The sequence below is a fragment of the Stenotrophomonas sp. K-6 genome (assembly GCF_056861555.1).
The window spans coordinates 689,131-803,239 of the sequence record NZ_JBSPUC010000002.1 but is presented as its reverse complement, the minus strand read 5'-3'; the positions used below and the strand labels follow the sequence as shown (position 1 = coordinate 803,239).

Below are 114,109 nucleotides of genomic sequence, written 5' to 3'. Positions count from 1 at the left end.
CGCATACCTGCTGGAAACCGCACCCGTGCGCAGGCGCGGACTGGTGACATCCTTGGCGTCGGCTGCGAGCGAGGTGGGGGCCTTGCTGGCGGTGGCGTTGTCGGCGCTGACCGTCGCGCTGCTGAGCACGGCGCAGCTGGATGGCTGGGGCTGGCGGATTCCCTTCTTCGTCGGTGCGGCGCTGGCGGGGGCGATCCTGCTGGCGCGCTCGACCATGCACGAGTCACCCGAGTTCGAGCGGCAACAGGCTGAGGGCACCGTCCCGACGTCGCCGATCCGCGATAGCTGGCGGCACCACAAGCCCGCGATTGCGCGCACGTTTGCGATCTCCGCACTGGGCTCGATCACCTATTACGTTGGAATCACCTATGTGCCCGCGTTCCTCGGTTCGGTGGGGCAGGTGAGTGAATCGGAGGCGTTGTGGCTGTCCACGGTCGCGGCGGTGGCGGTGATCGTGGTGACGCCGCTGGCGGGCGCGTTGTCGGACCGGGTCGGGCGCCGCCCCGTGCTGATCGCATTGGCCGCGCTATCGGCCCTGCTGCCGTTGACGATGTTCTCGGTGATGGCCGGTGGCAGCACTGTGGCGATCGGGCTGGCGGCGGTGGTGCTGGCCTGCCTCGCGGGCGGCGTGAGTGCGGTGGCGGCACCGGCCACGGCCGAGCAGTTCCCCGGCGAAGGGCGGCTCAGTGGGCTGGCACTGGGCGTCACCATGGCCACGGCGTTCTTTGGCGGTGCTACGCCGTTGCTGGCCGAACTGCTGGTGCGGCATACCGGCTGGTCGTCGGCCCCCGGGGCAATGATCGCGGTGGTCGCGATACTGGTGCTGCCGGTGATGTGGACGCTGCGCGAGACCCGACCCCGGTAGTGCCGGCGGCTGGCCGGCACCACCGGATATCCTCAGTACTTCCAGCGCAGGCTCAACGCAACAAAACGCGGCTCACCGTAGTTGTTGTAGTCCAGGTTGGCCCAGTAGGTCTTGTCCAGCGCGTTGCGCACGCTCAAGGTCGCCGTCCAGCTGTCGCTGATGCGGTAGTTGGCATTGAACTGCACCAGGGCATACGCCGGCTGGTTCACCGTCACCGTGCCGCCGAGCGGATAGGGGATGTTGTAGCCCTGCACCTTGCTCTGCCACTGCACGCCCGCACCCACGCTCAGGCGCTCCAGCGCGCCGCGCAGTCGCAGCTGGGTATTGAGCTGCAGCAGGTCTTCGGCCGGGTTGGCGTACAGCAGATCGGTAGCAGCACGGGTCACCTTGACGTGGGTGAAGCCGGCATTGACCGTCCAGCCCGGCAGGATCTCGCCGTTGACGTCCACTTCCCAGCCGCGTGCCTTGGTCCCGTTGATGCCGATGTAGGCCGAGCTGCCATCGCTGAGCGAGCGCTCCGGCACGCTCGTGTCGAGCACCGCGTAGTTGTCCTGCTTGGCCTCGAACACCGCGGCATTGGCGGTCAGGCGGCCGTCGAACCACTGCGACTTGATGCCCGCTTCCAGGTTGGAACCTTCCACCGGCGCCAGCAGGTTCTCGTTGCGGTCCTTGTAGTTCTGCGGATTGAAGATTTCGGTGTAGCTGGCATACGCCGCCACCTGCGGGGTGATGTCGTACACCAGGCCCACATAGGGTGTGACTTCATCGGTCACCTTGTAGGCGCCGCTGGTGCCGGTGTACGCACCGGCCGCGTTGTAGGAACGGGACAGCGTTTCCCAACGGCTCAGGCGCGCACCGGCAATCAGCGCCAGCGGATCGGCCAGGCGCAGGCGGGTAGCGACGTAGACGCCGCTCTGGGTGGTCTTGGCGACGCGGCGTGCGCCGGTCCGCGCGTAGGTCACTTCGGAGATGTCGCCATCCCAGGCGCGGATATCCGGGATGTAATAGCAGCGCTCGTTACCGCAACGTGCCCAGTCGGTGGGATAGCGCAGCGCGATGGTGTTCGTGGTGCCCTCCAGGTCCGCCCATTGCCCGCCGACGGTCAGGTCGTGCTCGCGGCCGAACAGGGAGAACGTGCCGCTCAGGTAGGCATCCACATTGCGGCGGGTGTCTTCGGAATCGCCGGCGGCGGTGCGCAGGAAAATACCCGCGCCGGTGGCCGGATCGGGGTAACCGCTACCGTACACGCGCACGTTCTGCACGTTGCCCTGGGTGTAGGCGGTATTGATCTTCAGCAGCCAGTTCTCGCCGAAGCGCTGTTCCAGGTTGGCGAACGCGGTGCTGGTCTCGCGCTGCCAGTAGCTCCACTTCGGGGCCACGTTGGTCGAGCGCGGCAGGTGCGCGAAGTTGCCCTGGCTGTCGAAGAAGGGCACGGTGCCCCAGGTCGAACCGACCGGGTTGTTGTCCTGGGTCTGGTAGCCCACGGTCAGCGTGGTGCTGTCGGTCAGGTCGCCTTCCAGCACGGCCATGCCGGCCATCTTGTTCTCGTGGTACCGGTCGTAATACAGATCACGGTCGGTGTAGGCGGCGACTACCCGGCTGCGGAAACGGCCATCTGCGGTCAGCGGCGCGGTCACGTCGGCTTCCATGCGCTGGTAGTCCCAGCTGCCGGCGCTCACCGCGAAGGAGGCATCGAATTCCTTGCCCGGGCGTTTGCGCAGCAGGTTGACCGTGGCCGAGGGCACGCCGGCGCCGCTCAGCAGGCCGTTGGCGCCGCGGATCACTTCCACGCGATCGTAGAAGGCCGTGTCGTATTCCTGGTTGGTAGAGCCGCTGTAGGTGGGGATGCCGTCCACCTGGAAATCGGTAATGGCAAAGCCGCGTGCGTAATACAGCGGGCGCTGCGTGTCATAGAAGGAGACGCTGACGCCGGTAACGTTGCGCATCACATCGTTGATGCTGAACAGCGATTCGTCCTGCAGCCGCTGCAGGCCGATCGAGGTGGCCGACTGCGGGGTTTCCTGCAGGCTGATGGGCAGGCGCGTGGTGCTCGACGGCATCGCCCGCGCACCGACCACGCTGACCTTGTCCAGGGTCTTGGCATCGGCGTTGCTGCTGGCGTCTGCCGGCGCATCGGCGAAGGCCTGCGGCGCGGTCAGCAGCAACACGGAAAGCAGGGCTAGGCCCAGCGGGGCACGGCGGGGGAGGCGAAGCGAAGCAGCGCAGGCGTACATGCGGGGTCTCGTGATGATCTGGGGACGTGGCCGGGCCCCAAGCCCGGCGGGGTGCAAATGTAAAGCGTTCTCATTCGCTTTACAAATCGTGAACATTCAGCGTCACCCAACCCCACAACGCATCCGGCCACCGCGAGGGTGGCCGGAGGGAAAGCGATGGCAGGGGACGGTAGCCCCGTGCCTGCGCAGGCTTACAGGGCCTGCAGTTCTTCGTTGGCGTTGCGCTTGGCTTCGGCCGGCTTGGCGGCCGGCGGCGGGGTCAGCATCACCGCTGGGCTGGTCTCGACCGGCACATCCAGGTACGGCAGCTTCAGGGTTTCGCTGGTCAGGCGGCGGATCTCATTGGTCAGCGCGGGGCTGTCGTTGAGCTTGCGGCCATACGACGGCACGATCTGCTTCAGGCGCGCTTCCCAGCCGGCCGCCATCTGCTCGGGGAAGGCCTTCTTGAGCAGGTCCAGCATGATCGGCGGCGAGGTGGAAGCACCCGGCGAGGCGCCGAGCAGGGCGGCCAGGGTGTGGTCCTGGTCGGTCACGATCTCGGTACCGAACTGCAGGATCGAGCCCTTTTCCGGGTCCTTTTTGATGATCTGCACGCGCTGGCCGGCGGTGACCAGTTTCCAGTCCTCGCGCTTGGCGTGGGGGAAGTACTTGACCAGCTCGGCCTGGCGGTCGTCATCGTTCAGACGCGCCTGGCCCATCAGGTACTTCACCAGGTCCAGGTTCTCCAGACCCACATCGATCATGCCCGCCACGTTGTTGTGGTTGACCGACGAATACAGATCGAACCACGAGCCGTGCTTGAGGAACTTGGTGCTGTACAGCGCGAACGGCCCGAACAGCACCACCGGCTTGCCATCCAGCTTGCGCGCATCCAGATGCGGCACCGACATCGGCGGCGAGCCGGTTTCGGCCATGCCGTAGGCTTTGACCGAATGCCGGTTGGCGATCGCCGGGTCCTGGAAGGCCAGGAACTGGCCACCGACCGGGAAGCCGGCGTAGTTCTTCGCTTCCGGAATGCCCGACAGCTGCAGCAGTTTGAGCGCGGCGCCACCGGCACCGATGAACACGAAGCGCGACTTGACCGTGGTCTCGTTGTCGGACTTCAGGTCCTTGACGGTCACGTTCCAGCTCTTGTCATCGTTCTGGCGCAGGGCACGCACTTCATGGTTGAGATGCAGCCTGAAGTTCGGGCTGCGCTCCAGGCCCGCAGTCAGCTGGCGGGTGATCACGCCGAAGTTCACGTCGGTGCCCAGCGGCATCCAGGTGGCGGCGACCTTCTGCTTCGGGTCACGGCCTTCCATCAGCAGCGGTGCCCACTGGGTGATCTGTGCGGGATCCTCGGAATACTGCATGCCGTAGAACAGCGGGTTCTTGACCAACGCCTGCTGGCGCTTGTGCAGGTAGGCGATGTTCTCATCACCCCAGACGAAGCTCATGTGCGGGGTCGGGTTGATGAAATCGCTGGGCTGGCTGAGGCGGCCTTCGCGGATCTGGTGCGACCAGAACTGGCGCGAAATCTCGAACTGCTCGGCGATGCCGACCGCCCGCTTGGTCTCGATGCTGCCGTCCGGCAGCTCGGGGGTGTAGTTCAGCTCGGCGAACGCGGAATGGCCGGTGCCGGCGTTGTTCCAGCCGTCCGAACTTTCCAGCGCAACCCCGTCCAGGCGCTCATAGACCTGGATGTTCCAGTCTGGCTGCAGCTCCTGCAGGAAGGTGGCGAGCGTGATGCTCATGATGCCGCCGCCAACCAGGACGACGTCGACCGGCTTGTCGTTGCCGGCGGCCGGGACCGAGCGCTGATGCAGCGGCCAGTACAGGAACAGTGCCGCTGCCAACAGCAACACCACGAACAGGCCGAGGACGACCTTCGCTAGTTTTTTCATGGGGATCTCAGGTAGGGAGACATGGGAAGGATGCCGCCGCTGCCGGGAACGCCCGTGAATACGGGCATCACAGCGGTACCTTGTGGGCAATTTTAGCCCTTTCCGGTACGGATTTGGTGCAACGCAGCATCCGGTGGGTGTGCCGGGCCGGGTCAGTCGCTGGCCAGGGTGAAGTATTCGAGGAGGAAATAGCCGGCTTGATAGACCAGTGCCAGCACGGCCAGAGCCAGATGGGCGCGGCGCTGGCGCAGGGCCATGCCCAGCCCGGCCATGACGAGCATCACCACGGTGTGGACCCAGTAGGCGTCGCCGAGCATCTGCCAGCGGCTATGGCCCTTGATGGCGGTATCGACCAGATCCAGCAGCGTGACCAGCGCCAGCATCCCGAAGAAGCCACCGCGCCGCTGCAGCAGATAGTTCTCATAGCTGCCGAACTCGCGCACATCGTCCGGAAACAGCAGCACGCACAGCAGGTACCACGCGGCGCAGTAGGCGATCACGAACAGGTACAGCTCGAAGGTCCACTGCCGGACCTCGCCCAGCCGGAACTCCCACCACCAGAAGGTCACCACCGAGATCAGCGCCCAGACCACCCAGCACAGGTGGATCCACGACCAACCGCGGCGCTGCGGGTGTTCGATGATCCCGGCCAGGCCACGCAGCAGGGTGGTGATGCTCAGGCCAAGGATGATGCTCAGGACCACGCGGATGTGCAGGTAGACCGGATCGGTGTCCATCGACGTGCCCGCGACTGGAATGCGCCGATGCTGCATCGGGGCGGGTCGTCGGGTCGTGTAGGGCTGCAGGCGGCCCCGCTACGACAGCCGACCGACGCTGCGCCCTACCGGTCCGGGGCTATCGTTTCTTGCGCACCAGCGTCGCCGAGGCCGCCAGCACCGCCCGGGTCAGCAGCGCCATGGTCTGCACATCGCCTTTCCAGTGCTGCCAGTACAGCGGCACATCTTCCCAGGCGCGCTGCTTCATGTGCACCAGCCGGCCGGCATCCAGGTGCCGTTTGACCAGCGGCAGCGGGTTCATGGTCCAGCCCAGCCCACCCAGGTTGGCCTGCACGAACGCGCGGGTCGAGGGAATCCACCAGGTCGGCGCGGTCAGAGGCAGGTCGTTGCCGGCCAGGCGCCGTGCGAAACGGGCCTGCATGTCGTCCTTGCGGTTGAACACCAGCACCGGGGCCTGGGCCAGCGACTGCGCGTTGACGCCCTTGGCGAAGTACTGCTCGTGGAAGGCCGGCGTGCAGGTGGCGGCATAGCGGATGCTGCCCAGCGCGTGGATCTGGCAGCCTTGCACCGGCTCATCCAGGGTAGTCACCGCGCCCAGTACGGCCCCTTGCCGGAGCAGGGCCACGGTGTGGTCCTGGTCTTCCGAGCGCAGGTCCAGCGTGGTGCCGGTCTGCCGCGCGAACTGCAGGGCCGCCTCGGGGAACCAGGTTTCCAGGCTGTCGTGGTTGACCGCCACCGGGATGCTGGCATGGGGCAGGTCCTCATCGGCGATGCCCATCCGGTGCAGCGCATCGTGCTCCAGCAGGGCGGTCTGCTCGGCCAGTTGGACCAGCACCTGGCCTTCGGTGGTGGCCACCGCCGGCGAGGAGCGCTTGACCAGCAGGCGCCCGACCCGGTCCTCCAGCGCTTTGACCCGCTGGGAGACCGCCGAGGCGGTGACGTTGAGCGACTGCGCCGCCCGTTCGAAGCTGCCTTCGCGGATCACCGCCGCCAAGGCGCGGAGCTGGGCATGGTCGATGCGCATGATCTTAAGTTCCGCTAAAGATGGTTAAGTAAGTTTAGCTCTACTTTTTCATGTTGCGGCGCGACAATGCGCGCCATCCGGTGCTGTACGCCTTGGCGAGGCACCGCCCCCCAGCAAGACACAGGTGGTATCCCATGTTTTCGATCATTGCCGGCGGTGCCGGTCTCAGCGCGTGGCTCAGCGGTGCCGCAACCGGCATCGGCCTGTTCGCGGTGGTCGGCGCGCAGAGTGCTTTCATCCTGCGCCAGGGCATCCTGCGCAAGCACATCGTGCCCGTGGTGGCGACCTGCGCCGCCATCGACGGCATCTTCATCTTCGCCAGCGTGGCCGGCCTGCGCACGCTCACCCAGGCGCTGCCGTGGCTGACCACCGTGGTGCTGTGGGGCGGTGTCGCCTTCCTGGCCTGGTATGCCTGGCAATCGGCGCGCCGCGCGCTGGCCGGTGGCGGCGGCATGCACGTGGACGATGGCGACAGCAGCTCGCGCCGTGCGGTGCTGATGTCGGCGGTCGGCTTCTCGCTGATCAACCCGCACTTCTGGCTGGACATGATGGTCATCGGCGGCATCGCCGAGAATTTTGGCAACGCACGCATGGCCTTCGCCGCCGGCGTGTTCACCGCCAGCTGCCTGTGGCTGACCGCCCAAGGCCTGGGCGCGCGCCTGCTGGCCCCGCTGTTCACCAAGCCCAAAACCTGGCGCATCCTCGACGGCACCATCGCGGTGATCCTGTCGATCCTGGCGCTCAGTCTCGCGTTCCGCGGCATGCATTGACCTCTCTCCTCAATGCAGGTCCTGGAAATGGCACCGTTCGCGGTGCCATTTTTTTGCTTGGAAGCGCCGCTGTACCACCCTGCAGAAGGCCGCGGCTACGACACCGATCCTCATTGCGGTGAGTACTGCGAAGCTGCTGGCATTGCTCTCCAGCAGCCTGGTCGGGCAGGCCGATTCGGCATCGACGCCTGCCAACCCCGAGCACGGCGCGGCTCGGGATTACTTCACCCCGTGCATCATCCGCTTCAGCATCGGTGAGCAGATCAATGCCACCGCCGCGCAGCCCAGTCCGATCCACATCAGCAGCCAGAACAGGTGTTCGTAACTGGCGGCGGCGCTGGCGATATCCATGGTCTGGCCCTCCGGTACCTCGATCGCGGCGAGCTTGCCGAACAGCGCCGCCAGCGTTTCGGAGAACGCGGTGGCCAGGAACCAGGTGCCCATCATCAGGCTGACCACCCGCGGCGCGGCCAACTGGGTGACCGCCGACAGGCCGACTGGCGACAGGCACATCTCGCCGATCTCCAGGATCAGGTAGGCCAGCACCAGCCACCACACACTGGCCATCTGTCCGGTCGCGCCGACGTGCTGGGCGGCCAGGGCCAAGGGCACGAACGACAGTGCGGCGAAAATCAGTCCGATCGAGGATTTGACCGGCTTGGACGGGTCCATGCGGCGACGGTCCAACCATGCCCACAGCATCGCGAACAGCGGCGCGAGGACGACCAGGAACAGGCCGCCGAGGTAAGTCAGCGAACCGGCCGTCTGCGGAATCACCAGGCAGTCGCGGATCAGCATCACCAGCATCGCCGCCACGATCGCGATGAACAGGTTGCGCGGTGCGGACGAACCCGGGTTCCGCTCCGACAGGCGCGCGGCCACCACGAAGCCCAGTGGCGCCAGCAGCAGCGAGGCGATCGACCATGGCAGCGGCGTGCCGCCCTGGATCACCAGCGACGGCACCAGGTCCTTGGTCAGCAGACGATCGGTAAAGGTCACCCACGAGCCATAGGTCTGCTCGTACAGGGTGAAGAACACCAGGGCCATGAAGATCAGCGCCATCAGCGCGATCATCTGCTGGCGCTGCACCGGCGTGCAGCGGGTACCGGTGAACCAGGCGAACCAGACCAGTACGCCGCCGAGCACGACGATCATCAGCATCAGGGCCAGGCTGATTTCACCGCCGAGCGCGAACGCGCCGTTGGCCGCGGCCCACATCAAGGCAGCGACGGGAATCACGCCGAGCACGGCCACCGCATAGATCAGCCATTCGCGGCGGATGCCGAGCACGCGCTGGCGCAGGGCCGGCAGATCCGACGGTTCGGCGTGGCCCTGCAGATACTTCTGGCCCCACAGGAACATGCCCAGGCCGATCACCATGCCGATGCCGGCCGCGCCGAAGCCGTACTTCCAGCCATAAGCTTCGCCGAGGAAGCCGCACACCAGCGAGGCGAACAGCGCGCCCAGATTGATGCCGGCGTAGAACAGCGAGAACCCCGAATCGCGGCGCGGGTCGTTTTCCGGGTAGAGCTTGCCGACGATGGTGGAGATGTTCGGCTTGAGGAAGCCCACGCCCATGATGATCAGGGCCAGCGAAAGGTAGGTGATGCCCAGGGCCGCGTCATCGCGCACGATCGCACCATCGACGCGGACCGCCGCGTGCCCTTCGAAGGCCATGCCCAGGTGGCCCAGCACCAGCAGCACGCCACCGAACACCACCGCCTTGCGCATGCCCAGCCAGCGGTCGGCGAGCAGGCCGCCGAACACCGGGATGCAGTAGACCAGGCCACCGTAGGCACCGAGCAGATCCAGGCCGGCCTTGTCGCCGAACAGGTGGTACTTGGTGAGATACAGCAGCAGCAGCGCCTTCATGCCGTAGAACGAGAACCGCTCCCACATCTCGGTGAAGAAGCAGATGTAGACGCCTTTGGGATGGCCGAGGAAGTCGTCGGTAGCGGTCGAGGTGGTGGAGGCGGGCAGGGCGGCTGCGGTCATCGAGGGATCGGGCAGGGCGGACAAGGGGGCGAGTATAGGCCCGGGGCGAAGGGTCAGCCGTGCCGGGTCTGGCCGCTCCGCTGCTGTAGTGCCGGCCGCTGGGCGGCAACCTCAGAAGCCCGGCATCGCTCGCTTACAGATAGCGCAGCCAGGCCAGATCCCGCCGCCGCGCCTTGAATCGCGCGAACGCTCTGGTCGGCCAGTACAGCGCCAGTGCCAGCACGGCGGTGATCACCCACAGGCTCGCCACGTGGTCCACGGCGAAGTACGCGCCGTGGGTCTGGCCCCAGCGTGCTTCGGCCAGCACGTACAGCAGCTTCAGCACATACAGGTGGAGCAGGTAGAAGAACATCGGTGCCGCGCCGATGTCGGCCAATGGCGCCAGCGCCCGGGCCACGCGCGGCTGTTCGTACAGGCGCAGCACCAGCAGTCCGATGCCCAGGGTCAACAGCAGGAACAGCAGCGAGGGCGGGTACTTGGTCACGTTGAAGAAGCTCATCAGCGTGCTGCCCAGCGTGGCGAAGGACTGCCACGGGCTGTCGCCATACACGTTGAGCGCCCGCAGCAGCATGAAGGCGAGCAGCGCACCGGCGCCGGCCATCCACAGCCGGCGCTGGCGCAGGAGGGCATCGCCGCCGCGCGCGAACCACGGGCCGATCACCCAGCCCAGCGCGATGACGCCGATCCACGGCAGCACCGGATACGAGGTACGCAGGCGCAGCCCATCTGTCACGGCGATCCAGTCGCGCTGGTGCAGCACTTTCCACAGCACGGCCAGCGCTCCGTCACCCTGCAGGCGGATGCCATCGAGCAGGTTGTGCCCGGCAATCACGGCCAGCGCCAGCACGGCCAGTGCCCCGCGCGGCAACCACAGCAGCCCGGCCAGCGCGATCATGCTGATGCCGATTGCCCAGATCACCTGCAGGTAGACCACGCTGGGAGGGAACTGCAGCGTCCACGCGAAATTGACTACCAGCAGTTCCAGCACCACCAGGAACAGGCCGCGCTTGAGCAGGAAGGCGGATGCGGCCCGGCGCCCATCCGGCTTGCCGCTGGCGTACAACCAGGCCGACAGGCCGGTCAGCAGCACGAACACCGGGGCGCACAGATGCGCCAGCAGCCGGCTGACGAACAGCGCCGGCTCGACCTGCTCGACCACCATCGGATCGCCGACCTGCTGGTGCATGTAGAAGGTTTCGCGCACGTGGTCGAGCAGCATCAGCACGATCACGGTGCCGCGCAGCTGGTCGATGGAAGTCAGGCGGGAAGTGGGGGAATGCGTCACAGCGGCGCCGGTTACTCGGTGCGATAGGATATAACATAACTAAATTGGATGGGTCCGGCCCTGCACGTTGCCGAGTGCGGCGGGTCGCGGACGCGACGGCACGCGCAGGTCAACGGCAGCCTCGATCGGGTGGTGCAGGGTTGCCGGCCAGCGGCTGGCACTACTGGACTTGCCCGTACATGAACGCTAGCGTGGCAGGGATTTTTTGCCAGCAGGGGCTTCCATGAACAACGACGCTGCGCCACGCCAGCTCACTTTCCGCGCGGTGGTGCTTGCCATCGTGCTGGCGGTGATTCTGTCGGCCGCCAACGCCTATCTCGGTCTGTTCGCAGGCCTGACCATCGCCACCGCCATTCCCGCCGCGGTCATTTCCATGGGGGTGCTGCGCCTGCTCGGCGGTGGCACGATCCTGGAAAACAACATCGTCCAGACCGGCGCTTCGGCCGGTTCGTCGATCGCCGCCGGTGTGATCTTCACGATTCCCGCGCTGGTGATCATGGGCTACTGGCCGGACTTCAAGTACTGGTGGGTGCTGGGCATCGCCGGCCTGGGTGGTCTGCTGGGCGTGCTGTTCTCGGTGCCGCTACGCCGTTCGATGATCGTGGAAGATCCGCTGCCGTTCCCGGAAGGCAAGGCGGCCGCCGAAGTGCTCAAGGCCGGTGAGAACCCGGGCCCGGGCCTGAAGATCCTGGCCGTGTCGGCGGTGATCGGCGCCTTCGTGAAGCTGGCGGCTGAAAGTGGCCTGCGCCTGATTCCGGATGCCTGGGCCACCTCGGCCTACGTGGGCAGCTCGAAGATCACCGCCTTCATCGGTACCAACCTGTCCCCGGCGCTGCTGGGTGTGGGCTACATCGTCGGCCTGAATGTCGGCATCGTGGTGGTGTCCGGCTCGATCCTGACCTGGCACATCGCCATTCCGCTGTACCAGTCGTTCTTCATGAACACCGATCCGGCGCTGGCCGCCTCGATCGCCACGGCCAGCTCCACCGAGGCGGCCTTCGCCATCTGGGGCGCGAAGATGCGGTACCTGGGCGTAGGCGCGATGCTGATCGGCGGCGTGTGGACCCTGATCTCGCTGCGCAAGTCGCTGCTCAATGGCGTCAAGAGTGGTTTCGCCGCAGCCCGCAAGAGCGGTGGCCCGGCGCTGGCGCACACCGAGCGCGATCTGCCGATGAAGTGGATGCTGGTGGCCCTGGTGGTGTTCACCCTGCCGCTGCTGGCGCTGTACCAGGCCATCGTGGGCCAGTGGCACGTCTCGATCCCGATGACGCTCATCATGATCGTGGCCGGCTTCCTGTTCGTGTCGGTCTCGGCCTATCTGGCCGGCCTGATCGGTTCGTCCAACAACCCCGTCTCGGGCATCACCATCTCCACCATCCTGTTCGCCTCGGCGGTGCTGGTGCTGCTGCTCGGCAAGGATGGCCTGACCCCGGTCGGCGTCGGCGGAGCACCGCTGGGTGCGGTGGCCGCGATCATGATCGGCGCGGTGGTGTGCTGCGCCGCCGCGGTCGGCGGTGACAACCTGCAGGATCTCAAGGCCGGCTACATCGTCGGCGCCACCCCGTGGAAGCAGCAGCTGATGCTGGGCATCGGTGCGTTCTCGTGCGCGCTGATCATGGCCCCGGTGCTGAACCTGCTGGCGACCGCCTACGGCATCGGCGTCAAATCCGAACTGCATCCCAACGCGCTGGCCGCGCCGCAGGCGAACCTGATGGCCTCCGTGGCCAAGGGCCTGTTCGGCGGCGAGCTGCCGTGGACCTTCATCGGCATCGGTGCGGTGGTGGGCGCGGCGATCATCGCCTTCGACAGCTGGCTCAAGTCGCGCAATGCCCGCTTCCGCGTGCCGGTGCTGGCTGCGGCGATCGGCATCTACCTGCCGCTGGAGCTGATGGTCCCGATCTTCCTGGGCGGTCTGATCGCCTACCTGGTGGAGCGCTTCCACAAGATCCGCGCCGATGACGAAGAAGGTCGCGACCGCGTGCACAAGCCGGGCGTGCTGTTCGCTGCCGGCCTGATCACCGGTGAAGCCCTGATGGGCATCGCGATCGCGGTGCCGATCGTGATCAGCAGCCGTGCCGATGTGCTGGCGCTGCCGTTCCACCTGCCGGGCGCGCAGTGGATCGGTCTGGCCGTGCTGTTCCTGGTCGGTTGGCTGATCTACCGCACCGGCAAGCGCGCGGTGGGTTCGGTCTAAAACGCCCGGATCTGCGTCATGACAAACCCCGCTTCGGCGGGGTTTGTCGTTTCTGCCGCCCGCCCGTCGCTCTGCATGACCGATGGCCTTTGCATGGGTGGCCCCTGCGGCCCTACCATCGGCGTTTTGCCGTTCCGCGGAGACCCCGATGAAACTTCGTTACGCCCTGCTGCCGTTGTGCCTGCTGACCGCGATGCCCTCGCTGGCGGCCACGCGTGGCCTGGATGTGCGCGACATGATCGCGCTGGATCGGGTCTCCAGCCCGCTGCTCACCGCCGATGGCGGCAACGTGATCTTTGCCAAGCGCGTGGTCGGTAACGACAGCAAGGCCAGCACCGGCCTGTACATCCGCAACCTGCGCACGCGTGACCTGGCCCCGCCCAAGCCGCTGACCCCCGCCGGCTGGAACGTCAATTCCGCCGCGCTGTCGGCCGATGGCCAGACGGTGTACTTCCTGAGCGCCAAGAATGGCAGCCAGCAGCTCTACGCGCAGCCGACCACCGGCGGCACGCCGCGCCAGCTGACCGATTTCCCGGTCGATGTGGACAGCTTCCACGTCTCCCCGCAGGGCGACCGCGTGGCCTTCAGCAGCGGCGTGTTCCAGGACTGCGGTTCGGACCTGGCCTGCACCAGCAAGAAGCTGGACGCGCACAAGGCACGCAAGAACACCGGTGAGGTGTTCGACAGCCTGTTCGTGCGCCATTGGGATACCTGGGCCGATGGTCGCCGCAATACGCTGTTCGTGGCGCCGCTGCCGGCAGGCAAGGCCGCCGCGGTGAAGGGGGCTTCGGCGATCAGCGCGACGCTGGCCGGCGATGCGCCGTCCAAGCCGTTCGGTGGCAATGACGACTTCACCTGGTCGCCCGATGGCAAGAGCGTGGTCGCGGCCATCCGCGTGGCCGGCAAGCAGGAGCCGTGGTCGACCAACTTCGACCTGTACCGCCTGGACGCCGAAGGCAAGCAGGCGCCGGTCAACCTGACCGCGGCCAACCCGGCCTGGGATGCCGGCCCGGTATTCAGCGCCGACGGCAAGACCCTGTACTACCGCGCCATGAAGCGCCCGGGCTTTGAAGCGGATCGCTTCGGCCTGATGGCGATGGACGTGGCCACCGGCAAGACCCGCGAGATCGCACCCAAGTGGGATCGTTCGGCCGGCGAGATCGTGCTGTCCGGTGACGGCACGCTGATCTACACCAGCGCCGACGACATGGGCGAGCACCGCCTGTTCGGCGTCGACATCGCCACCGGCACCGCTGAAGTGGTGGCCGACGGCGGCAGCATCGGCTCGCCGGTGATCGCCGGCACCACGCTGGCGTATACGAAGAACAGTCTGAAGAGCGGCGATCAGATCATCGTGGCCGCCTTCGATGGTGCCAACCCGCGCGAGATCACCCCGAGCGCCGGTGAGATGCTGCCCGACGTTGCCTTCGGCGATTACGAGCAGTTCCAGTTCAAGGGCTGGAACAACGAAACCGTGCACGGTTACGTGGTCAAACCTTACAACTACCAGGAAGGCAAGAGTTACCCGGTCGCGTTCCTGATCCACGGTGGCCCGCAGGGTAGTTTCGGCAACGGCTGGAGCTACCGCTGGAATCCGCAGACCTACGCCGGCCAGGGCTACGCGGTGGTCATGATCGACTTCCACGGCTCCACCGGCTACGGCCAGGCCTTCACCGATGCGATCAGCCAGCACTGGGGCGACCGCCCGCTGGAAGATCTGCAGAAGGGTTGGGCGGCGGCACAGAAGCAGTACCCGTTCCTCAACGGTGACAAGGCGTGTGCCCTGGGCGCCAGCTACGGCGGCTTCATGGTCAACTGGATCGCCGGCAACTGGAACGCGCCGTGGAAGTGCCTGGTCAACCATGACGGCGTGTTCGACCAGCGCATGATGGGCTACGCCACCGAAGAACTGTGGTTCACCGAGTGGGAGCAGGGCGGGACGCCGTACGAGAAGGCCGCCAACTACGAGAAGTTCAACCCGGTCAACCACGTGGCCGACTGGAAGAAGCCGATCCTGATCGTGCACGGCCAGCTCGACTACCGCATTCCGGTGGAGCAGGGCCTGGCCGCGTTCACCGCTGCGCAGCGCCAGGGCATCGAGTCCAAGTTCCTGTACTTCCCGGATGAGAACCACTGGGTGCTCAAGCCGCAGAACAGCGTGCAGTGGCACGACACCGTCAACAGCTGGTTGAAGCAGCACATCGGCGACTAAGCCGGTTTGAGGCGCCGCCCCCAGGGGCGGCGCTTTTACATCGGTAGGGCCGGCCGCTGGCCGGCATCTGCACCGCGCTTTCAGTATTCATGAGGTTGCCGGCCCGCGGCCGGCACGACCCAGGCACCCCATCCCCGTGAAAGCACCCGCCCTGATCCAGAACGATATCGTCGTCTTCGGCCTGATCGCCGCCACCCTTGGTGCCGTGTTCTGGACCGCCTCGCGCGAGCAGGGGCTGTGGAAGCGCTTCTACACCTACGTGCCCGCCTTGCTGCTGTGCTACATGATTCCCGGCGTGTACAACACGGTTGGGCTGATCGACGGCCAGAACACACAGCTCTACAACCCGGTCGCCCGTGACATCCTGCTGCCCGCTGCCCTGGTGCTGCTCACTCTGGCCGTGGATATCAAGGGCATCCTGCGGCTGGGCCCGAAACTGATCGTGATGTACCTGGGCGCCTCGCTCAGCATCATGATCGGCGCGGTGGTCGCGTTCCAGTTGATGAAATGGCTGCATCCGGCCACCGTCGCCGGCGATACCTGGGCGGGCATGGCAGCGCTGGCCGGCAGCTGGATCGGCGGCGGTGCCAACATGCTGGCCATGCGCGAAGTGTTTGATGTCAACGCGACCACCTTCGGCCAGTTCGCGGTGGTCGATGTCGGCGTGGGCTATGTGTGGATGGCCGTGCTGATCTTCATGGCCGGGCGCGCGGCGAAGATCGATGCGCGCAGCGGCGCCGACACCTCGGGCATCGATGAACTCAAGTTGCGGATCCAGGCCTTCCAGGCCAAGCACGAGCGTGTGGCGAGCCTGACCGACCTGATGCTGATCGTCGCCGTTGCCTTCGGCGTGGTGGGCCTGTCGCACGCGATCGCCGGGCCGGTCTCGGCGTGGTTCAAGGGCCATGTCGCCTGGGCCTCGCAGTTCAGTCTGGACGCACCATTCGTGTGGGTGGTGGTGATCTCCACCACCTGCGGCCTGGCACTGAGCTTCACTCGTGCGCGCAACCTGGAAGGCGCCGGTGCTTCCAAGCTCGGCTCGCTGCTGCTGTACTTCCTGATCGCCTGCATCGGCATGCAGATGGACCTGCTCGCGTTGCTGGACCGCCCGTGGCTGTTCGCGCTGGGGCTGATCTGGATCGCGGTGCACATCGTGTTGTTATGGGCTCTGGCGCGCGCGCTGAAGGTGCCGTTCTTCTACTTCGCGATCGGCTCCCAATCCAACATCGGTGGGCCGGCCTCGGCGCCGGTGGTCGCAGCGGCGTTCCATCCCTCGCTGGCCCCGGTCGGCGTGCTGCTGGGCACGATGGGCTACGCGACGGGTACGTACCTGGCCTACATCGTGGGCATCACCCTGCGCGCGATGGCAGGGCAGGGCTGATCCGGGTAATGCCGGCCGCCGGCCGGCAGCCTCCTGGAAAAGTGACGCATCGCCTGGTTGCCGGCCAGCGGCCGGCAGTACCGGGAATCAGGGCCGCCCAGGAGTTACCGCGCGTGCGGATTTACGCAGCAAGGAGGCCGCGTTCGACCAGCCAGGCTTTTGCATCTTCCGCATCCTGCTCGAACCGCGCCGAGTGAAGACCCTGGCGCCGATGCGATTGGCGCGTCGCCACGCGCCCGGGAGTTACCGCGCGTGCGGATTTACGCAGCAAGGAGGCCGCGTTCGACCAGCCAGGCTTTTGCATCTTCCGCATCCTGCTCGAACCACGCCTTTGTCGACCCCAACCGATACGTATACCCCCACGCATCCATGTCGGCCATCAACTGCGCACTGCCCACACCAGGCAGCCTGCCGGCCAGCACGATCTGCAGGTAACAGGTGGCGTCTTCTTCGGGCACCGAATCGGTGGCATCGGTGTGCACCAGCGCACGCCGCTCCGGCGGCAGCACGATCAGGTGACAGGCTTCGTGCAGCATCGAGTGCACGGGGGTGTCATCGCGGACATACACGTCGCTGCCGATGATGCCGGCTTCGGGTTCGCCCCAATAGCTGCCGGGAATCGGCGCGCCATCGGCCACACGATGCAGGTGCAGATCGTGGGCGGCAAGCAGGGCATGGGCATCGTCAAACTGGATATCGCCGAGGCGGGTGACCTGCGGTTCGGCGGTGGGGGCAGCGTCGTTCATGGGTTACCGCTCAACCGCCCCTTCCAGAACGGAAGGGGCGATGTCGATCAGGGCTGCTGCGGGCCTTCCGGCAAGGCGACGGAGATATCGAGCACATCGTGCTCGCCGTCCTTGACCAGATCGACCTTGACCGCATCAGCGTCGATGTTGACGTACTTCTTGATCACTTCCAGCAGCTCGCGCTGCAGCAGGGGCAGGTAGTCCGGGCCGCCGCGGTGGCTGCGTTCCTGCGCGATGATGATCTGCAGGCGGTTCTTGGCCGTTTCGGCAGTAGTCTTCTTTCGGTTCAGGAAATCGAACAGTCCCATGCTTACCCTCCGAACAGCTTGCTGAAGAAGCCTTTCTTCTCCACGGTGGTGAAGCGCATCGGACGCTCTTCGCCAAGGATGCGGCCGACCGCATCTTCGTATGCCTGGCCCGCCGCCGATTCGGGATCCAGAATGACCGGCTCGCCCTTGTTGGACGCATTGAGCACGTCGCCCGATTCGGGCACCACGCCAATGGCCTTCAGGCCCAGCACTTCTTCCACGTCGGTGATGCTGAGCATCTCGCCACTTTCCACCCGTACCGGGCTGTAGCGCGTGAGCAGCAGGAAGGCCGGCACGTTCTTGCCGGATTCGGCTTTGTGGGTCTTCGAATCGAGCAGACCGATGATGCGGTCCGAGTCGCGTACCGAGGACACTTCCGGGTTCACCACCACGACCGCACGGTCGGCGTAGTACATCGCCAGGAACGCACCCTTCTCGATGCCGGCCGGGGAGTCGCAGATGACGTATTCGAAGCCGTCGGCGATGAGGTCGTCGAGCACCTTGCGCACGCCTTCCTGGGTCAGCGCGTCCTTGTCGCGGGTCTGCGAGGCAGCCAGCACGTACAGGTTGTCGAAGCGCTTGTCCTTGATCAGGGCCTGCTTGAGGGTCGCTTCGCCGTGCACGACATTGACGAAGTCGTACACCACGCGGCGCTCGCAGCCCATGATCAGGTCCAGGTTGCGCAGGCCGACGTCGAAGTCGATCACCGCCACCTTTTTGCCACGACGTGCCAACCCGCAGGCCAGGCTGGCGCTGCTGGTGGTCTTGCCGACGCCGCCCTTGCCGGAGGTGACTACGATGATTTCAGCCAAAGGATTTCTCCTGATTCTTCTGTTTGGGGGCTGCGTCAGTCCAGCGCAGCGATCTTGATCTGGTCCTGTTCCAGCCACACCTGCACGGCCTTGCCGCGCAGGGAGTCCGGGACATCGTCCAGTACCTTGTAATGGCCGGCGATGGCGACCAGTTCAGCGTGGAATTCACGGCAGAAAATACGCGCCGTGGTGTTGCCTTGGGCACCTGCCAGGGCACGGCCCCGCAGCGTACCGTAGATGTGGATGCTGCCGTCGGCGATCACTTCGGCGCCCGCGCCGACGGTGGCCATGACGGTCAGGTCGCAGTTTTCCGCATACAGCTGCTGGCCCGAGCGGACATTGGCGGTCTGCATGCGGCCCGGCTTGGGCGCGCCGCCGGTAGCCACAGCGCTCGGTGCCGGTGCAGCAGGCACGGCAGCGGCGGCACGCGCACGGCGCGGCGGCGGTTCGGCGACCGGCAGGGGCGCAGGGGCCGGCTCGGCCTCGGCGCGCTCGTACTGGGCGCGGAACTTGGCCAGCAACGGCAGGCCGAGCTGCTGGGACAGCAGGTCGGTTTCGGTGGTGCCGTAGGCCAGCGCCACCGGTAGCACGCCGGCCTTGCGCAGGCCGTCCAGCAGCGCCTTGGCGGTGGCCACGTCCGGAATCTTACTGAGTCCGCCGAAATCCAGGATCACCGCGGCACGCCCGAACAGCTTCGGCGCACGCGCGACACGTTCCTGCATTTCACGGGAGAGGCGCTCCACGTCGAGGGTGCGGATACGCAGATTGGCGATGCCGACCTGGCCGATCTTCAGTTCACCGGCCTGTTCAAAATCCATGTTCGCTGCCACCGATCAGGTCCCCGTCTGCTGCTGGACGCGCAGCGGCTCGCGGCGATGACCCACCCAGGGCACATCCGGCAACTGGTCGCCGTAGGTGTCGTGCACCCACTGGTAACTGCACAGGTCCTTGAGCAGCATGCTGGCGCGCACGTCAACGTGGGCCATGGTGTTCTGGCCGACCTCGCGGAAGCCGAAGCTGCCGTGGAAGAGCAGGGCGGCATCGGCGCCGTGGTCCAGGAACACTTCGCAGGTCAGCTGCGGGTAGCGCAGCTCGGCGTAGCTCTGCGCATCGGCATAGAAGGCACGGCCGACGCCACCGCCGCGACGGCGGCTGGCAACCACGATGCGGTCGATATAGAAGAATTTGCTGCCCAGCTGCTGCTTGAACCAGGCGAAGTTGCTGCTGTCGTGCTGGCTGTCGCTGCCGAAGCCGATCAGGAAACCGGCCAGGTTGCCGTCGCGCTCGGCGACGCGGAAATACTCAGCGCTTTCATAGAACAGCCGCAGGCGGGCGGCATCCAACGGCAGGATGGCCAGGCCGGCATTGTTGTTCAGGGCCAGGACGGAATCGAGCTCGTGCTCGCGCACGTCGCGGATGACAATCGACATTGTGACTCCGTGGGGTAACGCGGTTGGCCCATCGAGGGGCCGTTCGGTCCGATTATTGCATGGGTGGCCTTCCCCCGCGAGCCGACAGGCATGACTTCTGTGGGAGTGCAGGGGCACGGGTTCAGCCTACTATGCGTCCATGTTGGTATACCTCAGCCACACCCGAGTACTGCGACTGGCCGGCCTGTTCACCTGGGTCATGGTCGGACTCCCTCTGGTCTACTCACAGTACGAAGCGCTGCTCCGCCGCGGCGGTGGCGTCGATGCCTGGGCGCTGTGGCTGTTCGCTGCCTACCTGGCCTTCGGTGGGGGCTACTTCTGGCTGACCCGCGGGCTGCGCAACGGCGGCCACTCACGCTGGTACGACCGGGTCATGCTGGTGCTGCTCACCGCCTCGGCGCTGGGTGTCAGCTACCTGAGCGGGTCCGGGCTGGGCAGCATCCTGATGATGGTTGCCGCCGGTGTCATTCCGTGGATGCTCCCCGTGCGCGGTGGCGTGATCTGGCTGCTGCTGAGCCAGCTGGCGGTGCTGCCGGTCTACTACCTGATCCTGAATTTCTCGCTGTTCGAGGCGGTGATGCAGTCACTGCTGTACGGCGGCTTTTCCATGTTCATCTTCGTGACCAGTCTGGTCGCGCGGCAGCAGACCGATGCCCGGGAAGAGCAGCGCCGGCTCAATACCGAGTTGCGCGCCACCCGCGTGCTGTTGGCCGAGAGCGCCCGGGTCAACGAGCGCACCCGCATCTCCCGCGAGCTGCACGATCTGCTGGGCCACCACCTGACCGCGCTCAGCCTCAACCTGGAGGTGGCGGGCCACATCACCGAGGGCCAGGCCCAGGAGCATGTACACCAGGCCCACACCCTGGCCAAGCTGCTGTTGACCGATGTGCGCGAGGCCGTCAGCCAGCTGCGCGACAGTGGCGCCATCGATCTGGCCGCGGCCCTGCGCCCGCTGACCGAGCAGGTGCCCTCGCTGGCTATCCACCTGGACATCGATGAGCCGCTGAGCGTGGAAGATCCCGAGCGCGCCCACGTGCTGCTGCGCTGCACCCAGGAAATCATCACCAATGCGGTGCGCCACGCCGGCGCACGCAACCTGTGGATCAAGGTCCGGCGCGAGCCGCCGGGCATCGTGGTGCTGGAGGCGCATGATGATGGGGTCGGCGCGGACGGCATCGTGGTCGGCAACGGATTGCGCGGGATGCGCGAGCGGCTGCAACAATGCGGTGGTGAGCTGCAGATCGAAACCCGCCGGGGTCAGGGCTTCCGCCTGCGCGCCTCGGTACCCGGCGTGCCAGTATTGATGCTGTCCGCTGTCATTGAAGGAGTGCGTTGATGATTCGCGTCTGCCTGGTCGACGACCAAACCCTGGTGCGGCAGGGGATCCGCTCGCTGCTGGCACTCGATGACGGCATCGAGGTGGTCGCCGAGGCCGCCGATGGCCGCCAGGCAGTCGAGGTGGTTCCGCAGGTCCGCCCGGACGTGGTCCTGATGGACATGCGCATGCCGGTGATGTCCGGGCTGGAGGCACTGCAGATGCTGTCGCGTCTGAACCAGCTGCCGCCGACCATCATCCTGACCACCTTCGATGACGACCAGCTTGTGCTGGCCGGGCTGAAGGCTGGGGCGAAGGGCTACCTGCTCAAGGACGTGACCCTGGACCAGCTCGTGGGCGCGATCCGCACCGTGGCCGATGGCGGGTCGCTGGTGCAGCCGGCGGTCACCCAGCGGCTGCTCTCCGGCCTGGAGCACATGCGCAACGAGTTCGTGAGCCTGGACCGGCCGGACCCGTTGACCGACCGCGAGACCGAGATCCTGCGCCTGATGGCCAGCGGCTTCTCCAACAAGGAGATCGCCAATTCACTGGGCGTGGCCGAGGGCACGATCAAGAACCATGTGTCCAACATCCTGTCCAAGCTGGGGGTGCGCGACCGCACCCGGGCGGTGCTCAAGGCCTTCGAACTGCAACTGGTGTGAGCCCGTGCGCCTGGTGGCGGCCTTCGGCCGGTCATCGGTTCACAGGTAATTTCTGAATCCTGCGAAACCCTTGCGGCGCAAGCGATGCAAGGGGATTTTCGGCCCCGGCGGCCGAATCCGGCAAAGAAATATTGCCCATACGCTACGTGCTGACACGCGCGATGCGTTATCTTTCCGCTCCTTGTCTATGCAAAACCGCTGCCGACATGGAAACCGGTGTGCCAACCCTGATCAACAACACCGGCGAAGCCTGCTAGGATTGGCGCTTCGCTTCAATCAACCCGGCCGTGGGATCGGCCCCGGAGACTCCTGAATGACCCGTATTATCGAGTTCCTGATCGCCTTGGGGATCGTGGCTGGCCTGTTCGTCATCATTGGCGTATGTCTGCCGGGCGAGCGCCATATTTCCGAAAGCATCGAGACCAACCGCAAGATGACGATCGTGTACGACACGGTCAACAGCCTGCGCCGCTTCAAGGACTGGAACCCGCTCTTGCTGCGCGATCCCGCCGTTGAACTGAAGCACTCCGGCCCGGCTGCCGGTGTCGGCGCACGCCTGGACTACTCCTCCAAGGAAGGTTCCTTGGGCCAGGGTAGCTGGGTGATCACCGAGTCCGAGCAGAACAAGCACGTTGCCATCGCCATCGAGGACCAGACCAAGGGCCACGACAAGGTGACCAACTTCACCCTGGAGCCGACCGGCAAGGGTGGCCGCAACGTCAAGATCACGCAGGACTACAGCGTCAAGTACGGGTTCAACCTGTTCGGTCGCTACGCTGGCCTGTACGTCAGCCGTCACGCGGGTGACGACCTGAAGCTGGGTCTGTCGCGCATGGCCAACATGCTGGCCACCGTGCCGAACGTGGACTACCGCACCGCCGAAGCCCCGCTGACCGATCTGGGCATCGTGGACGTTCCGGCCGAAGACCTGCTGGTCGTCACCGCCGGCAACGTTGACCGCGGCCAGGAGACCATCACCAAGTCCATCAAGGACAACCAGGAGTGGATCAAGCGCGTCATGGAGGCCAACAACCTCGAAGCCGCCGGTCCGTTCCGCATCATCACCACCGATTTCGGCGCCGAGAAGTACGCCTTCGACGTGGCCCAGCCGGTCAAGAAGAAGGGTGCTGAAGCTGCGACGGCCGAAGCCCTGACGGTGAAGATCGACGATGGTGCACCGGTCAAGTACGTGCATGTGGCTCCGCATCGTTCGGCCCACGCGGCCTACACCGGCCACATGGCCGGCCTGGACATCGCCCGCAACGCCCTGCGTGCGTGGTCGGTGACCGGCGGCAACGAAGTGATCGATCGTCCGTACGAGTCCTGGAAGGACGGCGTGGACAAGTCGTTCACTCCGGAAGGCACGTACGACATCTACTGGGCCGTCAAGTAATCCGACGGTTGCCGTGATGTAACGCACGACCTGAAACGCGCCGCTTCCTGCGGCGCGTTTTTTTTTGGCTCCGGCCACGGGGCACTGTCTGAAGGACGTAAGCATGCTCAACCTGGAACGACGCACGCGCAAAGCCTCCCTGCTGGCCGGCCTGGGCGGCCTGCTCGCGGCTACGGCGGTGGGCCTGTCGGCTTACGCCTCCCATGGCATCGCCGACCCGCTGGCGCAGTCGCATGTGACCACCGCGGCCCTGTACGCCTTCGGGCACGGGGTGGCGCTGGCCGTACTCGGCCCGACCCAGCAGAACACGTTGGGTCGGCTGGCCCTGTATGTGCTGCTGATCGGCACGCTGCTGTTCTCCGGCAGCCTGGTGGCAGGCGCGCTGTGGAAGCTCAGCACCCAATTGGCGCCCATTGGCGGTACGGCCCTGATGGTGGGCTGGCTGGCCTACGGGCTGAACGCGCTGAGGCGCTGACATGCCCCGTTACCGCCGTGGCTTTGATGTCGATGAAGCGCACGACTGGCTGAGCCGGCGCGACCGGCGGCTGGGCACGTGGATGAAGCGGCTCGGCCCGATCCAGCCGCAACCTGGCTGGGCGAAGACCTTCGACCCGGTCGATGCGCTGGCACGAGCAATCCTGTTCCAGCAGCTCAGCGGCAAGGCTGCCTCGACGATCGTCGGGCGGGTGGAGACCGCCATCGGCAGCACCCGCCTGCACGCCGATACGCTGGCGCGCATCGATGATGCCGGGCTGCGGGTCTGCGGGGTCTCGGGCAACAAGGCGCTGGCCCTGCGAGACCTGGCGCGTCGCGAGGCGGCGGGCGAGATCCCCGACCTGCGTCGGATGTCGGTGATGGACCACGACGCGATCATCGAGGCGCTGGTTCCAATCCGTGGCATCGGCCGCTGGACGGTGGAGATGATGCTGATGTTCCGGCTGGGTCGCCCGGACATCCTGCCGGTGGACGACCTCGGTGTCCGCAAGGGCGCCCAGCGTGTGGACAAGGCCGAGCGGATGCCGACCCCCAAGGAGCTGCTCGCCCGCGGCGAGAACTGGGGCCCGTTCCGGACCTATGCCAGCCTGTATCTGTGGCGGATCGCCGATTTCACGGTGGATCCGAAGGCGACGACCAACCGCTCGCAGGGGTGACGCTACGCGGCCGGCGGCTTCGGCGCGAAGGCCGGGTCGTCGCTGATTCGCGCCCGTGCTGGCTGGTGCTTCTTCGCCGCAAGGTAGCGGTGATGGCGGAAGGTGGCGAAGGTGCCGCGGAGGACCACGACCCCGATCGCCACCATCATCCCCATCCTCCGCAGCGTGTCTGCCAGGCCTGCAGTGTCCTGCCTCAGATGCATCACGAAGACCCATGCCCACAACGCAACGGTCAGGCAGGCCGCCACCCGGCTGCGTTTGTAGACCCCCACTGCCAGACCCAGGTAAACGCAGCCGAGCATCGCAGCAGCGACGAAGTTCATCATGGCGAACACGTGCCGGTTGGTGGCCCACGTCCAGCCGCCCGTGGCGAGGGTGAACACGGTGAGTCCCGCGCCCAGTAGCCAGAGCTGGGTGACTGGCCTGGTGATCCCGCTCGGCACCTGTTCCCAGTGCGGCGCCATTGGCGGGGTGGGGGGAACCTCACCGACCTGGTAGGGATTCTGATCGTCCATGGTCGCCCTCCTTGTGGGTCGCGCTGGTCAGGGTATGGCGTCGTGCCAGCACCAGTGCCACGGTTCGTAGACAATCCCATGCGGGTTGTCCCGCGGGTAGCTCAGCTGGAACCCGAAGCGACCGGCATGCTCGCCCAGCCACGCGAACGCGGCAGTCGACTCGAACGATTCTTCCGCCGGCGGTTCGCCGGGTGTGCCGATATCCAGCGCGTAGCCGCTGTGGTGCTCGCTGTAGCCCGGCGCGGCGTTGACCGTGAGGATCTCCTCCACGCTCAGCCCGCGGCTGCGTTTGCGCGCGAATATCCCGAGTTGGTAATCGTGGCTGCGGTAGCCGGAGATCGCATCCAGGGCGATGCCATCGGCAGCAGCCCGCGCGCGCAGGCGTTGCCAGCTGCGGGCGGCGTCACGCTGCAGCCAGAGTGGCCGCCGGTAGCGGTCGAAGCCGGCCAGATGCAGCTGGGCCGGTTCGGCTTCCAGCGCGAGACCGGTGCCGGCTTCGTAAGCCTCGGCATCGATCCCGAGGGCTTCGAGGCGTTGCTGCAGCCCGCTCAGCGGCAGCAGTGCATCGGGCACACTGCCACGGCGGCGATCCAGCACATGGCGGTCCAGCGCGTCCAGCGCCTCTTCGATGCCCGGCTCGCGCATCAGGTGCGGCACCAGCGGCAGCACGCCGTGCGCGGTGGCCACGGCGAGGTAGCGCCCATCGCGTTTGCGCCGCAGCACCCACTGTGCACGGGCCAGGGCGCGCGCGTCGGCGGAGCCGCGTGCACGCAGGAGGCCGCCGGGCCACAGTTCGATCTCGGCGGTGTTGATCAGCAGGGCAGGAGGTCGGCGCATGCTGCCAGCTTAGTGCGCGCGCGGCGGCCCGGCCAGCGCCTGCAGGGCATTGAGCAGTGCACGTGGGCGGTCCGGGCTGATCACCAGGGCGCTGCCATCGCGCAGCGGCACGTGCAGCACGCGGCTGCTGTCGGTGATCAGGCAGAACGCCTTGCTGCGATCGGCCATGCGGTAGTGCCCGGACTGGAAGCCCGGTACGCCGTAGCCGTTGGTCTTGATCGAAGGCTTGTACCGGCCATGCTCGGCGAAGTCGACGATACGCGCCTCGTCCAGCCGCATCGCGCTGACCGGCACGCGCTTGCGGTAGAAGGTCGACAACACCTCCAGGCTGTCCTCATGCAGCACGATGCGACGCCGGCTGTAGGCCCACGTCAGTGCGGCCGCCAGCACCGCCAGGAACGGCAGGGTGATGAACAGTTCGGTGTGCGAACGCTCCGGTGCGTCCAGCGCGGTGCCGACCATCAGGCCAGCGACGAGCAGCAGCGGAATCCACAGCCACAGCAGTCGCCAGACCGGCGATGGGGCAACCTCGAAGGATTGAGCTGCAGGCATCTCAATCCTCCTTGTTGACCAGTTCCCAGCCCAGGTTGCCGTGCCGGGTCAGTTCGTCCTGTATGTCGTTGGGCTTCACACTGCCCATTGTACCCGGCTTTACTTCAACGGTCAGGTAGCTCCAGCGCCTGCTCATGATTTGCTCTCCTTGTCGGTGGTGGGCTTGGGAAGGCGTCCGGCCTTGCGCAGTGCATCACGCAGCACGTATTCGATCTGCGCATTGAGGCTGCGCAGATCGTCGTCGGCCCAGCGCTGCGCCGCCGCCAGGACGTCGGCATTGATACGCAGCGGGTACGCTTTCTTTTCGGTCATGCGGGGGTCCTTTATCTACACCCCGTGCCGTCCCCTCGGCGCCGGGTTGCGTTGGCAGGTGCCGACGCTAGGTCAGCACGCTGGTGCATCAATACAGCGAACCGGCATTGACCACCGGCTGGGTGCCACGGTCCGAACACAGCACCGTGAGCAGGTTGCTCACCATGTGCGCCTTGCGCTCTTCATCGAGTTGGACCACGCCGTTCTTCTGCAGTTCGGCCAAGGCCATTTCGACCATGCCGACCGCACCAGCGACGATACGCGTGCGTGCAGCGATGACGGCGTTCGCCTGCTGGCGCTGCAGCATGGCCTGAGCGATTTCCGGCGCGTAGGCGAGGTGGCTGATGCGCGCATCGATCACCTGCACGCCGGCATCGGCCAGGCGCTCGGCCAGCTCGTCCTTGAGGTGCTGGGAGATTTCAGCGGCATGGCTGCGCAGCGACAGTTGGCCTTCTTCGTGCTGGTCATACGGATAGCTGGTCGCCATCGCGCGCAGCGCCGATTCGGACTGGATGTGCACGAAGCTCTCGTAGTCATCCACGTTGTAGACAGCCTCGGAAGCATCCACCACCTGCCACACGATCACCGCGGCGATCTCGATCGGGCTGCCATCAAGCTCATTGACCTTGAGCTTGCCGCTTTCGAAGTTGCGCACGCGCTGGCTCACCTTGACCTTGGTGAAGAACGGGTTGTTCCAGCGCAGGCCATTCTCCTTGACGGTGCCGACGTACTTGCCGAACAGGCTGACGACCACCGCCTGGTTGGGCTGCACCGTATACAGGCCGACCAGGCTGAGCAGGGCGGTGGTGGCGAGCAGGAGGCTGCCGATGATCAGCGCCGGGTTGCGGTTTCCCTTGTCCACCCCGACCACGAACATCCACACGGCCACCGCGGTCAGGGCCAGCACCAGCAGCAGGAAGGGCAGGCCGGACAGCGAGCGGATCGACTTCTCTTTCATGGCGGGGCGTCCTTGGGTAGTTGATTGGAAGATATCAAATTGATATCAGTCCGCAAGTGCCGGGCGGGCCGGTCATGGAGGGGGCGCAACAGCTAAAATGCCCTCCCGCCCCTGTTGCCCGGAACACCGCCATGTCCACGCTCGGTACGCCGCTGTCTCCTTCCGCCACCCGTGTGCTGCTGCTGGGGTCCGGTGAACTTGGCAAGGAGGTCGCCATCGAACTGCAGCGGCTGGGGGTGGAGGTGATCGCCGCCGACCGCTATGCCGACGCGCCGGCCATGCAGGTGGCGCACCGCTCGCACGTGATCGACATGCTCGACGCGATGGCGCTGCGCGCGCTGATCGCGCAGGAAAAGCCGCATCTGGTGGTGCCGGAGATCGAGGCGATCCATACCGAGACGCTGGTCCAGCTGGAACAGGAGCAGGGCCTGCGCGTGGTGCCGACTGCGCGTGCGGCACGCCTGACCATGGACCGCGAGGGCATCCGCCGGCTCGCCGCCGAGACGCTGGGCCTGCCGACCTCGCCCTACCGTTTCGTCGATACGGACGCCGAGTACCGTGCAGCCGTGGCGGCGATCGGGCTGCCGTGCGTGGTCAAGCCGGTGATGTCCTCCTCGGGCAAGGGCCAGAGCACGTTGCGCCAGGACGCGGACATCGCGCCGGCCTGGGAGTACGCGCAGACCGGTGGCCGCGCCGGCGCCGGGCGCTGCATCGTGGAGGGCTTCATTGACTTCGAATACGAAATCACGCTGCTGACCGTGCGCCATGCAGGCGGGACGTCGTTCTGTGCGCCGATCGGGCACTGGCAGAAAGACGGGGATTACCGTGAGAGCTGGCAGCCGCAGCCGATGTCGCCACGTGCGCTGGCGCGGGCGGAAGAGATTTCGCAGGCGATCACCGACGAGCTGGGCGGCTGGGGGCTGTTCGGGGTCGAGTTGTTCGTGAAGGGCGACGAGGTGTGGTTCAGCGAGGTATCGCCGCGGCCGCATGACACGGGTCTGGTGACCTTGGCATCGCAGGAGTTGAGTGAGTTCGCGCTGCATGCGCGCGCGATCCTGGGGCTGCCGATTCCGGTGATCCGCCAGAGTGGTCCGTCGGCGTCGTGCGCGCTGTTGGCGCATGGTGAGGGCGTGCCGTTCTTCAGTAATGTGGCGGCGGCGCTGGTGCAGCCGGATTCGGCGCTGCGTCTGTTCGGCAAGCCGAGTGTGCATGGGCATCGCCGGGTGGGGGTGACGTTGGCGCGGGGGGCGGATGTTGATGAGGCGCGGAAGATTGCGCGTGAGGCGGCTGAGGCTATTGGGATCGAGTTGCGGTCTTGAGGTGGGTTTGAGGCCCAAGCCGAAGCTGAAGCTGAAGCTGGCGCTTTGGTTGCTGTCGGTTTGAGGCGATCGGGCAGCCCGATGCAGGACGCGCCGTGAACCCATCCCTGGGGGCTCGTAGTGCGGCATCCATGCCGCACACGGTCCTTCATCGGGCTGCCCGATCACCTCTTCGCGGAAGGTCGGGTGCGCGGTTAGGACAGCGGAGCAAACGAAAAACGGCGAGCCTTGGCTCGCCGTTTTTCGTTGAATACGGAGCAGACCTTATTTCACGTCGACCCACACCAGGTGGTGGTCGCTGCCGTCGGCAATCTTGGCTTCCGGGCTGTCATTGGACGGCCAGAACACGCCGCTGCCGATGTAGCTGAAGCCGACCGAGGGCAGGACGTAGTCCAGGCGCATGGTGCCGGATTTCGGGCCGAAGTCGCCGGTGGCGTGGAAGGGGGCGCCTTTGCGGAGGATGCCTTTCTCGGCGTAGGCCAGGCTGGTCTGCTCGGCGCCGACGCTGCGCGGGGTGGGGTAGCGCAGGACGCGGGGGTTTTCAATCAGTTCGACGATGGCGTCGTGGCGGCCGTCGCCGTCGACCGGGTCGTTGTTGAGGTCGCCGAGGATGACGAAGCGTGCGTCCTGCGCGAGGCCGCCGCACTGGCCGCGGTCATCGCACAGCCACGCGGTGTCGCGGTCCTTGAGGTAGTCCTGCCACAGGCGCAGTTCGTCGTGGTTGCGGGCGGCGTTGCGCTTTTCCGGGCCGTCGAAGACCGGCGGGGTCGGGTGCGAGACCAGGGCGTGTACGGTGCCGTTCGGGGTGGTCACCGGCACGTCCCAGTGCGATTTGGAGGACAGGCGCAGCTGCGACCAGACGTGGTCGTTGTAGAAGGATTTACCGGTGCGCGGGTCGATCGGGCGCAGGGCGCCGGGCATCGCGCTCCACTTCAGCAGCTGGAAGCTGCGGACCTTGGCTTCATCAATCGGGTAGCGCGACAGCACCAGCATGCCGTACTGGCCCGGGTGCAGGCCGTAGCCCCAGGCATCGTTGCCACGGGCGCGGCCTTTGCCGCCGATCTCGCCGTTGTTGTCCAGGTCCAGGCCGCTCTGCACGCCGGTGTTGACCGGGGCGAGGTAGCGATAGGCGTAGTGCAGCGGCTCACCGCCGCCCGGCTGGGCAGCTTCCAGGTAGCGCTGCTGGAACAGGTCGGCGGCGCGGTGGGCGTCGTCGTAATCGAACTCGTTGAGCAGGACCAGATCCGGGCGGACCTGCTGCAGGACGGCGGCAATCTTGCGCGCGTGTTCGCTGTCGCCTTCCAGCTCGGCGATCAGGCCGCCGGTCTCGTCGCTGTACAGGGAGGTGTTGTAGGTGGCGATCCGCAGCGGGGCGGAGGCGGTATCCGGCATGGCGGCGGTCTTGGCGGGGGTCTGGGCGCAGGCGCCGCAGAGCAGGGCCAGGGCAAGGATCAGGGGATGGGCTTTCATCCGCCTATTTTGCACCCGGCGCGGTGTCAGTGATGCGTCAGCGGCCGTCCAATTCGTCATCGAAGGCGTGCCAGCGGCGGCCGTCGTAGGCCTCCAGCGGGCGGAACCGGCGCTTGTAGTCCATCTTGCGGTGGTCGCGGATCCAGTAGCCCAAGTACAGGTGCGGCAGCTGTTCGCGCTGGGCCCAGGCGATCTGCTGCAGGATCGCGAAGGTGCCCAGCCCGCGATGGGCCTGCTCCGGGTCGAAGAACGTATAGACCGCCGAGAGCCCTTGCGGGGTGACATCGGTCACGGCGACCCCGAGCAGCGGGCCGCGATGGCCGTCCACTGCCGGGCCGCGGATTTCAATGAAACGGCCCTGCGACCAGCGGCCGATCAGGAACTGGTCGAACTCGTGCGGGCCGTGCTCGTCCATGCCGCCCTGGGCGTGGCGATGGGTCAGGTAGCGGTGGTACAGCGCGAACTGCTCTTCGGTCTGTTCGGCCGCGACGATACGCACTTCCAGATCCGCATTGCGGGCCAGGCAGCGGCGCTGGCTGCGGTCCGGTGCGAAGCGGGCCACGGGAATGCGCACGGCCACACAGGCGTGGCAGTCGGCACAGTGCGGGCGGTAGACCAGATCGCCGGAGCGGCGGAAGCCCCAGCCCAGCGCCATCGGGTACAGCGTGCCCAGGCGCGGATCGTTGGGATCGAGCACCAGATCGCGCGCGGCCCGTTCCGGCCAGTAGCCACAGGGGTGGTCGCCGGTCTGGAACAGTCGCAGCTCGTCGTCGCGGTCGCCGTGTATTGCCATGCCTACAGCATAGCCCCGTGCCGTCGCAGCCGCCGCGACTGTCTGCCACATGAACCTGGCCGACCGGGCTGTCAACGCCGCGGGTGCCCACGCGTTGTTACCGGTGTGGGTGCCACGCACCGCACGCCGTTCCCCCTACACATCGGAGTAACCCCATGCGCAACCGCAAACCCCTTCTGCTGCTGGCCCTGCTGCTGTCCACCGGCGCTGCCGGCCTGGCGGTCGCTGCCGATACCCCTGCCGCGGCGGACAAGCCGGCCCGTGCCAAGCTGGACACCAATGGCGATGGCTTCATCGACCGCACTGAAGCGGCGAAGGCACCGCGCCTTGCCGCGCAGTTCGACACCCTGGACAAGAACAAGGACGGCAAGCTCTCCCGCGAGGAACTGCCGCGCGGACATGGCAAGCGTCACGGCCGTGGCTCGGGTGGTCATGGCGACTGGATGGCCAAGCTGGACACCAACAAGGACGGCCGCATCAGCCGTGAGGAAGCCAAGGCCGACCCGCGCCTGGCCGCGCGCTTCGATGAGATGGACGTCAACAAGGATGGCTACCTGGACAAGGCCGACCGCGAGCTGCGCATGAAGCAGCATCGTGATGCCTGGTTCGCGGCGGCCGACACCAACAAGGACGGCCAGCTGAGCAAGGCAGAGTTCGATGCGGCCAAGGGCCCGTTCGGTGGTCCGCGTGGCGATCATCGCGATGGCAAGCACCGCGATGGCAAGCCGCCGATGCCGCCGAAGGCACCGGCCGCGAAGTAAGCGGTACGAAGGTGTTGCACGAGAAAAGCGCCGGTCATCGACCGGCGCTTTTCTTCGTCAGATGCGGCCGTTCTTGTACATCGCCCAGACGATGGTGCCGATTACCACAAGATTCATCACCCACACCGCTTTGCGGCCGTAAAGCGACTCGTATTTCCAGTTCGGACCGGTGCGCCCGTGACGGGCCGCGTCGCGCGCGATCATCGGTGCCATGATCCGCTGCAGCGGACCCAGGCACTGGTAGTTGACCAGTGCCAGTCCGATGACGAGGGCCACCACCGGGGAGTACCCCCCCGGCTGAAGGTAGGTCAGGGCGAACACAGACATGCAGACCAGCATCGCAGTGAAGGTGCTGTAGTGCACGAACCTGCGGATGGCCGCGCGTTCGCTTTCGTTCTCGGCATACGAGAGCAGATAACGCCCACCGAGGTAGCTCCCCAGCACGCCGCCGACCATGCCGCCGATGATCGCGCCCCACGCCAGATCCGGTGGAAATACCTGTGTCTGGCTGGCCGCGGCCGTCAACGACCCCATCGCGGCACCGCCGGAGACACTGGCTCCGCCCAGGCCGAGCTTGCCCGTGCCCAGCCCGGTACCCAGCAGGATCGCGGCACTGGCCGTACCGGGGGCGGCGACGAGCACCATCGAGACCACTGTCGTGGCGAAGGCGGCACTCGGCGCGCTGCTGCGGGCGAAGTCGCTGAAACGACGCAGCATTTCCTCGCGGACGGTGGCGCGCGCACGCGACAGGCGCTTGCGCACGGCGGCATCACTGAGGCCCAGCAGATCGGCAACCTGTTGCGAGCTCTGGCCCTCGCGGTAGTAGAGCAGCAGGGTTTCGCGGCTGTCCTCCGGCAGTGCCGAGATGATGTCTTCAGCAGCCAGTTCCTCCTCCACCCGCTGCAGATGATCGGGCGCACTCGGGCTGGGATCGGCGGCCATGTTGATCGCGATTTCCGCCGCTTCACCGGAGAGCGGTCGGCCGCGGTTGGCGCGCAGCCAGTCACGGGCGAGGTTGCGGGTGATCTGGCGTAGCCACGGCAGGAAGCTGGCGTGGTTGTGCAGCTGGTTGAGCTGCTGCCAGGCCTTGATGAAGGCTTCCTGCGCGATGTCCTCGCTGGCATGCACATCGCGGGTGATCGCCAGCGCGATCGCGGTGACCGTGTTCTGGCAGGCCAGCACGATGCGCCCGTAGGACTGCTGGCAGCCGCCTGCGGCAGCGGGCAGCTCGCGTTCGAGCGTAGTGGTCAGCGGATGCGTCATGGCACGTTCCCCGGCGGTGATCCGAGTATGACGATGGCTGAACCGGAATGTGACCGGGTAGTGCCGGCCGCTGGCCGGCGCCTCGTACGGTTGGCATCCTGCGGAGCCGGCCCGCGGCCGGCACTACCCGTTACTCGGTGGGCTGGATCCGGACCCGCACTTCCTCTTCTTCCGGCGGGGTGGCTGCCGGTGCGTTCGGTGACGCCGTCGGCTGCACGGCCGGTGCCGGAGCCGATGCCGGCGCGGGCGCCACGACCGGGGCGCTGCGGTGGCGCATGACCACCACCATCGCCACGGCGGCGATCACCAGCAGCAGGCCGATGCGGATGCGCCAGGCCCAGTTGCGCGGCGCGTCGTTCTGGGCGACCTCATCGCGGAACGCGAACTGCGCGGTCGGGTGATCGCGCCGCGTGGTTTCCAGCAGGCGTGCATCGCGCAGGATCTCGCGGGCGCGCGGCTGGTCGTCGGCGTGCACCACCCACAGGGTCGGGTGGGTGGTGGCCTTTTCCTTGTCCAGATAGCTGAACTGGCTGCCGCGCTTGCTGTGGTACGAGCGCCCGTTGGTGATACGCACTTCGATGCCGGCGTCGCGCAGCAGCTGGGCCACGCCTTCCACGGTCTCGACGCGCTGGCTGTTGAAAATCTGTCTCATGTCAGTCCTTGGCCGGCACGGCGGCGGCCGCAGCACTGTCATCGACCACGCGGATCAGGCCTTCCTGCGCGGTGCTGGCGACCAGAATACCGTTGCGGGTGAAGAACTGGCCGCGGGCCAGGCCGCGCGAATCCTGCGCGCTGGGGCTGTCCAGCGAATACAGCAGCCAGTCGTCGGCGCGGAACGGACGGTGGAACCAGATCGCATGGTCCAGCGAAGCCATCTGCACATGCGGCTGGTAGTAGCTGATGCCGTGCGGGAAGGTCGCGGTGCCGAGCAGGTGGAAATCCGAGGCGTAGGCGAGCAGCGCCTGATGCAGCTCGGGTGCATCGCCGACGGTCTCGTTCAGGCGCAACCAGACCTGGTGGTACGGCGGGCGTTTGGGCGGGTTGAGTTCGTCACGCGGGTACACATGGCGGAACTCGAACGGACCGCCCCGCGAGAGCCAGCGCTGTACCTTGATCGGCAGGCGATCCAGCACGGCCTGCGGCAGCGGCTGGTTCGGTTCGATGTCTTCGGGCTGCGGCACTTCCGGCATCTTGTGCTGGTGCTCGGCGCCCGTCTCGGCCTGCTGGAACGACGCGGCGCAGAAGAAGATCACTTTGCCGTGCTGGATCGCGGTGACCCGGCGCACGGAGAAGCTGCCGCCATCGCGGGTGCGATCCACGTCATAGACGATGGGATGGTCGATGTTGCCGGCGCGCAGGAAGTAGGCATGCAAGGAATGCACGTGACGGCCGTTCTCGACCGTCTTCTGGGCGGCCGACAGCGCCTGGCCCAGCACCTGGCCACCGAAGACGTACTTGGTGCCGATATCGCGGCTCTGGCCGCGGAACAGATTGTCTTCCAGGCGTTCGAGCGAGAGCAGGTCGATCAGCTCGGAAACGACGGGTTCGTGCGTGGCGGACAAAGGCGGCAACCTGGGTTGGACTGGCGCCGATTATACGGGGTCCGGTACTGCCGGACGCTGGCCGGCTCCGCGTCGTGTCCAGGCGCAGCGGGAGCCGGCCAGCGGCCGGCACTACCGGTGTGCGCGGGCGCTTCAGCTGTGGTGGGTCATCCCTTGCCCAGCCTGGCCACTAAGCCCTGCAGCGCCTGCTGGGCGTCCGGGGCGTACCAGGCCTCGATGAAGCGATCCAGCTGGATCAGGTCGGCGTGCAGGGCCTCGTGGAGATCGGCACGGGCGATGGCGCGGGTCAGCAGCATCGGCTGGCGCGGCAGCGTGAGCAGGTTCTGCAGCCAGGCCACGGCGCGGGCGACCACCAGATTGGCGTCGACCACTTCGTCGACCAGCCCGATCTGCAGTGCACGCTCGGCCGGCACCATCTCGCCACCGACCAGCAGGGTGGTGGCCCGATGATGGCCGACCACGCGGCGCATCAGGCGCTGGATGCCTTCCGGTGCGACCAACCCGACCTGCACTTCGTTCAGTCCGATCACCGTGGGATGGGCGGCATCGGGGCTGCGCGCGATGATCCGGTAGTCGCAACACAAGGCGAGCACGCAGCCGCCGGCCGGGGCGTGCCCGGTCATGGCGGCAACCACCGGGACGCGGCATTCGGCCAGCGTGCGCACGGCGCCGAAGAAGGCCTGCCAGCTGTCCAGCAGCTTGTGTTTGTCATCGCCGTGGCCGAGCAGGTGCGGCACGTCCATGCCGGCACTGAAGATGCGCTCGCTGCCGGACAGCACGATGCCGTGCACGTCATCGGACATGGCCTGGTTGATCGCGTGGATCAGGTGCCGGCACAGCTCGGTGTCCAACGCATTGACCGGTGGCCTGGCCAGCCGCAGTTCGCGGATGGGACCATGGTTGATCACCTCGATGAGCGTCGTCATGCTGCAGTCTCGTTGCGGACAGGGAACGAAGCCGATGATAACCAAACCATTCGTGTGCGTATTGTTGGGGCTGTGTGCGTTCGCAACATCGGCCGTGACGGCAGAGCCGGCCTGTGTGTCACTGCGCGAGGGGTGGGTACGCATGCCGCCGGGCGCGATGCCGATGGCGGCCGGCTATGGCCAGATCCGCAATGACTGCGGCAAGGCGGTGGTGGTGGTTGCCGCCGGCAGCAAGGCGTTCGGTGATGTGTCGCTGCACGAAACCACGTTGGTTGATGGTGTGAGCCGCATGCGCGCGGTGGAGCGCTTGCCGATCGCGGCGGGCACGACGGTCACGCTCAAACCGGGTGGACTGCATCTGATGCTGATGCAGCCGGAGGTGGCGCTCAAGGAAGGCGCGCAGCTGCCGTTGCGGCTGAGCCTGGAAGATGGGCGCAAGGTGGATGGAACGTTGCAGGTGCGCAGCGCGGTACCGTAAGGCCTCATGGGGCATGGAACGGTAGTGCCGGCGACTGGCCGGCACCCACGCGGATCATCAGGATCACGAAGCTGCCGGCCAGCGGCCGGCACTACCTCTCGGTTCGATGTTGCAAACCCTGTCAGCTCGACGCGGTGCGGATCGCCTCGGGCAATGGCGCGCTCTTGCCGGTCTGCGTGTCCATCCAGACCACCACCACGTTGCCGTCCGAATACAGCGTGCTGTCGTTCTTCTCGTCCACGATGCGGTGGCCGATGGTCACGCTGCTGTTGCCGAGTCGCTCGACGAACAGTTCCACCACGATGTCGTTGGGCCACACGATCGGCAGGCGATAGTTGACGTTGGTCGCCGCCACCACCGGTGCGATCCGGTCGGTCATCGAAACGCCCTCCACCCCCAGCATCCAGCGCACGCGCGCTTCTTCCAGGTAGGAGATGTACTTGGCGTTGTTCACGTGGCCCATGCTGTCCATGTCGCGCCAGCGGACGCTGATCGGCACGCGGGCGAGGATCTTGTGCTCGTTGCTCATGCGGTCTTCTTCTTGGTCTTGCTGGGGGATTTGGTCGCGGCGGTCTTGCGCACGGCCTTCTTCGGTTCCGGCTTGGCCTTGCGCGGCGGGCGGGCGTCGGGCTTGTTGGCCACGGCCGCCGGCTGTTCCGGGCGCGCGCTGGTGGAGGGCAGCATCTTGGCCAGGAACTGGCCGGTGTACGAGGTCGGGCAGGCCGCCACGTCTTCCGGCGTGCCCGTGACCAGGATGGTGCCACCGCGATGGCCGCCTTCCGGACCCAGATCGACGATCCAGTCGGCGGTCTTGATCACGTCCAGGTTGTGCTCGATCACCACCACCGTGTTGCCTTCGTCGCGCAGCTTGTGCAGCACGCCGAGCAGCGCTTCGATGTCGTGGAAGTGCAGGCCGGTGGTCGGCTCATCCAGGATGTACAGGGTGCGCCCGGTATCGCGGCGCGACAGTTCCTTGGACAGCTTCACACGCTGCGCTTCACCGCCGGACAGCGTGGTCGCGCTCTGGCCCAGCTTGATGTAGCTCAGGCCCACATCGACCAGCGTTTCCAGCTTGCGCGCGATGCTCGGCACCGGTTCGAAGAGCTTCAGCGCATCTTCGACGGTCATCTGCAGCACGTCGTTGATGTTGTAGCCCTTGTAGAGGATCTCCAGCGTTTCGCGGTTGTAGCGCTTGCCGTGGCAGACATCGCAGGGTACGTACACGTCCGGCAGGAAGTGCATTTCCACCTTGATCAGGCCATCGCCCTGGCATGCTTCGCAGCGGCCGCCGCGCACGTTGAAGCTGAAGCGGCCCGGCGAATAACCGCGCGCACGCGCTTCGGGGACCTGCGCGTACAGCTCGCGCAGCGGGGTGAACAGACCGGTGTAGGTGGCCGGGTTCGAGCGCGGGGTGCGGCCGATCGGCGACTGGTCGATGTCCACCACCTTGTCGAACAGATCCAGCCCGTCCACTTCCTTGTACGGGGCGATCGGGTGCGAGGAGCCGTTGATCTCGTTGGCAGCCAGCGAGAACAGGGTGTCGTTGATCAGGGTCGACTTGCCCGAGCCGGACACGCCGGTGATGCAGGTCAGCAGGCCCGACGGAATGTCCAGGTCCACGCCCTTGAGGTTGTTGCCGCTGGCACCGCGCAGGTGCAGGGTCATCTTCGGGTTCGGCGTATGCCGGCGCGCCGGGATCTCGATCGCCCGCTTGCCCGACAGGTACTGCCCGGTCAGCGAACGCGGTGCATCCAGGATGTCCTGCAGCGTGCCCTGGCCGACGATCTCGCCACCGTGCACGCCCGCGCCCGGACCGATGTCCAGCACGTAGTCGGCCAGGCGGATCGCGTCTTCGTCATGCTCGACCACGATCACCGTGTTGCCAAGGTCGCGCAGGCGGGTCAGGGTGCCGAGCAGGCGCTCGTTGTCGCGCTGGTGCAGGCCGATCGAGGGCTCATCGAGCACGTACATCACCCCGACCAGGCCGGCGCCGATCTGCGAGGCCAGCCGGATGCGCTGGGCTTCGCCACCGGACAGGGTGTCGGCCTTGCGCTCCAGGGTCAGGTAATCCAGGCCGACATCGACCAGGAAGCCGAGCCGTTCGCCGATCTCCTTGACGATCTTGCCGGCGATCTCGCCGCGCCAGCCGGGCAGGGCCATGCCGCTGAAGAACTTCAGCGCTTCATCGATCGGCAGCACCACCAGTTCCGGCAGCGCACGGTCGGCTACGAACACGTTGCGCGCGGCGCGGTTGAGCCGCTGGCCGTTGCACTCGGGGCAGTTGCGTTCGCTGATGTACTTGGCCAGCTCTTCGCGCACCGCCGCCGATTCGGTTTCCTTGTAGCGGCGTTCGAGGTTGGGAATGATGCCCTCGAAGCGATGCTTGCGCTGGGTGCGGCCGCCGGCTTCGGTGAAGTAGGTGAAGGTGATCGTTTCTTCGCCACTGCCGAACAGCACCGCCTGGCGCACGTCCTCGGGCAGGCTCTGCCAGGGCGCGTCGGTGTCGAACTTGTAGTGCTTGGCCAGCGAGGCGATCAGCTGGAAGTAATACGCATTGCGGCGGTCCCAGCCGCGCACGGCACCGGCCGAGAGCGACAGCTCCGGGTGCACCACCACGCGCGAGGGATCGAAGAATTCGGCCATGCCCAGGCCATCGCAGCCCGGGCAGGCGCCGACCGGCGAGTTGAACGAGAACAGGCGCGGTTCCAGCTCGGGCAGCGAGTAATCGCAGACCGGGCAGCTGTACTTGGACGAGAACAGATGCGCGGGGGCGTCCTCCACGTCCAGCGACTGCACCGAGACCATGCCTTCGCCCAGCTTCAGCGCGGTTTCAAAGCTCTCGGCCAGGCGCTGCTTGATGTCCTCGCGCGGGCGGAAGCGGTCGATCACCGCCTCGATGGTGTGCTTCTGGCGCAGCGCCAGCGGCGGCACCGCGTCGATTTCATGCAGCTGGCCGTCCACGCGCACGCGCACATACCCCTGCGCGCGCAGCTGGTCGAAGACCTGGGCGTGTTCACCCTTGCGCTCGCGGATCACCGGCGCCAGCAGCATGTAGCGCTGCTCGGCGTCCAGGGTCAGCACGTGGTCGACCATCTGGCTGACGGTCTGCGCTTCCAGCGGGTAGCCGTGGTCCGGGCAGCGCGGGCTGCCGACGCGGGCGTACAGCAGGCGCAGGTAGTCGTAGATCTCGGTGATCGTGCCGACGGTCGAGCGCGGGTTGTGCGAGGTCGACTTCTGCTCGATCGAGATCGCCGGGGACAGGCCCTCGATGTGGTCCAGGTCCGGCTTTTCCATCACGCTGAGGAACTGGCGGGCATAGGCCGACAGCGACTCCACGTAACGGCGCTGGCCTTCAGCGTAGATGGTGTCGAACGCCAACGAGGACTTGCCCGAGCCGGACAGGCCGGTGATGACAATGAGCTTGTCGCGGGGGAGGTCGAGATCGATGTTCTTGAGATTGTGCGTCCGCGCGCCGCGGATGCGGATGAAATCCATCGCCATGGGGGATCCGTTGTGGGGCTTCGGCTCAGGGAGCCGGCAAGCGGGTGGGGCAATCGGAAACGGCAATCGGTCAGCCTACCGAGCTTGGGATTTGGGGGCAATCGCGGACTTTGCCACCCCCATGTCTCATTCCCTGAGACCCCGCCAGCCGGTTACCTGAACCGTATTCAGCCAAATCCGGGTCCGAGCAGGGGGTGGGTTGACCCGAAGTGGTTGAAGTCATTAAAATTCCGCTTCTGTCCGCCCTCGATGGCGGCAGTCCATAGACCACAATAACTACAGAGGAAGTCTGGTCATGTACGCAGTACTGGTAACCGGCGGTAAGCAATACCGCGTGGCGCAGGGCGAAACGCTCCGCGTTGAAAAGCTCGAAGTCGAAGTCGGCAACGAGATCAAGTTCGACAACATCCTGATGCTGGGCGACAGCGATGGCATCAAGCTGGGCGACGCGCTGAGCGGCGCTTCGGTCACTGCCAAGGTCGTGTCCCAGGGTCGTGCCGACAAGGTCCGGATCATCAAGTTCCGTCGCCGTAAGCACCACATGAAGCGTCAGGGTCACCGTCAGTACTACACCGAAATCGAGATCACCGGCATTGCCGGTGGCAGCAAGTAATAAGGAGAAGCAGTCATGGCACATAAGAAGGGCGTAGGCTCATCGCGCAACGGTCGCGACTCCAACCCGAAGTACCTCGGCGTCAAGATCTTCGGTGGCCAGGCCATCGATGCCGGCAACATCATCGTGCGTCAGCGCGGCACCCAGTTCCATCCGGGTACCGGCGTTGGCCTCGGCCGTGACCACACCCTGTTCGCGCTCGTCGACGGCAAGGTGGAGTTCTCGGTCAAGGGCCCGAAGAAGCGTCGTACCGTCAGCGTCGTCGCCGAAGCCTGATCTTCAGCGGTACGCAGGCGCCCACGCCACGGCGTGGGGTCGCTGACGAAAGCCCCGCTTCGGCGGGGTTTTTCGTTGGTATCAACTATCGGGCGGGACATTTCCCGCCGCCGGCCCTGGATCGTACCGGGGCCGTTAGACTCTGCGGTGGGGTGCACCTCGCGCCCGCCGCCTCCAGATTGGCATCCAGAATCATGAAACTTGTAGACGAAGCAGAAATCCAGGTGATCGCCGGCAATGGCGGCAACGGCTGCATCGGTTTCCGTCGCGAGAAGTTCATTCCGCTGGGCGGGCCGGACGGTGGCGACGGCGGTAATGGCGGCAGCGTGTGGATCCGCGCCGACGAGAACCTCAACACCCTGGTCGATTTCCGCCATGACCGCATCTTCAAGGCGCAGCGTGGCGAGAACGGCATGGGCCGCCAGGCCTATGGCAAGGGCGGCGAAGACCTGGTCATCACCGTGCCGATCGGCACCGTGATCATGAACGTCAGCACCGATGAAGTGATCGGCGATCTGACCAGCCATGGCGACCGCCTGCTGGTGGCCAAGGGCGGCCGCGGCGGCCTGGGCAACATGCATTTCAAGAGCTCCACCAACCGCTCGCCGCGCCAGGCGCTGCCGGGTGAAGAGGGTGAAGAGCGCCTGCTCAAGCTGGAACTGAAACTGCTGGCCGACGTGGGCCTGCTGGGCTTCCCGAATGCGGGCAAGAGCACCCTGATCCGCGCCGTGTCCGCGGCGACCCCGAAGGTCGCCGATTACCCGTTCACCACGCTGTACCCCAATCTGGGCGTCGTGCGCGTGGAGAACTACCGCAGCTTCGTGATCGCCGACATTCCCGGCCTGATCGAAGGTGCGGCCGATGGCGCTGGCCTGGGCGCGCAGTTCCTGCGCCACCTGCAGCGTACCCGCCTGCTGCTGCACCTCGTGGATATCTCCCCGATGGAAGGCGGCGTGGAGGGTGTCTCGCCGATCGAGCAGGTCCGTGCGATCGAGCGCGAGCTGGAAAAGCACGACCCGGAGCTGCTGGACAAGCCGCGCTGGCTGGTGCTGAACAAGGCCGACCTGATGTTCGAGGACGAGGCCAAGGCCGCCGCCGAGAAGATCGTCGCCGAACTGGGCTGGACCCAACCGTGGTACCTGGTCTCGGCGCTGGGCCGCGAAGGCACCTGGCCGATCATGAACAACATCATGGCCTTCTTCGACCGCCAGAAGGAAGACGAGGCGCAAGCGCGCGATGCGTACTGAGCGCACCCGCGCGCCCCTGAGAAACCCGGCTCCGGCCGGGTTTTTCTGTGGTGCCAGCCACGCATGGCGTGCCCCTGCCGTCGATCGCGATGGGCACTCGAGATCGCAGGCAACAAAAAACCCGGCCGGGGCCGGGCTTTTTTCTGCGGCTGGGTCGAAGCCACGCAGCGCGTGGCTCTACGACACCCGCAGCGCCGTATCAGGCGGCCTTGATGGCCTTGATGCGCGCGGTCAGGCGGCTCTTATGGCGAGCAGCCTTGTTCTTGTGGATCAGACCACGCGAGCTGAAACGGTCGAGGATCGGCTGGGCAACAGCAAAGGCTGCCTCGGCGCCGGCGGCGTCGTTGGCATCCAGAGCCTTGATCACCTTCTTGACAGCGGTGCGCAGCATCGAACGCTGAGCCGTATTGCGCGCGTTGCGCACGACGGTCTGCTTGGCGCGCTTCTTGGCGGACTTGATATTGGCCACAGTGGTGGTTTCCTGAAAAATCGGTGTAATGGGAACAGCAAGCTGGAAAGTATGATGGCTCGAAAAATGTACGTCAAGTCAATTGTCAAGAGGGAACACGGGTGAGTTCACCAAGGATGTTGCGGGGCCTGCTGTCTTTCAGCAGCATGACCATGATTTCGCGGGTGCTCGGGCTGGTTCGCGACCTGGTCATCACCACCACGTTCGGCACCAATGCGGTGACCGACGCCTTCTGGGTCGCCTTCCGGGTGCCCAATTTCCTGCGCCGGCTGTTCGCCGAGGGCTCGTTCGCCACCGCGTTCGTGCCGGTGTTCACGGAGGTGAAGGAAACCCGTTCTCACGCCGAACTGCGCGAGCTGATGTCGCGGGTGGCCGGCACGCTGGGTGGGGTGCTGCTGCTGGTGACCGCGCTGGCGCTGATCTTCGCGCCGCAGCTGGCGACCCTGTTCTCCAGCGGGGTGGATACCGACCCGGCCAAGCACGGCCTGCTGGTGGACCTGTTCCGGCTGACCTTCCCGTTCCTGCTATTCGTCTCGCTGACCGCCCTGGCGGGCGGGGCGCTCAACAGTTTCCAGAAATTCGCGATGCCCGCGCTGACCCCGGTCATCCTCAACCTGTGCATGATCGCCGGTGCGCTGTGGCTGGCCCCGCGGCTGGGCGGCACCCCGGAGAAGCAGATCCTGGCCCTGGGCTGGGCGGTGCTGGCGGCCGGCCTGCTGCAGCTGTTGTTCCAGCTGCCCTCGCTGAAGGGCATCAACCTGCTGACCCTGCCGCGCTGGGGCTGGCGGCATCCGGGGGTGCGCAAGGTACTGACCCTGATGGTGCCGACGCTGTTCGGCTCCTCGATCGCGCAGATCAACCTGCTGCTGGATACGGTGATCGCCGCCAAGCTGACCGACGGCTCGCAGTCCTGGCTGTCGTTGGCCGACCGCTTCCTGGAACTGCCGCTGGGCGTGTTCGGCGTGGCGCTGGGCACGGTGATCCTGCCGGCGCTGGCCCGCCACCACGTCAGTACCGACAAGGCCGGCTTCTCCAGTGCGCTGGACTGGGGCCTGCGCACGACGCTGTTGATCGCCATTCCCGCCATGCTGGGCCTGTTGCTGCTGGCCGAACCGCTGATCGCCACCGTGTTCCAGTACGGCCGCTTTACCGCGTTCGATACCCGGATGACCGCGCTGTCGGTGTATGGCTTGAGCTTCGCCCTGCCAGCGTTCGCGCTGCTCAAGGTGGTGCTGCCGGCATTCTACGCACGCCAGGACACCCGCACCCCGGTCCGCGCCGGCGTGGCCGCGCTGGTGGCCAACATGGTGTTCAACTTCATCCTGCTGGCCGTGCTGTACCACGTCATGGTGCCGGAGGCGCTCAAGGCGCAGGGCGTGTGGGTCGCGCTGGGCAAGCAACCGGGCCTGCATCTGGCGCTGGGTATCGCCAGCGCGCTGTCCAGTTATCTGAACCTGGGCCTGCTCTGGTATTGGCTGGGCAAGACCGATGTCTATCAGCCCAAGGCGGGCTGGGGCGGTTATGTCACCAAGCTGGGGCTGGCCTGCCTGGCGATGGTGGCGGTGCTGCTGGGCCTGCGCTACGGGATGGCGGACTTCACCGGCATGGACAAATGGCACCGGATCGGCAACCTCGCGCTGCTGGTCGGCGGCGGTGGCCTGACCTATCTGGTGGCCCTGGTCGCCATGGGCTTCCGACCGCGCCACCTGCGGGAGCATTGATCCGGGGGCAGCCCGGCTATACTTCATGGCTATCTCTTGCAAAGCATCGGCCCTGGTGGGCCGCATTCCACGTAGATGAGCAGGCTGTTTAGAAACGTCGAAGGCGGGCAGTTGTTCCCGCACGGAAGCGTGGTCTGCATCGGCGCATTCGACGGCCTGCACCTGGGTCATCGTGCGTTGGTGCGCCACGCCGTTTCGCGCGCGCGCGCGCTGGGCGTGGCTGCCGTCGCGGTGGCCTTCGAGCCGCTGCCGCGCGAGTACTTCGCCCAGGGCGAGCCGCCGCCGCGGTTGACGCTGGCCCGCGACAAGGTCGCGATGCTGCGCGAACTCGGCGTGGATGCGATCGGCCTGCTGCGCTTCGATGCGCGCATGGCCGCGATGCAGGCCGAGGCGTTCGTCGAGCAGCTGCTGGTGCACCGTCTGAGCGCGCGCGAGGTGTGGATCGGGCCGGAGTTCTGCTTCGGCAACCGCCGCAAGGGCGATCTGGCCCTGCTGCAGGCGATGGGCCACGAGCGTGGCTTCAGTGCCGGTGAGATCGAGCCAGTCGACCTGCATGGCGAGCGCATCTCCAGCACCCGCATCCGCCAACTGCTGCGCGCCGGTGATTTCAGCCATGCCGGCGATCTGCTGGGCAGGCCGTATACGATTGGGGGCAGGGTAGTGCGCGGCCGCCAGTTGGGCCGTACGCTGGGCTTCCCGACCGCCAACCTGCGCTTCCCGAAGACGCCGGCGCTGTCGGGGATCTACGCGACCTGGGTCCACGGCGTGTTCGACCAGCCGTGGCCGTCGGTCTCCAGCTTCGGTACGCGTCCCACCGTGGATGGCGTGGAGCCGCTGCTGGAAGCGCATCTGTTTGATTTCCAGGGCGACCTGTACGGCCGCCACATCGATGTCGAGTTCGTCGCCAAGCTGCGCGACGAAGAAAAGTTCCAAGATCTGGCTGCGTTGACCGACCAGATGCACCGTGACGCCGAACAGGCCCGTCACATCCTTTCCGAACACAGATTGCGAGCCACTGCGTGAGCCAGGACTACAAAGCCACCCTTCATCTGCCGGCAACCGAATTCCCGATGCGCGGCGACCTGCCCAAGCGCGAGCCGGGCATTCTGTCGCGCTGGGAGGACGAGGGCCTTTACGCCCGCCTGCGCGACAACGCGCAGGGCCGCCCGCTGTTCGTGCTGCACGACGGCCCGCCCTACGCCAATGGCCAGATCCACCTGGGCCACGCGGTCAACAAGATTCTCAAGGACATCATCGTCAAGTCGCGCTACCTGGCCGGCTTCGATGCGCCCTACGTGCCGGGCTGGGATTGCCACGGCCTGCCGATCGAGATCGCGGTCGAGAAGAAGTGGGGCAAGGTCGGCGTCAAGCTCGATGCGGTCGCGTTCCGCCAGAAGTGCCGCGAGTTCGCCGAAGAGCAGATCGACCTGCAGCGCCGCGACTTCAAGCGCCTGGGCGTGATCGGCGATTGGGACAACCCGTACAAGACGCTGAGCTTCGATTTCGAAGCCAACGAGATCCGTGCGCTTTCCAAGGTGTTCGCCAACGGTCACATCGTGCGCGGCGCCAAGCCGGTGCACTGGTGCTTTGACTGTGGCTCGGCGCTGGCCGAGGCCGAAATCGAATACCAGGACAAAACCTCCCCGGCGATCGACGTGGCCTACGTGTCGCGTGATTCGCAGCAGTTGGCCGAGCGCTTCGGCGTGGCGCTGCCGGCCGATGTCGAGGTGGCGGTGCCGATCTGGACCACCACCCCGTGGACCCTGCCGGCCTCGCTGGCGGTGTCGCTCGGTGCGGAGATCGAGTACGTGCTGGCCGAAGGCCCGGCCCACAACGGCAAGCGCCGTTGGCTGGTGCTGGCCGCCGCGCTGGCCGAGCGTTCGCTGCAGCGCTACGGTGTGGACGGCCTGGTCGTGCACGGTCGTGCCGCCGGCGCCGCGCTGGAAAACCTGCTGCTGGCCCATCCGTTCTACCCGCAGCGCGACATCCCGCTGCTCAACGGCGCGCACGTTTCCGACGAAGACGGTACCGGTGCGGTGCATACCGCGCCGGGCCATGGCCAGGAAGACTTCGTGGTCAGCCAGCAATACGGGCTGATGGAGAAGTACAACGCCGGCCAGATCAACCCGGTCGACGGCCGTGGCGTTTACCTGTCCTCGACCCCGCCAGCGGGCGACGTCGAACTGGCGGGCGTGCACCTGTGGAAGGCGCAGCCGCTGATCGTCGATGTGCTGCGTGCCTCCGGTGCGCTGCTTGCGTATGTCGAGATCGTGCACAGCTACCCGCACTGCTGGCGCCACAAGACGCCGGTCGTGTTCCGCGCCACCCCGCAGTGGTTCATCTCGATGGACAAGGCCAACCTGCGCAGCGATGCGATGGCCGCGATCGACAACGTCGGCTGGTTCCCGAGCTGGGGCAAGGCGCGTATCGGCTCGATGGTCGATGGCCGCCCGGACTGGTGCATCAGCCGCCAGCGCACCTGGGGTGTGCCGATCGCGCTGTTCACCCACCGCGAAACCGGTGAGCCGCACCCGCGCACCGTCGAGCTTATGCAACAGGTCGCCGACCGCGTGCAGGCCGAAGGCATCGACGTGTGGTACTCGCTGGACAGCGCCGAGCTGCTGGGCGATGAAGCGGCGCAGTACGAGAAAGTCACCGACATCCTGGATGTCTGGTTCGACTCGGGCGTGACCCATGAAGGCGTGCTGCTGGCGCGTGGCTTCGGCAAGCCGGCCGATCTGTATCTGGAAGGCTCGGACCAGCATCGCGGCTGGTTCCAGTCCTCGCTGCTGACCGGCGTGGCCATCGACAGGCAGGCCCCGTACAAGCAGTGCCTCACCCACGGCTTCACCGTGGATGAGAAGGGCCGCAAGATGTCCAAGTCGCTGGGCAACGGCATCGAGCCGCAGGACATCATGAAGACCCTGGGCGCGGACATCCTGCGCCTGTGGATCGCCTCGGCCGATTACAGCAATGAAATGTCGCTGTCGCAGGAAATCCTCAAGCGCAACGCGGATGCCTACCGGCGCCTGCGCAACACCGCGCGCTTCCTGCTCGGCAACCTGGACGGCTTCGACCCGGCCCAGCATCTGGTCGCCCCCGCCGACATGGTCGCGCTGGATCGTTGGATCGTGCATCGCGCCTTCGAGGTGCAGGAGAAGATCAAGGCGGCGTACACCGGCTACAACATGGCCGAGATCGTGCAGCTGCTGCTGAACTTCTGCAGCGTGGATCTGGGCTCGGTATACCTGGATGTCACCAAGGATCGCCTGTACACCATGCCGGTGGACTCGCGCGGCCGTCGTTCGGCGCAGACCGCGATGTATCACATCGCCGAAGCGTTCACGCGCTGGATCGCGCCGATCCTGAGCTTCACCGCCGATGAGCTGTGGGGCTACCTGCCGGGCGAGCGCAAGGAGAACGTGCTGTTCGCCACGTGGTACGAGGGCCTGGCCCCGCTGCCGGCCGATGCACCGCTCAACGCGACCGACTTCGATCAGCTGCTGGCCCTGCGCGAGCAAGTCGCCAAGGTGCTTGAGCCGATGCGCGCCAATGGTGCGATCGGTGCGGCGCTGGAAGCGGAGATCACCGTCGCCGCCGATGCCGAGACCGCCGCGCGCTGGCAGCCGCTGGCCGAGGAGCTGCGCTTCCTGCTGATCAGCGGTGACGTGCAGGTGCGCCCGGCGACCACCGACGAGGTGTTCGTCAGCGCCCAGCCGACCGGCAAGCAGAAGTGCGTGCGCTGCTGGCATTACCGCGCCGATGTCGGCTCGGTCGCTGCGCACCCGGAACTGTGCGGCCGCTGCGTGACCAACATCGACGGTGCCGGCGAAGACCGGCGGTGGTTCTGATGGCCGCCGCCCGTCCGCGTCCGAACGCGCTGATCTGGCTGCTGCTGTCGGCGGTGATCATCATCGCCGACCAGTGGAGCAAGGCCTGGGTGCTGTCCAGCCTGCCCGAGTACGAGCCGGTGGTGGTCATCGAGGGCTTCTGGAACTGGTACCGCACCTACAACACCGGTGCGGCGTTCAGCTTCCTGAGTGATGCCGGTGGCTGGCAGCTGTGGTTCTTCACCGCGCTGGCGGTGGGCATCAGTGGCTTGATGGCGTACTGGATGTGGGGCACCGCGCGCGGTGCCTGGCGCAGCGCCGTGCCTTACGCGCTGGTGATCGGCGGGGCGATCGGCAACGTGATCGACCGCCTCATGCACGGTCACGTGGTCGACTTCATCCAGTGGCATATCGGGGACCATTACTGGCCCTCGTTCAACATCGCTGATTCGGCGATCGTGGTCGGCGCGGTGGGTATCGCCCTGTTCGGCCTGTTCGACGGCAAGGCTGCCAAAAAAGCGGGATAATTCCCTCCTGTATCCGTAACAACCCGGCTCACGCCGGCCGGAGTATCTGACCGATGGATGTGTTGCTCGCCAATCCGCGTGGTTTCTGTGCCGGTGTCGATCGTGCGATCGAGATCGTCAAGCGCGCGATCGAGACCCTGGGTGCGCCGATCTATGTGCGCCACGAGGTCGTGCACAACCGGTTCGTGGTGGATGACCTCAAGGCCCGCGGCGCGATCTTCGTCGAAGAACTCGACGAAGTGCCGGACGACAACACGGTGATCTTCAGCGCCCACGGCGTGTCCCAGGCGGTGCGCCAGGAAGCCGACCGCCGTGGTCTGAAAGTGTTCGATGCGACCTGCCCGCTGGTCACCAAGGTGCACCTGGAAGTGGCCCGCCACTGCCGCGCCGGCCGCGACGTGGTGCTGATCGGCCATGCCGGGCACCCGGAAGTGGAAGGCACGATGGGCCAGTGGAGCCGCGAGCGCGGCACCGGCCAGATCTACCTGGTGGAGGATGTGGAAGATGTCGCCACGCTGGTCATCGACCAGCCGGAGAACTTCGCCTACACCACCCAGACCACGCTCTCGGTGGATGACACCCGCAGCATCATCGACGCGCTGCGCACCCGCTTCCCGGCGATGCAGGGCCCGAAGAACGACGACATCTGCTACGCCACGCAGAACCGTCAGGACGCCGTGCGCGACCTGGCCAAGCGGTGCGATCTGGTGCTGGTGGTCGGCTCGCCGAACAGCTCCAACTCCAACCGCCTGAGTGAACTGGCGCGCCGTGATGGCGTGGAGTCCTACCTGATCGACGGTGCCGACGAGATCGATCCGGCGTGGGTCGCCGGCAAGAAGCACATCGGCCTGACCGCAGGCGCCTCGGCCCCGCAGGTGCTGGTGGATGGTGTGATCGCGCGCCTGAAGGAACTCGGCGCCACCGGTGTGGGCGAGCTGGAAGGCGAGCCGGAATCGATGGTGTTCGCGCTGCCGAAGGAACTGCGGCTGCGGTTGGTCGACTGACCGCGCAGCATTCCGCCATACCTGCCGTGTCTCCGCCAAGGTAGTGCCGGCCGCTGGCCGGCCGCGCACCCCGATTGGCTCTGATCCCGACCGGCACACAGAACGTCACTGCGCGCCGCTGTGCCAATCATGGCCGCAACGTGACGCATGACCTTTGGCCAGGGGGCAGGGCGCTGGCGGAGGATTAGGATCGAGGCTTCCCCCGTTGGAGCCTGCCTCATGAAGATGCGTGCCATTGCCCTGTCCGTGTTGCTGGCCGTGTCCGCCACCGGCGTGCAGGCGCAGACACCGCCGCCGCAGGACGTGGCCTTCCCGGGCCTGCTGCGCATCGACGTGGACGCGCGCGACATCGGGCGACGCATCTTCAAGGTCAAGGCCACGGTGCCCGCCAAGCCCGGCCCGCTGACCCTGCTGTACCCCCAGTGGCTGCCCGGCGCGCATTCGCCGAGTGGCCCGATCGACAAGCTTGCCGGCCTGGTCGTCACCGCCAACGGCACACCGCTGCAGTGGACGCGCGATCCGTACGACGTCTACGCCTTCACCGTGCAGGTGCCACAGGGCGCCAGCGAAGTGGTGGCCGAGTTCAAGTTCCTCTCTTCGCAGGGCACCCAAGGCCGCGTGGTGATGACCCCGGACATGCTCAACCTGCAGTGGAATGCCAATTCGCTGTACCCGGCCGGGGTGATCACCCGCAACATCCAGGCGCAGGCCACCGTCACGCTGCCGCCGGGCTGGTCGTACGCCACCGCGCTGGATACCGAGCGCCGCGAAGGCGACACCGTGGTGTTCAAGCCGATCAGCTACGACCATCTGGTCGACTCGCCTTTGTTCGCCGGCCGCCACTTCCAGCGCTTCGATCTGGACCCCGGTGCGAAGGTGCCGGTGCACTTGAATGTGTTCGCCGATGAGGCCAAATCGCTGGCCGCCAAGCCCGAGCAGATCCAGGCGCATCGCGCGCTCGTGCAGCAGATGTACAAGCTCTACGGCGCACGCCATTTCGACCGCTACGAGTTCCTGCTGGCGTTGACCGACAAGCTCGGCGGCATCGGCCTGGAGCATCAGCGCTCCAGCGAGAACAGCGGCGACACCGGCTACTTCACCGAGTGGGACAAGACCTGGCTGGGCCGTGATCTGCTGCCGCACGAGTTCAACCACTCCTGGAACGGCAAGTACCGTCGCGGCGCCGATCTGACCACCCCCAACTTCAACGTGCCGATGGGCGACAGCCTGCTGTGGCTGTACGAAGGCCAGACCCAGTTCTGGGGCCAGGTGCTGGCCGCGCGCTCCGGCCTGTGGAGCCCGCAGCAGGCACGCGACGTGCTGGCCAATGTGGCGGGCACTTACGACCGCGGTCGCCCCGGCCTTGCCTGGCGCAACCTGCAGGACACCACCAACGACCCGACCATCGCACAGCGCCGCGCGCTGGCGTTCCGCAACTATCAGATGAGCGAGGATTATTACTCCGGCGGGCAGATGGTGTGGCTGGACGTGGACGGCAAGCTGCGCGCGCTGACCGGCAACAAGCGCGGCCTGGATAATTTCGCCAAGGCGTTCTTCGGCATGAACGATGGCGACTGGAACGTCCATCCGTACACCTTCGAAGACGTGGTGAGCACGCTCAATGGCGTGGCGCCGTTCGACTGGGCCAGCTTCCTGCGCGAGCGCCTGGACGGGCACGGGCCGCTGATCGGCGGTCTGGAAGCGGCCGGCTGGAAGCTGGTCTACACCGATACGCCGAACGAGGCGTTCAAGGCGCAGGAGACGCGCGGCAAGAACAGCAACCTGCTGTACTCCATCGGCCTGTCCGTCAGCGAGTCCGGCTACATCGGCGATGTGCTGTGGGACAGCCCGGCCTTCAATGCCGGCCTGATTCCCGGCATGAGCGTGGTCGCGCTCAATGGCCGGGTGTTCAAGGCCGAGCAGTTGAAGGAGGCGATCACCGCCGCCAAGACCGACAAGGCGCCGCTGACGCTGCTGGTGAAGAGCTTCGATCGCATCGATACGGTGACGCTGGATTACCACGATGGGCTGAAGTACCCGTCGCTGGAGCGCATCGCGGGTAAGCCGGACCGGTTGGCGGAGTTGTGGAAGGCGCGGTGAGTGCGCTGCGTGGAGGCCGCTGGCTCAGTCCGCGGCGTCCACATCCTGGGCGCTCTCGCACGCACGCTTCGGCGCACACAGGCGATCCAGCAGCGCCAGCGTGACCCCGTTGCTCCAGCCGAAGCCATCCTGCAGCGGGTACTCGCCACCGCCGCCGCCGGCGGCCGAACCGTCCACCACATATTTCTCCACCAGCTTGCCCTCGCGGTCGTACACCGTCTGCACGGTGCGCAGGAAGCGCGTGCCGATCCGGCGGGCGAGGGTGTCCTGCCCATGGCGCTGCAGCCCGTCCACCGCGACCCACTGCAACGGTGCCCAGCCATTCGGGGCATCCCATTGCTGGCCGGTCGTCACGGTGGTGGTCAGCAGCCCGCCGTCGCGCAGCAACTGAGCCTGTACGGCCTCCGCGGTACGGCGTGCCTGCGTGCGGCCAGCGACATCCAGCCACAAGGGGAACAACGCCGCCGCCGTCAGGGCAGGGCGGGTCTGGCCGCGCTCCAGATCGCGATCCACGTACCAGCCTTGCGTGTCATCCCAAAGCAGCTCGTTGATGGCGTGCTGACGTGCCTTCGCCAGTTCGGTGAAGGTGCGTGCGCCGCTGCGATCACCGGCCGCCTTGCTGGCCCGGGCCACGGTCATCTCCAGATGGAACAGCAGGCTGTTCAGATCCACCGGCACGATCGCCGTGGTGTGGATGCTCGCCAGTGCAGACGGCTCGGCAAGCCAGCGCGAGCTGAAATCCCAGCCCGACTCCGCACCGGCGCGCAGGTCGCGATACACCTGCGAAGGCGCGCGCTGCGGCGCTTGGGCGGCGGTGGCCAGATCATCCATCCAGGACTCGGTGCGTGGCACCGCGCGGTCGTCCCAATAGCGGTTGAGCAGTTGACCGTCCGCCAGCCGCACGACGCGTTCGCGCGCCTCGCCCGCGGCCAGCGTTTCCGCGCCGCGCATCCAGAACGCATGCTCGATGCGCAGCTGCGGCAGGTAACGGCGGTAGGCCTCGTCGCCCTCATGCGTGGCGAGCAGATCCACCATCAGGCTGAAGAACGGCGGCTGCGAGCGGCTGAGGTAGTAGCTGCGGTTGCCGTTGGGGATATGGCCGTAGCTGTCGAGCTGGAACGCGAAGTTGTCCACCATGTCGCGCACCTGCTGCCAGCGACCACTGGAGGCCAGCCCGAGCAGGGTGAAATAGCTGTCCCAGTAGTACACCTCGCGGAAGCGCCCGCCGGGCACGACGTAGGGCTTGGGCAGCGGCAGCAGCGAGCCGTTCGGATCCACCGTGTCGGTGGTGCGGGTCAGCACGGGCCACAGCCCATTGATATGCGCGCGCAGTGTCTCCCCCGCAGGTGGCACGTACGGCTGGGTGTCACCGGGCACCGCGAAGTGCTTGGCCACGAAGGCTGCCAAGTCGAATCCGGGCTCAGTCCTGGCGCGCTGCCACTGGGTGAGCAGGGCAGCGCTGGGCTGGTGGGGCACTGCGTCCGCGAAGGTCTTCTGATCCTTGAACAGGTGTGCGCCCTGGACCTGCTGGAACAGGAGCTGCCACTGCTGGTCCGGGGGCTGCGGCATCGGCACCGTGCCTTGTGCCAGCGCGGGGGCACTGAACAACAGGGATGACAGCAGCAGACCGGCCAAGCGGGGACAGGGGCGCATGGGATGCCTCCGGAGGTGGGGAATCCACTGTAGGGGCTGGTGCGTCAAGGCCTGGTGCTGCTGGAGCACGTCGGGCCAGCCCGTTGGCGCGCGGCGGTTCGGCGGCGCGCGCGCTTCCCTGATTGACCAAAGTGGCCTGCACCCCCTAGAATTCACGGCCTCGCCGGAATAGCTCAGTTGGTAGAGCGGCGCATTCGTAATCGCGACGCGGTTGTCGTGGTGGCGGAGGCAGAAGGCATGCGGTACAAGGCTTTAGGGCCGCCAGCGGTCCGATGGTGAGGTAACGCGGACACGGTTTGAACAAGTTTCAGGTTTCCGCCGGAGTAGCTCAGTTGGTAGAGCACGTCATTCGTAATGATGGGGTCGTAGGTTCGATTCCTATCTCCGGCACCACCTAAAGGTGAGAAGGGCAGCCCACAAGGCTGCCCTTCTTGCTTTGCGCGTCAGCCGCCTCTACTCCAATCGCCACAAAGCAGTAGAAGCCTTGCCCAATTTGTGAATTTGGGTAACACTCGCCTGTTAACAAGATGGGTGAGGCAATGGCTTTCATTGTAGAGAATCTCAGACTCAAAGAGCTGGCAATCGTTGCAGCGCAAAACAAGCCAATTTTCGACGACTGGTTGAGTTATCTGCAGCAATGCGGCTATCCCTCGCTGCACTCTTTTGTCTTAGAACAAGACGAGACCAAAGGCGAACAGGTCATATTTTCATACCTGCGACGCCCTTTGCCCGAGGGCATTGCACTTTTTGATGGCATAGCGCGCCCTTATCAACCAGAAAAAGCTAAGTGGTTATTGCTGGGCTGGATACTCCGCGATGCTCCCGAGCAACGATTACGTCCGATGATTTCGTCAATGCCGGGGCAGAACAGCCTTGCTAAGCAAGCTTACCTTCTGAATAAGCTGCGAGTCTACGTAGCATCCATATTTCCTGAAGCTTCACGCTGGGATTGGACGTCGGTATCCGAAGTCATTATTGACCGCCTTGAGGGGAGTCGGAGAGCGATCAAAGGAACATTGTTCGAGGTGATCGTTAGGCGGAATCTCAAGGCGATCTTTGAGCAAGCGCAGCTTCATCTCGACATCAGCGATACGGAAATTCGCTTAGATGGTGAAACCTATGATGTCCGAGTTATCGGAACGAAGGGACAAATCCTCATCCCCGTAAAAACGCGGGAAACGATGGGCGGCGGTCACGCGCTACTTTTCACTCGCGACATCCACAAATCCATTTCAGTTGCGCACAGCGCGGGATTCGAGTGCATTCCGATTGTCATTGCTGAAAGCTGGGCTGGTGACTTTTCATCACTTACATGCAAGGATCATATTTATATCAATATGAACCCAAATCAGATCGCGCATGTAGAGCCAGTGCTGGCAGCCGAATTGATGAAACGACTGCCAGCATTTCAAGACATCACGTAATTAGCCGTCTTCGCGCCATATCGCAGTACTCTGGATTTAGCTCAACACCGAGAAACCTGCGATCATTATTAAGAGCGACCAACCCAGTGGTCCCCGATCCAAAAAACGGGTCAAGCACTACTCCATTCCGAGGAGAGCCGGCCAATATGCATGGCTCGATCAATTTCTCCGGAAACACGGCGAAATGTGCTTCGCGGAACTTCCCAAGCGGAACGGACCAAACCGTCCGCTTATTTCTTCCTAGTGGATGGAACGCTTGATCCCATCGTCCGTTGTGAAGGTTGGAGTTCCCCATGTTCTTCCCGAGCTCCGGCGTCCCATCTCTTTTCCCCAGATGATTGCGCCCCCCTAGCATTTTGCTGTTCTCAGAAAACGTCACATGTGGTTCGCGTATGGAATCAGCATCGAAATAGTAAGATTTCGACTTACTGAACATGAAAATATATTCGTGATCGGTGGTAAGCCGACTCTTAACAGATGAGGGCATGGCATTCGGCTTATGCCAAATCACGTCAGAGCGAAGAAACCAACCATCAGCGACGAGCGCAAGTGCAACACGCCAAGGCATTCCCATTAATGCGCCGTCTTTATACTTATCGCCGAGATTGAGCCATAATGTTCCATCATCGCGTAGAATCCGACGAACTTCTGAGAACACGCGGACTAAATGTGAAATGTAAACTTCGGGGTCGCTCTCAATTCCTATCTGCCCTTCTACACCGTAATCCCGTTGACCAAAGTATGGCGGGCTTGTGACAGCCACGTGAACAAATTTCTCCGGCATTGCCTTTAATGCCTTCTCCGCGTCCGAATTGACGATTAGGTTCCCGGCTCGCCAATTCACCTCATGAGCGCTGAAATGCGTATAGACTGGCGTGCCTTGGCCGCTTGCATCAAATAATCCCGGTACTCTCGATGTATCTTCTAGTTTCATGCAGGCCCCTAGGCGCGTCACTTTTCTTCACAGTAACCTTTCATTTTAAGGCATTCAGCTTGCGGAGAACAGCTGTAGATGAGAGGTTCTGACTGAAGCCGCAGAGGCTCCTGCTAGAACAATGTTGGTTCCATGAAGTCTCGTGGCGCCTTAAGATGATGATCGTCGGACGTCACCAACCGCCCGGCACTACTCATCTATAAGATCCGCCCCGCCTTGGCAGTGGGGAACGAAGGCCGGCCACTTTGGGCCGGGTGAACGGATCACGTCGAGTTCCCGCGAATAGCTCGGGAACGCCAGTCACCGCGTAGCCCCGTATTGCGGCAGGGGCGCCGGTGGCTCGCGTTCACCCGCCGCGGAGAAACCGACAATGACCCTCCGGCTCGCCACCTCGGCCGCCACCCTGGCCGAACTCCACTCCCTGCCAGACGACGCCCTCCTTAGCACCCGCGAGGCGGCGGCGTTCCTCAACCTCTCGCCCCACTCGCTGAACTGGTACAGGTGCAACCGCATCGGCCCGGACTACGTGAAGATGGGCACTAAGACCGTCCGCTACCGCGTGGGCGCCCTGCGCGCCTACGCCGACTCGCTGTGTACCGGCATCGGCCGTCCAAAGATGGAGGGTTGAGCCATGTCCGCAAAAGAAAACGCCCACGGCGGACAAGACCGTGGGTGCAAGGAGATGCCCGAGGAGTGCGGGCGCAAGCCTGAACAGCAAGTCAATCATGCCGCCGCCAACTCCCGCAGGACGCCATCGATCGATGCCGAGGGCCTGATCCGCGCGGGCCTGCCGCTGATCCCGCTGCACCGCTGGGACGCGAGAGACGCCAAGGGCCGCGCCCGCGGCAAGTCGCCGATCGACGGCGCGTGGCAGTCCCGCGACTACGACAGCCGCGAGGTGGTGGAGCAGGCGCGCCGCGACGGCCGCAACGTGGGAGTGCGCCTGCCGCCGACGTGGATGGTGCTCGACGTGGACCCGCGCAACTTCGGAGGGAAGGACGACCCCGACAACGCCGCCGGACGCGACCCGCTGGCCGAGCTGGCGCGCGACGCGATGCTCGACCTGTCGGCGTGCCCGCACGTCGTCACCGGATCGGGCGGGCACCACTACTACTTCCGAAAGCCGGCCGACGTCCAGCTCCTCGACAGCCTGGAGACCTACCCCGGCGTGGAGTTCAAGAGCCACGGCCGCCAGGTCGTCGCCCCCGGCTCCGTGCACCCGAACGGCCGGCGATACGAGTGGGACGACCTCGCGCCGTTCCCCGAGGAGGCGCCGCCCGTGCCGGACGCGCTGCTGCGCCTCATCCGCAGGCCGACGCGCGCCCACGGCGAGGCGGCGGGCTTCGGAGAGCTCACGCCGGAGATGCTGGCCGAGACGCTGGACCAGCTCGACCCAGAGGCGTTCGCCGAGCACGACAAGTGGCGCGACCTGATGATGGCCTGCCACCACGCCACCGCAGGCGAGGGGCGTCAGGAGTTCATCGACTGGAGCACGCAGGACCCGAAGTACCGCGACGACGCCTGGGTCATCGGCAGGCGCTGGGACTCGCTGCACGCCACCGCAGGCAAGGGCGGAAGGCCCATCACGGTTAAGCTGCTGCACAAGTTCGTGCAGGAGGTGGGAGGGCACGTCGCGCGCGTCGACGCAGCCGACGACTTTGACGCGTGGGAGGACGCCGAGGACCTGGGTTGCGGAGTGGACGACGCCGCGCTGCGCGAGCCGCCGAAGCTTGAGGGAAAGGCCGCCGTCCTGGAGGAGATGAACGCCCAGCACTGCGTCGTCATGGAGAACGGCAAGTTCCGCGTCTTTACCGAGGAGTTCGACCCGGTGCTCGGCAGGCACTTCTACCAGCGCTCCACCAAGGAGGACTTCCAGAACCTCTACTGCAACAGCTTCGTCGAGCAGGTCAACGACAGGCCGACGACGCGGGCGCAGTTCTGGCTGAAGCACCCGCAGCGGCGCCAGTACAAGGGCGTCATCTTCGACCCCTCGGGCGACCACGCAGGGTGGCTGAACCTGTGGCGCGGCTGGTCGGTCGATCCGGCGCCGGGCGACTGGTCGCTGCTGGACCGCCTCATCCGCGAGGTGCTGACCGACGGCGACCCGCAGAGCTACCGCTACGTGCTGAACTGGATGGCCGCCATGTTCCAGCGTCCGTCCGAGGCCGCCGAGGTGGCTATCGCGTTCAGGGGCGCGAAGGGCACGGGCAAGGGCACGCTGGGCCGCGTCCTACAGCACATCGCCGGGGCACACGGCCTGCACATCAGCTCGCCGGAGCACATCACGGGGCGCTTCAACTCGCACCTCCAGAACTGCATCTGCCTGTTCGCCGACGAGGCGTTCTGGGCGGGCGACAAGTCCGGCGAGGCGAAGCTCAAGGCTCTGGTGACGGAGCCGACGGTCGCCTACGAGGGCAAGGGGCGCGATGCGGTGATGGGGAAGAACCTGATCCACATCGTCATGGCCTCCAACTCCGACTGGGTCGTGCCCGCGGGCCTGGACGGCGAGCGGCGCATCGCGGTGTTCGAGGTGAACGACTCCCGCAAGGACGACCACGAGTTCTTCCGCGCGCTTAACCGCCAGCTCGACAACGGGGGCCGCGCCGCCTTCCTGCACGACATGCTCGCGCGCGACATCCGGGGCTGGCACCCGCGAAACGACATCCCGCAGAACGGCGCGCTCGCCGAGCAGAAGCTGCGCGGCATGGATGCCGAGTTCTCCTGGTGGTACTCGCTACTGTACGAAGCCGAGCTGCCGGGCTACGACGAGGAGAGGGACTGGCAGGCCGGCGAGGTCGTGCTCGACAAGGCCGACCTGTACGACAGCTACCTGGCTTTCGCACGCAACCGCACCAGGCACCCAAGGCCGCTGCCCGGCCTGGCGAAGGTGCTGCTCCCCAAGGTGGGCGTGTCGAAGCGGCAGATCAGGAGCGGCACCCGCAAGGGGCAGTGGGTGTACGTGGTCCCCGCGCTCGACCAGGCGCGCGCCACGTTCGCCGAGATAGTGGGCGCTGAGCCCTCGCAGCTCTGGGGCTGAGGGAGCACAGCTTCGACGCCGTGCGACGCTCGACGTGTCGCACGGCTTCTTTTTGCTCGATTCGGCTTGCGGATCATGCGCTTGGGACTCGGTGCACGACATGCACAAGATTTTCGGCTCCGAAATCGTTTTAGGATTTTCGGCGCCACCCTGACCCCGCCGACACGCCACTCTGTTGCGGGGCGACTTTCGATTCGTCGTCGGTGCGAAATAAGCTGTGCATGCTGTGCATGCTGTGCATGCTGTGCATGCTGTGCAAGTTGTTCAAAGATCAATAAAGCTAAGTAAAACAAAGAAAAAACAACGCACAGCTTCGCGCACAGCTTCCGAGTTGCCCTTCAGAAACTCGTGCGGCGAGACGAATGCGGGTGTCGGCGCGGACTGAGCCTGGCCGAGCGCGGCAGCGTGGAGGCCGATGCGGGGAACGCGGCCGGATCGTCCCTCCGACCGCGTGCTTCCTGTCCCTCGCGCGCGAGGAGAAGCTCCCGCCGACCCTGGCCGAGCGCGCCGCCTGATCGCACATCAGAGGGTCGGGGCCGTCCAAGTCCTTGAGCCGACTGCTTGAACGATGGCGTGCCTGCGCGCGTAAGCACGACACGATCACGCCGTAAGCCACTTTTCATGGAGACGGCGGCCGTGCAGTCCACCCCCAACTCGTTCACGCCCGAGCGGCGCGAGGTGTTCTTCCAGGTCCTGGAGGACACGTGCTCGCCCAAGCAGGCCGCGGCCGCGGCGGGCATCAGCAGGCAGACGGCCTTCTACCACAAGGCCAACGACATCGAGTTCCGCACGCGCTGGGAGAAGGCCATCGAGGTCGCCTTGGACGCGCTGCTGGACGAGGCGTACAGGCGCGCGGCGCTCGGGTACGAGGAGCCAGTGGTCCACGGCGGCAGGCTCGCCACGGTGAGGGACCCGCAGAGCGGCGAGGAGCGGCCGCTCACGGTGCGCAAGCACAGCGACAGGCTCCTGGAGGTCCTCCTGAAGTTCCGCTACGGCGAGCAGATGGCGGACAGGCTGCGCGTCAAGGTCGAGGACACGGGGCTGTCGGCCGACGCCCTGCTGGCGATGCCCGCCGACGAGCGCGCCCAGCTCGTGGCGCTGCTCTCCAAGTACAACGCGGCGCGGCCGCACGACGAGGAGCACGACGATGAGTGACAGGCTGAGCGTCGCCGAGGCCCTGGCCAAGGCGGAGCAGATCGAGGTCATGTTGGGCGCGATCGAGGGCGCGGCGCCCGAGGCGGTCGCGGCGATGGGCGGGCGCGATGCCCTTGCCCGCAGTTGCGAGATGACCTGCATCGGCCCGGTGCCGCGCATCGACGCCGCGGAGTGGGAGCGCATGTCGCTGGAGTACGAGGACAGGCGCGAGCATGGCAGCGTCAACAGGGGGCACTAACGGGCACGCGGTCGCCGTCGAGGTGGAGGGCGTGCGATACCCCTCCGCCAGGTCGGCGGCCCAGGCGCTCGGCGTCAGCTCCAACACCTTGGTCCGCCGCTGCCACAGCCCCGGCGTCGCCAACTACCGCTGGCTCGGCGCGACGCCGGGCAGGCGGGCGGTGCACGACCCCGCCGAGGTGCGGATCGCCAGGGAGCTCATCGAGCCCGCGCGCTGGCCGAACGACGGCGGCGCGCGACGCGCCCCCGTGATGGACCCCAACTATGACCCGCCCAGGGTCGTGCGCCGGGTCGGCTGGCTCCGCTGCCTGTGCTGCGGGCGTTCCCACTTCTCCGAGGACGTGGCCCGCGCCCGCATGTGCCTGGACTGCGGCGGCGCAGGCGGGATGCCCACCGGGGCGCGCCCCTCCGAGGACGACTGACTACCCGTCGGAGGGCGGGGCGGGCCCAAGCCCATGAACCGCATGCCGCCGCGACGGTGGCAGCACCGAGGGAAACACGCCCGGAGAACGATGGCGTTCGTCGCCCGCGCTCCCCGACACATTGAACGCATCCGGTCAGCGCATTGGCGCGCAGACCACCCCGCGGCTGGGGACGCGCTCGTGACAGGCGACCGGAGGACCACAACCCACCGGAGCACACGAGCCATGAAGATCACCCTCAGCGACACCCAGCTACTCAGCCCGCAGCAGATCGGCGAGCTCGCGTCCAACCTGGACGCCATCCACACCCGCGTCCTCAAGGCCATCGAGCGCCTCAACAAGGACGTCGCCGCCAAGAAGAACGAGATTGCCTCGCGCTGGAAGAACGCGCCGGGCGTCGGCGCCGGCGAGCTCGCGCGCTTCGCGCAGAACGAGACCCTCGCGGCCGTCCGCCAGATCAGGGACAACAGCAAGGCCGAGCTGGACGCGCTGCTCAAGCAGGCGGGCGCCCCGCACGCGCAGCTCATCGCGCAGAAGCCGTTCTACGACTCCCCGGCGAAGGTCCTGGCCCGCGCGGCCCTGGGCGACCCCAAGCGCACCGAGTACCTCCAGCAGCTCCAGCACGCCGGCCCCGCAGAGCTCGGCCACATGGCCCAGGTCGCCGTCGGCACGCGCAACCTGGCCCTGGCCTCGGCCGTGCTGTCCCTGATCGACCGCATGCCGTCCAAGGACCGCCCGGTCGGCCCCGTCGAGCTGGCCACCGCCATGCGCATGGACGAGTTCCTGAAGGTCCAGGAGTACGTGAAGCTGGGCGACGCGAGGCTCCAGGGCATCCTGGTCACCATCCGCGCCTGGAACGCCGGCAAGGCCAACCCCATCAGCTCGATCCAGCTCGCGATGCGCGAGCGGGACATCGACCACGATCTGATCGGGGGCGGCGATGAATAAGCTGGCCCACTACTCGGCGGACCACCCGGTGGCGATCGCAATCGCCGGCATGGTCACCGCCCTGCGCACCGGCCGAGACCTCCTCGCGTCCCTGGCCGAGCGGGCCGAGGCCGCGGGCGTCCGCCCGTACTCCGACTACTTCGACGACGCGGCGCGCCTGGCGGGCATGCCTTACTGCCGCGCGCTGGACCTGTACGTGGACCGGGCCACGAAGCGCCGGGCCGACCGACTTGGCTACCACCAGGCGCACCTCGCGCTCTGCTCAGCCTGACCGGGCAAACCCGGCCGGGTTGGTTAGGTGCGCAGAGGGCAACGGGTGGCCCGGCCGTGTTTCGAGGGGGATGTCCTGAGGGCATCCCCTTCTTTTTCTATGACATTAGGTGAAAAGACGAGCCAATGTCTAATTGGAGAGTGCCTTAATGGCCCCGTCTACCTATGGGTTTTTGCCTTTCCCAGACGGCATCCATATCCAGCTTCGGAAGCTCCTCCTTGATCTTCTCAACGGCCTTGGCCGAGTACCGCTTGAATCGCTGGGAATCGACCTTGAAGTCCTTGAAGTAGTCATCCGACTCTTGAAGCTTCAACTCCTTAACAACGGCAAGGGTCTTGGGTGGCGAGAGGCTGACCTTCTCGGCGACTGCATGTAGCCCCAGTGAGTAGAAGCCAAGTTGATCGACCTTCCTCACCGCTAGGACCGTTGCTCCAGGAGTGCCTTCTGGAACGATGTGTACGGCATCGCCGTCCTTCCGGGTGATGCGGATTGCTACGTTTATTCCCTCGCCCTCAGCTGAAACTCGAAGAGTTGAGATGCCGGGAAACAGCTCCTGCCAAGTCTTGCCCTCCTTCACCTTGCGCGCCAAAGCGTTCACTTCGAGCTCGCTCGGTTGCGAGCGTACGCCGGACAGCGAGGACTCAACAATGGCGAGAGCTTTGAGCTTCGCCTTCGCCTCAACCTGGTCGCGTGAGTAGGGCTGGAGCTGCTGGATGATTTTCTCGAAATCGGTCTCGATCATCGTGTGCAGGTCGGGCGGTGGGTTGGGCGAAACGGGCAAAACTCGTTCCGGAACGTGGTCGCTGAGTTTCTCGTCGAAAACTCTGCTGAGAATGTCGCGGAAGAGAGTTACACCTGCCTGAGCGTGCAGGTATAGCTCCTGTTCGGAGAGCTCGACCACGTCGTGCTGAGCAGCGTCGCGGAGGCTGTTGATGATCTGGACGGTTAGGCCCTCGTCCACGCTGAGAAACTTCACATCGGCGTCGTCAAGGCACTTGCGCACGCACTTCTCGAAGCCAATCGTCTCTCGCTCGTAGGCCTCTCTGATCTTACCGCCCTTGTGGATGATGGCCGCCTTGAGGATCAGCTCGAAACTCCGATCGAGGAGGATCAGGACTGCCTCCTTCCTGCCCCTGTCCCAAGGCCTGTTGAAGTGCTCGACTGCAAGCACCAAGGAATCTATGCCCTTGTCTAGCAGCATTCTGGCCTGCTTTTTCATTCTGTCCTCGTACTAGAAGAAGATCCGTTGGGGGGGGGGGGGGGGGGGCTCCCGAACCCCGCGGATGGCGAGCTAATGCCTATGTGTGCACCCCCCCAGCGCCGCCCCCCACTCCCCCTCGCGTGGGGGGGGGGGGGCGCCCCGCCCGAACCCAGCGTATCGCGACCTAATGCCTATGTGTCCACCCACACGTAGGAGAACGCCATGAAACTGGAAGACATGCCTAGCAAGGAACTGCTCGCGCTGCACAATCGCATCGCCGACAAGCCCGCGGGACCCAAGACCTTCGCAACGCGATCGAAGCTCGTGGCGCGTATCGAGCAGATCGCGACCGACAAGAACATCGACCTGAACTCGTCCGGGCGGCCGAAGAAGCCCGAGGCGGCCGGGGAGCGCGCAGAGCCGAAGTCCGATGCTGCCGAGGCGCCCGAGGCCACCGAGAAGAAGCCCCGAGGCAAGGGTATCGGCGCGCTCGCACGCGCGATCCTGATGGACCCGGCGGGCCACCCGCACGCGCTCATCGCCGAGATGGTCAACGCGCAGATCGAGGGCGCTGCCGCCACCGCCAAGTCGGTGCGCTGGTACGCCAACGGCATGCGCAAGAAGGGAGTCGAGGTGCCGCCGCGTCAGAAGCATCATCCGGCCGACATGGACGAGGAGCAGTCGGCCGAGGCCCTGCGCACCGTGCGGGTGGTCGAGCCCGCGCCCTCCGACGGCTGACGCCGTTCTCCCGCCGTGCAAGAGAAAGGGCCACCGTCTCGGTGGCCCTTTCATTTCATCGACTTGTGGTGCGTCGCGCTCCGATGGTGGATCAGGCGGCCGCTTCCTCGGGCGTCATAACGGGGACTTGAGCCTCGGGGTCATCGGCCTTCCGGGCGTTGTAGAGGTGCTTCGCCTTCTCCCACACGAGGGCCGCCGTCGTGCGCGCGTGGAGTTCGTGCATGCCCTCGAACCCACGCAGGTAGTCGGTGAGGGCGGCCTTCGGCCAGTCCTCTGCGCCGTAGACGTCCGCCAAATCGATGTAGTAACGGTACCAGTCGTACTCCGCGTGGCAGTCGAGTACGTCCGCGCCGAACCCGCGCAGGGCAGTCGCCTCGTCGAGGTCCTTCTTCACCGCCTCGAGGAGTACCCAGCCCTCGTCGTTGTCATGGTCTCTATCACTGAGGATACTCGTCGGCATCAGCTTCCAGGCCGAGACGAGGCGCTCCGTGGAGCCGCCGGTTTCCGACGGTGCAAGATCGATCGCGACCGCAAACAATTGGTAGCGAGCGAACTCATAGATACCAGCCACGGCCTTGGTGTTCGTTTCGATGTTTCGGTTCTGGCTCATGTGCATTTTTCCCAGTTGGTTGTCACTGATCGGCGACCAGCTGGTGAGGAATGCTAAGCACACTTTTCGACGCCGTATGTAAACGAATGCTGGACCTGCCGCCTTCCCGACATTTCCGAGGAACGTTTATTTACAACGCACCAGCGCGCGTGCTTGCGAGGCGAGGAGGCCACTCGCCTTCCGTCCATTCAAGGCCGAGCTGTTCGAGGATGTAGCGCGACGCCGCCTCCTGGTGCTTGCGCAGGTGCTCGGGGCCGACGTGGATGTAGCCCATCGTGACGTTGCTCGCCGCGTGGTTGAGCAGGTACTTCAGCTCAAGCAGCGGGACGCCCGCCTGCACGGCCAGCGTGGCGAACGTATGCCGCAGGGCGTGCCCCGTCAGGCCGTCCAGCTCGTGCTGCGCGACCTCGGCGACGTGACCCGACTTCGACTCGGCGGGGAACAGCCACGGCGTCTTCCGGTGGAGTCGCGGGTTCGCTTCGACGCGGTGGCCGAGCAGGTCGGCGAGCGGCCCCGACAGCGGCAGGTCGAACGCTCGGGTCGATCCACCCTTGGGCTTGGGCACGTGCAGGCGCCCGGAGGCGAGGTCCAGGTCCGAGGCGCGGGCCTCGCAGGCAGACGTGCGCCGCATGCCGGTGAGCACCATGAACAGGTGCAGGTCGCGCCGCACCGGGTGGAGGCCGAGCACCGCCTTGCCCCAAGCCCTGAGCCTGTCCGTCGGCGCGTCCACCTTGCGCCGCCGCAGCCCGTGGTAGTCCACGTTCCCGCAGGGGTTCGGCGGCAGGTCCGGGTGCTCGCGCAGGCCCCGGTTGTACACGGCCCTGAAGATGCGGAAGGCGTTGTCCGCCGAGGGCGCGCCGTGCCGCTCGGTGATCCTGCGGTGCCTGTCGCGCACGCCCGAGCGGTCCGCGCCGAGTTCGGCCAGCGGGCGGTCGAGCCAGTCGGACAGGTACTGCTCGCAGTTGTAGCGGTAGTCGTCCTTGGTCCTCGGGGACAGCGGCTTTGCCGCCAGGTGGAGGTCGAGCGCCTCGCGCAGGGTGATCCCGCGCGCACGCGCCCGGCGGCGCTCCTCGTTCGGGTTGACCCCGCCGCGCATGCCGACCAGCGTCTGCCGGGCGGCATCGCGGGCCTGCTTGGCGTCCATCGCCGGGTGGTCGCCCAGCTTCGTCCTGACCTGGCGGCCGTTGACTAGGGACTGGACGTAGAAGCTGCGCTTGGTGGCGGTGACGATGAGATAGAACCCCCTCATCTCGGTGTCGGCGTACAGGGCCGACTTGCCCGGTTCGGGCCGGGGTGCCCTCTCGACGAGGGACTGGGTGATCTTCGACTTCATGCTGGCTCCGTGGGTGGCGGGGCCACGGCACGGACACGGTTTCGCACCACAAGGTGCCGTGTTCAGACGCGCCGTAAGTGCCCCTGAAGCCTCATTAGGTCGCGGTTTTCCCTTGCTGTAAGCGCACTTAGGCCATCTGATACCAAATCATGGCAAACTGCGCGCGCAGCGATTCGTAATGCGTAGGTCGTAGGTTCGATTCCTATTTCCGGCACCAGATACAGCAAAAAGCCCCGGCCTTGGCCGGGGCTTTTTGTTTGTGGCGTTCGAGGCGATCAGCCTGCCGGGTGTGCCGGATGCGACGACCGCCGCCGGAACTTCCGCGACAGCCAATCCCCCGCATCATCCACCACGGTGAAGGCTGCCGGAATCACGATCAGGCTCAGCAGTGTAGAGGTGATCAAGCCACCGATCACGGCAATCGCCATCGGTGCACGGAAGCTGGAATCCCCGGCAAAGCCCAGCGCGATCGGCATCATGCCCGCGCCCATCGCCAGGGTGGTCATGATGATCGGCTGTGCACGCTTGCGGCAGGCATCGATCAGCGCGTCGTGCTGGCTCATGCCGTGCTCGTCTTCGGCCATCACCGCGTAGTCCACCAGCAGGATGGAATTCTTGGTGGCGATGCCGATCAGCATCAGCAGGCCGATCAGCGCCGGCAGCGAAAGCATGTTCTGGGTGATCAGCAGCGCACCAAACGCACCGCCGGCCGACAGTGGCACCGCCGCGAGGATGGTGACTGGCATCAGCGCGTGGTTGAACAGCAGCAACAGCACCATGTAAATGCAGATCAGTCCGGCGGCCATCGCCAGCATGAAGCCGATGAACAGCTCGACGAACACTTCCGCATCGCCGGTGTTGAGGAAGGTCACGCCCGGCGGCAGCTGTTTGACGCCCGGCAGCGCCTGCACTTCGGTCATCACATCGCCCAGCGGGCGACCGTTGAGTTCGGCGGTGAGCGTCACGTTGCGCTGGCGCTGGTAGCGCGAGATCTGCGAGGGACCGCTGCCTTGCTGGATATCGGCGACAGCCGCCAGCGGCACTGGACCATTGCGGCCGGGCACGCGCAGCTGGCTGATCAAACCCGGATTGGCCAGCGTGGCTTCGGCAAAGCCAACCCGGATCGGCACCTGCCGGTCGGGCAGGTTGAGCTTGGCCAGGCGCTGCTCGTAATCGCCAGCCGTGGCGATGCGGGCGGCCTCGGCGATATCGGCGGTCGCGACGCCCAGGTCCGCGGCGCGGGCGGGGTTCGGCACGATCTGGAGTTCCGGGCGCAGCAGTGAGGCGGTGGAGGTTACGCTGCCCAATCCCTGGATGCCGCGCAGGTCGCGTTCCAGTGCGGTGGCGGCGTCCTGCAGGCGCTGCGGGTCGTCGCCGGAGAGCACCAGCTGCAGCAGGTTGCCAGGCTCGGAGCTGACATAGCTGACGCGCACGCCGGGCAGATCGGCCAGGCGCTCGCGCGCCTCACGTTCCAGCACGCGCTGGTCGCGGTCGCGTCCGTCGGCGCTGCCCCAGTCGAGCACCAGGGTCGCCTTGCGCGGCTCACCCACGCCGGTCGCACCCGGGTCGCCCAGGTCGAGCACGCTGCCGACCGCGGTATAGACCTGCTTGAGTTCGGGCATGTCCTTGAGCAGTGCGCGCGCGTGCTCGGCGACGGCCACGGTCTCCTGCAGGCGGGTGCCCGGCGGCAGTTCGAGATTGAGGTTGCTGCGGCCAAGATCGGACTGCGGGATGAAGGTGGCCGGAATGAACGGCACCAGCGCCAGCGACGCGACGAACAACCCGGTGGCCAGCCACAGGGTGCGGCCGCGATAGCGCAGTGCGGCGTCCACCCAGCCCAGGTACCACGTCATCAGCCTGGATTCCGGTTTCTCCTCGCCATGCGGCTTGAGCAGGTACGCGGCCATCATCGGGGTGAGCAGGCGGGCGACCAGCAGCGAGAACAGCACGGCGGTGGCGGCGGTCCAGCCGAATTCGCGGAAGAACTTGCCGGCAATGCCGGGCATGAAGGCGACCGGCACGAACACCGCCGCCAGGGTCAGCGAGGTGGCGATCACCGCGTTGCCGATCTCGCCGGCGGCCTCGCGTGCGGCTTCCAATGGCGGCTTGCCCATGCGCAGGTGGCGCACGATGTTCTCGATCTCCACGATCGCATCGTCCACCAGGATGCCCACCACCACCGACAGCGCCAGCAGGGTGATGATGTTGAGAGTGAAACCGAAGAAGTACATCACCGCGAACGTCGGAATGATCGACAGCGGCAACGCGAGTGCCGACACCCAGGTCGCGCGCCAGTCGCGCAGGAACAGCCACACCACCAGCAGCGCCAACAGCGCGCCTTCCCAGAGCATGGTCATCGAGGAATCGTAGGAGCGGTGGGTCTCGTCGATCGCCGTGGTGACCAGGCGGAAGTCGATGCCCGGATGCTCGGCCTTGATCTTGTCCAGCGCGTCATGCACGCCGGCCTCCACCTTGACCTCGCTGGAGCCGCGCGTGCGCGACATCGAGAAGGCCACCACGCCCTTGCCGTCCAGCAGAGCGGCCTCGGTCGGGTCGGCAGCGCCGTCGGTCACCGTGGCCAGCGTGGAGAGCCGCACCGCGCGGCCGTCCGGCAGGGCGATGGAGTAGTCGCGCAGCGCCTGCGCGTCACCGACGGTGCCCAGCGTGCGGATGGTCTGCTGCGCGCCTTCGACCTCGGTCTTGCCGCCGGCACGCTCGACCTGGATGCGAGCCAGCTGCTGGGAGACATCGCCGGCGGTGATGCCCATCGCGATCAGGGCATTGGGATCCAGGTCCACCCGCACCTGGCGCTGCACGCCGCCCACGCGGGTGACGCGCGCGACACCGGGTACGCCGTACATCGCTCGCGAGATATCACGGTCGACGAACCAGCTGGCCTCATCGGTGGTCATGTGCGGAGCGACCAGCGCGTAGGTCATCAGCGAGCCGCCGATATCGACCTTGGAGATCACCGGTTCCTGGATGTCCTGCGGCAGGTCGGTACGGATGCGGGTGACCGCGTCGCGGGTGTCATCCAGCGCGGTGGCCAGATCGGCCTCGAGCTGGAATTCGATGGTGGTGGTGCTGACGCCTTCGCTGACCGAGGACATCACGCGCTTGACGTTGTTGACGGTCGCCACCGAGTCCTCGACCTTGCGCGTCACCTCGGCCTCCAGCTGGCTGGGCGAGGCACCCGGCTGGGTGACGGTGACGGTGGTCATCGGGAAGGCGATGTCGGGGAAGCGCGCCACCGGCAGCTGATGGAACCCCCACAGGCCGGCCACGCACAGCACGAAGAAGATCAACAGCGCGGGCAGGGGGCGGTTGATCGCCCAGGCGGAGATGTTCATCGGGCCGCGGCCTTGGCATCGGCCACCACGCGCACGCGGTCGCCCTCACCGAGGAAGCCGGCGCCATCCACCACCACCTGGTCGCCCGCCTTCAATCCTTCAAGGATCGCGGTACGGCCCTTGACGGCCTGGCCGGTGCTGACCCGGTGGCGGGTGGCCTGCTGCTTGTCGTTCACGGTGAACACGTAGTTGTGGCCGTCGCGCTGCACGATCGCCGCGGTCGGGATGGTCAGCACCTGGCCGTCGCCGGTGACGATGCGGCCATCCACATAGATGCCCTGCTTCAGCGGGCCGGGCGTGGGCAGGTCGGCGTAGATGGTGCCGGTGCGGGTCTGCCCATCGACACCCGGGGTGACCGCGCGGATGCGGCCGTTGACCACCTGGCCAGCGTACGGCAGTTCCACGGTATTGCCGACGGCGACATCCGCCAGCTGGTTCTCCGGCAGCTCCGCACGCCACTCCAGGCGGCCATCGCGGATCAGGCGCAGCAGCTCGGTACCGGCGGAGACCACCTGGCCCGGCTGCACCAGGCGTTTGGAAATCAGGCCGTCGGCCGGTGCGCGCAGGTCGGCGAAGTCGCGGCGCAGCTTGGCCGCGTCACGCGCGGCACGTGCGGTGGCGGTCTGCGCTTCGGCATTGATGCGTGAGGCGCGCAGCTCATCCAGGCTGCTTTCGCTGATCAGCTGCTGGGCGGCAAGCTTGGCGCTGCGTTCGTAGTTCATGCGGGCCAGTTCCTGCGAGGCCTGCGCCTGCCGCAACGAGGCACCTGCCTGCGCCAGCTCGCTGTCCAGGGTGCGATGGTCCACCTGCAGCAGCACCTGGCCCTGCTTGACCCATTGCCCCACATCCACCAGCAAGGCGGTCACCCGCTGGCCGCTGATCTCGACGCCCAGCTGCATTTCCTCGTAGGCGGTCACCGGCCCGGAGACCAGCACCGTGCGCGCCATGGTCTGCTGCTGCGCGGGCGCCAGCGACACCGGCAGCGCAGAGCTGGCAGCAGCGGCGTCGGCCGAGGCCTTGTCGTCCTTGCCGCCACACGCGGACAGCAGCGCAGCAACCAGGATCAGGGAGAAACTGCGGAAGGAGGGTGCACGCATTGAGGGGCTTTCCGGGTCGGAACAGCGGGAAAAAGAAGGAGGGGGGAATCAGGCGTCGCGGGACAGATGCAGCTCGATGCCATCCAGCATCAGGCCCAGCCCCTGCTCGAAGCGCGCGTCGAAATCGACTTCGCTCCATACCTCACGGGCCTGCCAGCAATGGGGGAAACGCGCCTCGGCCAGTGCCATGAAGGCCTCACCGAGCGCCTCCATGCTGCCGTCACCGGGCCAGGATTGTTCTTCGATGACGAAGCCCATCGTGTAGTACACCAGGTCCATCGCCGCGGTCGCCGCAAAGCGTGCCGGCGCGCCGGCGCCCATCAGCGCGGCGATGCTGGCCTCACCCACCCGCAGCACGTTCTCGGTGGCCAGGAAGGTGCCGGCATACACGCGAGCACCGTCGCGGCGGGCCTTGAACGCCAGCCGGAACTCGCGCCCGATCTGCAGCAGGGTCTGCCGCCACGGCTGCCCGGCGGGAAACGCACGGGCGACGTCGCAGATCATGGCGTCGGCCATGGCGTCGATCAGCGCCTGCTTGCTCTTGAAGTGCCAGTACAGCGACGGCGCGCGGATGCCCAGCGAGCAGGCCACTTTGCGCAGCGTGATGCCTTCCAGGCCATCCTCGTCAAGGATCCGGAAGGCTGCCTCGACGATGTTCTCCCGCGCGATGGGTTGACGCACTGTGGGGGTGGCCTAACGATGTTAGGTGGCGAATCTAACAGTGTTAGGTTGGCGCGGACAAGTGCCGCCAGGGCGACTCAGTGGTCGACTGGCTCCGGCTGCAGCGCCGCCATCCGGACCCGGTTCCGCCCGCTGGTCTTGGCCTCGTACAGCGCCTCGTCTGCCCGGGCGATCAGGTCTTCCAGCAGTCTCTGGTCGCCACCCGGCAGCGCCTCGCCGATCGCCCCGCCGACGCTGACGGAGACGGAGATCCGGTCGCTGCCCACGAGGATGGGTTCAGCGGCGACCGCACTGCGCAGTCGCTCGGCGGCGGCAGGAATCTCATCCACGGCGGACGCAGCCAGCAGGGCAATGAACTCCTCGCCGCCGAAGCGGGCAAACAGGTCGCGCTCGCGAAGGGCGTCCCGGCAGCGCCTGGCCACGACCTTGAGGACTTCATCGCCGGCGGGATGGCCGTAGGTATCGTTGATCTTCTTGAAGTGATCCACGTCCACCATGAGTACCGCCACGGCGCGGCCGTTCGCTTCGCGGGCAGCGATGATCTGTACCGAGCATTCCTCGAAGTGCCGACGATTGGGAACACCGGTCAACGGATCGGAGGAGGCGAGGCGGCGCAGTTCGGCGGCCATCAGCAGATCGGCAGTGACGTCGGTGAACAGCCAGATGCGCCCGTGCGCCCCGTTGCCGCGCACCGGGTGGGTATCCACCTCGAAGGTCCGTTCGCCCAGTATCCAGTTCAGCGTCGCGGCGAACTGATCGTTGTTCATCTGGGCGCTGTAGGCCAGCGCCAGTTCGGCGTGGTTGTCGCAGCGCTGCCTCAGGGTGCGCATCGGGCCGGCGAGATCCGCGGCGCGGTGATTGCCTGCGGCGCAGCCCAGCAAGGCCGCGGCGTGCTCGTTGACCGCAGCACCGACACCGTCGCCGTCGATCAGGACGATCCCGGCGGGCACGCTGTCGAACAGATCGAGGAACTGATTGCGCACGATGACCTGCCGGGCGGCCTCGCGGCGTGCGGACAACAGCCGTGCCACGCTCTTTGCCAGCAGCTCCATCTGCCGGGTCAGCCCGGCAGGCGCGAGTGGGTTTCGCCAGAGCAGCAGCAGGCCGCTGAGCGGCGCACCGTGCGAGGGGGCCGGCACGTAGAGCAGGCGGGCAGGCAGGCCCTCCAGCGCATGGATCACCGCGGTCGGCAGCCGGAACCCCGCCGCGTCGATGGCTTCATCGCCCCAGGTGTGCTCAAACAGGCCGCTGCGGGCCAGGTTGAAGCTCGATGAAGGCAGTGCCGGTGCTGCGGCAGCCCAGGTCGCCCTGCCGCCGTCTTCCACCTCCATCGCCATGACCAGGTCGGCGTGCGAGGCGAGGCGGGCAAACTGACACAGCGCGGCGAGCGCTTCGCTGTCGGACGTGGTCACAGCGCCGTTCCGACCAGCCGCCGTTCGAGAATGCGCGTGACGTCGTCCGGCGCCGTCATGTGCGGGAGATGACCCGAGGCATCGATCACATCGAGCGTAGCGCCGTCGATCGCGTTGGCCAGCCATTCGCCGACCGCGACCGGCACGGCGATGTCGTGCGCGGTCTGGATGAGATGCACAGGCGTGGAAACCCGCGCAGCCAGGCTGCGCAGATCGGAGGTGAAGATCGTGCGCGACGTATTAAGTGCGATGTCCGGCCGCATCTGGAACAGCGTGTTGGAGAAGTCGGCGACAACCGCGCTGTCGTCAACGCCTACGACCATCGGGGCGAAGCCGGCAATCCAGGCCTGATAGTTGGCGCGCATGCTCTCGAACAGCTGCTCCAGGTCCTGCGGCCTGAAGCCGCCGGTGTAGCCATCGTCGTCGAGGTAACGCGGCGACGCACCGATGATGACCAGACGCTCAAACAGGTCCGGCCGCGCAACGGCGGCGGCCGCGCCGATCATGCCGCTCATCGAGTGGCCGATATATGTGCAGTTGTGCACGTCCAGCTCGTCCAGGATGTCGATCAGATCGTCGGCATAGCCGAACAGCGAACCATGCCGTTCGAAATCGTAGGTCTGCGCACCTTGCGGACCGCAGCCGGCGAGATCGAAGGCGATCACATCAAAGCGCGCTTCAAACCAGGGGCGCAGCGCGTTCCATGCGGTCTGATCGGTACCAAAGCCGTGTGACAGGATCGCGACCGCTTTGCCTTCGCCGCTACGGCGCCCATTGAACCGCTCGAAACTCTCCACGCACATCCACCCATGGCGTCTTGCAAGGGCCGCATACTAGGTCACGGGCGCACGAGGGTCCAACGCGCGCCCGTGCCGAACACCAGTTGCCGCAGATAGCCGCCGATGAAACCGGCGATGGCACCCGTGAGCGCATCGATCAGCAAACCGGCGGCGACGCGGGCGATACGGCCGGCATGCAGCCGCACCCACGGTAGCCATGCCATCGCCTGCACACCCATCAGCAGGACCAGTACATCCAGCCCCAGCGCATCCACCACGGGCAGCAGGGGCGCCAGCAGGGGATTGCAGGCCATCAGGGTCACGATGGCGGCAGTGAGGGCGAACAGGGCACGTCGGCCCATCGGCGTGGCGGTCCAGCGAAGAAGGCGGGCAGTCAGGGACACGGCAGGCTCCAGGCAGTTGGACGGAGTGTACTGCGGTATCGTCAGGCTCGAACTCCCGGGGATCCCGCTCATGAAGATCGCAGTATTCAGCGCCCGCCCGTACGACCAGCAGTTCCTCGATGAGGCCAACCAGCGCCGCGGGGCAGGGCCGCTGTTCGAGTTTCTGTACTTCGATGCCGCGCTGGATCTGCACACCGCGGCGCTGGCGCAGGACTGCGAGGCGGTCTGCGTGTTCGTGAATGACCGGCTGGATGCCACGGTCCTGCAGGCGCTTCAGGCCCTGGGCGTGCGCGCGGTACTGCTGCGCTGCGCCGGCTTCAATAATGTCGACCTGGCGGCGGCGGGACAGCTGGGCCTGTTCGTGGCCCGCGTGCCCGCGTATTCGCCGGAGGCGGTGGCCGAACACGCACTGGCGCTGGTGATGACGCTCAACCGCCGGACCCACCGTGCCTACAACCGGGTGCGCGAGGGCAACTTCATGCTTGATGGCCTGCTGGGCCGCACGCTGCATGGCAAAACCGTCGGGATCGTGGGAACCGGCAAGATCGGCCTGGCCACGGCGCGCATCTTCGACGGCATGGGCTGCACCGTGCTGGGTCATGATCCCTTTCCATCGCCCGACTTCGTCTCCATCGGCGCATCGGTAGCGCTGGATGAGCTGCTCGCCCGTTCCGACGTCGTTTCGCTGCACTGCCCGCTGACGCCGGAGACCCATCACCTGATCGACGATGTCTCGCTGGCCGCAATGAAACCCGGGGCGATGCTGGTCAATACCTCGCGCGGTGGGCTGGTGGATACCCATGCGGTGATCCGCGCGCTGAAGTCGCACCGCCTCGGCCATCTGGCCATCGATGTGTACGAGCAGGAGAGCGGGCTGTTCTTCCAGGACCGGTCCGGCGAAATCATCGACGATGACGCATTCCAGCGGCTGATGACCTTCCCCAATGTGCTGGTGACCGGGCACCAGGGCTTCTTCACGGTGGAGGCGCTGCAGGAGATCTCGGCGATCACGCTGCGCAATCTGGCCGATTTCGCCACTGGGGCGGCCTGTCCGAATCAGGTGCTGGCCGCCTGATTCGGACGGGCCGCGGATGACTCGTTCATGTCTATACAAGCGCCGGAATGTTGCCGAATCGGGTCATTGCCCGGCACTGCGACAACGTGTCGCAGCCCAAAACAGGCCTTTCCTGCGCTGGATCATTGTCAATGCCTTTCTTAAATGATGCATGACGGCCTAAAATTAGAAGGCTGACATGATCGTCCTCCGTGCCTGTCCCCTTGGACCGGCACCACCGGCTTTGGCTGGGACGGAGGCGGGCTTGAACTGGCATTCCCTACGCAATTGGATCGACCGATGATTCCGTTGAACCCCCTTGGACGCTTCCTGCGTCCGGGCCTGCTGTTTGCGTTGTCCGTGTTCCTGACGGGCTGCAACTCGGCCATCCTCAACCCGAAGGGCCAGATCGGCCACGACGAGAAGACCCTGCTCATCACGGCGACCGTGCTGATGCTGCTGGTTGTCGTGCCGGTCATCATCATGACCCTCACCTTCGCGTGGAAGTACCGTGCGACCAATACCAAGGCCCGTTATGAGCCCAAGTGGTCGCACTCCACGGCCATCGAAGTGGTGGTCTGGTCGATCCCGTGCATGATCGTGCTGGTGCTGGCCGTGCTGACCTGGCGGTCCTCGCACGCGCTGGATCCATACCGCCCGCTCGACTCGGACAAGAAGCCGGTGGTGATCGAAGCCATCTCGCTGGACTGGAAGTGGCTCTTCATCTATCCCGAAGAGAACATCGCCACTGTCAACGAGATCACCTTCCCGGTCGATACCCCGCTGAACTTCAAGATCACGTCCGATTCGGTGATGAATGCGTTCTTCATCCCGCACCTGGGCAGCATGATCTACTCGATGACGGCCATGGAGACCAAACTCCACCTGATCGCCAACGAGACCGGCGAGTTCCCGGGCATGTCCTCGCACTACAGCGGCGCGGGCTTCAGCAAGATGCATTTCTCCGCGCACTCGGTGACCGAGGCGGAGTACCAGCAGTGGCTGACCAAGGTGCGTGCCGAACGCGCGACCCTGGACAAGAACGCCTTCGCTGCGCTGGTCGCCGAGAAGAACCACGACTGGCACCCGGTGACGTACTTCGGCACCGCTGAAGCCGGCCTGTTCGACTGGGTGATCGCCAAGCACATGGGCGACAACCAGCACTACGGCATGAAGCACGACCACAAGGCGATGAAGCATGACGGTGCCCAGGGCGAAAGCCATGAAGGCCATGACATGAACGCCATGAGCGGAGCCCAGGACGAAGCCGTCAAGCTGCCGGTCCATGCCGACCAGCCCGCTGCCGCGGACGCCGCACACACTTCAGACGAGCACGCCGCAGCCGGTCACGCCGGTCACGGCGGCTCGGGAGAATGACCATGAATCCGTTGGGTAAACTGACCTTTGCCGACATCCCACACGATCCGATCGTCATCACCACGCTGATCGGCGCGGGGATCGGTGGCCTGCTCGTGCTGGCCCTGATCACCAAGTTCAAGCTGTGGGGCTATCTCTGGAAAGAGTGGTTCACTTCGGTCGACCACAAGAAGATCGGCGTGATGTACCTCGTCGTCGCCTTCGTCATGCTGCTGCGCGGCTTCGCCGACGCCATCATGATGCGTGTGCAGCAGGCAATGGCTGCCGGCGGCAACGAGGGCATCCTGCCGCCCCATCACTACGACCAGATCTTCACCGCCCATGGCGTGATCATGATCTTCTTCGTGGCGATGCCGCTGATCACCGGCCTGATGAACGTTGTCGTGCCGCTGCAGATCGGCGCACGCGACGTCGCCTTCCCGTTCGTCAACTCGCTCAGCTTCTGGCTGTTCGTGGCGGGCGCGGGCCTGGTGATGATCTCGCTGGGTGTCGGTGAGTTCGCGCAGACCGGCTGGCTGGCCTTCCCGCCGTTGTCAGGCAAGGAATACAGCCCAGGGGTAGGTGTCGATTACTACATCTGGGGCCTGCAGGTAGCAGGCCTGGGCACCACGCTGAGCGGCATCAACTTCTTCATCACCATCCTGAAGATGCGTACCCCCGGCATGAAGCTGATGCAGATGCCGGTGTTCACCTGGACCGCGCTGGTCACCAACGTGCTGATCATCGCCGCCTTCCCGGTGCTGACCATCACCTTGGTGCTGCTGACCCTGGACCGTTACCTGGGCACGCACTTCTTCACCAATGATGGTGGCGGCAACGCCATGCTGTACATCAACCTGATCTGGATCTGGGGTCACCCGGAAGTCTATATCCTGGTCCTGCCGGCCTTCGGCGTGTTCTCCGAGGTCATCGCGACCTTCTCGCGCAAGGCGCTGTTCGGTTACAAGGGCATGGTCTACGCCACCGCCTGCATCGGCGTGCTGTCGTTCATCGTGTGGCTGCACCACTTCTTCACCATGGGCTCGGGTGCCAACGTCAATGCCTTCTTCGGCATCACGACGATGATCATCTCGATCCCGACCGGCGTGAAGATCTTCAACTGGCTGTTCACCATGTTCCGCGGTCGCGTGCAGTTCACGACCCCGGTGCTGTGGACGATCGGCTTCATGGTCACCTTCACCATCGGCGGCATGACCGGCGTGATGCTGGCGATCCCGGCCATCGATTTCGTGCTGCACAACAGCCTGTTCCTGATCGCCCACTTCCACAACGTCATCATCGGCGGCGTGGTGTTCGGCATGTTCGCCGGCATCACCTACTGGTGGCCGAAGATGTTCGGCTTCCGCCTCAATGAGACCTGGGGCAAGCGCGCGTTCTGGTGCTGGTTCATCGGCTTCTATGTCGCGTTCATGCCGCTGTACATCCTGGGCTTCATGGGCATGACCCGCCGCATGCAGAGCTACCCGAACCTGGAATACCAGCCGCTGCTGATCATCGCCATGTGCGGTGCCTTCATCATCGGCGCTGGCATCCTGTGCCAGGTGATCCAGATCGCCGTGTCGATCCGCGACCGCAAGAAGACCGCCGACCTGACCGGCGATCCGTGGGACGCCCGTACGCTGGAGTGGGAAACCTCTTCGCCGCCGTCGTTCTACAACTTCGGCTCGCTGCCGCGCGTCAACGAACTGGACGAGTTCTGGGAGCGCAAGCAGCGTGGTGAGGCGTGGGAACGCCCGGCCAAGTACACCGACATCCACATGCCGCGCAACACCGGCACCGGTGTGGTGATCGGCGCCTTCAGCCTGGTGTTCGGCTTTGCGATGATCTGGCACATCTGGTGGCTGGCCATCGTGGGTCTGGTCGGCATGATCGGCACCTTCATCTGGCGCACCTTCGACAAGGACGTGGATTACTACGTGCCGGCCGCCGAAGTGGAGCGGATCGAAAATGAGCACCGTCGCCACCTGGTGGCGCAGGGCCTGGTGAAATCGGAGCTGAAGGCATGAGCACCACTATCCCCAACACCATGAACCCTGGGCACGCCGCGCACGCGGCGGCCCACGGCCATGACGACCACGAACACCACGACACCGGCGGCAATACCGTCTTCGGTTTCTGGGTGTACCTGATGAGCGATTGCCTCATCTTCGCCACCCTGTTTGCGACCTACATCGTGCTGTCCGGCGGCACCGATGGTGGCCCCGGCCCGAAGGACCTGTTCGAACTGTCCTTCGTCGCCTGGGAAACCACGCTGCTGCTGGTCTCCTCGCTGACCTTCGGCCTGGGCATGATCGCCATGCACAAGCAGAAGGTGGGCCAGATGTACGCATGGCTTGCACTGACCTGGCTGCTGGGCTTCGGCTTCATGTGCATGGAAGTGTGGGAGTTCAACCACCTGATCCACCAGGGTTACGGTCCGGACCACAGTGCCTTCCTGTCGGCGTTCTTCGCGCTGGTCGGTACCCACGGTCTGCACGTGACCGCGGGTCTGCTGTGGCTGCTGATCATGTTCATCCAGATCAAGCAGAACGGCCTGACCCAGACCAACAAGACCCGCATGGCGTGCCTGAGCCTGTTCTGGCACTTCCTGGATCTGATCTGGATCGGCGTGTTCTCCGTCGTCTATCTGAATGGAGCGCTGTAATGGCCGCACATGACAATCACGCACACGATCATGGCCACGGTGCCGCCGGCGAAAGCCACGGCAGCGTCAAGTCCTACCTGATCGGCTTCCTGCTGGCCGCGGTGCTGACCATCATCCCGTTCTGGGCGGTCATGCATGGCGACCTGCCGCGCTTCACCACCGGCGTCATCATCGTCGTTGCGGCGGTGCTGCAGATCCTGGTGCACTTGGTGTTCTTCCTGCACCTGGACCGTTCGTCGGAACAGCGCTGGAACGTCAGCGCGGCGGCCTTCACCGTCGTGGTGATCGGCATCATCGTTGCCGGTTCGCTGTGGGTCATGCACAACATGAACGTGCACATGATGCACTGACGTCTTCGCGACGTTGCCACACGCAGAAAGGCCGCCCTCGGGCGGCCTTTCTGTTTGGTTCGCCCTCGCATCCGTATGAGAAGCCGAGTCCCGCCGCGGCTACTGGAACCGAGGCGCCAAGCCGCGCGTTACGCCGCTTTCGCCAACCGCATGAACTCCGTCGCATCCACCGGCCGGCCCAGGTGATACCCCTGCAGCTGATCGCAGCCCATGTCACTCAGGTACTGGCGTTGGCCGGCGGTCTCCACCCCTTCGGCGACGATCTGCAACTGCAGCGAACGGCCCAGCGCGATGATCGACGAGACGATGGCGGCATCTTCGGCGTTGTCTTCCAGATCACGCACGAACGCACGGTCGATCTTCAGCTCGGTGGCCGGCATGCGCTTGAGGTAGAGCAGGCTGGAGTAGCCGGTGCCGAAATCGTCGATGGAGATGTTCACGCCCATCGCGGTCAGGCCGTGCAGGATCAGCAGGCTGGCATCGACGTCCTTCATCGCCGTGGTTTCGGTCACTTCCAGCGTGAGGCGTTTCGGGTCCAGGCCATGGCGATCCAGGGTGCGGCCAACCGTATCAAGCAGCGTGCTGGAACCGAACTGCAACGGCGACAGATTCACCGCCATGGTCCAGTCGGGATGGCCGGCGTCGTGCCACTGTCGCAGCTGGTGGCAGGCGTGGTCGAGCACCCACTCGCCCAGAGCAAGGATCAGCCCGCTGCGCTCGGCGATGGGGATGAAGGCGTCGGGCGAGAGCAGCCCCAGCTCGGGGTGCTGCCAGCGCACCAGCGCTTCGGCGCCGATCAGGGATTCACCATTGGCCTGGAACTTGGGCTGGTAGTGCAGCACCAGCTCATCGCGGCTGATCGCCTTGCGCAGTTCCTGCAGCAGTTTCAGCTGGCGGTTCGCGCTGACGTTGAGCGACTGGGTGAAGAAGGTATAGCCGTTCCGGCCCGAATCCTTGGTGTGGTACATCGCGGCGTCGGCGTGGGCCATCAGGTCGCGCTCGGTGGTGGCATCGGCCGGGTACAGCGCGATGCCCAGGCTGGCGCTGACCTGCAGTTCCAGTGCATCGATCTCGAACGGCTCGGCCACGCAGGCGATGATCCGTTCGGCGACCACGGCGGCGTCTTCGGGGTCGTCGATCTGGAACACGATGACGAACTCATCCCCGCCCAGCCGGGCGAAGGTGTCCTGCGCGCGCAGCAGCGCCGACACCCGTTCACTGACCTGGATCAGCAGCTTGTCGCCGAGCTGATGGCCGTAGGCATCGTTGATCGTCTTGAAGCCATCCAGATCGCAGAACATCACCGCGAAGCTGAACTGTCGGCGGCGCGCTTTCTCGATGGCCTGCTCGATGCGGTCCTGCAGCAGCATGCGGTTGGGCAACTGGGTCAGTGGGTCGTGCAGGGCCGCCTGCAGCAGCTTTTCATTGGCCTGCGCCAGCGAGTCAGCCAGCAGGCCGGTACGGGTGCGCATCTGCCGATCGAACACCGAGGAGATCAGCGCGATGCCCAGCGTGCCCAAGGTGGTGACGATGACCAGCACGGCCAGCCATTTGGCATCGATGCCTTCGCCGAACGCCGCACCGCAGACCGCGCCTTCGGGGAAGCTGGCCGCGGCCATGCCGGTGTAGTGCATGCCGACGATCGCCAGGCCCATCACCAGCGAGGCCAGGCCGCGCAGCAGGAAGGGTCGCCGCTGCTCCAGGCGCAGCCGGAAGGCGATCCACAGTGCCGCGCCGGCCGCGCCGATGGCGATCAGGACGGAGGCGGCGAACCAGACCGGGTTGTAGTCGATGCCCGGCTGCATCTGCAGGGCACTCATGCCCAGATAGTGCATGGTGGCGATGCCGAGGCCCATCAGGACCGCGCCGGCGCACAGGCGTGACCAGGGCAGCTCCGCGCGCGAGACCAGCCACAGCGCATAGGCCGAGGCACCGACCGAGACCGCCAGCGAGTACAGGGTGATCGCCAGGTCATAGCCCACCGGGATCGGCAGGTGGAAGGCCAGCATGCCGATGAAGTGCATGGACCACACGCCCAGGCCCATCGCGGTGGCACCGCCGGCCAGCCACCAGCGGGCGACCCGCCCCTGGGTACTGGCCAATCGGCCGGCCATGTCCAGCGCGGTGTAAGAGGCGAGGATGGCAACCAGCAGCGAGAACACGACAAGACTCTGGCTGTAGGTGCCGGTCATGGAGAAGCCTGGAAAGTTGAAGGAAAAGGTAGTGGCCCGCCGGAGTATCGGCACTGTGGCCGGATTCTTGAGGGGCTGGGGCGCAGGGCGTCTCGGTTGCTGCGACGCGGCTCGGCTATCCTGCCGCATCGATTCTGAAGCGGAAGTAGACATGGCCAAGCGACTCACCGCTTACGTCTGCAGTGAATGTGGCGCCGAATACAGCAAGTGGCAGGGTCAGTGCACCGAGTGCGGGGTCTGGAACACGCTGAGCGAGATCACGCTGGAAAGCGCCACGCCCGCCAAGTCATCCCCGGCGTCGCGCCGCTCCGGCTGGGCCGGAAAAGTGGATGCGCCCAAGATCATGGCGCTCAAGGACGTGCAGCAGACCGAGCACCTGCGGGTGAGTACCGGTATCGGCGAGTTCGACCGCGTGCTCGGCGGTGGCCTGGTCGAAGGTGCGGTGGTGCTGGTGGGTGGCGATCCCGGCATCGGCAAGTCCACCCTGCTGCTGCAGGCCGTGGCGAAGATGGCCGCCAGCCTGCCGGTGCTGTACATCACCGGTGAGGAGTCGCTGTCCCAGGTGGCCGGCCGCGCGGTGCGCCTGGACCTCCCGCTGGACAACGTCAACGCATTGGCCGAAACCCAGGTCGAGGCGATCCTGCAGCATGCCAGCGTGGCCAAGCCGCGGCTGATCGTGGCCGACTCCGTGCAGACGCTGTGGACCGAATCGCTGACCGCCGCCCCGGGCTCGGTGAGCCAGGTGCGTGAGAGCGCCGCGCGTCTGGTGCGCTTTGCCAAGGAAACCGGCACTGCCGTGTTCCTGGTCGGTCACGTCACCAAGGAGGGCGGCATTGCCGGCCCGCGTGTGCTCGAGCACATGGTCGATGCAGTGCTGTACTTCGAAGGTGAGAGCGGCAGCCGTTTCCGCCTGCTGCGGGCGTTCAAGAACCGCTTCGGCGCGGTCAACGAGCTGGGTGTGTTCGCGATGGGCGAGAAGGGCCTCAAAGAGGTCTCCAATCCCTCGGCGATCTTCCTCTCCGGCGGCAGCACCCAGCAGCCCGGCAGCTGCGTGATGGTCACCCGCGAGGGAACGCGCCCGTTGCTGGTGGAAGTCCAGGCGCTGGTCGACGCCTCGCCGCTGTCCAACCCGCGCCGGGTGGCGGTGGGCCTGGAGCAGAACCGCCTGGCGATGCTGCTGGCGGTGCTGCACCGTCATGGCGGTGTGCTGGTGGGCGACCAGGACGTGTTCGTCAATGTGGTGGGCGGCATCCGCGTGCAGGAGACGGCCGCCGATCTGCCGGTGCTGCTGGCCGTGCTGTCCTCGCTGCAGGACCGGCCGCTGGCCGAGAAGACCATCGCGTTTGGCGAGGTGGGCCTGTCCGGCGAGATCCGCCCCGTGCCCAACGGTGAGGACCGCCTGCGCGAGGCGGCCACGCATGGTTTCAAGCGCGCGATCGTGCCCAAGGCGAATGCGCCGAAGACCGGCAGCGTGAAGGGCATGGAGGTGATCGCGGTGGAGCGGTTGTCGGAGGCGATCGACGCGCTGTGAACGGGACCGGGCCGGCGCTCGGTTGCCGAGACCGTGCAGAGCCGAGTCCATGCTTGGCTCCCTCCATGGCGGATGGGGCAGCGGTCAGCCAGCCTGTGCTAGTTTTCCCGGCTCGACGAAGGCGCCCTCCGGCGCTTTTCCGTGGCAAGGAGTAATCGATTACATGCAGGACCCGATGTTCAGCACCCCCGCTGCCGAAATCCGCCGCGCCGGGGTCGATCTCAATGGACTGATGACGGTGCTGGGCAAGCACCTGTATTCCACCCCGATGGTGGCGCTGCGCGAACTGGTGCAGAACGCGCACGATTCGATCATCCGCCGCCGCATCGAGCAGCCCGGCATGCAGTGCGTTTCGCGCATCGACGTGCAGGTCGATGCCGCCGCCGGCGTGCTGCGCATCACCGACACCGGTGCCGGCCTGACCCGGCAGGAAATCCACGATTACCTGGCCACGGTCGGTGTGGGTTACACCCGGGGCCTGCGCCAGGAGGGCGAGGACAATGACGGCCTGATCGGCATGTTCGGCCTGGGGTTCCTGTCGGCCTTCGTGCTGGCGCGCCGTGTCAGCGTGCGCACTACCTCCTACCAGGCGCCGGAGCTGGGTCACCTGTACGTGTCTAGCAACGCCGAGCAGTACACCGTCAGCGACGTGCCGGCACGGGCGATCGGCACCGAGGTCGAGCTTGAGCTGCATCCGGACTTCCTGCCGTTGGCCAACGAAGCGCGCCTGCACGAGGTGCTTGGTCGCTACTGCGCGCTGCTGTCCGAACCGATCTTCATCGGCGCTGCCGCCGAGGCCATCAACCCCGAACCGCCGCCGTGGCGCGGGCAGGGTGATGTCGCGCTGCATCCCGTGCAGGCACGCCGGCAGGCGCTGCAGTTCGCTGCGCGTTTCGAACACGATTTCGAGCCCATCGTGACGATGCCGCTGCAGTCCGATGGCAGCAGCGACGCCGTCGGCATGCTCTGGGTGCAGGACGGTGCCACCTACGGCACCAGCGACAACCGCAACCTGTCGGTGTTCGTGCGCGGCATGCTGCTGGACGACGATGCGCGCGACCTTTTGCCGCCGTGGGCCGGTTTCATCGGCGGGGTGATCGAGTCGTCGAAGCTGACCCCGACCGCCAGCCGCGAGGATCTGCAGCGTGATGATCACTACCGCGCCGTGCAGCACGCCCTGCTCGAAGCGCTGATCGATGGGCTGGCCGATGTCGCACGCCAGCAGCCCGAAGCCTGGCGGCGCGTGCTCAGCCGGCACAATGAAGCCCTGCTGGGCGCGGCCCTGTGCGATGAGCGCCTGTTCGATCTGCTGCTGGAGCATGTGCGCGTGCCGACCTCGCAGGGTGACCTGCCCGCCAGCGCATTGCCGTCGCGCGGCGCGGTGCATGTGATCCTCGACAACGGTGGCGGCTTCGAGGAAATGCTGTTCCGTGCGATGGGTGTGCCGGTCGCGCATGGCCATCGCTATGCGGTGGTGCCATTCCTTCGCCGCTGGGCCCAGGCCAAGGGCCTGCGCCTGGTCGAACTGGGTACCGAGCAGGGCAATCGCGCACTGTTCCGCACTGACAACAGCCTTGACGATGCGCAGCTGGCCTGGTTGCGTGAACACCTGGGCGATGGCGAACAGTTGCTGCCGGCGCGGTTCAGCCCCGAGGCGCTGCCGGTGGTGGTGGTGCCCGACCGCGAAGCCGAGCTGAAGCAGCGCCTGGAAGACGACGAGAACGACAAGCGCGTCTCGATGGCCGCCCTGCGGCTGGCGCGCCAGTTCACCGCCCGCATCGAGGCGCGTGCGCCGTCGCGGCTCTACCTCAACCTGGACAATCCAGCGGTGCAGGCATTGCTGCAGGCCCAGCGCGATGGCCACCCGCAGGCCGCCTCGGCCGCGCGCCTGCTGCGCTCGCTGAAGATCATCGTGTCCGCACAGGGCCGGCCGTTGCAGCGGAATGCGGCGACGCCGGGCCCCGATCTCAATGGTGCATTTACCGATATTGCCGGTGCTCTGCAGCAGATGCTGCGCTGAGCACCGCCCCCTCTCATCCAGCCTTCGCTAGACAGGAGCATTACCCCCATGGATATCTGGAACTGGGTTGAAAAACTGCAGGAAGACCTGCGTCAGGCCGGGCAGGCACAGAACGCCCACCTGCTGACCCGCCTTGCCGATGAAGTCAGTGAACTGCAGGTCGACCGCGTCGATGCCCTGCTGCCCGAAGCGCGCGCGCTGGGCAAGGCATTGGAGAACCCCTGGGTCGACGTCTACGTCGGCCACTGGGCGCTGCGCAACCGCGTCGGCAACCGCATGGAAGGTGAAAGCGCACTGGGCGACTCGGTGGCGCTGTTCGAGCGCGCACACCGTGCCGATACCCTGGACTGCCCGCAGTCGATCTGCGTCACCCAGGATCTTGCCGCCTGCTACGGCAACATCGATGGTCCGGGCTGGGTGCCCGAGCGCATCGAGGTCTGTGACGAGACGCTGGGCCGCATCGACCCGAGCTGGGCCTGCTTCCAGTGCCTGAGCTGCGAGAAGGCGGACGCGCTGCTGGACGATGGCCGTGGCCAGGACGCGCTGGCGTACCTGCAGGTGCAGGCGGCGGCGATCCAGGCGCGTGGCAAGGAGGTGTTCGACAGCTTCCCGGAAATGCAGATCAAGATCCTGCTGGCCAGCGGCCGTGCGGAGGAGGCGCTGGCACTGATCGAGCAGCGCGAGGCCGAAGTAGCCGCTGCAGGCGAGTACGAGCCGGCCAACTGCACGGTACCGCGCCGGCTCTCCAAGGCCTGGGCGCTGGCCCAGCTGGGGCGTGATGAAGAGGCACTGCAGCAGCTGGTGCCATGGAGCGAATTGACGCCGAACCACTGGCGGTTGTGGGCCAATACTGCGTCCACACTGTGCAGCCGCGATGGCGCGCGCAATACCTGGGATCTGGGCACGCGCTTCAACACCATCATCGAGCACTTCGCTGCGGTCGGTGCGCATCGTTTGGTGATCGAGATCGCTGCATTGAGCCTGGAGCTGGCCCTGCAACGTGGCGCGCGCTGGGTGGCGCAGCGCCAGCTCGGTCTGGCCCGGACCCATCTGGCGCAGCTGCGGCAGGATCGTGGGGCAGCTGCGATGGTGGCGGGATTGGCGGCACGGATCGAGGCGCTGCCGGAGATGGCACCGCTGCCGGTGCCTGCCGATGAACTGCTGGCGTGGCTGCACGCGCAGGGCGAACAGCACCAGTCGCGCGATCCCGAGCGTGAAGCGCAGTGGCTGCTGCAGGCGCACGCTGAGCAGCCCGACGACGGCACGCTGGCCGAGGTCGCTGCCTCGGCACTGCACGCCTGCGGCGCAACCACCGAAGCCATGGCGCTGCTGTGGGATTTCGTTCGCGGCCACGCGCAGGAAGATGGCGCGGCGGCCTACACCCTGATGCGTTGGCTGACCGAGCAGGGCGATGATGATGGCCTGCGCAGGCTGGCCGCGACCTATCGCGACAGCGTGCCGGTGTTCGCGCACTGGTGCGAGGTGCAGCGTGCACGGCGTGCGTCCGACTGGCCGGCGCTGGAACAGGCCGCGCAGGCATTGCTGGCCTTGTCCCCAGGCTCGAACGGCGCACGCGGGACGCTTGCCCGCATGTACATGGAGACCGGCCGCTTCAGCGATGCGCAGGCCTGCTACGCGCAGCTGGTGGAGACGCTGGAGGAGCCGAATGCCGCGCACTGGGACCACATGAGTGCGGCGAGTGCGGCAGGCGACTGGGAGGCGGTGCGCCGCTCGGCGGCCGCGATCGGCATGGAACTGTCCAGCCAGCAGGGCGTGGTCGAAGAGCCCTGGGGCTGGGTGATCATCCGCAGCGAAGACGGCGGCGAGCCGGTGGAGTACTACGCCCGCCGCAGCGGGCCGGTGACCGCGCGCATCGTCGAGAACGCACCGGCCAACCGCGCGCAGCAGGTGGGTGACTGGGTGGTGTTCGACGCCGGCCTGGTGCACCCCGCACCGGAAGATGAAGCCGAGCGCGAGCACTTCATTCCGACCTATGCGCAGGTACACGTGCTGGAGCGGGGTGGATTCGCACGCAGTTGGCTGGTCGACGGCGCGCACCCGGGCGAGGCGGCATGGAACGCGCTGGTGCAAGCGGCCGAGGCGCAGGGCTGGAAGGTGTGGTCGCACAGCCGTGCGGATTACACCGTGACCGATCCGGATGCCGAAGGCGGGACGCTGCCGGGGCTGCTGTTCACGGTCGCCCAGCCGCAGGATCACGCACCGCTGGCACTGCATCGCTTCCTGCAGCAGGTGACGGCGGAGTGGGCGCACCCGCACTGCTGGCTGCGCCTGGCCGAGGCCTGCGACCAGGACCGGCAGCCGCATCTGGACGCAATCGAGCGGTACGGGTTGTAATCAGCGGATAGCGGGTTGGTGCCGGCCAATAGTCGGCAGCTCCCCTGCGAGGTGCGGGTCGGTGCCGACCGTTGGTCGGCACGCCGCTATCGCGTGCGTCCGAACACCAGTTCGATCACGAACTGGCTGCCGAAGAAGGCCAGCAGCAGCAGCGCCATCGCGGTGAGGGTCCAATGCACCGCCTTCGCACCGCGCCAGCCATAGCGGCGGCGGCCGATGAGCAGCGTGCCGAACACGATCCAGGACAGGATGCTGAGCACCGTCTTGTGCACCAGCTTCTGGGCCAGCAGGTCATCGACGAACAGCACCCCGGTGACCAGCGTCAGCGTCAACAGCGCGAAGCCAACCGCGATCACGCGGAACAGCAGGGCTTCCAGGTCCGCCAGCGGGGGCAGGGCGCGCAGCCATGGGCGGAAGTCACGGCGGCGCAGGGCACGCTCCTGCAGCCACAGCATGATCGCCAGCAAGGCGGCCACGCTCAGGGTGGCGTAGGCGAGCAGGGCCATCCACGCGTGGGTGGCCAGTTGCCAGCCCAGCGGTTTGCTCGGCTCGTGGCCGTAGCCGTGGTAGATCCACAGCACCGCTGCCGCCATCGGGAACACCAGCACCCCAAGCGCTGCCATGCGCCCGCGCGCGGCGACCAGCGAGGTCAGCCACGCCATGCCCAGGCCGACCAGCGACAGCGCGGCGAAGAAGTGCATGTCCGGCCCGCCGCTGGTACGCATCGCCACCAGCACGTGATAACCGCCGTGCAGCAACATGGCCGGCAATGCTGGCCACAGCCAGGCCGGCGAGGTCACCGCATCATCGCGGACGACCGCGCGCACCAGCAGGCCGGTCGCGGTCAGGTACAGCAGGGTCGCGATGAGAACGATTGTCATCGTGTCAGTTTCGCATACCCCCGGGGTGCTGGCGATGCCCGCAGCGCCGCTGTCAGGGCCAGTCCGGGAGCCGGGGCGGAACCGTTATACTGGCGGTCTCATTGTCTTTTGTTCTGAACAGGTCGCTTCCATGTTCGAGTCCCTGACCCAGCGCCTCTCCGGCACCATCGAGCGGCTGCGCGGCCGCGGTCGCCTGACCGAGGAAAACATCCGCGAGGCCACCCGCGAAGTCCGCATCGCGCTGCTTGAAGCCGACGTCGCGCTGCCGGTGGTGCAGGCGCTGGTCGAGCGCATCAAGGTGCGCGCGGTCGGCCAGGAAGTGCTCAAGTCGCTGACCCCGGGCCAGGCGCTGATCAAGATCGTGCGGGATGAGCTGACTGCGGTCATGGGCTCGGCCGCCTCGGACCTGAACCTCAACGTGCCGGCGCCGGCGATCATCCTGATGGCCGGCCTGCAGGGTGCGGGCAAGACCACCACGGTGGGCAAGCTGGCCAAGCACCTCAAGGAAAAGCGCAAGAAGAAGGTGATGGTGGTCTCGGCCGACGTCTACCGTCCGGCCGCGATCGAGCAGCTCAAGACGTTGGCTGACCAGGTCGGTGTGCTGTTCTTCCCCTCCACCGCCGACCAGAAGCCGGAAGCCATCGTCCGCGCCGCGATCGATGACGCGCGCAAGTCGTTCGTGGATGTGCTGATCGTCGATACCGCCGGTCGCCTGGCCATCGACGAAGCGATGATGGCCGAGATCAAGGCGCTGCACGCTGCGGTCAACCCGGCCGAAACGCTGTTCGTGGTCGATGCCATGACCGGTCAGGATGCCGCCAATACCGCCAAGGCCTTCGGCGATGCGCTGCCGCTGACCGGCGTGGTGCTGACCAAGACCGACGGTGACGCCCGCGGCGGTGCCGCGCTGAGCGTGCGTTACATCACCGGCAAGCCGATCAAGTTCGTCGGTGTCAGCGAGAAGCCGGACGGCCTGGATGTGTTCCACCCGGATCGTATCGCCAGCCGCATCCTGGACATGGGCGACGTGCTGTCGCTGGTGGAGCAGGTCGAGCAACAGGTCGACAAGGACAAGGCCCAGAAGCTGGCCGAGAAGGTCGCCAAGGGCAAGAAGTTCGATCTGAACGACATGCGTGACCAGCTCGAGCAGATGCAGAACATGGGCGGCATCGGTGGCCTGATGGACAAGCTGCCGGGCCTGGGCCAGATCCCGGATCACCTCAAGCAGCAGGTCAGCCAGGGCAAGGACGTGCCGCGCATGATCGCGATCATCAACTCGATGACCAAGAAGGAGCGCCGCAACCCGGGCCTGCTCAACGGCTCGCGCCGTGCCCGTATCGCGCGCGGTTCCGGCCTGACCCCGGCCGACGTCAACAAGCTCATGAAGCAGTTCCAGCAGATGGAAAAGATGATGAGCAAGATGGCCGGCGGCGGCATGAAGGGCATGATGCGCAGCATGAAGGGGATGATGGGCGCCATGGGCGGCCGCGGCGGCATGCCGTTCCGCTGAGTCCTGCGCACGCGCATTCCGGGCAGGGGCGGTGCGGCGTATGCTGGCACCGTCTCCTTCCCCAGGTGCGCCGAGCGTGAGTGTTTCCCCGCTTCTCGAACGCGCCGACAGCTTCTGTCGGCGTTTTGCCTTGCAGGCCCCGATCCTGCTCGCGCCGATGGCCGGCGCCTGCCCCGTACCGCTGTCGGCCGCGCTGGCCAATGCCGGCAGCATGGGCGCGATGGGCGCGGTGCTGTCCCAGCCGCAGGACATCGTGGCATGGATGACCGATTTCCGTGCGCAGTCCGCAGGGCCGGCGCAGGTCAACGTGTGGATACCCGACCCGCTGCCGTCACGCGATGCCGATGCTGAAGCGGCGACACGCCGCTTTCTGGCGCAGTGGGGCCCGGACGTGCCGGCCAGCGCGGCCGATGCCGGGCCGGCCGATTTCGACGCGCAGTTCGATGCCTTGATCGAAGCGCGCCCGGCGGTGGCCTCCACCATCATGGGCGTGTTCTCGGCGGCACAGGTGCAGCGCCTGAAGGACGTGGGCATTGCCTGGATCGCCTGTGCCACGACCTTGGCCGAAGCGCGGGCCGCGCAGGTGGCCGGCGCCGATGCCGTGGTCGCGCAGGGCTTCGAGGCGGGCGGCCATCGCGGCGCATTCGATCCGGACGCGGCCGAGCGCCAACTGGTCGGATTGTTCGCGCTGCTGCCGCGGCTGGCCGATCATCTGGATATCCCGGTCATTGCGGCCGGCGGCATCGCCGATGGGCGCGGCATCGCGGCCGCCCTGACGCTCGGTGCGAGTGCGGTGCAGGTGGGCACCGCGTTCCTGCGCACCCCGGAGTGCCGTCTGAGTCCGGCATGGTCGCAGGCATTGGCGATCGCCGAGCCGGAAGACACCTGGCCGACGCGCGCCTTCAGTGGTCGCCTCGGCCGTGGGCTGGCCACCGCGTATGTGCGCGCCGCGGCGTCTGCTGATGCACCACCGCCGCGGCCGTATCCGGTGCAGCGCGGGCTGACCGCGCCGATGCGCGCGCAGGCGGGCCGGGACAACAATTTCGATGCAATGCAGGCCTGGGCGGGGCAGTCCGCGTGGATGGCCCCGGCGCGCCCGGCGGCCGAGGTGCTGCAACAGATGTGGGCTGATGCGAAGGCGTTGCTCGGATGACGCTGTACTGCAATGGCCGCATTGCCAGTACCGATGATCTTGCCGGCGCACTGACCAATTACGGTCATTTCACCTCGCTGCAGGTGCGCAATGGCGCGGTGCAGGGGCTGGATCTGCATCTGCAGCGCCTGCAGGAGGGCACGGTGGAACTGTTCGGCACCGCGCTGGATCCGCTGCAGGTGCGGGCCTGGATGCGCGACGCGCTGCAGGCCGAGGGCGTTGGCGATGCGTCGCTGCGGGTGAGCGTGTTTTCGCGCCAGTTCGATTTCCGGCGGCCGCTGCAGCCCGTCACCGTCGATGTGCTGGTGGCCGTCGCGCCACCGGTCGATCTGCCGGCGACAGCGCGGCGGCTGCAGACGGTGCGCTATCAGCGCGAGCTGCCGCACGTGAAGCATGCCGGCACGTTTGCGCTGTTCCAGCATCGCCGGGCGGCGTTGCAGGCCGGGGTGGACGATGCGCTGTTCGTTGACGACGACGGCTTGGTCAGCGAAGGCACCACCTGGAACATCGCCTTCGCCTCGGGAAGCACGCTGATCTGGCCGCAGGCGCCTGCCTTGCGCGGCACCCATGAGCGCCTGCTGCAGGCAGGGTGGGGTGATGACCAGCAGGTGCGGCCGGTGGCAGCCGCAGACCTGGCCGGATTCGATGCCGCCGTCGCCTGCAACGCCGCCGGCACCTGGCCGATCGCGGAGATCGATGGGATCGTGCTGGCGAACTCGGCAGCCCTGTGCGCGAAGGCCCGGCAGGTGCTGGCCGAGGCACGCTGGCACCCATTGGTGGCCTGAACGGCCTGAACGGTCGGCCCTGTTCAGCTTTCCCGGTCTTCACAGGCTTGGAATGACCGGAGGCCGCCGCTATAATCGCCGGCTTACCGCGCCATCCTGGCGACTGGGCAATTGAGGAAACAACACCATGGTCAAGATTCGACTGACCCGCGGCGGCGCCAAGAAGCGTCCGTTCTACCACATCATCGTGACCGACTCGCGCAGCGCCCGTGATGGCCGCAACATCGAGCGCGTCGGTTACTACAACCCGGTTGCCCAGGGTGCCGAGTCCCGCATCGTGCTGGACCTGCCGCTGGTCGACAAGTGGGTCGCCAACGGCGCCCAGATGACCGACAAGGTTCGCAACCTGTACAAGGAAGCGACCAAGGCCCAGGCCTCCGCGGCCTGATCCTGAAGGGCCGCGCCTGCCGCGGCCCATCGGTCTATACAGATGAAAGATACCGAGCGCCGCATCCTGCTGGGCAGGATTGTCGGCGCTTTTGGTGTGCGAGGCGAGATCAAGCTCGAGTCCTGGACCGAGCCGCGTACCGCCATTTTCCATTATCAGCCCTGGATCCTGCGGACCCCCGCCGGCCAGGAGAGCACGCTCACCGGTGCACGCGGACGTCAGTCCGGCAAGCATCTGGTTGCCGTGTTTCCCGACATCACCGACCGCGATGTGGTCGAGGCGATGTACGGGACCGAAGTCTATGTCGCGCGCAGCGCGCTGCCGCCCCCGAAGCCCGATGAGTATTACTGGGTCGATCTGGAGGGCCTGCAGGTGCGTACCGTCGAGGGTGTCGAACTTGGGCGGGCTTCCCACCTGTTCTCGACCGGCTCCAACGACGTGCTCGTAGTGCAGGGCGACCGTGAGCGGATGATTCCGTTCGTGCAGCCCGACTTCGTCGTCTCGGTGGATTTCGAGGCCAACCTGATCGTGGTCGATTGGGATCCGGAGTTCTAAACCGGATGCGCATCGACGTCGTCACGTTGTTCCCCGAGTTCATGGCGCAGTCGGCCGCGCTGGGCGTGGTCGGCCGTGCGGCCGAGCGCGGTCTGCTGGACCTGCACGGCTGGAATCCGCGTGACTATGCCGAAGGCAACTACCGCCGGGTGGACGACCGTCCATTCGGGGGTGGCCCGGGCATGGTCATGCTGATCGAGCCGCTGCGGGCCTGTCTGGCGGCCGCGAAAGCCGCCGATCCGGCGCCCGCGCCAGTGATCTACCTCAGCCCCCAGGGCACGCCGTTGACCCAGGCCAAGGTCCGGGAACTGGCGGCACTGCCGCGCATGATCCTGCTCTGCGGCCGTTATGAGGGCATCGACGAGCGCTTCCTCGAGGCCGAGGTCACCGAGGAAATCTCCCTCGGTGATTACGTCCTGTCCGGCGGTGAGCTGGGCGCGGCGGTGATCGTCGATGCGGTGACCCGCCTGCAGGACGGGGCTCTCGGCGATGCCGAATCGGCCGCCCAGGACAGTTTCGAAGGCCCGCAGGGGCTGCTGGACTGCCCGCATTACAGCCATCCGGCCCAGCATGAATGGGGCACGGTCCCGGACGTGCTGCGCTCGGGCAACCATGCCGCCATCGCCCGCTGGCGCCGGCAGCAGTCGTTGCTGCGCACCGCGCTGCGGCGGCCGGATCTGCTCGACGAAGGCCAGTTGTCCAAGGCCGACCGCCTCCTGCTGGAGCAGGCACGGCAGGCCCTTGCCAAGGATCCAACCCCCTAGCGCGGGGGCGGGATCTTGTTTACAATTCGGGATTGCCATCGGCCTTTTGGGGTCTGTTGGCAGGAACCCCTACAAAAAACGTGCAGCACAGTCCGGTGACTGCATGAGCCCACGTTGTCGAACGACACGATCACCCGAACACTATCGGTGCACCCATGAGCAAGCTGAACAAATCCATCCTCTCGGACTTCGAATCCGCCCAGATCACCCGCGAGCTGCCGAAGTTCAGCCAGGGTGACACCGTCGTCGTCAACGTGAAGGTGAAGGAAGGCAACCGTGAGCGCGTGCAGGCTTACGAAGGCGTCGTCATCGGCACCAAGAACGCCGGCCTGAACTCCGCGTTCACCGTCCGCAAGATCTCTCACGGCTACGGCGTCGAGCGCGTGTTCCAGACCCACAGCGCCATCATCGACTCGGTCGAAGTGAAGCGTCGTGGCAAGGTCCGCGCCGGCAAGCTGTACTACCTGCGTGGTCTGGAAGGCAAGGCTGCCCGCATCAAGGAAGATCTGGCTGCTGCTGCGCAGGCCAAGGCCGCGCGCCTGGCTGCCAAGGCTGCCCAGTAATTCCCGGCCGACAACTTCGGTTGTCGCCTCAAACGGCCACCTTCGGGTGGCCGTTTGCGTTTATGGCCTCGTGATGGAGAAGCACATGGACCGTTATCCCGCTGATGTTCGTTACGCGCTGCAGGCCATGGCTGACGCCAATGTGCCTGCCGGCATGCGCGCACCGCCGATGCATCGGCTGCTGTGGCGCATGGGCCTGCGCGTGCCGCCCCCGCTGCTCGCCAGCTTCAGCTCCAACCTGTTCGTGATGGGCGGGCTGTTTGGCGTGTTGTGGGGCGTGTTGTGGCGCGCCTTGATGTGGCTGGTCCTGGAGCCTGGCTCGCTGACGCTGGGTATCACCATCGGCAGTGCTGTCATGGCCGGGCTGTTGTTCGGCGTCATGATGGCGCTGCTGATGCGCTACCAGCGCCGTCGCTACACACTGCCCGCCTGGAAGACGCTCCTGCAAGGGCGCGCGGCTTAATCCGGCCGTGCGTTGCCCGCCGGGGCAGGCTGCAGCGGCGTGGTCGGGTTCGGGTCCGCCACCGGTGACGGTGGCGAAGCAGGAACCTCGGCCGGGGCGGCCAGTTCTTCGTGATGGCTGGGCAGCATGCGCGCCTTGCGCCAGCCGCCCCAGCGGTAGTACGCCAGCGACATCAACATCGCGCAGAACGAGCTGACCGGGAAACTCCACCACACCGCGTCGGCGCCCCAGCGGTCCTGCAGCAGTTCGGCGAACGGCACGCGGATGCCCCACAGCGAGGCCGCCAGGATCAGCAGCGGCGGAATCACCGCGCCGGTCGAGCGCACCACGCCGGAGATCACGAAGTTCACGCCGAAGAACAGGAACGACCACACCGCGATGTGGTTGAGGTGGCGCGCCACCTCCAGCGCCTGGCTGCCCTCGGGCAGGAACAGGGCGAGCGTGTAACGGTCCAGCAGGATCAGCGGCAGGATCAGCACGCCGGTCAGCAGGAAGTTGTAGAGCACGCCGCTGCGGGCGGTGCCACGCACGCGGTCCCAGCGCTGCGCGCCGACATTCTGCGCGGCCATGGTCGAGCACGCCGCACCGATCGCCATCGCCGGCATCTGCACGTACGTCCACAACTGCAGCGAGGCGCCATACGCGGCGGCGGTATCGGTACCGTAGCTGTTGACCATGGTCATCATCAGGATCATCGACAGCGAGATCAGCACCATCTGCAGGCCCATCGGTACGCCTTTGACCACCAAGGCGCGCAGGATCTCGCCATCGATCTTGAACAGCGCCATGTCCTTGCGGCCCAGCCACAGCACATGGCGCTTGTTGCGCATGTACCAGAGCAGGCCGAGTAGCGAGAGTGTCTGCGCGATCAACGTGGCCCAGGCCGCGCCGGCGATGCCCAGCTGCGGGAACGGACCGATGCCGAAGATCAGCAGCGGGTTGAAGCCGATATCCAGCACCACCGAGAGCAGCAGGAAGCGGAACGGCGTGCGTGAATCACCGACGCCGCGCAGTGCCGAACTCAGGAACGCGAAGGCATACAGCGTTGGCATCGCCAGGAAGATGATGCGCAGGTAGGCCTCGGCCAACGGCAGCGATTCGGCCGGTGTGCCCATCGCCGCCAGCAACGGATGCGACAGCCACCAGCCGGCGATCGCGATCACCACCGACAGGCCGATGAAGAAGGTCGCACTGGTGCCCATCACGCGGCGGGCCTGGGGCAGGTCGCGCGCGCCCATCGACTGGCCGATCAGGATCGAGGCGGCCATGCCGATCCCGAACACCGAACCGATCAGGAAGAACATGATGTTGTTGGCGTTCGCAGTGGCGGTCAGCGCCGCCTCGCCGAGGAAGCGGCCGACCCAGATCGCGTTCACCGAGCCGTTCATCGACTGGGCGATGTTGCCGGCCAGGATCGGCAGGGCGAACAGGAACAGATTGCGCCCGATCGGGCCCGTGGTCAGGTCAAGCGGCGCTTTGGCCATGTGCGCTGGAGATCAAGCTCAGAGAGCGGCACACTAGCACCAAGCCCATCAAGGGGATATCGCGATGCGTACTTCCGCGTTTCAACGCACGTCAGCCGCTCCCCCGGTAGTGCCGGCCGCTGGCCGGCTGCAGATCCTCCCGGATGACCGGTTCATCCCCGCCGCGCTGGCGCTCTTGATTGGCGCCGCGCTGGCCGCATGTTCGAGTACGGACGACCGCCTGCGCGACACACAGGTACGGCCCATGGACCGACCGGAATGCCAGGTCGGCAGCCAGCGACGCGATCTGGATGCGGGGGTTCCCACACTGATCGGTGGCACTGGCTGCCGTGGCGATCCATCGGCACCGCAACCGCTGAACCGACGACCGGCTGAGCCGGGGAGTTGAATCACCCGCATGATCGAAGCAACCCCATTGGCCGCCGTGCGGCTGGATGTGTGGCTCTGGGCCGCACGGTTCTATCGGACCCGTAGCCTGGCCAAACAGGCGGTGGAAACCGGCAAGGTGGATGTGGCCGGGCAACGCCCGAAATCCTCGCGCGCTGTGCGCGTGGGCGAAGCGCTGCAGATCAGTCGGGGCGATGAGGTGTTCGAGGTCGAAGTGCGTGGCCTCAGCGAGATGCGCGGGCCGGCGCCGGTTGCGCAGCAGTTGTATGCCGAGACCGAGGCCTCGCTGGCACGCCGGGCGGAACTGCGGCTGCAGCGTGCCGCGGCAAAGAACGGTTACCAGCCGCCGGAGCACAAGCCGGACAAACGCGCGCGTCGGTTGATCCGCGCGTTGGGGGATCTGGACGCGCTGTGATCTGCCTGCTGCACACATGAAAAAAAAACCGGGCCATGCGGCCCGGTCTTTGTCTGTGCCTACGGTGTTGAATCAACGCAGGTCGTAACGGTCCAGCTCCATCACCCGCGCCCAGGCAGCGACGAAGTCGCGGACGAACTTCTTCTCACCGTCCGCGCTGGCATAGACCTCGGCCAAGGCGCGCAGCACCGAGTTCGAGCCGAACACCAGGTCCACGCGGCTGCCGCTCCAGCGCAATGCGCCGGTGCTGCGGTCGCGACCGCTGTAGCCATCGCCATGGGCGACCCACTGCGTCCCCATGTCGAGCAGGTTGACGAAGAAGTCGTTGCTCAACGTGCCGACGCGATCGGTGAACACGCCGTCCTTGCTGCCACCCACGTTGGTGCCGATCACCCGCAGGCCGCCGACCAGGGCGGTCATCTCCGGCGCGGTCAGCGTGAGCAGCTGCGCACGATCGATCAGCAGCGCCTCGGCAGGCACGCTGTAGCGGCCCTTGACGTAATTGCGGAAGCCATCGGCGTACGGCTCCAGTACCGCGAACGACGGCACATCGGTCTGGTCCTGGCTGGCGTCGGTACGGCCGGGGTTGAACGGCACACTGACCTCATGGCCACCGGCCCTGGCCGCCTGCTCGACGCCGACGTTGCCGGCCAGCACGATGAGATCTGCCAGTGACACCTGCGCACCGCCGTCGCCCTTGAAGCCGGCCTGGATCTTCTCCAGCGCGGCCAGCACCTTGCCCAGCTGCTGCGGCTGGTTGACCGCCCAGTCCTTCTGCGGGGCCAGGCGCACACGCGCACCGTTGGCGCCGCCGCGCTTGTCCGAGCCACGGAAGGTCGAGGCCGACGCCCACGCGGTGGAGACCAGCTCGCCCGCGCTCAGGCCGGTCGCGCCGATCTGCTGCTTCAGCGCGGTGATGTCCTGCGCGCTGAGCGTGGTCTGCGGGGCCGCCGGCACCGGGTCCTGCCAGACGAATTCTTCGGCCGGAATCTCCGGGCCGAGGTAGCGTGCACGCGGGCCCATGTCGCGATGTGTCAGCTTGAACCACGCGCGGGCGAAGGCATCGGCGAAGGCCTGCGGATCGGCCAGGAAGCGGCGTGAGATCTTCTCGTAGGCAGGGTCCACACGCAGCGACAGATCGGTGGTGAGCATGGTCGGGCGGTGCTTCTTCGAGGGATCGTGCGCGTCGGGAATGATCGCCTCGCTGTCCTTGGCCACCCACTGGTGCGCACCGGCCGGGCTCTTGGTCAGCTCCCACTCGTGGCCGAACAGGATCTCGAAGAAGTCATGGCTCCACTGCGCCGGCGTGCGCGTCCAGGTCACTTCCAGGCCGCTGGTGATGGTGTCGCCGCCCTTGCCGGTGCCGAACCTGTTGGCCCAGCCCAGCCCCTGGCTTTCCAGGCCCGCGGCTTCCGGTTCCACATCGACGTTGTCGGCCGGGCCGGCGCCGTGGGTCTTGCCGAAGCTGTGGCCACCGGCGATCAGCGCGACGGTTTCCTCGTCGTCCATCGCCATGCGGCCGAACGTATCGCGGATGTCGAAGGCCGCCTTGAGCGGATCGGGATTGCCATCCGGGCCTTCCGGATTGACGTAGATCAGGCCCATCTGCACGGCGGCGAGCGGGTTCTCCAGATCGCGCGAGTGGGTGTCGCCATCCGCATCATCGTCGGAGACCAGCACGCCGTGGTCTTCCTGCACGCCTTCGGAGCCGTGCGCATAGCGCACATCACCGCCCAGCCAGGTGGTTTCGCGGCCCCAGTACACATCCTGGTCCGGCTCCCACGTATCCGGGCGGCCACCGGCGAAGCCCAGCGTCTTGAAGCCCATGGATTCCAGTGCGACGTTGCCGGTGAGCACCAGCAGATCAGCCCAGGAGATCGCCTGGCCGTACTTCTGCTTGATCGGCCACAGCAGGCGGCGTGCCTTGTCCAGGCTGACGTTGTCCGGCCAGCTGTTGAGCGGGGCGAAGCGCTGCTGGCCACGGCCGGCGCCGCCACGGCCATCGCCGATGCGGTAGGTGCCGGCGCTATGCCAGGCCATGCGCACGAACAGGCCGCCGTAATGGCCGAAGTCGGCCGGCCACCAGTCCTGCGAATCGGTCATCAAGGCCTTGAGGTCGGCCTTGAGCGCGGCGTAATCCAGGCCCTTGAAGGCCTCGGCATAATCGAAGGTCTCATCCAGCGGATGCGAGCGGGTCGAGTGCTGGTTGAGCAGGTCCACCCGCAGCTGCTTGGGCCACCAGTCGCGGTTGGTGGTGGCATCGCCGACGAGGGCGTGGTTGAACGGGCACTTGGCTTCGCTTTTCATGGGTATCTACCTGTGTACTGGCGAACGTGGCCACCATCGGCGTGGGGGAGGCGATGGCGACGTCGGAAAGGGTGCCTGCACATCGGGCCGTGGGCACCGCGATGTGAAGGCGTGCCTACACGTTAGCCATTGCTGTTCATTCGGTACATTCGAATGAATCAACCAATGCGATAGGTGCAGGCTATTTCGAACGCCTGCCTTCAGCGCTTGCCGAACAGGCCGCCACCGAGCTTGAGCAGATCGCCGACGCCCAGCTGTCCATCCCCGTCCTGGTCCAGCACCGACGTCAGCAGGCCATCGCTGTTGGCGCGCTGCGCTTCCTGGCCGAGGGCTTGGCTGAGCTGGCCCGGGTTGGCGTTGCCGCCGCTGGCGAAGCGCTGGGCAAGATAGGACATCACGATGGGGGCGAGGATGGCGAGCAGTTGGCTGGTCTTGCTGCTGTCCAGCCCGGTGGCCTGGCTCAGGCCCTGGGTGGCGCGGTCGGTATTGCCGCCGAAGACATGGCCGAGGATGCCGGCGCCATTGGTCGCATTGCCGCCCCCGCCGCCCAGCACGCTGCCCAGCAGTCCACCTAGGTCGAACCCCCCGCTTGCCGGCGCATGGTCACGCTGCAGCGCGCCCAGTAGTGCCTGTGCGCCTTGGGGTTCCTGGGCGTTGCGGCCCATCGCGCCGAGCAGCAGCGGCAGGGCCGCGCCGATCGCGCCGCTGGCCTGGTTCTGGTCAATGCCAAGCTGCTGGGACACCTGCTGCAGGCCTTGGCCCTGCTGCAGTTGCTGGAAGAGGGACGCGGCAAGTGATTCGGTATTCACGGCGGGCTCCAGGGCAGGGATGGGAACTGCCCGAGCATAGCGCTGCGTTCACTACGGGAATGCGAAGACCTCACACCGCCGGCCAGGCCTTGACCACTCGGCCGATGGCGCCGATCAGTGGGCCGTCTCGGGCGGCGTCGGCGTTGCCGCGATCTGCTGCAGATGGGCGACGAAGTCGGGCAGCAGCACACGGTTGCCATGCCCGCTCAGGTGGTCTGAGTCGAAGAACAGCGGATCCCGCCCATCCATTGCCGAACAGACGCTGCCTTTGCACAGCAGGGGCATGGGATCCCACACATGCAGCGCGGGATGCGCCTGGGCAAGCGATGCGAGCAGCGCCATCTGCGGCGCGCGCAGCCGCTCCAGATCCTGGCGCGGCAGCGTCAGGCCGTCGGCGCAGGCAGGATTCATGCGGTTGAACGGATCCGAGCAGCGGTACGCGGAGGCCTTGAAGATGGGCAGCGGCGCGTCGATCACGACCGTTACCTTCAGCGCTTCCAGGCGCGCCAGGACCGCCTCTGCATCCTCTCGCGCGGCGCGGTCGTCGTCCGTGCTGCGTGCCTGGAGGATCTCGTCCATGATCACGGCATGCCCACGGCGCCAATCGCGGCCGCGCAGTTCGGGCATGCGTAGCGAGGCGAGCAGCACGACATCGCCGGGGCGGGCCTGCGCTTCGATCTGCGCCAGGATCCGTTCGCGTGCATCACCACAGTCGCCGGGTGCAGCGCCAAGCAGGCTGACGATGCCACAGCCACCGCGTTCCAGCACGTGCAGTTCCATCTCCAGCTGCCGCGCGGCGACGGACACCATGGTCCGGTAGGCGGCGGCATGCGAGTCGCCGGCGACAAACAATTGTCGACCTGCCAGGCCAGGACCCTCGACGGGCGGTACCGGTTTCCATGCAGGATGCAGGTAGGCGCGCCACTGGTAGCCATCGCCGGTGGTGCTGAGCGTGATGTCGTCGGTGTGCTGCACCAGCAGATACGCACTGGTCGCGGACACGCCCAAGGCGGCAACACTGATTGCCAGCACGGTGCGCGTGCGAAGGCGGATGCTTCGCTGGCGCGCGGGGGTTTCGATCCAGTGGTAGGAGGCGCCGGCGATGACCATCAGTACCACGGGGTAAGCCCAAAGCGCGACGTCCTGCATGCCGTAGGTCCAGCGCAGCAGTACCAGCAACGGCCAGTGCCAGAGATAGAGCGAGTAGGACAACAGGCCGATATAGGCCAACGGCCGCCACTGCAACCCGTTCAGGACCGGCGACGATGCACCATCGCTGTCATCGGCTGCGGCGGCGGCCAGCAGCATCAGCGTGCCGGCCACGGTGATCAGCGCCCCCGGGAAGGGAAACGGCAAGCGATCCGCGAACACGAAGCCAAGCGCCACAAGCAGAAGGCCTGGCAGCGCCCACCGCCGCCAATGCGCGGGTGCACCGTGGGTGATCACGCGTTGGTACAACAGTGCGCCTGCGGCCAGCTCCCACAGTCGCGCCGGCAACAGGTAGAACGCCGACGTTGGCGCGGTGGATGCCTGCACGGCGGCGACCACCAGCGATGCGGCCGCAAGCAGCGGCAACACCCAGCGTGCCGCTACGCGGGTGCGGCGGTGCTGCAGCCAGACGAAGTACACGAACGGGAACAGCAGGTAGAACTGCTCTTCCACCCCAAGTGTCCAGGTGTGCAGAAACGGATTGAGATCGGCACCCGGCGAAAAGTAACCGTCCTGTTGCCAGGCCAGCACCAGGTTGCTGACGCCGAACAGCGCGCCCAGTCCGGTCTGGTCGAACTGTTCGTTGCGCCAGGCACGGGGTATCAACAAGGCCGATAGGAGGAAGGTGATCAGCAGCATCAGCAGCAGCGCGGGCAGCAGCCGCTGCAGTCGTCGCCGGTAGAAATCCAGCAGGAAGCGACCCAGGCTGGGCGCGGGTCGCGCCGCCAGGGATTGGCTGATCACGAATCCGGACACCACAAAAAACAGGTCCACGCCACTGAAACCGCCAGGCAGCAGCGCGCTGTCGGCGTGGAAAACGATGACGGCAACCACCGCCAAGGCACGCATGCCATCGATGGCGCCGAAGTGACGCGTTGGGAGCAGGGACATGGCACGCACCGCGACGGGGACGGGCCAGCATCAAGAGCGGGCATCACGACAACAAGAGGTAATGGCGACACATCGCCAGAAATGGAACGTGAGTTGCGGATGCGCCCGGTCGAGGCGCTCCTGCGGTTCAGCGAGGTTCGTCATTCAACGCACTCCAGCGTAGGCCGATGCCTGCGCTGGAGAATCACGCACCTGTACGCACGCGCTGACCGCGCAGGATCAGATCAGGGCCTTCAGCCGATAGAGGGCTTCCAGCGCCTGCTTCGGGGTCAGCTCGTCCGGATCGATCGCGGCCAGCGCATCCTGCGCGGCGGTGTTGGGCGCGTTGAACAGGCCGAACTGCTGCGGTGCATCCAGCGCCTGCGCGGCGACGACGGCGGACTGGGTCTCATGGCTGCGCTGTTCCAGCTCGGCCAGGCGACGCCTTGCCTGTGCCACGGTGGATTTGGGCAGGCCGGCCAATGCGGCCACCTGCAGGCCGAAGCTGCGGTTGGCCGGCCCATCCTTCACCGCGTGCATGAACACCAGCGCGTCGCCGTGCTCTACCGCATCCAGATGCACGTTGGCGATGCCACTGGCGCCGCCCTCGTGCTGCTCGTCGGCCAGCGCGGTCAGTTCGAAATAGTGCGTGGCGAACAAGGTGTAGCAGCGGTTCTGGTAGGCCAGATGCCGTGCGACGGCGTCGGCAAGCGCCAGGCCATCATAGGTGGAGGTGCCGCGGCCGATCTCGTCCATCAGCACCAGCGACTGCGCGCTGGCGTGATGCAGGATGTAGCTGGTCTCGGCCATTTCGACCATGAAGGTCGACTGCCCACGGGCGAGATCGTCGCCGGCGCCGATGCGGGTCAGGATGCGGTCGATCGGGCCGATCACCGCGCGGCTGGCCGGCACGAAACTGCCGATATGCGCCAGCAGCACGATCAGCGCGTTCTGTCGCATGTAGGTGGATTTACCGCCCATGTTCGGGCCGGTGATGACCAGCATGCGGCGGTCCGGATGCAGGTCCAGATCGTTCGGTTCGAAGGGCTGCTCGCGTACTGCTTCGACCACCGGATGACGCCCACGCTCGATCGTCAGGCAGGGGGCGGTCTCCAGTTCCGGACGCGCCCAGTCCAGCGCCTGCGCGCGTTCGGCGAAGCCGGCCAGCACATCCAGCTCGCTCAGCGCGGCGGCGCACTGCTTCAGCGGCTCCAGCCCGCTGGCGAGGATGTCCAGCAGTTGTTCGTACAGGAACTTCTCGCGGGTCAGCGAGCGTTCGCGTGCGGACAGCACCTTGTCCTCGAAAGACTTCAGTTCTTCAGTGATGTAGCGCTCGGCATTGGTCAGGGTCTGGCGGCGGGTGTAATGCACCGGCGCCTTCTCAGACTGGCCCTTGCTGATCTCGATGTAGTAACCGTGCACACGGTTGTACCCGACCTTCAGCGTGGCGATGCCGCTGCTGATGCGCTCGCGCTGTTCCAGATCGATCAGGAACTGATCCGCATGCGTGGAGAGGCGACGCAGCTCATCGAGCTCGGCGTCGTAGCCTTCGGCGATGACGCCGCCATCGCTGAGCTTCAGGGGCGGGGTTGGGGCGATCGCGCTGGCCAGCAGATGCGCGCACTCGTCATGCGAGCCCAGTGCATCGTGCAGCGCGATCAGCCGTGGCGAATCCAGCGGTGCGAGCACCGCGCGCACCTCGGGCAGCAGGCCCAGGCCGTCGCGCAGCGTGGAGAAATCTCGGGGGCGCGCCGAGCGCAGGGCCACGCGGGTGAGGATGCGTTCCAGATCGCCCAGCGCCCGGAAGGCATCGCGCACGTCGCCCTCGGCGCCGCGATCGATCAGCGTGGCAACCGCATCGTGGCGGTGCACCAGCACTTCGCGCAGGCGCAGCGGGCGGTGCAGCCAGCGCCGCAGCAGGCGACCGCCCATCGGCGTGACCGTGGTGTCGAGCACGCCGAGCAGGGTGTTGCGGGTATCGCCGTCGACGCGTGTATCCAGTTCCAGATGACGGCGCGTGGCCGCGTTCATGGCGATGGCTTCGCTCGCGGTTTCCGTGGCGATCGCGGTGAGGTGCGGCAGACGTTGCTTCTGGGTTTCTTCGACATAGCCGAGCAGGGCACCGGCGGCAGCGGTGGCGCGTGGCTTGTCGTCGATGCCGAAGCCGGTCAGGTCATGCAGCTTGAAGAAACTCAGCAGCTGCCGGCGGCCGCTGTCAGCATCGAACAGCCAGGGCGCGCGACGGCGGATGCCATTGCGGTACTGCAGGAAGGCCGGCCAGTTCTCTTCATCGGGCACCAGCAGCTCGGCCGGCTCCAGGCGCGCGAGCTCGGCTTCCAGTGCATCGTCCGAATCGACCTCATTGACCAGGAAGCGGCCACCGGCCAGATCGGCCCAGGCCAGGCCGTAGCCATTCTTGCCCCGCGAGAGGGCCATCAGCAGGGTGTCGCGGCGCTCGTCCAGCAGCGCCTCGTCGGTGACGGTGCCGGGGGTGACGATGCGCACCACCTTGCGCTCGACCAGGCCCTTGGCCAGTGCCGGATCGCCGATCTGTTCGCAGATCGCCACGGACTCGCCCAGGGCGACCAGGCGCGCCAGGTAGCCTTCGTAGGCATGCACCGGCACACCGGCCATCGGGATCGGTGCGCCGCCCGAGCTGCCGCGCTGGGTCAGGGTGATGTCCAGCAGCCGCGCCGCCTTGCGGGCGTCGTCGTAGAACAGCTCGTAGAAGTCGCCCATGCGGAAGAACAGCAGCAGGTCCGGGTAATCGGACTTGGCGGCGAAGAACTGCTTCATGAGCGGGGTGTGTTCGGGCGGCTTCTGGGTCACGCGGGGTCCATCGAATGAGTCGGCGTCAGGGGGCAGCGCCGGGTGGGTCATTGTAGGGGAGGGGGCTGTGGCCGGGGGCGTGGTAGATTCGCGGCAGTCTCCGTGCAGGGAAAGCACCGTGATCGCATCGCTGTCGTGGGCGCCACTCGTACTGGCCGGATTGGCCACTTCCGCCGCTGCGCAGGCACAGACTGCGCCGACCGCCGGCGAGGTACGCACGCCACCTGCGCCCCATTGCCTGGATGCACGTGGCGTACGCCAGGTGGAGCAGGCCACGCCCGGTTCCATCGCGGTCCGAGGCGCCAATGGGCAGGCGTATCGGGTGGACTTCAGTGCGGACTGTCCGGGCATCAACGAGGCGGCTGAGGTGCGCCTGGATGCACCCGCCGGCTGGGCCTGCGGTCGCCCCAGTGAACAGGTGACGGTAGACGGGCGCCGTTGTGCGATCAGCGCGGTCAGCGTGATCGGCAACCGTGACTTCGCCGAGGCGGCCCGCGAAAGCAGCCGCCAGTTCGCGACGACCCTGCCGACCGTGACCGTCACCGGGACGTCTGACCGGCGCAGCAGCCCGCGACGTGGTTTCCATGGAACGCCGGAGTTCTGTTTCGCCACGCGTCATGTGCGCAGCTGGAATGAAGACCCACAGGGCGTCGTGGTGGAAACCAACCCACGCCGCAACGGTGGTCATCGTTATTACCGGGTCGAACTCGGTAGCAGTTGCAGCATCCTGGCCGGGGCGACTGAAATCGACTTCCAGTCCGGCTTTCAGAACGGGCTGATCTGCGGCAATCCCGGTGACCGAATCGTCATGACGCCCTCCGGCATCCAGGGGGATCTGCTTGGCACCCAGGGCGATCTGCGTTTCAGCACGCCGCGTTTCACGCGTCCCGGGTGTTCGATTCTGGCGGTCTATCCAAAAGACTAAGCGGCGCGCGGTCCTGGGACTGCTCCCGTCGTGGCTGTGTACGCCACTGTCATCACACTGGCTGTGCCCTGAACCCGAGTACGCCTGTTGACGCGGCGTGGACGCATATTCACCCTGGCTTGTCCTCGACAGGCAGAGACTCGGGCCATGTTCCACAAACAGGGATCGACCATGAAGACGAGCTTCCGCGTGTTGTGCCTGGGCAGTCTGCTCGCTGTGTCGGCAGTTGCCGGCGCACAGACCTATGGGCCGAAGGACGAGGGGCGCCGCTTCAATGACGGCAGCAAGGTGGTGTGCCACAACGTCGAGGTCCAGCGTAATTCCAGAGACCCCAACCGCATCACCGGCACTGCGACCGGCGCCGTAGTCGGTGGTCTGCTCGGTAACCAGGTCGGTGGCGGCAACGGCAAGAAGCTGGCCACGGTTGCCGGCGCAGTGGCAGGTGGCGCCGCCGGTCGCCAGATCCAGGGTAACCAACAGTCGAAGAACGGCAATCGCGTGGTCGAGCGTCGTTGCGAGCGTCAGTACCGCTGATAGCGATTAGCGATGCACGGTCATGGCGGCGCGGCGATCTGCCCGAGCGTTACGAAAAAGGCGACCCTCGGGTCGCCTTTCCCATGAATGGGAATAGACGTCAGCGGTACCGGCTCCAGCGCACCGTCGCCGCAGCCGGGCCGCCGGGCGTGACCGCCGGCGCTTCACAGATCCCCGGGTTGTAGTGATTGTCGCGGTCCTGCGGCACGATGACCTCGGCGCCCCCCTGCTGGACCGTGGTGGCGCTGCCGGGGTTGTTGGTGCCGACCGTCAGGCTGCCGTGGATCACCGTGGTCTGCGCAGCGGTCGCCAATGTGGAGCCGAGGATGACGTTGCCGTGGATCTGCCACCCGGACAACTGCGCGCCGCTTTCCGTCATCAACGCGACATTCCCGATCGGCAGGCCGCGATGGGATACGCCGGCGGCATCGGTCCACTCGGTGAACTGCGATGCAGACCCGGTCTTGTCGCACAGGTTGCTCGGGTAGTAGTCGCCGTCGCAGATCAGTGCCGGCGTGGAGAAGTTGGGGGCGATCAGCTTGTCATGACCGGATTGGGTCAGCGTGACGTAGTCCTTCGCAATCAAGGTGGTGAGCAGATCGCGGTTGCCATCGGCATCACGCAACTGGGTACCGTCGATCTTGAGCGCGTTGTCGAACCAGAACACGCCGCGCGGCAGGTGCGTCAGCCCGGTGATGGTCCATGCACTGGTCGCGGTCTTGTCGCGGAAGCAGTGCGCGGCACCGTTCTCGGCCTGGTTCCAGTTGCAGGTCAGGAACTGCGCACCATTGGCCGGCAGCCGTCGGACGTCCTGGGTGGCCAGGTTGTAGGTGCCATCCATCGACTGGCCGGCCCGGTTGCGCACATTGCGGATGGTCAGATGCGGAGCACCTTCCAGCCATTCGAAGATGTAGTTGGCACCGTCGCGGTAGGTGCTGACATCGATCGCATCCACGCGGGTGTCGCAGAAGGGGATGCCCGGTAGGCCTGGGGTCGTGCCGGTCTGGCGCGTGCGCAGCCCAGGCATCGCCATGCCGGTATCGGGCACGGTCTGCCGCGCGCCGCCATACTTCAGATCGCCGGCCACGTTACCGGTGCTGACGGTCGGAAAACTCCAGTACAGGCCGGCCTGCGTCGCCGTGATGTCACGGCCACCGACCAGCGTACCGATGGTGCCGGTAACGATGTCCACATCGCCATTGGCCAGCACCGTGGTGTAACGCCCGCCCCAGCCACTGATGGACAGGTAGTGACCCCAGAGCTGATCGATGGTGAGTGTTGCCAGGCTGATCGTGCCACCGGCGATGGACGTCGAACGGAAGCCGAGCTGGTCCGGCAGCGGGGTGGTGGAGCTGCCGCTCAGGTGCTGGGCCGAGGACGCACCGCTGATGACGCCGCTGCCGGCATCGATCGTGACGCGTGAGAGATCCAGCAGCCAGGTGTCGCCGCTGGTCAGCGTGATGACGATGCGGCCACTACTGGCCGGGATCACTGTCCCGACCGACCACGGCAATCCGCCGATCACGGTCGTGGGGAGCAACTTGCCGCCGATCTCCGTGGTGCCGACCAGCGTCCCACCATCGTACACATTGGCGGTGAAGGCGCCGGCCCTGATGGCTGCATAGCGGCCGCCACTGACGCCACTGCCGATCGTGACGTTGCGAGCCCACAACGTGGTGTCGGTCGGATTGCCCATCTGATTGATACGGATGGTGCCCTGTGAATGCAGGTGGCCCCCGCTCAGAATGCCGCCACCGGAGAGCGTCACATCGCCCTTGGCGCAACCGGAGATGGTGGCCTGGCTGGCGCCGGTGAGGTTGATGCTTCCAGCGACGGCGATGTTCTCGAAGCCCGCCGGATTGGTCACGCCGAGCGAGCCACCGGTGATGTTGAGGTCGCCATTGAACACCATCGGTGCGGCGGGGATGGTCGCGCAGACCGGCGAGCTGGGCGTGCTGCTCCCACCCGGGGTCACGTCATACAGCACTTCGACCGTGGCGCTGGTGGTGGTGGAGCCACTGCCGGCCAGTGCGGTGATCGTGGCGGCGATCTGATAGTTGCCGCTGGCGCCACTGAGCGCGGTGATCTGTGCATTGCCGTCGGGAATGCCGATGGTTGCCATGCCACTGATGGTGGCCGGCATCGCGAGCCCGCCGCTGCCGCTGGCCCAACCGGCCATCGTCGCCGGATCCACGGCCATCAGGTAGCGGCGGACGACTTCCACGCCGCGCCAGGCAGCGGCCTGTGCCGAGGTGACCGAGTGGGTGGTGATCTGGCGCTGCTGGTTGCCACGCAGCGAGTAGATCGATGCGGCCACCGTCACCGAGACGGCGAGGCCGACCATCAGGACGATCCACAACGTGGCCATGCCCTTCTGGCGTGCAGGGCCAGGCGCACAGCTCCTGCGGGCGCGTGTGCGCCGGGAGAGTTGATTCATCGCGGACATCCTGGTCATGCGGCGGGGGGCACCGTGAGGTTGGGCAGGCACACGGAGAACAGTACGTCGTCGCTGGCCTGACGCAGGATCACGCGCTGGCCGGTGCGCTCGATGGTGTCCTGCTGTTTGAACGGCAGGCAGGCATCGGGTACGGCGACAAATTGATAGCCGTCACCGCCGCTGGCACCGCGCAGTGTCAACGCGCCGATTTCGCGCTCATCGCTGGCAAATGCACTGCCATCTTTCTGGCTTGGCTCGAAGAAGGCGGCTTCGGCGGCGACGGGTTGCCACTCTGCATCGGTCCAGGTCGCGGCCGTTGCACTGCTGCAGAGTTTTGGCGGCAGTCGGTAAAACCCGCGCGCAGGTGCGCCGTCGGCCGCCGTATCGACCAGCCGCAGCCCGGCGCATTGGTCGCCCTGGTTCAGTTCGTGCTTGAAGCGCCACGCGATCTGCTTACCTTCATCGCTGATCGCCAGGCGGCTGGCCAAGGTGTCCTCGGCGGGAATGCCGAAGCCGGCTTCCTGCAGTTCGATCTGCGCGGCCAGCAGCGCCGAGGCGACCTGGCCATCGCGCAGCGCCGAGCGCGATGCATGGCCCGACGCTTCGATCATGTTCTTGTAGAGCACCAGCATCGCTGCGATGGTCAGCAGCGAGATCACCAGGCCGACCATCATGCTGATCAGGCTTTGGCCGCGTTGGCGGCGTCGTGTCATGTGTCTGTTCATTGGCGACTGGACACCAGCAGATCGGCGCCGTGCTCGCCGGCATCGTCGCCGTCCAGCTCCAGATCGGCCGCGCGCACGCTCAGCCCCACTTCGCGGGGGGCTTCCACCGGCATCACGGTGCCGGCCAACGCCACGTTGATCTGCGGCGCGGTACCGCATTCCACCTGGGCCTGGCGGGTGGTATCACTGGACAGCGCGAGCGCTATCGTCCCGCTGCCGCACAGACCGGTGCCGCCATTCTGCAACTGCTCACGCAGTTGACCGACCACCAGGCGTTCGACCTTGGTCTCGCGTTGGTCGGCCATCAGCCGTGACTGGACGTGGGCCAGACCCCCGGCGATCAACGAGGTGATCAGCACCGCCACGAGAGCCTCCAGCAGCATGTCGCCGCGCTGGAAGCGAGGGCCGCGGGGCGGCTTAGAGCATATCGACATAGAGCGGATCCTGGCTGGAGAGACCGACCGCGATCCGGCCCAGTGCGACGTCGCTATCGGTGCAGCCGTCGGCGCCAGGCAGACGTACGCCACGTGCATCGAAGGTGACGCAGTCAAAGTCTGGATTGCCACTACCGGCCAGCGCATCGGCATCCGCAAAGCCATCCAGATCGGTGAGTTTGAAGCGCACGCCGGTCCGTACCGGCGCCGACCAGGACGGGGTGTCCGCGCCGCTGACCATCACCTCCAGCGTGCCGGCGCGAAGCCGGAGCATTGCCGCCGGTTCCGTGGCGCGGCGTGCTGATGGATTGCGCAGCGCCATCGCGCGGGCCTGCGAGACGCCCTCCCATAGCAGGCTGCGGGCCTCCATCTGCCGATTGCTGTTGACCCAATGGGCGCCGAAGGGCATCGCGGCCATCAGCAGCATCGCCATGATGAACAACCCGATCATCAATTCGATCAAGGTGACGCCGCGCGCGCGGGAGGGACGCACCGCGGTTACCAGCTGCTGATGCCGACAGCGGCGCATTCGCTGCCAATGCTGCGGGAGTTGGCATCGTCCAGGCTGAGCACACAGCCGCTCGCCTTGCCCATGGTGGTGCCGGCCTCGGCCGTCAGGCTGTAGCCACCGCTCTTGGCGGTGTAGTTGAAGGTGAAATCGGCGGCACTGGCGGCCGGCATCCAGCCGCGCTGGGCGACCTCCGCGCTGCCGGGGTAGCTGAGGGTGCGCTGGCGGAAGTTCTCCACGTTGGCAGAGAGGGCAAGCAGGTCACTCTGCGCCAGCCGGATTTTGGACCGCAGCACATAGTTCCGGTAAGAGGGCAGCGCGATCGCGGCCAGAATGGCGATGATCGCCACGACCACCATCAGCTCAAGCAGCGTGAAGCCGCGCATGCCGCGCCGCGAACGAGGTGCCACTACGGTATCCATCAACGCCTGCCTTCCCTGGGGCCTGGAGCCGTCACTGCGACACGCGACACGACAGGCGCACGGCCTGCAGGCGGATGTCCCCGGTACACCTGGATGCGCTCAGTACCCCAATTCCCGAGAAGCAGCCGGCAGACAGTGGCGGAGTTACGTTTGTGAGGAATTTCACACTTTATTAGCGCCTGGCGCCCGGTGTCAATGGGAATTGCTGCGACGCAGCGTCGCAGCTCCCACGTCCTCGCTGCTGCACGGCACGCAGCCTGTCGCCAGTCGACACCCCGCCTCAGCGCAGCGGAGGACTACCCGCCAAGGTGCGCGCCCCGGTAATGATCATCCGCAGCATCTGTGTCAACTGGTCGATCAGTTCGGGGTCTTTTTCCGGCGGAAGGTCCACCGCGGTGGCGCCCATGGCGAAGACCAGCCGGGTGATCGCCTTGGAGGCCAGGCCCGGTTCGTGCAGGCGCGCGCCGTCGGCGGCCGCCAGACGGATCAGGTCGACCCGCAGTTCGTCTTCGAAGTAATTCAGTTCGCGATCGACCGCGTGCTTGAACGCATCCGAGCCGGCCGTGCCTTCACGCAGCAGGACATGCAGCAGGCGGTCATCGGCACGCAGCTGCTCCATGAAGGTCTCCACCGACAGCCGGATCACGCTGCGGTCCGAGGAGGCCGCGCGCTGGCGGGCCTCGCCGATGATGGTGCGCAGCGAGCGCCCGGCCAGGTCGATCAGGGCCACCGTCAGCTCATCCATGTCGCGGAACTGGCGGTAGAACGAGTTCGGGGCGATCCCGGCTTCACGCGCGACCTCGCGCAGGCTCAGCGTGGAGACGCTGCGGTGCGGCCCGATGAGGGCCAAGGCCGCGGCCAGCAGATCCTCACGCGAGATGGAGGCTTTGCGCACGGGATGGGCGTCGTCGGAGGCGGGCAGGGGCAGGTCTGGGGAGGTCATCGGGGGCAGGGGAGTCAAGTCCCTGAATCATAGCCCGTCCCAGCAATATACAACTGTATACACAGTCGTATGCTCGGCCGTATAGTGCGCAGCATGAGCACCGTCCCGCGCATTGCCGCCCGCCGTCACGCCGCCAGCCCCCGCCGCTGGGTCTCCGAGGAGCTGTTCGACTTCTGGGGCACCCGCCTGCATCCGCTGTGGACGCTGCGGCGCCCGTTGGCCCGCCTGGTATCGCGCACCGCCGAAAGCGCCGATGCCGTGACGCTGGTCCTCAAACCCAACCGTCATTTCCGCGGTCTGCTGCCGGGCCAGCACGTCACCCTCGGTGTAGAAGTCGATGGCCGCCGCCTGTCGCGCAGTTACAGCCCGACCGTGTTGGCCGACGGACGCTTGGCGATCACCGTCAAGGCGATCGCTGGCGGTGCGGTCAGCCAGCACCTGGCCCATTCCGCCGTACCGGGGGAGGTGTTCGAACTGGGCCAGGCGTTCGGTGAGATGACCCTGCCCGCAGCCTCCGCTGAGCGCCTGCTCTTGCTGGCCGCCGGCAGCGGCATCACCCCGATGCGCGCGCTGCTGCGCCAGCTCGATGGTGCGGGAATGCCGCGCAAGGTGGATCTGGTGTACTGGGCACGCCGCCGCGAAGAGCTCTGCTTCGCCGAGGAGCTTGCCGCGATGGCAGAGCGCCACCCGTCCTTCGACCTGCACATCGCGCTGACCCGCGATCCCGCTGCCCCGGCGTCGCGCGTGGATGCCTTCGCCTTCGGCGCACTGGGCGATCTGAGCACCGCCCGCACCCTGGTGTGCGGCCCGGGTGGCTTCGTCGATGCAGCGCAGGTGCGGCTGCAGGGCCAGGTTGCTTCGCTGCAGTCCGAGGCCTTCACCCCACCAGTGCTGCCAGCGGTGGAAACGGGCACGGTGCAGGTCGAACTGCGTCGCAGTGGCCGCACGCTCTCGCTGCCGCGCGGCACCTCGCTGCTGCAGGCGCTGGAGGCCGAAGGGCTGCGCCCGGCCAGTGGCTGCCGCATGGGCATCTGCAATACCTGTGTCTGCGGCAAGGTGTCCGGCGTCACCCGCCATACCTTGACCGGCGACCACGCGGCCGAACCGGCCACGCAAGTAAAGCTGTGCGTGAACAGCGCCAGCACCGACCTGATCCTGGAGCTGTGACCATGTCTTCCGTGCACAACCGCGCGCTGTCCCCGGCCGAACTGCAGGCCTTCGGCGATGAACTCGATGCACTGCGCGCACGCCAGCTGGCCACGCTCGGCGCGCGCGATGCGCGCTACATCCGTCGCGTCGTCGCCGCGGTGCGCTGGACCGGCGTGGCCGGCCGCGCGCTGTTGTTCCTCGGTGCGTTCGTGCACAGCGTGCTGATTCCGGCGTGGATTGCCGGTGTGGTCATGCTGGCGCTGTCCAAGATTCTGGAGAACATGGAGCTGGCGCACAACGTCATCCACGGCCAGTACGACTGGATGGGCGATCCGCAGCTGCAGGGCAGCACCTACGAGTGGGATATCGTCGGCACCGCCGATGCCTGGCGCAAGACCCACAACTTCCGCCACCACACCTACACCAACGTGCGCGGGCTGGACGACGATATCGGCTACGGACTGCTGCGTATTTTCCCCGAGCAGCGCTGGCGCCCGTTCTACCTGATGCAGCCGGTGGTCGCCGTGGTCTTTGCGTTGCTGTTTGAATGGGGCATTGCGATCCAGGACCTGCGCCTGGGCCGCGTGTTCGCCGGCAAGATGACGCTCAAGCAACTGTGCGCGCAGTTCCGCCCGGTCGGCCGCAAGATGGGCAAGCAGATGTTCAAGGACTACCTGCTGTTCCCGGCGCTGGCCGGTCCGTTCTTCCTGCCGGTGCTGCTGGGCAATGTCGTCGCCAACCTGATCCGCAACGTGTGGACCTACGTGATCATCTTCTGCGGCCATTTCACCGCCGAGGCCGAGACCTTCCCGAAGGAATGCGTGCGCGATGAGAGCCGCGGCCACTGGTATCTGCGCCAGCTGCGCGGCTCATCCAACCTGACCGGTGGCAAGCTGATGAATGTGATGTCGGGCAACCTCAGCCACCAGATCGAGCACCACTTCTATCCGGACATTCCGGCCAACCGCTATGCGGCGATCGCGGTCGAGGTGAAGCAGATCTGCGCGCGCTACGGCCAGCACTACAACACCGGATCGCTGCCGCGCCAGTTCGGCCAGGTGGTGTGGCGGATCGTGCGCCATGCCTTCCCGAGCAAGCCCGGTCGCGTGCGTGCGTTGCCGGTGGTGGGCGAGGCCAGTCGCCAGCCGGGCTGATCAGTCGCTCTCGCCGATCCGGCCTTCGGCAAGCGGCACCCGCGAGCCATCGGGCAGGCCACGGCTGAGCGCGCCGTTCTCGATGAACAGCAGCTCGCCGTTCTCGCCGTTCTTGATGCTGCTGTCGATGGCGATGATCCGGTCGCCGTGGAAGCTGCTGACATGCGGCATCGAGGTGTGGCCGACGACGATGCGCGCAAGGTCCAGCTGCTTGAGCAGGGCCTGGATCTGCGCGGTGTCCATGCGGCCATCGAAGTAGCCGCGGTACCAGATCGGGCTGGTCTTGCCGTCGAACAGGCGTGCGGTGTCCGGTGCGGCCTTGACCTGGTCCTTGGGCAGCCCGACCGCCGCCTGGTAGTCGGCGTTGGTGGCGTCCATGCCGCGCACCAGGTCCAGGTTCTCCGGTGCGATCCCTCCGTGCAGGAACAGGGTATCGCCGATGCGCAGCAGCACCGGGCGGGTCCGCAGCCATTGGCCGATCGTTGAATCCGGGCCGTACAGCGCGGGATAGGAGCGGCCAAGCAACTGCGCGCTCTTGAGGTACTTCGGGTTGACGTAGCGCAGATCGTTGTAGAGCACCATCGTCTCGTGGTTGCCGAGCACGAAGTGCACCGCACCGCCGGCCGCCGCGGCCTGCTGCTGCAGGCTGTACAGCAGCCAGAACGCCTCGGTGACCTGCGGCCCGCGGTCGAACACATCGCCGGCGATCACCAGCGTGGCGTCACCCAGCGACCAGCGGTCCTCGTTGTCGATCACGTGGTGGGCGCGCAGCAGTTTCACCAGCAGGCTGTATTGGCCATGGATGTCCGACAGCGCCACGATCCGTGGCGTGGCCGGGAGCCGGGCGATCTCCGCAGTCCGCGGTG

The 114,109-nt window shown here is 66.2% G+C and carries 103 protein-coding genes, 1 tRNA gene and 1 pseudogene (2 of these 105 running past the window's edge); 54 read left to right on the top strand and 51 right to left on the bottom strand.

The genetic code is table 11. The features are described 5' to 3' along the window. Positions 1-865, top strand: the 3' portion of a protein-coding gene (locus AC13F7_RS09045; protein WP_123729688.1) for an MFS transporter. Its footprint begins 362 nt before the window's first position; the window shows 865 of its 1,227 coding nt (coding positions 363-1,227); its start codon lies beyond the left edge, outside the window; the stop codon is at positions 863-865. Positions 866-897: 32 nt separating this feature from the next. On the opposite strand, the gene AC13F7_RS09040 is transcribed toward AC13F7_RS09045, so the two are convergent. The 4 genes from AC13F7_RS09040 to AC13F7_RS09025 all read right to left on the bottom strand — a co-directional run bounded on the left by AC13F7_RS09040 (position 898) and on the right by AC13F7_RS09025 (position 6,743). Further along, positions 898-3,099 carry a TonB-dependent siderophore receptor gene (locus AC13F7_RS09040; protein ID WP_482999905.1) on the bottom strand — a complete coding sequence of 734 codons (2,202 nt, stop codon included), beginning with the start codon at positions 3,097-3,099 and terminating at the stop codon, positions 898-900. A 191-nt stretch (positions 3,100-3,290) separates the two neighbouring features. Next, positions 3,291-4,982, bottom strand: a complete 1,692-nt coding sequence (gene mqo / locus AC13F7_RS09035) for a malate dehydrogenase (quinone) (protein ID WP_482999904.1) — start codon at positions 4,980-4,982, stop codon at positions 3,291-3,293. Between the two features lie 152 nt (positions 4,983-5,134). Beyond that, on the bottom strand, positions 5,135-5,719 hold the full coding sequence (locus AC13F7_RS09030) for a hypothetical protein (RefSeq protein ID WP_481470703.1): 585 nt from the start codon (positions 5,717-5,719) through the stop codon (positions 5,135-5,137). Positions 5,720-5,837: 118 nt separating this feature from the next. Further along, entirely contained in the window at positions 5,838-6,743 is a 906-nt protein-coding gene (locus tag AC13F7_RS09025) for a LysR family transcriptional regulator ArgP (RefSeq protein ID WP_046272993.1), read from the bottom strand. A 134-nt stretch (positions 6,744-6,877) separates the two neighbouring features. Between AC13F7_RS09025 and AC13F7_RS09020 the strand changes: the two genes are divergently transcribed. Next, the gene (locus AC13F7_RS09020) at positions 6,878-7,513 is read left to right on the top strand and encodes a LysE/ArgO family amino acid transporter (protein ID WP_481470704.1); all 636 of its coding nucleotides are present in this window, start codon (positions 6,878-6,880) and stop codon (positions 7,511-7,513) included. 219 nt (positions 7,514-7,732) lie between these two features. Here AC13F7_RS09020 and AC13F7_RS09015 read toward each other — a convergent pair whose 3' ends face one another. Continuing rightward, complete coding sequence (locus AC13F7_RS09015) at positions 7,733-9,508, bottom strand: peptide MFS transporter (RefSeq protein ID WP_482999903.1); 1,776 nt, start codon at positions 9,506-9,508, stop codon at positions 7,733-7,735. Between the two features lie 133 nt (positions 9,509-9,641). Continuing rightward, positions 9,642-10,793, bottom strand: a complete 1,152-nt coding sequence (locus tag AC13F7_RS09010) for an acetyltransferase domain-containing protein (RefSeq protein WP_482999902.1) — start codon at positions 10,791-10,793, stop codon at positions 9,642-9,644. A 223-nt stretch (positions 10,794-11,016) separates the two neighbouring features. Here AC13F7_RS09010 and AC13F7_RS09005 point away from each other — a divergent pair, with 223 nt between their 5' ends. The 3 genes from AC13F7_RS09005 to AC13F7_RS08995 all read left to right on the top strand — a co-directional run bounded on the left by AC13F7_RS09005 (position 11,017) and on the right by AC13F7_RS08995 (position 16,580). Continuing rightward, the gene (locus AC13F7_RS09005; RefSeq protein ID WP_482999901.1) at positions 11,017-12,987 is read left to right on the top strand and encodes an OPT family oligopeptide transporter; all 1,971 of its coding nucleotides are present in this window, start codon (positions 11,017-11,019) and stop codon (positions 12,985-12,987) included. 148 nt (positions 12,988-13,135) lie between these two features. Next, entirely contained in the window at positions 13,136-15,199 is a 2,064-nt protein-coding gene (locus tag AC13F7_RS09000) for a S9 family peptidase (RefSeq protein ID WP_481470708.1), read from the top strand. Between the two features lie 136 nt (positions 15,200-15,335). Further along, positions 15,336-16,580, top strand: coding sequence for a DUF819 family protein (locus tag AC13F7_RS08995; RefSeq protein WP_481470709.1), 1,245 nt, complete (start codon positions 15,336-15,338; stop codon positions 16,578-16,580). A gap of 260 nt (positions 16,581-16,840) precedes the next feature. Here the strand turns inward: AC13F7_RS08995 and AC13F7_RS08990 are convergent, their stop codons facing one another. Genes AC13F7_RS08990 through AC13F7_RS08970 form a run of 5 tightly spaced genes read right to left on the bottom strand, consistent with a single transcriptional unit; the run spans position 16,841 to position 19,876 of the window. Further along, positions 16,841-17,326 carry a hypothetical protein gene (locus AC13F7_RS08990; protein ID WP_482999900.1) on the bottom strand — a complete coding sequence of 162 codons (486 nt, stop codon included), beginning with the start codon at positions 17,324-17,326 and terminating at the stop codon, positions 16,841-16,843. A gap of 47 nt (positions 17,327-17,373) precedes the next feature. Next, positions 17,374-17,634 carry a cell division topological specificity factor MinE gene (minE, locus tag AC13F7_RS08985; RefSeq protein ID WP_017355894.1) on the bottom strand — a complete coding sequence of 87 codons (261 nt, stop codon included), beginning with the start codon at positions 17,632-17,634 and terminating at the stop codon, positions 17,374-17,376. A 2-nt stretch (positions 17,635-17,636) separates the two neighbouring features. Next, positions 17,637-18,446, bottom strand: a complete 810-nt coding sequence (gene minD, locus AC13F7_RS08980) for a septum site-determining protein MinD (RefSeq protein ID WP_088432112.1) — start codon at positions 18,444-18,446, stop codon at positions 17,637-17,639. A 35-nt stretch (positions 18,447-18,481) separates the two neighbouring features. Continuing rightward, on the bottom strand, positions 18,482-19,264 hold the full coding sequence (gene minC, locus AC13F7_RS08975) for a septum site-determining protein MinC (RefSeq protein ID WP_481470711.1): 783 nt from the start codon (positions 19,262-19,264) through the stop codon (positions 18,482-18,484). Positions 19,265-19,279: 15 nt separating this feature from the next. Further along, positions 19,280-19,876: a GNAT family N-acetyltransferase gene (locus AC13F7_RS08970; protein ID WP_123728644.1), complete on the bottom strand. Its 597-nt coding sequence runs from the start codon at positions 19,874-19,876 to the stop codon at positions 19,280-19,282. Positions 19,877-20,015: 139 nt separating this feature from the next. Here AC13F7_RS08970 and AC13F7_RS08965 point away from each other — a divergent pair, with 139 nt between their 5' ends. The 5 genes from AC13F7_RS08965 to AC13F7_RS08945 all read left to right on the top strand — a co-directional run bounded on the left by AC13F7_RS08965 (position 20,016) and on the right by AC13F7_RS08945 (position 24,397). Beyond that, entirely contained in the window at positions 20,016-21,212 is a 1,197-nt protein-coding gene (locus AC13F7_RS08965) for a sensor histidine kinase (protein WP_481470712.1), read from the top strand. Continuing rightward, complete coding sequence (locus AC13F7_RS08960) at positions 21,212-21,853, top strand: response regulator (protein ID WP_019184539.1); 642 nt, start codon at positions 21,212-21,214, stop codon at positions 21,851-21,853. The genes AC13F7_RS08965 and AC13F7_RS08960 overlap by 1 nt, the downstream gene beginning before the upstream one ends. 313 nt (positions 21,854-22,166) lie before the next feature. Beyond that, positions 22,167-23,246 (top strand): polyketide cyclase, encoded by a 1,080-nt coding sequence (locus AC13F7_RS08955; RefSeq protein ID WP_481470713.1) that lies wholly within the window; start codon positions 22,167-22,169, stop codon positions 23,244-23,246. A gap of 103 nt (positions 23,247-23,349) precedes the next feature. Next, complete coding sequence (locus AC13F7_RS08950; protein WP_482999899.1) at positions 23,350-23,721, top strand: DUF423 domain-containing protein; 372 nt, start codon at positions 23,350-23,352, stop codon at positions 23,719-23,721. A gap of 1 nt (position 23,722) precedes the next feature. Continuing rightward, positions 23,723-24,397, top strand: coding sequence for a DNA-3-methyladenine glycosylase family protein (locus AC13F7_RS08945; protein WP_482999898.1), 675 nt, complete (start codon positions 23,723-23,725; stop codon positions 24,395-24,397). A gap of 2 nt (positions 24,398-24,399) precedes the next feature. Here the strand turns inward: AC13F7_RS08945 and AC13F7_RS08940 are convergent, their stop codons facing one another. From AC13F7_RS08940 to AC13F7_RS08915, 6 genes and pseudogenes are all read right to left on the bottom strand, one after another. After that, a complete protein-coding gene (locus AC13F7_RS08940; RefSeq protein ID WP_482999897.1) occupies positions 24,400-24,912 on the bottom strand; it encodes a hypothetical protein in 513 nt (170 codons plus the stop codon). 27 nt (positions 24,913-24,939) lie between these two features. Then, positions 24,940-25,749, bottom strand: coding sequence for a M15 family metallopeptidase (locus tag AC13F7_RS08935; protein WP_482999896.1), 810 nt, complete (start codon positions 25,747-25,749; stop codon positions 24,940-24,942). 9 nt (positions 25,750-25,758) lie between these two features. Continuing rightward, complete coding sequence (locus tag AC13F7_RS08930) at positions 25,759-26,301, bottom strand: PH domain-containing protein (protein ID WP_482999895.1); 543 nt, start codon at positions 26,299-26,301, stop codon at positions 25,759-25,761. A 13-nt stretch (positions 26,302-26,314) separates the two neighbouring features. After that, positions 26,315-26,437: pseudogene (locus tag AC13F7_RS08925) on the bottom strand (DUF4177 domain-containing protein); the annotation flags it as partial. Further along, entirely contained in the window at positions 26,434-26,613 is a 180-nt protein-coding gene (locus AC13F7_RS08920; RefSeq protein ID WP_123728653.1) for a type II toxin-antitoxin system antitoxin, read from the bottom strand. The pseudogene AC13F7_RS08925 and the gene AC13F7_RS08920, both read right to left, overlap by 4 nt. Before the next feature lie 88 nt (positions 26,614-26,701). Then, the gene (locus AC13F7_RS08915; RefSeq protein WP_346468885.1) at positions 26,702-27,571 is read right to left on the bottom strand and encodes an SPFH domain-containing protein; all 870 of its coding nucleotides are present in this window, start codon (positions 27,569-27,571) and stop codon (positions 26,702-26,704) included. A gap of 131 nt (positions 27,572-27,702) precedes the next feature. On the opposite strand from AC13F7_RS08915, the gene purT reads away from it, so the two are divergent. Further along, positions 27,703-28,890: a formate-dependent phosphoribosylglycinamide formyltransferase gene (gene purT, locus AC13F7_RS08910; protein ID WP_482999894.1), complete on the top strand. Its 1,188-nt coding sequence runs from the start codon at positions 27,703-27,705 to the stop codon at positions 28,888-28,890. Positions 28,891-29,154: 264 nt separating this feature from the next. On the opposite strand, the gene AC13F7_RS08905 is transcribed toward purT, so the two are convergent. Both AC13F7_RS08905 and AC13F7_RS08900 read right to left on the bottom strand, forming a co-directional pair. After that, a complete protein-coding gene (locus AC13F7_RS08905) occupies positions 29,155-30,360 on the bottom strand; it encodes an endonuclease/exonuclease/phosphatase family protein (protein WP_482999893.1) in 1,206 nt (401 codons plus the stop codon). A gap of 37 nt (positions 30,361-30,397) precedes the next feature. Then, entirely contained in the window at positions 30,398-31,153 is a 756-nt protein-coding gene (locus AC13F7_RS08900; protein WP_481470721.1) for an arginyltransferase, read from the bottom strand. 155 nt (positions 31,154-31,308) lie between these two features. Between AC13F7_RS08900 and AC13F7_RS08895 the strand changes: the two genes are divergently transcribed. Next, complete coding sequence (locus tag AC13F7_RS08895; RefSeq protein ID WP_482999892.1) at positions 31,309-31,914, top strand: EF-hand domain-containing protein; 606 nt, start codon at positions 31,309-31,311, stop codon at positions 31,912-31,914. Positions 31,915-31,971: 57 nt separating this feature from the next. Here AC13F7_RS08895 and AC13F7_RS08890 read toward each other — a convergent pair whose 3' ends face one another. From AC13F7_RS08890 to AC13F7_RS08875, 4 genes are all read right to left on the bottom strand, one after another. Beyond that, entirely contained in the window at positions 31,972-33,177 is a 1,206-nt protein-coding gene (locus AC13F7_RS08890) for an RNA polymerase sigma factor (protein WP_481470723.1), read from the bottom strand. A gap of 130 nt (positions 33,178-33,307) precedes the next feature. Then, positions 33,308-33,829, bottom strand: a complete 522-nt coding sequence (locus AC13F7_RS08885; RefSeq protein WP_481470724.1) for a putative signal transducing protein — start codon at positions 33,827-33,829, stop codon at positions 33,308-33,310. A 1-nt stretch (position 33,830) separates the two neighbouring features. Beyond that, positions 33,831-34,739 (bottom strand): acyl-CoA thioesterase II, encoded by a 909-nt coding sequence (gene tesB / locus AC13F7_RS08880; protein ID WP_088432131.1) that lies wholly within the window; start codon positions 34,737-34,739, stop codon positions 33,831-33,833. Between the two features lie 146 nt (positions 34,740-34,885). Further along, positions 34,886-35,665 carry an enoyl-CoA hydratase/isomerase family protein gene (locus tag AC13F7_RS08875; protein WP_482999891.1) on the bottom strand — a complete coding sequence of 260 codons (780 nt, stop codon included), beginning with the start codon at positions 35,663-35,665 and terminating at the stop codon, positions 34,886-34,888. 34 nt (positions 35,666-35,699) lie between these two features. Between AC13F7_RS08875 and AC13F7_RS08870 the strand changes: the two genes are divergently transcribed. Continuing rightward, the gene (locus AC13F7_RS08870) at positions 35,700-36,143 is read left to right on the top strand and encodes a copper chaperone PCu(A)C (RefSeq protein WP_483000143.1); all 444 of its coding nucleotides are present in this window, start codon (positions 35,700-35,702) and stop codon (positions 36,141-36,143) included. Between the two features lie 121 nt (positions 36,144-36,264). Here AC13F7_RS08870 and AC13F7_RS08865 read toward each other — a convergent pair whose 3' ends face one another. Together AC13F7_RS08865 and uvrA are read right to left on the bottom strand one after the other, a co-directional pair. Then, positions 36,265-36,672: an acyl-CoA thioesterase gene (locus AC13F7_RS08865; protein ID WP_088432134.1), complete on the bottom strand. Its 408-nt coding sequence runs from the start codon at positions 36,670-36,672 to the stop codon at positions 36,265-36,267. Next, on the bottom strand, positions 36,669-39,644 hold the full coding sequence (gene uvrA / locus AC13F7_RS08860; protein ID WP_482999890.1) for an excinuclease ABC subunit UvrA: 2,976 nt from the start codon (positions 39,642-39,644) through the stop codon (positions 36,669-36,671). Before uvrA ends, AC13F7_RS08865 begins: the two co-directional genes overlap by 4 nt. A 295-nt stretch (positions 39,645-39,939) precedes the next feature. Between uvrA and rplU the strand changes: the two genes are divergently transcribed. The 3 genes from rplU (at position 39,940) to obgE (ending at position 41,780) form a co-directional block, all read left to right on the top strand. Further along, a complete protein-coding gene (gene rplU / locus AC13F7_RS08855) occupies positions 39,940-40,257 on the top strand; it encodes a 50S ribosomal protein L21 (RefSeq protein ID WP_019184518.1) in 318 nt (105 codons plus the stop codon). A gap of 15 nt (positions 40,258-40,272) precedes the next feature. Continuing rightward, positions 40,273-40,533: a 50S ribosomal protein L27 gene (gene rpmA, locus AC13F7_RS08850; RefSeq protein WP_019184517.1), complete on the top strand. Its 261-nt coding sequence runs from the start codon at positions 40,273-40,275 to the stop codon at positions 40,531-40,533. 194 nt (positions 40,534-40,727) lie between these two features. Further along, complete coding sequence (gene obgE, locus AC13F7_RS08845) at positions 40,728-41,780, top strand: GTPase ObgE (protein WP_481470608.1); 1,053 nt, start codon at positions 40,728-40,730, stop codon at positions 41,778-41,780. 199 nt (positions 41,781-41,979) lie between these two features. Here obgE and rpsT read toward each other — a convergent pair whose 3' ends face one another. Further along, a complete protein-coding gene (rpsT, locus tag AC13F7_RS08840) occupies positions 41,980-42,249 on the bottom strand; it encodes a 30S ribosomal protein S20 (protein ID WP_019184515.1) in 270 nt (89 codons plus the stop codon). Between the two features lie 116 nt (positions 42,250-42,365). On the opposite strand from rpsT, the gene murJ reads away from it, so the two are divergent. The 6 genes from murJ (at position 42,366) to AC13F7_RS08810 (ending at position 51,431) form a co-directional block, all read left to right on the top strand. Continuing rightward, positions 42,366-43,970 carry a murein biosynthesis integral membrane protein MurJ gene (gene murJ, locus AC13F7_RS08835; protein ID WP_353086245.1) on the top strand — a complete coding sequence of 535 codons (1,605 nt, stop codon included), beginning with the start codon at positions 42,366-42,368 and terminating at the stop codon, positions 43,968-43,970. Positions 43,971-44,045: 75 nt separating this feature from the next. Beyond that, on the top strand, positions 44,046-44,993 hold the full coding sequence (locus AC13F7_RS08830; protein WP_482999889.1) for a bifunctional riboflavin kinase/FAD synthetase: 948 nt from the start codon (positions 44,046-44,048) through the stop codon (positions 44,991-44,993). After that, a complete protein-coding gene (gene ileS, locus AC13F7_RS08825) occupies positions 44,990-47,821 on the top strand; it encodes an isoleucine--tRNA ligase (RefSeq protein ID WP_482999888.1) in 2,832 nt (943 codons plus the stop codon). The genes AC13F7_RS08830 and ileS overlap by 4 nt, the downstream gene beginning before the upstream one ends. Beyond that, complete coding sequence (gene lspA / locus AC13F7_RS08820; RefSeq protein WP_265309399.1) at positions 47,821-48,327, top strand: signal peptidase II; 507 nt, start codon at positions 47,821-47,823, stop codon at positions 48,325-48,327. The genes ileS and lspA overlap by 1 nt, the downstream gene beginning before the upstream one ends. A gap of 53 nt (positions 48,328-48,380) precedes the next feature. Next, positions 48,381-49,331: a 4-hydroxy-3-methylbut-2-enyl diphosphate reductase gene (gene ispH / locus AC13F7_RS08815; RefSeq protein WP_123728670.1), complete on the top strand. Its 951-nt coding sequence runs from the start codon at positions 48,381-48,383 to the stop codon at positions 49,329-49,331. A gap of 219 nt (positions 49,332-49,550) precedes the next feature. After that, on the top strand, positions 49,551-51,431 hold the full coding sequence (locus tag AC13F7_RS08810) for a M61 family metallopeptidase (protein ID WP_482999887.1): 1,881 nt from the start codon (positions 49,551-49,553) through the stop codon (positions 51,429-51,431). A gap of 24 nt (positions 51,432-51,455) precedes the next feature. Here the strand turns inward: AC13F7_RS08810 and treA are convergent, their stop codons facing one another. After that, entirely contained in the window at positions 51,456-53,084 is a 1,629-nt protein-coding gene (treA, locus tag AC13F7_RS08805) for an alpha,alpha-trehalase TreA (protein ID WP_482999886.1), read from the bottom strand. Between the two features lie 317 nt (positions 53,085-53,401). On the opposite strand from treA, the gene AC13F7_RS08800 reads away from it, so the two are divergent. Then, a tRNA-Thr gene (locus tag AC13F7_RS08800) sits at positions 53,402-53,477 on the top strand. A 146-nt stretch (positions 53,478-53,623) separates the two neighbouring features. Further along, on the top strand, positions 53,624-54,508 hold the full coding sequence (locus tag AC13F7_RS08795) for a hypothetical protein (RefSeq protein ID WP_482999885.1): 885 nt from the start codon (positions 53,624-53,626) through the stop codon (positions 54,506-54,508). Here AC13F7_RS08795 and AC13F7_RS08790 read toward each other — a convergent pair. Beyond that, the gene (locus tag AC13F7_RS08790; RefSeq protein ID WP_482999884.1) at positions 54,501-55,442 is read right to left on the bottom strand and encodes a DNA-methyltransferase; all 942 of its coding nucleotides are present in this window, start codon (positions 55,440-55,442) and stop codon (positions 54,501-54,503) included. The two genes, AC13F7_RS08795 and AC13F7_RS08790, sit on opposite strands and share 8 nt — an antisense overlap. Before the next feature lie 370 nt (positions 55,443-55,812). Here AC13F7_RS08790 and AC13F7_RS08785 point away from each other — a divergent pair, with 370 nt between their 5' ends. The 7 genes from AC13F7_RS08785 (at position 55,813) to AC13F7_RS08755 (ending at position 61,512) form a co-directional block, all read left to right on the top strand. Then, on the top strand, positions 55,813-56,070 hold the full coding sequence (locus AC13F7_RS08785) for a helix-turn-helix transcriptional regulator (RefSeq protein ID WP_482999883.1): 258 nt from the start codon (positions 55,813-55,815) through the stop codon (positions 56,068-56,070). 3 nt (positions 56,071-56,073) lie between these two features. Continuing rightward, positions 56,074-58,479, top strand: a complete 2,406-nt coding sequence (locus tag AC13F7_RS08780) for a bifunctional DNA primase/polymerase (protein ID WP_482999882.1) — start codon at positions 56,074-56,076, stop codon at positions 58,477-58,479. 636 nt (positions 58,480-59,115) lie between these two features. Continuing rightward, positions 59,116-59,634 carry a hypothetical protein gene (locus AC13F7_RS08775; protein WP_482999881.1) on the top strand — a complete coding sequence of 173 codons (519 nt, stop codon included), beginning with the start codon at positions 59,116-59,118 and terminating at the stop codon, positions 59,632-59,634. Then, positions 59,627-59,872, top strand: coding sequence for a hypothetical protein (locus AC13F7_RS08770; protein ID WP_482999880.1), 246 nt, complete (start codon positions 59,627-59,629; stop codon positions 59,870-59,872). The genes AC13F7_RS08775 and AC13F7_RS08770 overlap by 8 nt, the downstream gene beginning before the upstream one ends. Before the next feature lie 31 nt (positions 59,873-59,903). Then, on the top strand, positions 59,904-60,293 hold the full coding sequence (locus AC13F7_RS08765; protein WP_482999879.1) for a hypothetical protein: 390 nt from the start codon (positions 59,904-59,906) through the stop codon (positions 60,291-60,293). A 225-nt stretch (positions 60,294-60,518) separates the two neighbouring features. Then, complete coding sequence (locus AC13F7_RS08760; protein WP_482999878.1) at positions 60,519-61,241, top strand: hypothetical protein; 723 nt, start codon at positions 60,519-60,521, stop codon at positions 61,239-61,241. Beyond that, entirely contained in the window at positions 61,234-61,512 is a 279-nt protein-coding gene (locus AC13F7_RS08755; protein ID WP_312707565.1) for a hypothetical protein, read from the top strand. Before AC13F7_RS08760 ends, AC13F7_RS08755 begins: the two co-directional genes overlap by 8 nt. Positions 61,513-61,657: 145 nt before the next feature. Here the strand turns inward: AC13F7_RS08755 and AC13F7_RS08750 are convergent, their stop codons facing one another. Then, entirely contained in the window at positions 61,658-62,731 is a 1,074-nt protein-coding gene (locus AC13F7_RS08750; RefSeq protein WP_482999877.1) for a DUF3644 domain-containing protein, read from the bottom strand. Positions 62,732-62,935: 204 nt separating this feature from the next. Here AC13F7_RS08750 and AC13F7_RS08745 point away from each other — a divergent pair, with 204 nt between their 5' ends. After that, positions 62,936-63,451, top strand: a complete 516-nt coding sequence (locus AC13F7_RS08745) for a hypothetical protein (RefSeq protein WP_482999876.1) — start codon at positions 62,936-62,938, stop codon at positions 63,449-63,451. 91 nt (positions 63,452-63,542) lie between these two features. Here AC13F7_RS08745 and AC13F7_RS08740 read toward each other — a convergent pair whose 3' ends face one another. The 8 genes from AC13F7_RS08740 to AC13F7_RS08705 form a co-directional block, all read right to left on the bottom strand. After that, positions 63,543-64,061 (bottom strand): hypothetical protein, encoded by a 519-nt coding sequence (locus tag AC13F7_RS08740; protein ID WP_309150921.1) that lies wholly within the window; start codon positions 64,059-64,061, stop codon positions 63,543-63,545. Positions 64,062-64,191: 130 nt separating this feature from the next. Next, positions 64,192-65,394 (bottom strand): tyrosine-type recombinase/integrase, encoded by a 1,203-nt coding sequence (locus AC13F7_RS08735; protein WP_482999875.1) that lies wholly within the window; start codon positions 65,392-65,394, stop codon positions 64,192-64,194. Positions 65,395-65,669: 275 nt separating this feature from the next. Continuing rightward, positions 65,670-68,744, bottom strand: a complete 3,075-nt coding sequence (locus AC13F7_RS08730) for an efflux RND transporter permease subunit (protein ID WP_482999874.1) — start codon at positions 68,742-68,744, stop codon at positions 65,670-65,672. Next, a complete protein-coding gene (locus AC13F7_RS08725) occupies positions 68,741-69,841 on the bottom strand; it encodes an efflux RND transporter periplasmic adaptor subunit (RefSeq protein ID WP_482999873.1) in 1,101 nt (366 codons plus the stop codon). The genes AC13F7_RS08730 and AC13F7_RS08725 overlap by 4 nt, the downstream gene beginning before the upstream one ends. Before the next feature lie 48 nt (positions 69,842-69,889). Beyond that, on the bottom strand, positions 69,890-70,522 hold the full coding sequence (locus AC13F7_RS08720) for a TetR/AcrR family transcriptional regulator C-terminal domain-containing protein (RefSeq protein WP_482999872.1): 633 nt from the start codon (positions 70,520-70,522) through the stop codon (positions 69,890-69,892). Positions 70,523-70,599: 77 nt separating this feature from the next. Beyond that, positions 70,600-71,934: a GGDEF domain-containing protein gene (locus AC13F7_RS08715; RefSeq protein ID WP_482999871.1), complete on the bottom strand. Its 1,335-nt coding sequence runs from the start codon at positions 71,932-71,934 to the stop codon at positions 70,600-70,602. Then, complete coding sequence (locus AC13F7_RS08710; protein ID WP_482999870.1) at positions 71,931-72,737, bottom strand: alpha/beta fold hydrolase; 807 nt, start codon at positions 72,735-72,737, stop codon at positions 71,931-71,933. The genes AC13F7_RS08715 and AC13F7_RS08710 overlap by 4 nt, the downstream gene beginning before the upstream one ends. Before the next feature lie 35 nt (positions 72,738-72,772). Continuing rightward, complete coding sequence (locus AC13F7_RS08705; RefSeq protein ID WP_482999869.1) at positions 72,773-73,117, bottom strand: hypothetical protein; 345 nt, start codon at positions 73,115-73,117, stop codon at positions 72,773-72,775. A gap of 70 nt (positions 73,118-73,187) precedes the next feature. Between AC13F7_RS08705 and AC13F7_RS08700 the strand changes: the two genes are divergently transcribed. The 5 genes from AC13F7_RS08700 (at position 73,188) to cyoD (ending at position 78,542) form a co-directional block, all read left to right on the top strand. After that, on the top strand, positions 73,188-74,192 hold the full coding sequence (locus AC13F7_RS08700; protein ID WP_482999868.1) for a 2-hydroxyacid dehydrogenase: 1,005 nt from the start codon (positions 73,188-73,190) through the stop codon (positions 74,190-74,192). 279 nt (positions 74,193-74,471) lie between these two features. Beyond that, positions 74,472-75,548 carry a ubiquinol oxidase subunit II gene (gene cyoA, locus AC13F7_RS08695; RefSeq protein WP_481468391.1) on the top strand — a complete coding sequence of 359 codons (1,077 nt, stop codon included), beginning with the start codon at positions 74,472-74,474 and terminating at the stop codon, positions 75,546-75,548. Between the two features lie 2 nt (positions 75,549-75,550). After that, entirely contained in the window at positions 75,551-77,554 is a 2,004-nt protein-coding gene (gene cyoB / locus AC13F7_RS08690; RefSeq protein WP_123728680.1) for a cytochrome o ubiquinol oxidase subunit I, read from the top strand. Between the two features lie 20 nt (positions 77,555-77,574). Continuing rightward, on the top strand, positions 77,575-78,192 hold the full coding sequence (gene cyoC / locus AC13F7_RS08685) for a cytochrome o ubiquinol oxidase subunit III (protein WP_429000562.1): 618 nt from the start codon (positions 77,575-77,577) through the stop codon (positions 78,190-78,192). Next, positions 78,192-78,542 (top strand): cytochrome o ubiquinol oxidase subunit IV, encoded by a 351-nt coding sequence (gene cyoD, locus AC13F7_RS08680; RefSeq protein ID WP_019184497.1) that lies wholly within the window; start codon positions 78,192-78,194, stop codon positions 78,540-78,542. The genes cyoC and cyoD overlap by 1 nt, the downstream gene beginning before the upstream one ends. Before the next feature lie 128 nt (positions 78,543-78,670). On the opposite strand, the gene AC13F7_RS08675 is transcribed toward cyoD, so the two are convergent. Further along, positions 78,671-80,734: a putative bifunctional diguanylate cyclase/phosphodiesterase gene (locus tag AC13F7_RS08675; protein ID WP_482999867.1), complete on the bottom strand. Its 2,064-nt coding sequence runs from the start codon at positions 80,732-80,734 to the stop codon at positions 78,671-78,673. A gap of 151 nt (positions 80,735-80,885) precedes the next feature. On the opposite strand from AC13F7_RS08675, the gene radA reads away from it, so the two are divergent. The 3 genes from radA (at position 80,886) to AC13F7_RS08660 (ending at position 86,640) form a co-directional block, all read left to right on the top strand. Continuing rightward, on the top strand, positions 80,886-82,265 hold the full coding sequence (gene radA / locus AC13F7_RS08670; protein WP_088432155.1) for a DNA repair protein RadA: 1,380 nt from the start codon (positions 80,886-80,888) through the stop codon (positions 82,263-82,265). A gap of 163 nt (positions 82,266-82,428) precedes the next feature. After that, entirely contained in the window at positions 82,429-84,285 is a 1,857-nt protein-coding gene (locus tag AC13F7_RS08665; protein WP_482999866.1) for an ATP-binding protein, read from the top strand. Positions 84,286-84,333: 48 nt separating this feature from the next. Continuing rightward, positions 84,334-86,640: a tetratricopeptide repeat protein gene (locus tag AC13F7_RS08660; RefSeq protein WP_481468396.1), complete on the top strand. Its 2,307-nt coding sequence runs from the start codon at positions 84,334-84,336 to the stop codon at positions 86,638-86,640. Positions 86,641-86,726: 86 nt separating this feature from the next. Here AC13F7_RS08660 and AC13F7_RS08655 read toward each other — a convergent pair whose 3' ends face one another. Further along, positions 86,727-87,521, bottom strand: coding sequence for a cytochrome C assembly family protein (locus tag AC13F7_RS08655; RefSeq protein WP_353086204.1), 795 nt, complete (start codon positions 87,519-87,521; stop codon positions 86,727-86,729). A 130-nt stretch (positions 87,522-87,651) separates the two neighbouring features. Here AC13F7_RS08655 and ffh point away from each other — a divergent pair, with 130 nt between their 5' ends. The 8 genes from ffh (at position 87,652) to AC13F7_RS08615 (ending at position 93,702) form a co-directional block, all read left to right on the top strand. Next, entirely contained in the window at positions 87,652-89,031 is a 1,380-nt protein-coding gene (gene ffh / locus AC13F7_RS08650; protein WP_482999865.1) for a signal recognition particle protein, read from the top strand. 76 nt (positions 89,032-89,107) lie between these two features. Then, a complete protein-coding gene (locus AC13F7_RS08645; RefSeq protein WP_482999864.1) occupies positions 89,108-90,184 on the top strand; it encodes an NAD(P)H-dependent flavin oxidoreductase in 1,077 nt (358 codons plus the stop codon). Then, complete coding sequence (locus AC13F7_RS08640; protein WP_482999863.1) at positions 90,181-90,969, top strand: aminotransferase class IV family protein; 789 nt, start codon at positions 90,181-90,183, stop codon at positions 90,967-90,969. Before AC13F7_RS08645 ends, AC13F7_RS08640 begins: the two co-directional genes overlap by 4 nt. Before the next feature lie 127 nt (positions 90,970-91,096). Next, positions 91,097-91,357 (top strand): 30S ribosomal protein S16, encoded by a 261-nt coding sequence (rpsP, locus tag AC13F7_RS08635; RefSeq protein ID WP_017356068.1) that lies wholly within the window; start codon positions 91,097-91,099, stop codon positions 91,355-91,357. A gap of 42 nt (positions 91,358-91,399) precedes the next feature. Further along, entirely contained in the window at positions 91,400-91,912 is a 513-nt protein-coding gene (rimM, locus tag AC13F7_RS08630; RefSeq protein WP_482999862.1) for a ribosome maturation factor RimM, read from the top strand. Between the two features lie 5 nt (positions 91,913-91,917). Continuing rightward, a complete protein-coding gene (gene trmD, locus AC13F7_RS08625; RefSeq protein ID WP_482999861.1) occupies positions 91,918-92,676 on the top strand; it encodes a tRNA (guanosine(37)-N1)-methyltransferase TrmD in 759 nt (252 codons plus the stop codon). 155 nt (positions 92,677-92,831) lie between these two features. Then, positions 92,832-93,239 (top strand): 50S ribosomal protein L19, encoded by a 408-nt coding sequence (gene rplS / locus AC13F7_RS08620; RefSeq protein ID WP_019184486.1) that lies wholly within the window; start codon positions 92,832-92,834, stop codon positions 93,237-93,239. 85 nt (positions 93,240-93,324) lie between these two features. Continuing rightward, complete coding sequence (locus AC13F7_RS08615) at positions 93,325-93,702, top strand: DUF6404 family protein (protein ID WP_482999860.1); 378 nt, start codon at positions 93,325-93,327, stop codon at positions 93,700-93,702. On the opposite strand, the gene AC13F7_RS08610 is transcribed toward AC13F7_RS08615, so the two are convergent. Next, positions 93,699-95,186, bottom strand: coding sequence for an MATE family efflux transporter (locus AC13F7_RS08610; protein ID WP_346472812.1), 1,488 nt, complete (start codon positions 95,184-95,186; stop codon positions 93,699-93,701). The genes AC13F7_RS08615 and AC13F7_RS08610 overlap by 4 nt on opposite strands. Before the next feature lie 175 nt (positions 95,187-95,361). Between AC13F7_RS08610 and AC13F7_RS08605 the strand changes: the two genes are divergently transcribed. Beyond that, positions 95,362-95,574 (top strand): hypothetical protein, encoded by a 213-nt coding sequence (locus AC13F7_RS08605; RefSeq protein WP_481468581.1) that lies wholly within the window; start codon positions 95,362-95,364, stop codon positions 95,572-95,574. A gap of 9 nt (positions 95,575-95,583) precedes the next feature. Continuing rightward, positions 95,584-95,988 (top strand): RNA-binding S4 domain-containing protein, encoded by a 405-nt coding sequence (locus tag AC13F7_RS08600; RefSeq protein ID WP_482999859.1) that lies wholly within the window; start codon positions 95,584-95,586, stop codon positions 95,986-95,988. Between the two features lie 72 nt (positions 95,989-96,060). Here the strand turns inward: AC13F7_RS08600 and katG are convergent, their stop codons facing one another. The 4 genes from katG to mutS form a co-directional block, all read right to left on the bottom strand. After that, positions 96,061-98,295 (bottom strand): catalase/peroxidase HPI, encoded by a 2,235-nt coding sequence (katG, locus tag AC13F7_RS08595; RefSeq protein WP_482999858.1) that lies wholly within the window; start codon positions 98,293-98,295, stop codon positions 96,061-96,063. A gap of 200 nt (positions 98,296-98,495) precedes the next feature. After that, positions 98,496-99,104 carry a DUF937 domain-containing protein gene (locus AC13F7_RS08590; RefSeq protein WP_482999857.1) on the bottom strand — a complete coding sequence of 203 codons (609 nt, stop codon included), beginning with the start codon at positions 99,102-99,104 and terminating at the stop codon, positions 98,496-98,498. A gap of 114 nt (positions 99,105-99,218) precedes the next feature. Further along, the gene (locus AC13F7_RS08585) at positions 99,219-101,204 is read right to left on the bottom strand and encodes an acyltransferase family protein (protein WP_482999856.1); all 1,986 of its coding nucleotides are present in this window, start codon (positions 101,202-101,204) and stop codon (positions 99,219-99,221) included. Between the two features lie 219 nt (positions 101,205-101,423). Continuing rightward, on the bottom strand, positions 101,424-103,979 hold the full coding sequence (gene mutS / locus AC13F7_RS08580; RefSeq protein WP_483000140.1) for a DNA mismatch repair protein MutS: 2,556 nt from the start codon (positions 103,977-103,979) through the stop codon (positions 101,424-101,426). Positions 103,980-104,130: 151 nt separating this feature from the next. On the opposite strand from mutS, the gene AC13F7_RS08575 reads away from it, so the two are divergent. Both AC13F7_RS08575 and AC13F7_RS08570 read left to right on the top strand, forming a co-directional pair. After that, complete coding sequence (locus tag AC13F7_RS08575; protein WP_482999855.1) at positions 104,131-104,937, top strand: DUF6491 family protein; 807 nt, start codon at positions 104,131-104,133, stop codon at positions 104,935-104,937. Between the two features lie 171 nt (positions 104,938-105,108). Next, a complete protein-coding gene (locus AC13F7_RS08570) occupies positions 105,109-105,471 on the top strand; it encodes a glycine zipper 2TM domain-containing protein (RefSeq protein ID WP_481468412.1) in 363 nt (120 codons plus the stop codon). A gap of 100 nt (positions 105,472-105,571) precedes the next feature. On the opposite strand, the gene AC13F7_RS08565 is transcribed toward AC13F7_RS08570, so the two are convergent. The 6 genes from AC13F7_RS08565 to fabR all read right to left on the bottom strand — a co-directional run bounded on the left by AC13F7_RS08565 (position 105,572) and on the right by fabR (position 110,940). Next, positions 105,572-107,908: a hypothetical protein gene (locus tag AC13F7_RS08565; protein ID WP_482999854.1), complete on the bottom strand. Its 2,337-nt coding sequence runs from the start codon at positions 107,906-107,908 to the stop codon at positions 105,572-105,574. A 14-nt stretch (positions 107,909-107,922) separates the two neighbouring features. Continuing rightward, a complete protein-coding gene (locus AC13F7_RS08560; protein WP_482999853.1) occupies positions 107,923-108,621 on the bottom strand; it encodes a PilW family protein in 699 nt (232 codons plus the stop codon). 8 nt (positions 108,622-108,629) lie between these two features. After that, complete coding sequence (locus AC13F7_RS08555) at positions 108,630-109,067, bottom strand: type IV pilus modification PilV family protein (protein ID WP_482999852.1); 438 nt, start codon at positions 109,065-109,067, stop codon at positions 108,630-108,632. Then, on the bottom strand, positions 109,051-109,560 hold the full coding sequence (locus AC13F7_RS08550; RefSeq protein WP_482999851.1) for a pilus assembly FimT family protein: 510 nt from the start codon (positions 109,558-109,560) through the stop codon (positions 109,051-109,053). The genes AC13F7_RS08555 and AC13F7_RS08550 overlap by 17 nt, the downstream gene beginning before the upstream one ends. Positions 109,561-109,565: 5 nt before the next feature. Beyond that, positions 109,566-109,997, bottom strand: a complete 432-nt coding sequence (locus AC13F7_RS08545; protein WP_482999850.1) for a type IV pilin protein — start codon at positions 109,995-109,997, stop codon at positions 109,566-109,568. A gap of 280 nt (positions 109,998-110,277) precedes the next feature. Next, positions 110,278-110,940 carry an HTH-type transcriptional repressor FabR gene (gene fabR, locus AC13F7_RS08540; protein ID WP_483000137.1) on the bottom strand — a complete coding sequence of 221 codons (663 nt, stop codon included), beginning with the start codon at positions 110,938-110,940 and terminating at the stop codon, positions 110,278-110,280. 93 nt (positions 110,941-111,033) lie between these two features. Here fabR and AC13F7_RS08535 point away from each other — a divergent pair, with 93 nt between their 5' ends. Beyond that, the gene (locus tag AC13F7_RS08535; RefSeq protein WP_482999849.1) at positions 111,034-112,107 is read left to right on the top strand and encodes a ferredoxin reductase; all 1,074 of its coding nucleotides are present in this window, start codon (positions 111,034-111,036) and stop codon (positions 112,105-112,107) included. A gap of 2 nt (positions 112,108-112,109) precedes the next feature. Continuing rightward, on the top strand, positions 112,110-113,243 hold the full coding sequence (locus AC13F7_RS08530) for a fatty acid desaturase family protein (protein WP_482999848.1): 1,134 nt from the start codon (positions 112,110-112,112) through the stop codon (positions 113,241-113,243). Here the strand turns inward: AC13F7_RS08530 and AC13F7_RS08525 are convergent, their stop codons facing one another. Next, a protein-coding gene (locus tag AC13F7_RS08525) for a metallophosphoesterase (RefSeq protein WP_482999847.1) crosses the window boundary here: on the bottom strand, positions 113,244-114,109 show its 3' portion. 268 nt of this gene lie beyond the right edge of the window; the window shows 866 of its 1,134 coding nt (coding positions 269-1,134); its start codon lies beyond the right edge, outside the window — the gene reads right to left on this strand; the stop codon is at positions 113,244-113,246. It abuts the gene before it with no gap.

Bases quoted from the DNA above. Each gene is read 5' to 3' on its own strand.
- AC13F7_RS08555 (WP_482999852.1), bottom strand. From the start codon at position 109,067: ATGTCGATATGCTCTAAGCCGCCCCGCGGCCCTCGCTTCCAGCGCGGC.
- katG (WP_482999858.1), bottom strand. From the start codon at position 98,295: ATGAAAAGCGAAGCCAAGTGCCCGTTCAACCACGCCCTCGTCGGCGAT.
- cyoD (WP_019184497.1), top strand. From the start codon at position 78,192: ATGGCCGCACATGACAATCACGCACACGATCATGGCCACGGTGCCGCC.
- AC13F7_RS08725 (WP_482999873.1), bottom strand. From the start codon at position 69,841: ATGCGTGCACCCTCCTTCCGCAGTTTCTCCCTGATCCTGGTTGCTGCG.
- AC13F7_RS08950 (WP_482999899.1), top strand. From the start codon at position 23,350: ATGCTCAACCTGGAACGACGCACGCGCAAAGCCTCCCTGCTGGCCGGC.
- rplU (WP_019184518.1), top strand. From the start codon at position 39,940: ATGTACGCAGTACTGGTAACCGGCGGTAAGCAATACCGCGTGGCGCAG.
- AC13F7_RS08585 (WP_482999856.1), bottom strand. From the start codon at position 101,204: ATGTCCCTGCTCCCAACGCGTCACTTCGGCGCCATCGATGGCATGCGT.
- rpsP (WP_017356068.1), top strand. From the start codon at position 91,097: ATGGTCAAGATTCGACTGACCCGCGGCGGCGCCAAGAAGCGTCCGTTC.
- purT (WP_482999894.1), top strand. From the start codon at position 27,703: ATGTCCACGCTCGGTACGCCGCTGTCTCCTTCCGCCACCCGTGTGCTG.
- AC13F7_RS08970 (WP_123728644.1), bottom strand. From the start codon at position 19,876: ATGTCGATTGTCATCCGCGACGTGCGCGAGCACGAGCTCGATTCCGTC.
- AC13F7_RS09015 (WP_482999903.1), bottom strand. From the start codon at position 9,508: ATGACCGCAGCCGCCCTGCCCGCCTCCACCACCTCGACCGCTACCGAC.
- murJ (WP_353086245.1), top strand. From the start codon at position 42,366: ATGTTGCGGGGCCTGCTGTCTTTCAGCAGCATGACCATGATTTCGCGG.
- AC13F7_RS09005 (WP_482999901.1), top strand. From the start codon at position 11,017: ATGAACAACGACGCTGCGCCACGCCAGCTCACTTTCCGCGCGGTGGTG.
- AC13F7_RS09040 (WP_482999905.1), bottom strand. From the start codon at position 3,099: ATGTACGCCTGCGCTGCTTCGCTTCGCCTCCCCCGCCGTGCCCCGCTG.
- AC13F7_RS08990 (WP_482999900.1), bottom strand. From the start codon at position 17,326: ATGAACGACGCTGCCCCCACCGCCGAACCGCAGGTCACCCGCCTCGGC.
- ffh (WP_482999865.1), top strand. From the start codon at position 87,652: ATGTTCGAGTCCCTGACCCAGCGCCTCTCCGGCACCATCGAGCGGCTG.
- AC13F7_RS08945 (WP_482999898.1), top strand. From the start codon at position 23,723: ATGCCCCGTTACCGCCGTGGCTTTGATGTCGATGAAGCGCACGACTGG.
- AC13F7_RS08930 (WP_482999895.1), bottom strand. From the start codon at position 26,301: ATGCCTGCAGCTCAATCCTTCGAGGTTGCCCCATCGCCGGTCTGGCGA.
- AC13F7_RS08955 (WP_481470713.1), top strand. From the start codon at position 22,167: ATGACCCGTATTATCGAGTTCCTGATCGCCTTGGGGATCGTGGCTGGC.
- AC13F7_RS08570 (WP_481468412.1), top strand. From the start codon at position 105,109: ATGAAGACGAGCTTCCGCGTGTTGTGCCTGGGCAGTCTGCTCGCTGTG.
- AC13F7_RS08960 (WP_019184539.1), top strand. From the start codon at position 21,212: ATGATTCGCGTCTGCCTGGTCGACGACCAAACCCTGGTGCGGCAGGGG.
- AC13F7_RS08965 (WP_481470712.1), top strand. From the start codon at position 20,016: ATGTTGGTATACCTCAGCCACACCCGAGTACTGCGACTGGCCGGCCTG.
- AC13F7_RS08735 (WP_482999875.1), bottom strand. From the start codon at position 65,394: ATGAAGTCGAAGATCACCCAGTCCCTCGTCGAGAGGGCACCCCGGCCC.
- AC13F7_RS08560 (WP_482999853.1), bottom strand. From the start codon at position 108,621: ATGACACGACGCCGCCAACGCGGCCAAAGCCTGATCAGCATGATGGTC.
- AC13F7_RS08665 (WP_482999866.1), top strand. From the start codon at position 82,429: ATGCAGGACCCGATGTTCAGCACCCCCGCTGCCGAAATCCGCCGCGCC.
- AC13F7_RS08830 (WP_482999889.1), top strand. From the start codon at position 44,046: ATGAGCAGGCTGTTTAGAAACGTCGAAGGCGGGCAGTTGTTCCCGCAC.
- rpmA (WP_019184517.1), top strand. From the start codon at position 40,273: ATGGCACATAAGAAGGGCGTAGGCTCATCGCGCAACGGTCGCGACTCC.
- AC13F7_RS08870 (WP_483000143.1), top strand. From the start codon at position 35,700: ATGATAACCAAACCATTCGTGTGCGTATTGTTGGGGCTGTGTGCGTTC.
- AC13F7_RS08760 (WP_482999878.1), top strand. From the start codon at position 60,519: ATGAAGATCACCCTCAGCGACACCCAGCTACTCAGCCCGCAGCAGATC.
- mqo (WP_482999904.1), bottom strand. From the start codon at position 4,982: ATGAAAAAACTAGCGAAGGTCGTCCTCGGCCTGTTCGTGGTGTTGCTG.
- AC13F7_RS08700 (WP_482999868.1), top strand. From the start codon at position 73,188: ATGAAGATCGCAGTATTCAGCGCCCGCCCGTACGACCAGCAGTTCCTC.
- AC13F7_RS08795 (WP_482999885.1), top strand. From the start codon at position 53,624: ATGGCTTTCATTGTAGAGAATCTCAGACTCAAAGAGCTGGCAATCGTT.
- trmD (WP_482999861.1), top strand. From the start codon at position 91,918: ATGCGCATCGACGTCGTCACGTTGTTCCCCGAGTTCATGGCGCAGTCG.
- AC13F7_RS08900 (WP_481470721.1), bottom strand. From the start codon at position 31,153: ATGGCAATACACGGCGACCGCGACGACGAGCTGCGACTGTTCCAGACC.
- AC13F7_RS08935 (WP_482999896.1), bottom strand. From the start codon at position 25,749: ATGCGCCGACCTCCTGCCCTGCTGATCAACACCGCCGAGATCGAACTG.
- AC13F7_RS08610 (WP_346472812.1), bottom strand. From the start codon at position 95,186: ATGGCCAAAGCGCCGCTTGACCTGACCACGGGCCCGATCGGGCGCAAT.
- AC13F7_RS08745 (WP_482999876.1), top strand. From the start codon at position 62,936: ATGAAACTGGAAGACATGCCTAGCAAGGAACTGCTCGCGCTGCACAAT.
- AC13F7_RS09025 (WP_046272993.1), bottom strand. From the start codon at position 6,743: ATGCGCATCGACCATGCCCAGCTCCGCGCCTTGGCGGCGGTGATCCGC.
- AC13F7_RS08640 (WP_482999863.1), top strand. From the start codon at position 90,181: ATGACGCTGTACTGCAATGGCCGCATTGCCAGTACCGATGATCTTGCC.
- AC13F7_RS08600 (WP_482999859.1), top strand. From the start codon at position 95,584: ATGATCGAAGCAACCCCATTGGCCGCCGTGCGGCTGGATGTGTGGCTC.
- AC13F7_RS08770 (WP_482999880.1), top strand. From the start codon at position 59,627: ATGAGTGACAGGCTGAGCGTCGCCGAGGCCCTGGCCAAGGCGGAGCAG.
- AC13F7_RS08755 (WP_312707565.1), top strand. From the start codon at position 61,234: ATGAATAAGCTGGCCCACTACTCGGCGGACCACCCGGTGGCGATCGCA.
- AC13F7_RS08780 (WP_482999882.1), top strand. From the start codon at position 56,074: ATGTCCGCAAAAGAAAACGCCCACGGCGGACAAGACCGTGGGTGCAAG.
- uvrA (WP_482999890.1), bottom strand. From the start codon at position 39,644: ATGGCGATGGATTTCATCCGCATCCGCGGCGCGCGGACGCACAATCTC.
- AC13F7_RS08905 (WP_482999893.1), bottom strand. From the start codon at position 30,360: ATGAAAGCCCATCCCCTGATCCTTGCCCTGGCCCTGCTCTGCGGCGCC.
- AC13F7_RS08740 (WP_309150921.1), bottom strand. From the start codon at position 64,061: ATGAGCCAGAACCGAAACATCGAAACGAACACCAAGGCCGTGGCTGGT.
- fabR (WP_483000137.1), bottom strand. From the start codon at position 110,940: ATGACCTCCCCAGACCTGCCCCTGCCCGCCTCCGACGACGCCCATCCC.
- AC13F7_RS08915 (WP_346468885.1), bottom strand. From the start codon at position 27,571: ATGAAAGAGAAGTCGATCCGCTCGCTGTCCGGCCTGCCCTTCCTGCTG.
- AC13F7_RS08530 (WP_482999848.1), top strand. From the start codon at position 112,110: ATGTCTTCCGTGCACAACCGCGCGCTGTCCCCGGCCGAACTGCAGGCC.
- AC13F7_RS09030 (WP_481470703.1), bottom strand. From the start codon at position 5,719: ATGGACACCGATCCGGTCTACCTGCACATCCGCGTGGTCCTGAGCATC.
- rplS (WP_019184486.1), top strand. From the start codon at position 92,832: ATGAGCAAGCTGAACAAATCCATCCTCTCGGACTTCGAATCCGCCCAG.
- mutS (WP_483000140.1), bottom strand. From the start codon at position 103,979: ATGAAGCAGTTCTTCGCCGCCAAGTCCGATTACCCGGACCTGCTGCTG.
- AC13F7_RS08940 (WP_482999897.1), bottom strand. From the start codon at position 24,912: ATGGACGATCAGAATCCCTACCAGGTCGGTGAGGTTCCCCCCACCCCG.
- lspA (WP_265309399.1), top strand. From the start codon at position 47,821: ATGGCCGCCGCCCGTCCGCGTCCGAACGCGCTGATCTGGCTGCTGCTG.
- AC13F7_RS08660 (WP_481468396.1), top strand. From the start codon at position 84,334: ATGGATATCTGGAACTGGGTTGAAAAACTGCAGGAAGACCTGCGTCAG.
- AC13F7_RS08535 (WP_482999849.1), top strand. From the start codon at position 111,034: ATGAGCACCGTCCCGCGCATTGCCGCCCGCCGTCACGCCGCCAGCCCC.
- cyoA (WP_481468391.1), top strand. From the start codon at position 74,472: ATGATTCCGTTGAACCCCCTTGGACGCTTCCTGCGTCCGGGCCTGCTG.
- minC (WP_481470711.1), bottom strand. From the start codon at position 19,264: ATGGATTTTGAACAGGCCGGTGAACTGAAGATCGGCCAGGTCGGCATC.
- AC13F7_RS08750 (WP_482999877.1), bottom strand. From the start codon at position 62,731: ATGAAAAAGCAGGCCAGAATGCTGCTAGACAAGGGCATAGATTCCTTG.
- AC13F7_RS08730 (WP_482999874.1), bottom strand. From the start codon at position 68,744: ATGAACATCTCCGCCTGGGCGATCAACCGCCCCCTGCCCGCGCTGTTG.
- AC13F7_RS08710 (WP_482999870.1), bottom strand. From the start codon at position 72,737: ATGTGCGTGGAGAGTTTCGAGCGGTTCAATGGGCGCCGTAGCGGCGAA.
- AC13F7_RS08785 (WP_482999883.1), top strand. From the start codon at position 55,813: ATGACCCTCCGGCTCGCCACCTCGGCCGCCACCCTGGCCGAACTCCAC.
- cyoB (WP_123728680.1), top strand. From the start codon at position 75,551: ATGAATCCGTTGGGTAAACTGACCTTTGCCGACATCCCACACGATCCG.
- obgE (WP_481470608.1), top strand. From the start codon at position 40,728: ATGAAACTTGTAGACGAAGCAGAAATCCAGGTGATCGCCGGCAATGGC.
- AC13F7_RS08890 (WP_481470723.1), bottom strand. From the start codon at position 33,177: ATGACGCATCCGCTGACCACTACGCTCGAACGCGAGCTGCCCGCTGCC.
- AC13F7_RS08545 (WP_482999850.1), bottom strand. From the start codon at position 109,997: ATGGATACCGTAGTGGCACCTCGTTCGCGGCGCGGCATGCGCGGCTTC.
- rimM (WP_482999862.1), top strand. From the start codon at position 91,400: ATGAAAGATACCGAGCGCCGCATCCTGCTGGGCAGGATTGTCGGCGCT.
- minE (WP_017355894.1), bottom strand. From the start codon at position 17,634: ATGGGACTGTTCGATTTCCTGAACCGAAAGAAGACTACTGCCGAAACG.
- AC13F7_RS08615 (WP_482999860.1), top strand. From the start codon at position 93,325: ATGGACCGTTATCCCGCTGATGTTCGTTACGCGCTGCAGGCCATGGCT.
- AC13F7_RS08920 (WP_123728653.1), bottom strand. From the start codon at position 26,613: ATGACCGAAAAGAAAGCGTACCCGCTGCGTATCAATGCCGACGTCCTG.
- ispH (WP_123728670.1), top strand. From the start codon at position 48,381: ATGGATGTGTTGCTCGCCAATCCGCGTGGTTTCTGTGCCGGTGTCGAT.
- treA (WP_482999886.1), bottom strand. From the start codon at position 53,084: ATGCGCCCCTGTCCCCGCTTGGCCGGTCTGCTGCTGTCATCCCTGTTG.
- AC13F7_RS09020 (WP_481470704.1), top strand. From the start codon at position 6,878: ATGTTTTCGATCATTGCCGGCGGTGCCGGTCTCAGCGCGTGGCTCAGC.
- AC13F7_RS09000 (WP_481470708.1), top strand. From the start codon at position 13,136: ATGAAACTTCGTTACGCCCTGCTGCCGTTGTGCCTGCTGACCGCGATG.
- cyoC (WP_429000562.1), top strand. From the start codon at position 77,575: ATGAACCCTGGGCACGCCGCGCACGCGGCGGCCCACGGCCATGACGAC.
- AC13F7_RS08895 (WP_482999892.1), top strand. From the start codon at position 31,309: ATGCGCAACCGCAAACCCCTTCTGCTGCTGGCCCTGCTGCTGTCCACC.
- radA (WP_088432155.1), top strand. From the start codon at position 80,886: ATGGCCAAGCGACTCACCGCTTACGTCTGCAGTGAATGTGGCGCCGAA.
- AC13F7_RS08885 (WP_481470724.1), bottom strand. From the start codon at position 33,829: ATGAGACAGATTTTCAACAGCCAGCGCGTCGAGACCGTGGAAGGCGTG.
- AC13F7_RS08675 (WP_482999867.1), bottom strand. From the start codon at position 80,734: ATGACCGGCACCTACAGCCAGAGTCTTGTCGTGTTCTCGCTGCTGGTT.
- AC13F7_RS08790 (WP_482999884.1), bottom strand. From the start codon at position 55,442: ATGAAACTAGAAGATACATCGAGAGTACCGGGATTATTTGATGCAAGC.
- AC13F7_RS08655 (WP_353086204.1), bottom strand. From the start codon at position 87,521: ATGACAATCGTTCTCATCGCGACCCTGCTGTACCTGACCGCGACCGGC.
- AC13F7_RS08875 (WP_482999891.1), bottom strand. From the start codon at position 35,665: ATGACGACGCTCATCGAGGTGATCAACCATGGTCCCATCCGCGAACTG.
- AC13F7_RS08810 (WP_482999887.1), top strand. From the start codon at position 49,551: ATGAAGATGCGTGCCATTGCCCTGTCCGTGTTGCTGGCCGTGTCCGCC.
- AC13F7_RS08865 (WP_088432134.1), bottom strand. From the start codon at position 36,672: ATGAGCAACGAGCACAAGATCCTCGCCCGCGTGCCGATCAGCGTCCGC.
- AC13F7_RS08565 (WP_482999854.1), bottom strand. From the start codon at position 107,908: ATGAATCAACTCTCCCGGCGCACACGCGCCCGCAGGAGCTGTGCGCCT.